Here is a 115343-nt window from a genome sequence, read left to right on the forward strand (position 1 = left end):
CACGTTCGCCTGGACCCCGAAACCCGCATCGACCACACGCCAGGCAATCGGACCTACCACCGAGTCACCAACCCTGACTGTCAGGCATGACCCTTCACCCTTGACAGGAATGTCCCTTCACAGGACATGACCGGGGTGGGTGTCGCTTTCACCTCGACCGGGTGTCCCTGGGTGTCACGCGGCGGCGCTCTCGAGCTGAGCGTGTCCCTGCGCGACCTGTGACATGAACTCGTCGGTGAAGACTCTCAGGCCGACGAGGTCGATCCGCAGGGCGCGGTCCCCCTTGAGCACGAGGGCGTTGGTGCGGAGGTTGTCCGTCGACACAGCCAGCGCACGGCGGTGCTGGACGCCGTCGATCTCGACCACGAGCCCGTTGCGCCAGCGGACGTCGAGGTAGACGCGGCCCCGGTCCGTGTGGACGACGACCTGCCGGTCCGGCTCAGGAAGTCCGCGCTCGCGACACAGGTGGGCGAAGTCGAGCTCGCCCAAGGACTGCACGCCGAGCGCGATGTCACGCACCACGTTCTTGACGAAGGCTCTGCGCCGCCTGCCCCGCAGGTGCTTGCCGGTCCGCAGCAGCTCCTCCGGCGAGGCCAGTCCCTGCTGGGCTGTCATCAGCAGGATGAGGGCGGCCTGCCGGTCGCTGACGGCCCAGTGAGCCGCCCGAATCGCCGCGACAGCAGGCCGCGTGCGCGGGATCCCCGTCTGGAGAACCTCGGCGGGCACGCGACGGATGACCTTGTGCGCAGTCACGCCGCTCGGCCAGGTGACTCTTGCCGTGTGGACGACGGAGCAGTGGATGGCTGGATCGTCATAGTGCTTCAGACCGGCGAGCTCCAACGCCGTCACCCCGTCGATGGCCGTCACGGCGGCCCCCACCTCCCATACGGCCCGCCACAGTGACTCCTCGCGGCTCAGCGGACGAGTGTGCACCGCTACCGTGACATCGCCGTGCACCACCCATCGTTCGGAGCGGACCTCGTATGCCACGTGGCGTCGCTCGATGCCGGCTGACCGGAGCATCGCCCGCGACACGACCCCGCCGTGGCGGTCGGCGAGCTCACGGGCGATCTGCCGACGTTCTGGACCCCTCACGTCTCCCAATGTCGCGGGCGTGACGGCCTCCAGCGAGCGGCATACGCGGGCCTGTGGATGGCGAGGCCGTGGCGGTCGGGGGTGTGGACGGCCTCGTTCGAGGTGATCCCGGCAGCAACGTCAGGTGCGCGATCACCTCGAACCAAGGATCCCCGACCGCCGTGTCGAGGTGATGTCGGCACCGACACCGCTCCCGGGATCACCTCGAACGGCGGGAAGAGGGGGCTAGAGGAGGGAGTGGACTGCCGCAAGGACTCGCTGGAAGGCGGGGGTGTCGGGGGTGATCACGGCGAAGTGGTCGGCGCCCTGCACGAGGTCCTCCGTCACGTCGGCGCCGGCGGCCTTCGCCTTCGCCACGTAGGCGTCGGCGACCTCCGGCGGCACGACGTCGTCGTCGGTGCCGTTGACCAGGCGCACCGGCACCTTCGGGGGCAGCGTCGACATCGGGTCGGCCGAGGTCCACGCGGCGGTTCCCGGTCCCGACCCGACGAAGTCACGCGTCGCGTCCGAGCCGAGGTGCAGCCGGTCCGCCGCGCCGAGGTCGACGACCCCGGCGAGCGAGACGACTCCGGCGATGCCGCGCTCGCGGGCCCACGGCTGCCCGGCGGCCCACGCGACGAGATGCCCACCGGCCGAGTGACCGACGAGGACCAGCGGCTTGGGCAGGTCGGGCTGGGCTGCCACCGACGCGAGGAGGTCGCGCACGTCGTCGAGGGTCCCGGGGACGCCACCACCCGGCATACCGGCTCGGCGGTACTCGGCCAGCACGACGTGGTAGCCGGCGCTCGCGAACGCAGCGGCCTCGGGCCGGGCGTGCTCGCGGTCGTACTCCGCATGCCAGAAGCCGCCGTGGACGACGACGACCGTGCCGGTGACGGCGGGGGCTCCGGCGGCCGGCTGCAGGACGTCGTAGACCTGCGCGGGATCGCTGCCGTAGGACCGGGTCGCCGCCGAGGCGCTCGCCGACGGGGACGCGTCAGCTGCCGCCTCCGGTGTCCCTGAAGGTGTCCCGGCGGGTGTCGCCGAAGCGCTGCTCGTCATGGGCGTCATCGTGCCACCGGCGTCGCCGACGCACCCCGAGAGGGCCGTGCTCGCACTGAGTAGGGTGAGGGCCATGACCCAGTGGGAATACCTCACCGCACCGCTTCTGATCCACAACACCAAGCAGATCCTCGACAACTTCGGGGCGGACGGGTGGGAGCTCGTCCAGATCGTCAACGGTCCCGACGGCACCAGCCTCGTCGCCTACTTCAAGCGTCCGAAGTCCTGAGGAGCCACCGCACCATGTCTGCAGTCGAAGACCGCCTGTCCGAGCTCGGCCTCACCGTACCCGAGGTCGTGCCGCCCGTCGCCGCCTACGTCCCCGTCGTCCGCGAGGGCGACCTCGTCTTCACCTCGGGCCAGCTGCCCATGGTCGACGGTGCCCTCGCCGCGACCGGCAAGGTCGGCGCCGAGGTCGACGCCGAGACCGCCAAGTCCCTCGCCGAGACGTGCGCCCTCAACGCGATCGCGGCCATCAAGTCCGAGATCGGTGACCTCGACACGGTGACCCGTGTCGTCAAGGTCGTCGGTTTCGTGGCCTCCGACCCGGGCTTCACCGGCCAGCCCGGGGTCATCAACGGCGCGAGCGAGCTGCTCGTCAAGGCTTTTGGTGACAAGGGAATTCATGCCCGTTCGGCCGTCGGTGTCGCTGCGCTCCCGCTGGACGCACCCGTCGAGGTCGAGGTCATCGTCTCCGTCGCCCGGTGACCGGGGACGGTGACGGACGCGTGAGCGGGACCAACCGGCGCTTCCCCCTCACGACGACGCCCGGCATCTCCGACGCGGCCTCCCGCTGGCTCGCGGGGGAGCGCTGGGACGAGGCGCCCCCGCGCCGCGCGAGCACGATGATGCTCGTGCGCGACGGCGCCACGGGGCCCGAGGTGTTCATGCTGCGGCGCGTCTCCGGGATGGAGTTCGCGCCGAGCATGATGGTCTTCCCCGGCGGTGGTGTCGACGAGCGGGACGGCGAGCTCGGGCTGCCCTGGGCCGGTCCCTCGCCGGCCGAGTGGGCCGAGCGCCTGGGCTGCTCGCCCGCCGAGGCGCAGATGTATGTCGCCGCCGCGGTCCGCGAGGTCTTCGAGGAGTGCGGGGTCCTGCTCGCCAGCCCCTCGGCGAGCGGCCCGCTGGTCATGGTCGACGGCCCCGAGTGGCGCGAGATCCGCGTGCGCCTCGTCGACCGACGTCTGTCGCTGGCGGACGTGCTGCACGACCGCGGCCTCGTCCTGCGCTCCGACCTCGTCGTCGCCAAGGCGCACTGGCTGACCCCGGTCTTCGAGCCGCGCCGCTACGACACGTGGTTCTTCGCCGCGCTCATGCCGCCCTTCCAGGTCGCCGACGGCGAGACCACCGAGGCCGACCACGCCGACTGGTTCGTCCCGTCGGACCTGCTGGAGGCGTATGCCGGGGGCTCGGCCCTCATGCTGCCGCCGACGGTCATGTGCGTGGAGGAGATTCGCGACGCCCCTTCTGCTGCAGCGGTGGTCGTGCACAGCGACTCCCTCCCGCTCATCATGCCGGAGGTCGTCGACGCCCCCGGTGGTGGCGCGATGGAGATCGTCGAGAGGTGAGGCTCATGCGTGTGGTGGGTGGGGTGAGCGGGCCGTGAAGGGCACCGCGGCGGATCCCGCCTGGCACGGTGGCGTGACGAGCGAGCGCGCCGAGTGCGTGCTGTGCCCCAACCCGTCGCCGATGACGCTCGACGGCACCAACACGTGGCTGCTCGCCGAGCCCGGCTCCGACGAGGTCGTCGTCGTCGACCCGGGGCCGCTCGACGAGGGGCACCTGCAGGCGGTGCTGAGGCGGGTCGAGGAGTCCGGTCGCCGGGTCGTGCTGACCCTGCTGACCCACGGGCACGACGACCACGCCGAGAGCGCCGACCGGTTCCACGAGCTGACTGGGGCGCCGGTGCGCGCCTTCGGCCGGGGCCACGACGACCTGTGGGCCGGCGAGACCATCCGCGTCGGCGGCCTCGAGATCCTGGCCACCCCGACACCCGGTCACACGAGCGACTCCTTCTCCTTCGTGCTCCCCGCCGACAACACGCTGCTGACCGGCGACACGATCCTCGGCCGCGGGACCACCGTCGTCGCGTGGCCCGACGGCAGCCTCGAGTCCTACCTCGCCTCGCTCGACCGCATCGAGGGGCTGACCCGGGCGGGCACCGTCACGCGCCTGCTCCCCGGGCACGGGCCGTTCGTCGCCGACGCGGCCGCGACGGTGACCTTCTACCTCCAGCACCGGGCGCAACGGCTCGACCAGGTGCGGGACGCGGTCGCCCGAGGTGCGCAGACGGCATACGCCGTCGTGGAGCAGGTGTATGCCGACGTGCCGCGCAGCGTGTGGCCGGCGGCCGAGCTGTCGGTACAGGCGCAGCTGGAGTACCTCCGCGAGCACGGATGAGCCGGCGATGACCCTCGGTCTCGACGCGCTCGTCACGGCGGCCGTGGCGCTTGTCGGGGAGCGGCGCCGGGTGGTCCTCGGCATCGCCGGGGCGCCGGGCGCGGGCAAGTCGACGCTCGCCGAGGCGCTCGTCGGGGCGGTTGCCGCCCGTGAGGGCGACGGGTGGGTCGCGCACGTGCCGATGGACGGCTTCCACCTCGCGGACGTGCAGCTCGAGCGGCTCGGGGCGCGCGGTCGCAAGGGGACGCCCGACACGTTCGACGCCGACGGCTACGCGCACCTGCTGGATCGTGTCGTCGACGAGCCGGACTCGTGGGTCTATGCGCCCGGCTTCGACCGGACGCTCGAGCAGCCCCTGGCCGCAGCCATGGTCGTACCTCCGTCGGCGCGGCTCGTCGTCACGGAGGGGAACTACCTGCTGCTGCCGGAGCCGCGCTGGGAGCGAGCCCGGGGCCGCCTGGCGGAGGTCTGGTTCGTCGCGGGCGACGAGGAGCTGCGTCGGTCACGGCTCGTCGCGCGGCACGTCACCTTCGGCAAGGAGCCGGAGGCGGCCGAGGCATGGGTGGCGCGCAACGACGACGCCAACGCGGCCGTGGTCGCGGCAGCGGCGGGGCGTGCCGACCGGGTCGTCGTCAACGGTCCGGACGGCTGGTCGTTCGGCGCTTTGAGGTAGGCACGCCGCCGAAACTGCGGCGGGTTCACCTCGAACGGGTGGGAGCCGGGGCGCGAAGGAGGTCAGCGGGCGCGGCGCTTGAGGCGCTCGACGTCCTGGAGCAGCACGGCGCGGGCCTCGAGGCGCAGCCAGCCGCGGGTGGCGAAGTCGGCGAGGGCCTTGTTGACGGTCTCGCGCGAGGCGCCGACGAGCTGCGCCAGCTCCTCCTGGGTGAGGTCGTGGCTGACCATGATGCCGCCCTCGACCGGCCGCCCGAAGCGCTCGGACAGGTCGAGCAGGGCCTTGGCGACGCGGCCGGGCACGTCGGTGAAGACGAGGTCGGCGAGGTGTGCGTTGGTGCGGCGCAGGCGCTGCGCGAGCGCGGCGAGCAGGGTCTTGGACACCTCGGGGCGGCCGGTGAGGATCGCCGTCAGCGACTCGTTGCCGAGACCGAGCAGCTGTGTCTCGGCGACGGCCGTGGCGGTCATGGTGCGGGGCCCCGGGTCGAAGAGGCTGAGCTCGCCGAACATCTCGCCCGGACCGAGGATCGCGACGAGGTTCTCGCGGCCGTCGGGGCTCGTGCGGCCGAGCTTGATCTTGCCCTCGGCGATGACGTACAGCGTGTCGCCGCGGTCGCCCTCGTGGAAGAGCACGTCGCCGCGCTCCATGTGCGACCGGCTCATCTCGGACTGCAGGGCGGAGGCCGCCTCGTCGTCCAGAGCCTTGAACAGGGGCGCACGCCTCACCACGTCGAGATCCACGGGGTCAGTGTGCCACGTCGCCCCGCCCGCCGCCCTGCCACCGCAGGGGTTTCAGGTATCGGGTCTCAGAAGCGGGTCTCAGTCGTCGATGCGGTAGTCGACCGGCTTGCACACGCCGTTGTTGGACTTCTCCGCCGAGCAGGCGGTCAGGCCCACGACGAGGTCGGCCTCGGCCCGCAGCACGAAGCGGTCCCCGGCCCGCGACGTCGGCGGGTCGATGTGCAGCTCGCCGTTCCGCTCGGCCCAGACGTTCATGAAGATGTTGAGCGTCGTCGAGATCCGGTCGGGCTCGACGCCGAAGCCGGCCATGTTGGTCGCGAGGTTCTCAAAGCAGCTCGGGTGGTAGGCGCCCTCGAACTCGGGGTAGAGCAGGTCGAAGGTCTGCTGCGAGCACGGCGTCAGCAGGATGTCGTGGTGCCCGCAGGTGTCCTCGACGACGGTCGCCATCGGCCGGCTGCGGTTGCTGTAGAGCACGCTCCCGGTCGTCACGGCGGTCGAGTTGGCGTAGTCGATGGTGCGGCCCGAGCTGAACCACTCGTCGCGGTCGTCGTCCATGACGGCGAAGAAGTCGCTGACCTGCTCGCCGGTCGGGTCGACGACCGTGAGCCGCTGTCCGGCGCGGAGCAGGAAGGCCGTGCCGGTCTGGGGGTCGAGCCGCGTCAGCGTCATCCCGTCACGGTAGTCGCCGGGCGGCTGCACGACCGGGCCGCCGGGGCCGAAGTGGCGGTCAGTCGTGCTGGGGCGTGCATCCTGCGAGATCGTCATTCGATTTCCCCTGGTGAGTGAAGGTGTGGCTGTCGATACGTGTGTTGGTGTGGAGGTCGCGGACGTCGGTGCCGGTGACCGGCTTGACCTCGAGCGGCGGCTCCCACCCGGCCGGGTGCTGGCGGCCGGAGTACTGCAGCGCCTCGGTGCTGTCGCCGTGGTCGGCGACCATCGGGTTGACGAAGCCCTGGAGGTTCTCGTCGCGCCGGCGGATCGTGGTGCGCATCCCGTCGAAGCGCCCCTCGGCGCGCAGCTCCTCGAACTGGCCGTGCGGGTTGAAGACCAGGGTCGGCAGCGGGGCGCGCCTCGCGACTCGCGAGGCGGCCGGGTGCAGCCCGACGATGAAGTAGGGGTTGCCGCCGGCGCTGAAGCCGAAGTGCGGGTCGTTGGGGTCCGAGCCGACGCCGTCGGCCCACGACTGGTCGTCCGCGTCGTGCAGGCGCTGCAGCAGGCCGAAGAGGGATGCCTCGAAGTCGGCCTCGGTCGTGGGCAGCGGGCCACGGAAGGTCGCGATGAACGAGTGGAAGCCGCTCTCGTCCTCGATGTCGTCGGCGAAGGCGCCGAGCCGCTCGAGCAGCCGGGAGGGCACGGTGGGGTCGTCCATGTCGTCGAGCACGACGTGGGCGACGCTGCCGCGGCGGAAGACGGACTTGGCGCCGAGGCAGGGGAACTCCGCGTGCGTGACCATGAGCTCCATCGCGCGGAGCACGTCGGCCTCGGGGGCGTGGGCGAGGTCCATCCGCCCGAGCAGGTCGAGGGTGGTCTCGAGCCCGTGGTGGCCCGGGTGGTCCTGGTGGCCGTCGGGAGCGTGCAGCCGAACGGTGTCGGCAGGCTCCGGTGCCTGGGTGCGCGTGTCCGTGGTCATGGCGGACTCCTCTCGTGCAGGCACGACGTACCCACCGCGGGTTTCCTTCTTGCGGAACCCTCGACAACGGGACCCGGAAGCGGGTGACAGCCCCGCGGCATACAGTGTCGTCCGTGTCCCCCCGAGCCCTCGTGGTCGCCGACGAGTCCCCCGTCTCGCGCACCCGCCGCGCCCGCAAGATGTACCGCTCCCTCCACGAGCGCTACCCGTACGCGCACTGTGAGCTGGACTTCTCGACCCCGCTCGAGCTGCTCGTCGCGACGATCCTGTCGGCGCAGACGACGGACGTCGGCGTCAACAAGGTGACGCCGATCGTCTTCGCGAAGTACCCGACGGCCGCCGACTACGCGAACGCCGACCGCACCGAGCTCGAGACGATCATCCAGCCGACCGGCTTCTACCGAGCCAAGACCGACTCGCTCATCAAGCTCGGTATCGCGCTCGTCGAGCGGTTCGACGGTGAGGTGCCCCCGCGCCTGAAGGACCTCGTGACCCTTCCCGGGGTCGGCCGCAAGACGGCGAACGTCGTGCTCGGCAACGCCTTCGACATCCCGGGAATCACGGTCGACACGCATTTCGGCCGCCTCGCGCGCCGCTTCGGCTGGACCGAGGAGGAGGACCCCGTCAAGGTCGAGCACGAGGTCGGGCGGCTCTTCATGCGCAAGGACTGGACGATGCTCAGCCACGTCGTGATCTTCCACGGCCGCCGCACCTGCCACGCGAAGAAGCCGGCGTGCGGGGCGTGCCCCGTCGCGCGCTGGTGCCCGAGCTACGGTGCGGGCGAGACCGACCCGGACAAGGCCGCGAAGCTGCTGAAGTACGAGCTGGCGCCGAAGTGACCGATGTCGTCAGCCGGATCGCGTATGCCGGCAGGTCGGGTTCCATCGACCCCTCCCCGTCGCTCGGGGCGGGGGCCGTCGCTCGCCCCGCGTGGATGGACGAGCTCGCCGTGCGGCTCGAGAGCGTTGCGCCGGAGTGGTTCTCGCGCTTCCTGCCCCCGGAGGAGGGCGGCCGGGAGTCGGCCGTGCTCATCCTCTTCGGGCCGCCTCCCGCGGGCGCCGAGGACGACGGCGACCACGTGGTCCTCATCGAGCGGTCGCACACGATGCGCACGCAGCCGGCCCAGATCGCCTTCCCCGGTGGCTCGCGCGACCCGGAGGACGACGACCTCGTCGCGACCGCGCTGCGCGAGGCCGAGGAGGAGACGGGCGTGGACCCGGCGGGCGTCGAGGTCGTCGCCCAGCTGCCCTCGCTGTTCCTCGCTCCGGCGCAGTTCGTCGTGGCTCCGGTGCTCGGCTGGTGGGCCCGGCCCTCGTCGATCGGGGTCCGTGACCCGGCCGAAGTGCACGACGTGCTCTCCGTGCCGGTCTCGCACCTCGTCGACCCGGCGACCCGCTTCTCGGTGACGCACCCCTCGGGCTACGTCGGGCCGGGCTTCGACCTCGACCACCTGCTCCTGTGGGGCTTCACCGCGGGGCTCATCAGCAGCGTGCTCGAGCTCGGTGGCCTCTCGCAGCCCTGGGACGCGGACGTCATGCGGCCGCTGCCCGAGCGCTACCTCGCCGGGAGGCGCGCATGACCGGCAGCGTCCTGCTCGACATCGCCCTGATCCTCCTCCTGCTCGCCTACGCCTTCTCGGGCTATCGGCAGGGTCTGATCCAGAGCGTCTCGTCGCTCGTCGGCTTCTTCGCGTTCGCGATGCTGGCCGTCTGGCAGCTGCCGGCGCTGCTGGCGCGCTGGCAGGCCGTGGCCGACGACGACCGCACGAGGGTGCTCGTGCTGCTCCTCGGCGTCGTCGTCTTCGGCTGGCTGGGGCAGTACCTCGGCAGCCTGCTCGGCTCGCGGATCAGGCGCCGCGTCGGCCAGACCTCGCTGCGCCGGGTCGACGCGGCGCTCGGTGCCGTCGTCGTGACGCTGGCGGCGAGCCTCATCATCTGGTTCATCGGCGGGGCGCTGCGCACGGCCGGCAACCCGTCCCTGTCCAAGGCCATGGCCGAGTCCAAGGTGCTCCAGGTCGTGAACTCGGTCGTGCCCGAGCAGACCGGTCAGGTCTTCGCCAGCTTCCGCGGCTTCCTGTCGAGCCAGGGCTTCCCGCAGGTCTTCGGCGGCCTCGCGCCCGAGCCGATCACGCCGGTGCAGGCACCCGACCCGGCCATCGCGCAGTCCCAGGCGATCCGCGCGGCCGGCCGCTCGGTCGTCAAGGTGACGACGCAGTCGCAGTCGTGCCAGAGAGGTCAGGAGGGCACCGGCTGGGTGCTCTCGCCCGGACGCATCGTCACCAACGCCCACGTCGTGGCCGGCGCCGACGAGGTGCGGGTCCAGGGCGGCGACCAGACCCTCCGGGCGCGCGTCGTCGTCTTCGACCCGCGTCGCGACCTCGCCGTGCTCAGCGTGCCGGGGCTCCTGCTGCCACCGCTGCCGCTCGGCGGCGAGCTGAAGCGGGGCGACTCGGCAGCCGTCCCGGGCTTCCCGCTCGACGGCCCCTACCAGGTGGTCTCGGCCCGCGTCCGCGCCCAGCTCGACGCCCGCGGCCTCGACATCTACGGCCGCGAGCGCGTCGTCCGCGAGATCTACTCCCTCGCCGCGAAGGTGCGGCCGGGCAACTCCGGCGGCCCGCTGCTCGACACGAACGGGCAGGTCGTCGGCGTCATCTTCGCCAAGTCGCTCGAGGACGACGCGACGGGCTACGCCCTGACGCTCGCCGAGGCCAAGCCGTTCCTCGACGAGGCAGCCGCGGCGGGCTCCGAGGTCGACACCGGCGCCTGCGTCGCCGGCTGAACCGTCGAGAGGCCACACTTCGCGGGTGTGGTCTCGTCGAGAGGCCACACTTCGCGGGTGCGGTCTCGTTGAGAGGCCAGACTTCGCGGGTGCGGTCTCGTTGAGAGGCCAGACTTCGCGGGTGTGGTCTAGGTCGAGAGGCCGATCGGCGTCGCAGACGTTGGCCTTTCGGCAGCGGCGGACCTGCAGACTTAGGCCTTTCGACTGCGGCGGACCCGCAGACTTTGGCCCTTCGACTGGGGCAGACCCGCAGACTTTGGCCCTTCGACGGTTGGGCGGGGGCCACTTGTGGCCTTTCGATGGTGTGGGAGGGGCCGTTCGTGGCCTTTCGACGGTGTGAGGGGGGCCGTTCGTGGCCTTTCGACGTGTCAGGGGTCGCAGACTTTGGCCTTTCGACGGGTGGGGTCGGGGATGATCCGGGGGTGCGCATCGACAGTCCCGGCCTCGTGACCGACCTCGACCTGCTCCGGCTCCAGGGCTCGACGGTGACCGACCACGGCGACCACCTCGTCGTGCGCACCGAGGCCAACCCGACCTTCTGGTGGGGCAACTTCGTGCTGGTGCAGGGTCTGCCTCGGCCGGACGAGGTCGCCCGTTGGGTCGCTCGCTTCGAGGCGGAACTGCCCGAGGCGCGGCACCGTGCCGTGGCCTTCGGCGCCGAGGGCGGCGACGCCGGAGGGTGGGCCGAGCGGGGTTGGGACGTCGAGGTCGACGTCGACCTCTCCACGACGTCGGTGCCGGTCTCCGGGGACGTGCCCGACGGCATGCGCGTGCGCAGGCTCGAGCACGACGACGACTGGGAGCAGTCCGCGCAGGTCGGCGGCTCCGACACCGTTGCAGGCGAGCGCGAGGACCGGCTCGTCTTCGAGCGGCGCCGGGTGGCTGCGCAGCGCGCGCTCGCGGACTCGGGTCGGGCCCGGTGGTTCGGTGCGTTCGACGGCGAGCGGCTCGTCGCGCGGCTCGGCATCGTGCGGCTGGGGGAGCTCGCCCGCTACCAGGACGTCGTCACGCTCGCGAGCCATCGCCGACTGGGCCTCGCCGCCGCCCTCGTGCGGGCGGCGGGTGCGTGGGCGTTCGAGGACCCCGCCGTCCGGCGCCTCGTCATCGTCGCCGAGGACGGCGGCCCGGCCATCGGGCTCTACCGGCGCGCGGGCTCTACTGAGGTCTCCCGCCACGTCGGCGTCTCCCGGCCTCCCGCCTGATCCGGGCCGCGGTTCGAGGTGATGACGCCGGCCGGGTGACGGGCGCCATCACCTCGAACGGGCAGGGGGCCGGGTGCGGGTCGAGGTGATGACGGCAGCATCGTGGCTGCCGTCATCACCTCGACCGGGCGTATGCCGGGTGGCTCAGTCCGCCTTGACGGCCAGGACCGGGCAGGCTGCGTCGAGCAGCAGCCGCTGCGCGGTCGAGCCGAGCAGCAGCTTGCCGACCGGGCTCCGGTGCCGGATGCCGATGACGAGCATCCGCGGGTGCTCGGCCTCGATGACCCCGATGATCTGGTCGGCCGGGTCGGTGCCGTGCTCGATGCGCCGCACCTCGTGGGCCACTCCCGACTCGGCGAGGTCGCGGTCGAGACGGTCCAGGGTCGAGCTCTCGGCACGGTGGGCGTCGACGAGCTTGTCGTCGCGCGACATGTTGATGACCAGCACCGACTCGTCGTGCGCCGTAGCCTCGCCGATCGCGGCGGCGAGGGCGGCCTCGCCCTGCGGCGTGGGGATGTAGCCGAGGAGGATCATGCCGCCACCTTGTCCTTGAGCTCGGCCATGAGTCCCTCGCCCGGGCCGCCGTTGCCGCCGCGGGCCTTGCGGATCGCCCGGGCGATGAGCGGCCACAGGATGGTGAGCGCGATGATGCCGTAGCAGACCCAGGCCACCGGACCGCCCAGCAGGCCGCTGACCTCGCCGTGCGAGAGCTGCAGCGAGCGGCGCAGGTGCAGCTCGGCGATCGGGGCCAGGATGACGCCGATGATGAGCGGGAGCACGGGCAGACCGAACCTGCGGATCGCAAAGCCCACCAGGCCGATGCCCAGCAGCAGGTAGAGGTCGAAGGCCTGGCCGTTGACGGCCCACGCACCCATCGTCGCGAAGAAGAGGATGCCCGCGTAGAGGTAGGGCCGAGGGATCTGGAGCAGCTTGGCCCACAGCGGCGCCATCGGCAGGTTGAGCAGCAGCAGCAGCGTGTTGCCGACGAAGAGGCTGGCGACGAGCGTCCACACGAGAACCGGTTGCTTCTCGATGAGCAGCGGGCCTGGCTCGAGGCCCCGGCCCTGAAGGAAGGTGAGGATGATCGCGGCGGTGGCGTTGGTCGGCAGGCCGATCGCGAGCAGCGGCACCAGCGTGCCGGCGGCGGACGCGTTGTTAGCGGCCTCCGGCCCGGCAACGCCCTCGATGGCGCCGTGGCCGAACTCCTCGGGGTGCTTGGTCAGCTTGCGCTCGGCCACGTAGGACAGGAACGTCGGGACCTCTGCGCCGCCGGCGGGGATGGCGCCGAACGGGAACCCGAGGGCGGTGCCGCGCAGCCACGGCTTCCACGAGCGCTTCCAGTCCTCGCGCCCCATCCACGGCTGGCCCACCGGGATGACGCCCCCGGCCTTGCGCCGGAGGTGGGCGGCGACCCACAGGGCCTCGCCGACGGCGAAGAGCCCGACGGCGACGACGACGATGTCGATGCCGTCCGCGAGCTGCGGGATGCCGAAGGTCATGCGCTGCTGGCCGGTGACCTTGTCGATGCCGATGACGCCGATGGACAGGCCGACGAGCAGGGCGGCGAACCCGCGAAGCCGGGAACTCCCGAGCACCATGCTCGCGCCGACGAAGGCCAGCAGGATGATGGCGAAGTACTCGGGTGAGCCGAGCTGGACGGCGAACGCGACGACCTGTGGCATGACGAGCACGAGCAGAGCCGTGGCGATGGTGCCGGCGACGAAGGAGCCGATGGCCGCGGTGGCGAGAGCCTGGGCAGCGCGTCCGGCCTTGGCCATCTTGTTGCCCTCGAGGGCGGTGACGACCGACGAGGACTCGCCAGGCGTGTTGAGCAGGATCGAGGTCGTCGACCCGCCGTACATGCCGCCGTAGAAGATGCCGGCGAACATGATGAGCGCCTGGGTCGTGTCGAGCGCGAAGGTGATCGGCAGCAGGAGTGCCACGGTCATGGCCGGGCCGATGCCGGGCAGCACGCCGACGGCGGTGCCGACGACGACGCCGATGAAGGCGAAGAGCAGGTTCAGCGGCGTCAGGACGTTGACGAACCCGTCGAGCAGGTGGTTGAGGTTGTCCATCAGAGGATTCCTTGGAGGATGCCGGCGGGCAGGTTGACCCCGAGCCCGATGGCGAACGCGTAGAAGGTGGCGAGGGAGATCGCGAGCCCCACGAGAAGGCCACGGATGACGTGGCGGTTGCCGAGCGCATACGCACTGCCCGAGAACAGCAGCGTGCCGGCGATGACCCAGCCGAGCGGCTCCATGAAGGCGGCGCTCGCGGCGAAGATGACGACGAGCAGCCCGACGGTCTTCCAGTCGGCCTTCGCGCTGAGGTCGACGTCCTCGCCCTCGTCGGCGGCCCCGACCCCGCCGCGGTGGATGTCGACGGCGTAGAAGACGGAGGTGATGAGGAGCAGGATCCCGAGGACGGTGGGGATGACCTTCGGGCCGAGCGAGTCGTTGGTGCTCGCCACGGGGGCGAGCTGGGCCGAGTTGACGAGCAGGATGATGCCGAGGCCGGCGAGGGCCGCGCACATGCCGTACTGCGCGCGGTCCCCGCCCTGTGTCTCGACGTCCTGGGCCGCGGTGTCGGTGTGCGTGCGGTCAGGGGTCGTGTCGGACATGTCAGCTCGTCAGCCCAAGGCCCTTGAGGATGTCGGCGACGTCCTGGTCCTGCGCCTTGAGGAAGGTGCCGAACTGGTCGCCGGTCTCGAAGGCGTCGGTCCAGCCGCGCTTCTCGAGCTCGGCCTTCCAGGCGTCGGAGCCGTGCATCTTGGTCAGCGCGTCGACCCAGACCTGCTTGTCGCCGGCCGAGATCTCCGGCGGGGCGACGATGCCGCGCCAGTTGGTGAAGGTGAAGTCGATGCCGGACTCCTTGACGGTGGGCACGTCGGGCAGGGCGTCGATGCGCTTGTCGCTCGTGACGGCGAGGACCCGCACCGAGCCGGACTTGACCTGCTCGAGGAACTCGCCGAACCCGCTCGCGCCGAAGGCGATCTTGTTGCCGAGGATCGCGGGGAGCAGCTCGCCGCCACCGTCGTAGGAGATGTAGGACACCTTGGTCGGGTCGATGCCGACCGCCTTGGCGAGCTGCATCGGCAGGAGGTGGTCGGGACCGCCGGGGCTGGAGCCGCCGCCGACGTTGATCTTCGAGGGGTCCTTCTTCCACGCGTCGACGAGGCTCTTCAGGTCCTTGTACGGCGAGTCCTTGGAGACGACGATCGCGCCGGCCTCCTCGATGAGCTTGGCGATCGGGGTGGTGTCGTTGAGTGTGGCCTTGCTCTTCTGCGTGTAGGCGGCGCCGACGACGCCGAGGCCCATCTGCATGGCCAGCTTGCCGTTGCCCTTCTCGTTGACGACCCGCTGGAGGCCGACGGTGCCGCCGGCACCGGGCAGGTTGAAGACCTGCACCGAGCCCGTGACCTTCTGGTTCTCCATGACCTGCGCCACGGTGCGGGCGGTGGTGTCGTAGCCGCCACCGGGGCTGTTGGGGACCATGATCTGCAGGCCCGTCGCGGGACCGGCGGCCGCACCGGTGGCGGCGTCGTCCTTCTTGGCGGTGGCTCCGCACGCCGACAGGGCGAGGCTCCCGGCGGCAGCCAGGGCGACGAGGGCGCCGATGCGGCGGCTGCGGGTGGGGCGGGGGCTTCGGGTGCCGGGCGTGCCGGGACGGGCAGTGTGGTGAGTGCTCATCGTTGAGATCTCTTTCGCGTTCTTGGGCTGGAACGGCATGATCGTGCCCGCGTCCCGGAGCGGTGTCGCCGTTGTGTCACCAATGAAGGTTGAGTTCGTTGTGGTCAAGCAGAGCAGGCGCCGTTTCGGCCGATGGTTCGGCGGGCTGACCCTCACGGGGCAGCTGTTCGCCGTGCAGCTTCTCATTCTGCTCGGCGTGCTCGTGTCGGTCGCCCTCGTCTCGCTGTCGCAGTCGGAAGCGACGTTCACCCGCACGGAGGGGCGCCGGGTGTCGGCCGTCGCCGAGCAGCTGGCGAGCACGCCGATCGTGCGGACCGAGATGTCGCCCGGTGGGGTGCCGAACGTGCTGCCGAGCCTGGTGCAGACGATCGTGACGCAGTACAACATCACGTCGATGAGCGTCGCTGACCCGGCCGAGGTCGTACGCGTGTCGTCGGACCCGACGCTCGAGCGGGCGCCGATGCCTCTCGGGTCGCGGGCGGTGGCCGACGGGGCGAGCTGGACGGGCGTCATGGAGCTCGGCGGCGAGCGGATGATCGTCGCGCAGAGCCCGCTGCTCTCGGTGCCCGACCCGAGGGTCAAGGAGCCGCAGCTGCCCGTGGGCACGCAGCTCGGCACCGTGATGATCGCCGTGCGTATGCCGTCAGCCTGGGATCGCCTGCTCGGCAACTCCTCGTACCTCCCGACCTATCTCGGCATCGCCCTGGTGCTCGGCGGCGTCGGTTCGTGGCTGCTCGCGCGACGGATCAAGCGGCAGACCCTGGGGCTCGAGCCGGCGGAGATCACCGGGCTCGCCGAGAGCCGTGAGGCGATGCTCTTCGGGCTGGCCGAGGGCGTCGTTGCGCTGGACACGAACGAGCGGATCACCCTGGTCAACAACGTCGCCCACCGGCTGCTCGACCTCCCGGAGCACGCGGTGGGGATGCGCCTCGACGACCTGTCGATCGGCCCGCGTCTGCGCGACGTGCTGCGGGGTGTCACTGACGACGCGGCCGAGGGCGTGCAGCGCGACCAGGTGGTGCTGCGCCGCGGACGGGTGCTCGTCATGAACCGCATGGAGGTCGCCAAGGACGGTCGCCCGCTCGGGTCGGTGACGACGCTGCGCGACCGGACCGAGCTCGCCGACCTCGAGCGCGAGATCGGCTCGTTCCGCAGCACGACCGAGCTGCTGCGGGCCCAGGCGCACGAGTTCGCCAACCAGCTGCACACCATCTCGGGTCTCATCCAGCTCGGGGAGTACGACGAGGTCGTCGGCTACGTCGACTCGGTGAGCGAGCACCGGGCGCAGCTCGACCTCACCGTCTCCCGGCGCATCCGCGACACGGCGGTGACGGCGCTCGTCATGGCCAAGGCCGCGCAGGCCACCGAGCGCCGGGTCGAGCTGCGGGTCTCGGACGACACGTCGCTGGGACGCATCGGGGCGCGCGACTCCGCCGACGTCGCCGCGGTGGTCGGCAACCTCGTCGACAACGCCATCGACGCCGCGGCCTCGTCCGAGGGTGACGACAAGTGGGTGGAGCTGACGATCCGCCAGGACGCGAGCTCGCTCGAGGTGAGCGTCGTCGACTCCGGGCCCGGAATCGCCCCCGAGGTGGTCACCGAGGTGTTCACCCACGGCTACACGACCAAGGCGGCCCGCGCGGGGGAGCGAGGCATCGGGCTGGCGCTGACGCGGCTGATCTGCCAGCGTCGGGGCGGCGAGGTCGAGGTGGAGAGCACCCCGACGGGCGCGACGTTCGTCGCCCGCCTCACCGTCGAGGCGGTGCCCGTCCCGGCGAGCGAGGAGGAGAGGCGATGACCAGGGTGCTCGTCGTCGACGACGACTTCATGGTGGCCCGCATCCACCGGGGCTTCGTCGAGCGCGTCGACGGCTTCGAGGTGGTCGGCACCGCCCGCACCGGCGCCGAGGCCCTCGACCTCGTGGGGTCCCTGCGGCCAGACCTCGTGCTCCTCGACCTCTACCTCCCCGACGCGTTCGGGCTCGACGTCGTGACGCGGCTGCGGGCCGCGGGTGAGACGTGCGACGTGCTCGTCATCACCGCCGCCAAGGAGGCCGACGCCGTCCGCGCGGCCGTGCGCCAGGGCGTCGTGGGCTACCTGCTCAAGCCGTTCGCCTACGCCGACCTCGAGCAGCGCCTGCTGACGTATGCCGCCGAGCGGGCCCGCGACCTCGGTGACGACCTGACGCAGGCGGAGATCGATGCCGCCTTCACGTCGGCGCAGCCGGTCGGGCGGGGACCCGTCGCGGTGCTGCCGAAGGGGCTCAGTGCCGAGACCGCCGAGTCTGTGGAGGGTGCGCTGCGAGCGGCCGACGAGACGCTCTCGGCGACGGAATGCGCTGAGGTCGTGGGGATCTCGCGCGTCAGCGCTCGCCGCTACCTCGAGCACTTCGTCTCGACCGGGCAGGCGGAGGTCAAGCTGCGCTACGGCTCGACCGGCCGGCCGGAGCGCCGCTACGGGCGGCTCTGACGACTCTGACTGCTCTGACCCTCCGCGTTTCGATGTATTCCGCGGTCACCTGTGACCGCGGAATACATCGAAGCGGCAGCGGACGGCATCAGGTGACCTTGACGGCGCGACTCGGGCCGTAGGACGCCAGGTGGTCGGCGTCGGCGGCCTTGTAGACGCGGTAGGTGAAGGTGCCTCGCGCGGAGGGCTTGATGGCGAAGGAGTACGCGCTCGTCGAGGTCAGCACCGTGCTCGTCACGGTCGTCCACCTCCCGCTGCCGGCATACCGCTGGAGGTAGACCCTCTGGCCGGCGTGCGAGGGCGAGACCGACCCGTACAGGGAGAACGAACCGCCCAGCGGCAGGGAGGTCCGGCTCGCGGTGCTCGTGACAGCCGTCCTGAGGCCGACGCGGACCACCGAGCTGCTCGAGCCGACGAAGCCGGTGGAGCCGCGGTAGGTCCACAGGTACTCGACGGACGTGGACGGCTTGTGCGTGAAGGACACGGTGCCGGTCGAGCTCGACGTGCGGGTCGTCAGCAGGTTCCACGTCGTCGTGCCGACCTTGCGCCAGCTGAGCTGGACCGGGACTCCGGCGATGGCGGCGCCGGTGTCGCGCCGCGTCAGCCTGCTGGTCAGCGTCGCCGAGCCGCCGTACGTCAGTGACGTGACGTTGGACGACATCGTCTCGGCGGTCCCGACGAGCGTCCGCGTGGATGCTGCGCTGAGCGTGCCGGTCCGGTCCTGGGCCCAGATCCTGAAGCTGTAGGTCGAGCCCTGGACGAGGTTCGGGACGGTGACGCTCGTGCCGGTGCCGGAGTAGACCCCGGTGCCCGTGGTGGGGCTGGCGGGCGGGGTCGTCCCCGCGGCCATCCGGACGACGTAGCGGTCGAGGTCGGTGATCGCCGGTGCCGTCCATGCCAGCGCGGCCGCCCGCACGCCTCCGGTGGCCGTGAACGAGCCCACGGCGGGCGGCGCGACGTCGACCGTCTGGAAGGTGGAGGAGTATGCCGTGCCCATCGTCGCGCCGGACGTGTCGGTCACGCCGGAGACCGTGAGCCGGTAGGGCGCGTTGTCGTGGAGCGGCGTCGAGGGCGAGATCGTCGCGGTGCGCGTGCCCCCGTCGTAGGTGACGGCGGCCGGCACCGGCGCTCCGGTGCGGCCGTCGAGCAGGCTGACCGTGGAGGCACTGACGCTGGCCGGCGCGACGTCGCGCGCGAAGCTGACGGACGGCGCCGCGGACAGCGACACGCGCTGGGCGAAGTCAGGAACCGAGGTGGCCCGGACCCAGGACCGTTCCCCACCCGGAGTGGCGCCGCCTGCGTTGCGCAGGACGTCGACGCCGTCACTCGTGCCGACGACGACGTCGCGCCGGCCGTCCTGGGTGACGTCCTCGAGAGCGAGCGACGTCACGGTGTTGCCGGAGCCCTGGGTCGTGTACGACGTGCTGGCGGGGGCGAGCGTGCCGTCCGCCTGCTGCTCGAAGAGGCTGAGGAAGTTGTAGCCGAGGTGGACCGTGACGAGGTCCTGGAGACCGTCGCCGTTCATGTCGGCGGCCTCGAGCGGGGTGGGGGAGTTGTTCAGCGGTGCGACGGTGGGGGCGGCCAGGTCACCGCCGTCGGTCTGCCTCCAGACGGCCAGCCCCGCCGCCGGGGCGTTCGTGCCGTAGACGGCGGAGAGGTCGGCGCGGCCGTCCCCGGTCACGTCGGCGATCTCGATCCCGGCGGCGTAGGAGTTGGCGGCGGGCATGCTGAGGGTGGTCTCCGTCCAGCCGTCGGCCCGGTGGTGGAGGACCCGGACACCAGTGGTGCCGACGACGGCCAGGTCGGGCCGGGAGTCGCCGTCGAGGTCGCCGACCCGGAGCTGCGTGCCGCCCGTGCCCGAGACAGCGGTCCGCTGCCAGGCGCCCTGGGCGTCCCGGCTGAGGACGGCCACGTCCGAGGCCGTCGAGACCGCGAGGTCGGGCTTGCCGTCGAGGTCGAGGTCCGCGACCTCGACGGCGTTCGCGCCGGTGGTGCCCGCGATGGTGACCGGGGGGTCCAGCGTGCCGGCGGCGTTGCCGGCGAACACCTGGACACCGACCGCGGTGGCGGCGAGGACGTCGTTGTGGCCGTCGCGGTCGAGATCGGTGACCACGAGGTTCCTGACCAGGGACGAGTCGACGGTCTGCAGGCCCTGGGGCGTTCCCCAGGTGCCGTCGTTCTGCCGTGGCACCACGTAGAGCTGGTTGGCGAAGGCCGGTGACCCCACCCAGGAGCCCCCGGCGATGATGTCCGGCAGCCCGTCGCCGGTCACGTCGCCGACGGCCACCGGGCCCGTGCCGCCGGTGGGGACCGGCACCTGCACCGCCGGGTCGAAGTGGCCGGCGCCGGTGTCGGTGACGTGCAGGTCGTAGGCGCGGGGGTCACGGGCGCCGTTGTAGTTGCGGACGGTGACGTAGTACGTCCCCGGGCCGGTCATGAAGGTGAGGGACTCGCTCTCGCCGGCCGCCCCGGCATCCGCCGTCCCGATGAGGGCGAGATCCGCGTTGTAGACGGACAGGACCAGGTCGAGGTTCTGCGGGCTGTCCGGGTTGTAGGAGGACGGGTTGACCCGGACCTGCACGGCGCGCGTCGAGGTCGACGTGAACGTGTACCAGTCGACGTCACCTTCGACGTCCAGGGTGCCGTACGTGCCGTAGCTGAAGTCCGTGAACGGGGTCGCCCGCGCCGGGACGTCGTTGGGCTCTCCGGCTCCGGGAGCGGGTTGCGTGAAGTCGGGGGCCCAGCCGCCGCCGAGGGCGTTGGTGGCATCCACGACCCCAGCGCCGTAGTAGGGGTCGACGCCGCGTGGCCCGGCGTCGCGGGCCGTGGACCTGAGTCGAGCGAGCACCTGCGCCGGGGTCAGCGTCGGCGACTGCGTGCGGATGAGCGCGACGACGCCTGCGACGATCGGCGCCGAGAACGAGGTGCCGTCGCCGTAGGCGTAGTTGTCGTTGCCGGTGGCGTCGGCGACCGTCGTGGAGAGGATGCCCCAGCCGGGCGCTGTGACGTCGACCCACGGGCCGTAGCTGCTGAAGTCGGTCAGGCCTCCGGAGGTGTCCGTCGCACCGACGGCCACCGCCTCGGGGTAGGCGGCGGGGTACTGCGGCACGTCGTCGCCCCAGTTGCCTGCGGCGACGACGACGACGGCACCGTGCGCGACGGCGTTGGTGACCGCCGCGTGCAGGACGGGGCTGTCCGCGTCGCCACCGAGCGAGAGGTTGAGGATCTTCGCGCCCTGCGACACGGCCCAGTTGATGCCCTCGACGACGTCCGAGTCGGCCCCGGCGCCGTTCGCGTCCAGCACCTTGACCGGCATGACCTTCGCGGTCCAGGCCACTCCGGCGATGCCCTCACCGTTGTCGGTGCCGGCGGCGATGATCCCCGAGACCATCGAGCCGTGGCCGTTGTCGTCACTCGCGGCGCCGGCGGGGATCGGGGCGTTGGTGATGGCGTTGTAGCCGGCGACGGTGCGCCCGAGGAGGTCCGGGTGCGTGCCGTCGACGCCGGTGTCGATGACGGCGACGACCTGGTTGAGGGAGCCCTTCGAGCGGTCCCATGCGGTGGGGACGCGGACTGTCTTGAGGTAGTCCTGGTCGTAGGCGAAGGCCGGGTCGTTCGGCGTGGCGGACGCCTGGCGCACGTAGTCGAGGGTGACCTCGGCGACGGACGGGTCTGCCCCGAGGCGGCTCGCCAGCTCGTCAGCCGAGCCGTTCGTGTGGACGCGGACGAAGCCGGTCCCCGGCAGTGCTGCGCCGGCGTGTCCGCCTCGGCTGCTCAGGGCCCTGTCGCGCGTGGTCGCGGCGGCCGTGGGCCTGAACTTCACCAGCACCGTGTGTGGGTCGTGCGCGCGGGTGTGCGTGCCGCGGGCCGGACGAGGCAGGTGCTTGGCCGCGACCTTCTTCGCCGACGGGGTCGGTGCTGCGGTGGCGGTGGAGGAGGTGACGAGAGCCGTGACGGGTGCGACGAGCGCAAGAGCCAGGGCCGCGGCGACAGGCCGACGACTGAGCATGGAGAAGCCCCTGTGAGAAGTGGAAGTGCGCGCATCATCGCAGGCCGATGTGCGCCGTATGCCTCACTTGCGTCCTTCTCATGCAACTCCCAGCCAGCAGGCCTCGTCAGCGACGACAGGTCGAGGCGCGCACCCGGCATACGACAGAGGGCTTCCGGGGAAAGGTGCGGCCCACCGACCACAGGGGAAAGTCGGTGGGCCGCTGCGGTCGGCCGACCACAGGGGAAGGTCGGCGGACCGCGTTCAGGCACCCTGGGGGTGCGGTTCGGGGTGGGTTGTCAGCCCAGGTGGGCGGCGTCCAGCGCCGACTGGAGGCTCTGCTGGTAGGCCTCGCTCGTGTAGGTCGCACCGCTGACGGTGTCGATCTTGGCCGACTGCGCAGCCAGGGCCTCCTGGCGCAGGATCGGTGCGGCACCGGCGCTGATCGACACCGAGGTGCCGGAGCTGTCGGTCAGCTGGAGGGCGTGGACGTTGGTGATCTTCTTGCCCGTGAAGCTGACCCGCACCTGGACCGAGCCGTACTGCGTGCCGACGACGGCGCCGTCGACGGTGCCCGACTGGGGCGCCGCAGGGGCCTTGGACGACGAGCCGGACTTGGACCCGCTCGACGTGGAGCTGCCGGACGACTTGGTGGAGGTCGAGCTGCCGGACGGCTTGGGCGGTGCGGCCGCGACGGGCGTGCCGGCCTTGGCGCCGGACAGGACGTGGACGCCGCCGGCGACGGTGGCGTGCTTCGGGGTCAGTCCGGTGGCCCAGGACGCGCTGATCGTGACGATGCCGGCCAGGCCGACGAGAACGGTCGTTGCCTTCCTCACCAGGAGAACCTTTCGTCGTGGATGTGGGACTTGGGGATGCCGCCCTCGAGCAGGCTGTGGTGGACGAGGTCCATCCAGCGGCCGGGGCCGCAGACGTAGGCCTCGTGGCGACGCAGGTCGGGGACGAGCCCGGCGAGCCGCTTCGCGTCCGACGACGGTTCCCCGTTGCGGTGGCCGGGGGCTGCGGGCAGCCACGAACCCTGGACGGGCGGCCCGAGGAGCAGGTGCAGCTTGTGGCCGCCGACGTGCGTCAGGTGCTCGAGCTCGTCGCGGAGGGCGAGCTGCGAGGCGTCGTCGGCGCGGTAGACGACGGTGACGTCGCCGGGGCCGGCGTGGCCGTGGCGCACGAGCTCCTCGAGGATCGAGCGGACCGGTGTGACACCGATGCCGGCGGCGAGGAGCAGGACCCGCCGGCGGACGCGCTGGCGTGAGGTGAAGGCACCGTAGGGACCCTCGAAGAGGACGCGGGTGCCGGGGCGCAGGTGCGCCAGGCGGCTGGAGTGGTCGCCGAGCTCGCGCACGGTGATGCGCAGGCTACGGCCGTCGGGGGCGCTGGAGATCGACCACGGGTGCGCGGTCGCGAGCAGCCGGGGGCTGACGAAGCGCCAGTTGAGGTACTGCCCGGCACGGACCGGCAGGCGGTCGAGGTGGCGTCCCTTCATCCACACCGACCACACGCCGGGGGCCTCCTCGACGACGTCGGTGACGCGCAGCTGGTGACGCAGGCTGCGGATGACGGGCACGAGCAGCCGCCACCAGAGCACGCTGGCCGCGACGAGCACGAAGAGGGTCCACCAGTAGGTGGAGACCCACTGCGAGGCGGTGAAGTCCGAGCCCATCGAGAGCTCGTGCGGCACGGCGAGGACGACGGCGGCATACGAGGTCAGGTGCACGAGGTGCCACCACTCGTAGGACAGCCGGCGGCGGGCGATGCTGACCGAGGTCACGGCGATGACGACGAGCAGGGCCGTCGCGACGAACGCGAACAGCAGGTCGCTGCCGCCGGTGAGCAGGCGGAAGGACTCGACGACCGGGCCGAACGGGCCGTGCAGCTCGTCACGGGCCGCGTAGCCCAGGATGATGGCGCCGACGTGGACGAGCACGAGCGGCACGGTGACGCGCCCGAGGATGCGGTGCGCCTTGAGGGAGCGGTCCATGCCGTAGACGCGGTCGATCCACGGCACGCGCGCCGCGAGGAGCAGCTGGATGAGCAGCAGGTTCATCGCGACGAGGCCGGTGAGGCGCCCGACGGCGATGAGCGTGGTGCTGCCGGTGCCGGCGACCAGGTCGTGGCTGCCCCCGCCGAGGAGGAACTGCGCCACGACGGCGAGCAGGCTCGCGATGGCGAGGGTCTCGAGGAGGTCGCCCGTGCGGGCCTGCCAGCGGCGGAAGTTCGCGCCGGCACGCAGGGCTCGACGGACCCGGCTCGGGGTCCCGCGGTGTGGTGCGATGGTGGTGCTCACGTAGACGATCGTGGTCAGGCGATCTCAGAAAGTTATGAGACGTCGCAGAAAGGGTGAAACTCATGACCGTTCCGGTGCTGCGCCCGCGGCTGCTGCTCGTCGAGGACGACCCCGACCTGTCGCAGATGCTCGCCCAGCTGCTCGACGAGGAGGGGTATGCCGTGACGGCCGTCCGCGACGGCCAGGCCGGGTTGCACCGTGGGCTCGTCGACGACTGGGACGTGCTCGTCGTCGACCGTGGGCTGCCGGGCATCGAGGGGGTCGACCTCGTGACGCGGCTGCGCTCGCGGGGGCTGACCGCGCCCGTGCTCTTCCTCACGGCACGCGGGACCGTGGCCGACCGGGTCGAGGGGCTCGACGCGGGGGCGCAGGACTACGTCGTCAAGCCGTTCGACGTCGAGGAGGTGCTCGCGCGGCTGCGGGCCATGCTGCGGCCGGTCGGCGGCGCGGCCGGGGAGCTCACCGTCGGGGCGCGACGCCTCGTCGTCGGCGAGCAGCGGCTCGTCGGCGAGGACGGCGAGGTCATGCTGTCGGGCCGGGAGGCGCGGCTGCTCGAGACCTTGGCGCGCCGGCCGACGCGGGTCTTCACCCGCGACGAGCTGCTGACCGCGGCCTTCGACAACGCCGACACCCTGGGGGCGGTCGACACCTACGTCTACTACCTGCGGCGCAAGCTCGGGAAGTCGGTCATCGACACGGTGCACGGCGTCGGCTACCGGCTCGGCGCGTCGTGAGGACGCGACGCTCGCCGAGGTCGCTGGCGGGAGACGACCCGCTGCGCAAGGCATCACGGTCGGTGGCGCTGCGCGTCGGCGCGACGACGGCACTCGTCGTGCTGCTCGCCATCATCAGCACGGCGGTGATCTTCGACCGTCAGCAGCTCTCCGAGATCCGGTCGCGTACCGAGACGACGGCCCGCACGGCGGACGACGTCGTCGACTCGCCGCCGGGCATGTGGCTCGTCAAGCTGACCGACTCGGGTCACGAGGCGACGCGGACGATGCCGACGGACCTTCTCGCGCAGGTCGTCGCCTACGGCCGTGACATGTCCGGGCAGACGAGCTTCGAGGCCGGCGGGCGGATGTGGCCCGCGTGGGTCGACCAGCGCGAGGGGGCGAGCTACGTCGCCGTCTACGACTTCCGGCTCCACACGGGCGAGGAGCAGCGGCTGCTCATGTCGACGATCGCTGCCGGCATCGTCGGCGTGCTGCTCGCCGCGCTGACCGGGCTGCTCGCCGGGCGGCGCGCAGTGCGGCCGCTGGGTGAGGCGATGGAGCTGCAACGCCAGTTCGTCGCCGACGCCTCGCACGAGCTGCGCACGCCGCTCGCCGTCATCAGCACCCGGGCCCAGATGCTGAGGCGGCACGTCGCGGTGGACGCCGCGGCCGGTGGTGGCGACCCGGCGGCGGCGCGCCGCCTCGCCGAGGTCGACCAGCTCGTCCACGACACGCAGGCCATGGCCGACGTCGTGTCCGACCTGCTGCTCTCGGCGCAGCTCGAGCACGTCGACGAGGTGGCCGAGCGGGTCGACTTGGGGGCGCTCGCGTCCGAGGTCGTGACCTCGCTCATGCCGTATGCCGCCGAGCACGGGGTCACGCTCGTCGACGAGGGCGGTCAGGGCGCCGGTGTCAGGGCTGCGGCTGGGGGCGGTGGTGCGGTTGGTGCGGCGGCCGGTGCGCGCGTCGTGGAAGGCGTCGGGCCGAGCCTGCGGCGCTCGGTGCTGGCGCTCGTCGACAACGCGATCGCCCACTCCGACAAAGGATCCCGCGTCGAGGTGCGGTCGTCCGTCGCCGGCGACCAGGTGCGGGTCGACGTGATCGACCACGGGGAGGGCGTCGAGGTCGCGGACATCGACCGGCTCACACGACGCTTCTCCCGGGGCGACGGCGGCTCGGGAGGCCGACGCGTCGGCCTGGGCCTCGCCCTCGTGACCCAGATCGTCCGGTCGCACGGCGGCCGGCTCGACGTCGCCGACACCCCGGGTGGGGGAGCGACGTTCACGATCCTCATCCCCGCTGCTCCGGAGGACTGAACAGCAGGCCGTTCACCCGGTGACCCTCGGTTGGATGCGCTGATATCGCTGGCGTTTAGACATTTGAACGCGGGCGCTGAGCGTGGAGACGCCCGGCGTTTGGTTCGTTGAATGCCAAACCGGTCAGACTCTGCCCGAATCCCTCTTACGTTCCCTGTGTGCCGCGGGGGCGACGCACGCCAACACGTGTTGTTCAGATGAGGGGAAACAGGGATGAACGTCCGGAGGAGCGCGCCCCGCGTGGCGCAGCCACGTCGCATACGGGGTGCAAGGGGAGTCGCGCGGCGGCTTATCGCGGGGGCCGCGGTCTCCGGTCTGGTGATCGGTGGCATCAATGTGACGCCGAGCTTCGCCGCTTCGGCGGCCAGCGCGGTCTTTACCGGTGGGAACGGAACAGTTTCCAATAACGGAACGCTGTATGCCAAGCAAGGGGGTGCGCTGACTCTCACGGTCACCACCTCCAGCGACACGCAGTGCGTCGACGTCGCGGGGGCCATCACCGCTCACGCGGAGTCGGCGACCGCCAAGACGTCGTGGACGTTCACCGCCACAGCTCCTGCCGGGGAGGGGGTGCAGTCTGTCACTGCTGCTGCTTCGCCGATGAACAAGCAGGGGAAGTGCACCAGCCAATCGGCAACGGTGCAGGGCTCGTACATGCTTGACAACACAGGCCCCGTCGTTGCCGCGGCCTTGACCCCTGCCGCGAATGCAGCCGGCTGGAATAGGGACAACGTCACGGTGAAGTGGACGGCGACGGACACCGGCTCAGGAGTGTCAGTTGTGCAGCCGTTCCAGACCGACAGCGTCTCCAGCAACGGCATCAGCATCATGACCGCGCCCGGGCAGACCGATCGCCTCGGCAATGCGGGCGCGAGTGGCTCCGTGACGGTCCGAGTCGATAAGGCTGCACCGACCATCACGGCTGCGCAGACGCAGAACGCCGATGGAACGACCACTGTCACCTTCACCTGCGCCGACTCGAACTCCGGCGGTCAGGGTTCCGGCATCGCCTCCTGTGTAGCCGACGGCACCAGCCCGGCCTCGACCTCGAAGACCGTCCCGGGCGGCACTACGGTGACCGGCACGGCGACCGACAACGCGGGCAACACCGCCACCGCAACGTCCACCGCTCCGCAGTCGGACAAGACGGCGCCGACCATCAGCCACTCTGTCACGCCGGCTCCGAACGCGGCCGGGTGGAACAAGGCTGACGCGACCGTCACGTTCAGCTGCGCGGACGAGACTGGCGGCTCGGGTCTTGCGTCCTGCGTCGCGGACGGCAGCACCACGACCTCCAGGACGATCAGCACCGAGACGAACGGCACGCTCGTCAGCGGTACCGCCACCGACAAGGCCGGCAACAAGGCCACCGACTCCGTGACGGTCAAGCTCGACAAGACCAACCCGACCATCACCGCGACCGCCAACGGCACCAAGGACGCCGCCGGGTGGTACAAGGACGACGTCACGGTGAGCTACACCGCGAGCGATGCGCTGTCCGGCATCAGCGGCATTCCAGCTTCGAAGGTCCTCACCGAGGGTGCGGACCAGAGCGCCAGTGCCACCGTCACGGACGCCGCGGGCAACTCGGCAAGTGCCGGCGTCACCGGAATCAACATCGACAAGACCCCGCCGGTTCTCAGCGGTTCGTTCCCCAGCGGCTGGCAGAAGGATGATGTGACCGTCACCTGGACCTGCACCGATGTCCTTTCGAAGGTCGCGAGCGCACCCAGCAACGACGTGGTCAAGGGTGAGGGCTCGAACCTCTCCTCGACGGCCACCTGCGCCGACAACGCCGGCAACAGCACCACCAAGACGGTCTCCGGCATCCAGATCGACCGCACCGCCCCCAACACGGGGATCAGTGGCACGTCGAACACCTGGGTCAGCGGCGACGTCGACGTCACCCTGTCGGCCACCGACAACGGCTCCGGCGTCGCCTCGACGACGTACTCGGTCGACGGCGGCGCGCAGCAGACCGGGACGAGCTTCAAGCTGTCCACGGAGGGCGACCACACGGTGACGTTCTTCAGCACCGACGTGGCCGGCAACGCGGAGACCGCGAAGACCGTCCACGTTCTCATCGACAAGACCTCGCCGACCATCGGCCACGGCTTCACTCCGACGTCGTACACGGACGGGGCGTGGACGAACAAGGACGTGTCGGTGAGCTTCACGTGTGCCGACCTCGGCGGCTCGGGCATCGCCAGCTGCGCCGGCGACGCCACCGTGACCACCGAGGGCACCGGCCAGGAGGTCGTGGGGACGGTCAAGGACGGCGCGGGGAACTCGGCGACGGACACCGCGCTGGTGAGCATCGACAAGACGGCTCCCGTCATCGAGGGCGCGACGGACCGCGAGGCGAACGCCGACGGCTGGTACAAGAACGACGTGACGGTTCGCTTCACCGCGAACGACGACCGGTCGGGCGTCGTTTCGACGACGGCCGACAAGGTGCTCGGTCAGGGTGCGGCGCAGACGGTCACCGGCACAGCAACGGACGCCGCGGGCAACTCTGCAGACGCCACCGTGTCGGGCATCAACATCGACAAGACCCCGCCGGTGCTCGCCGGCTCGTTCCCCAGCGGCTGGCACGCGGGCGACGTGACAGTCGGCTGGGCCTGCACCGACTCTCTCTCGGGTCCGGCCGCGCAGCCTGCTGACTCCGAGGTCACGGGTGACGGCGGCAACCTGTCCGCCACCGCGACCTGCACCGACAAGGCCGGCAACAGCACCACCACGACGGTCAGCGGCATCCAGATCGACCGGACGGCTCCCTCGACCTCTGCGTCGGTGTCGGGCACCGTGAAGAACGGTTGGTACAACGCCGACGTCAGCTTCTCGCTGGACGGCAGCGACAACCTGTCCGGCGTGGCTGGCACGTTCTACTCGATCGACGGCGGTGCGGCGCAGGCCTACAACGACCTTGTCGTCATCGGCACGAACGGCACGCACACAGTGACGTACTGGAGCACCGACAAGGCCGGCAACGTCGAGGACAAGGGCGGTAACAGCATTACCCTCAAGGTCGACAAGACCCCGCCGACCCTTGACGGGCAGGCCACGGCGAACCCGAATGACCAGGGTTGGTATCAAGGGGACGTCACGGTCGCCTGGACCTGCGGGGATAGCGGCGGCTCCGGACTGGACGCGGGCTGCCCGGCTGACAGCACGATCTCCGGTGAGGGAAAGAACCTGAGCGCCAGCGCCTCGATCAGTGACCTGGCCGGCAATGTCACGAACACGACCGTCAAGGGCATCAACATCGACACCACCACGCCGACGACGACCGCCACAGCGCCGGACGTTCCGGCCAGCGGTTGGTACCGCGACGCGGTCACGGTGACCTTGACTGGACACGACAACCTGTCGCAGGTGGCTACCACCTACTACAGCGTCGACGGCGGGGACGCCCAGACGTATGCCGGCCCTTTCGCCTTCGGGACCGAGGGCACGCACGACATCGCCTTCTGGAGCATCGACAATGCGGGCAACATCGAGACGGCCGGTGCACCGATCATCCTGAGCATCGACAAGACGGCTCCGACGACCACGGTCATCAACCCGATCTCGCCGGACAGTGGCTGGTTCGTGACCAGTGGTATCCCGGTCGCCTTCCAGGCTTCTGACAAGGCCGGAGGCTCGGGAGTCGCGGCGACGTACTACACGATCGACGGTGGTGAGAGGCAGACCTACGGCGAGCCGTTCACGGCCGACCTGTCGACCGGCACGCACACGATCACCTACTGGAGCGTCGACCTCGCCGGCAACGAGGAGGCGCACGAGAGCACCAACACCGTCCAGGTGAAGGTGGACACGATCGCGCCGACCATCATTGCCACGCGGACCCCGGCCAACTCGTTCGGCTGGAACAACAGCGACGTCAAGGTGACGTTCAGCTGCACCGACACCGACTCGGGCATCAACGGGATCGTGGGCTGTGGTCCCGACCAGACCGTGTCCAGCGAGGGTGACAACCAGTCGATCCAGGGCGACACCCAGGACGTGGCCGGTAACAAGAGCTCCGTGACGGTCGACAAGATCCGCATCGACAAGACCGCTCCGTCGCTGACCGGCGCCCCCACGGGTGACTCCAACGGTGGCGAGTGGTACCGCGGCGACGTCTCGGTCTCCTGGGCCGGCGTCGATGGCCTCTCTGGCATCGACCCGGCCACGCAACCGGCCAACAGCACGATCACGGGCGAGGGCCGCTACCTAGGCGCCTCGGCCAAGATCAGCGACAAGGCCGGGAACGAGGGCACGGGTTCCATCGCAGGCGTCAAGATCGACCGCACCCCGCTGGACATCACGACACAGCTTCCCGCCGGCAAGAATGCCGCCGGCTGGTACCGCGGCGACGTCACGGTCGGGTTCAGCTGCACCGACCCGATTCTGGCCGATGGCAACGCCGGCTCCGGCGTAGGTCACTGCCCGTCCGACGCGGTGGTCTCCGGTGACGGAGTCAACCAGAGCGTGACCAGCGAGAACGCCGTCGACATCGCGGGGAACACGAACACCAAGACGGTGTCCGGGATCAACATCGACGGTCACGAGCCCCAGACCAAGGCGGACAACCAGTGTACGGCCACCAACGGCTACTGCACTGGTTCCACCGCCGCGGTCCTGCTCGACGCCACCGACGTCGGCCCGTCCGGCGTCAAGGAGATCCACTACACCGTGAACGGCGGAACCGAGCAGGTGGCGGCGGGTGCGAGCACGTCGGTCAGCGTCCCGCTGAGCGGCACCGGTACGGCGAGCGTCAGCTACTACGCGGTCGACAACGCCGGCAACGTGGAGCGTTCCCAAGCGGTTGCGCTGAAGTACGACAACATCGCCCCGACGGTGACCCACACGGTCAATCCGAAGGCGAACGCGTCGGACTGGAACAACAGTGACGTCACGGTGCACTTCGACGCGACGGACACCGACCCGGGCTCGGGCATTGCCGCCGGCAGCGTCACCCCGGACCAGGTGATCAGCACCGAGACCAGCACCACCGGCCTCGTCGTCAACGGCTCGGCCAAGGACACTGCGGGCAACACGGGCACTGACTCGGTGACCATCAAGCTCGACAAGACCAAGCCGTCCATCAGCGGTTCGGTCGTCAGTGGCACCATCGGCAAGAACGGCTGGTACGTCAGCCCTGTGAAGGTCCACTTCACCTGCGCCGATGCCCTGTCGGATGTGGCTTCCTGCCAGGACGACGTGACGCTGTCGAACAACGGGGCCGGCCAGTCCGCCAACGGGTCGGCGAAGGACTTTGCCGACAACGTAGGCACTGGCTCCGTGACGGGGATCAACATCGACAACGAGAACCCGACGATCACCAAGGTCAACGTGTCCAACGGGTTTTACACGCTCGGTGCGGCCCCGGCCGCAACGTGCGACGCGACCGACAGCTTCTCCGGCCTGGACACCTGCAAGGTGACCGTCACCGGCGGCACGGCCAACGGCGTGGGCACGTTCGGCTGGACGGCGACCGCCACCGACAAGGCCGGCAACAGCGTCAGCCAGACGGGCAGCTACAAGGTCGTCTACAGGTTCGACGGGTTCCTGCAGCCGATCAACGATACGGCGCACCAGGTCGGCACCTCGACCAGCGTCTTCAAGGCCGGCAGCACCATCCCGGTCAAGTTCCAGCTGATGAACGCTGCCGGCCAGGCGGTCCAGTCGGCGACAGCTCCGGTCTGGCTGACGCCGGTAAAGGGTGGGGCGATGTCGCTGCCGATCTGTGAGACGGTCCAGACCGTCACGGCGGACAGTGGCTCGACCTTCAAGTACGACACCGGGCAGTACATCTACAACTGGAAGACGCCGAGCACTGGTGGGAACTACTACCAGATCGGTGTGAAGCTCGATGACGGCCAGACGTACTACGTCAACATCGGCCTTCGCTGAGGTACCGCTCCTGAGCCCCTCGCGGGGATGAGGAGGACAGGGGAGGGCCCCGCGTCACACGACGCGGGGCCCTTTCTCCCAACGGCCAGCATCTCCGGAAGAGAGGGATGGCATGACCACCACCACGAAGCAGGCGAAGGCGGCTCGGCCCGCCGACTGCCCGACATGGTGTGTGCAGAGACACGGCATACGGCACGCGGAGGACGACGCGATCCACGTGAGTGGGGAGCTGCTGGTCAGTGGGACGTCGCTGCGGCTCTGCACGACGGTCGATCCCTCGACGCTGCATGCGGATGGACCCTACGTGCTCGTGGGCGGTGAGGAGTACACGCTGCACGAGGCGGATGCGCTCATCGACGCGCTGACGCAGCTCGTCGACGAGGGGCTGGGCCTCATTCGCCGCGCAGGAGCCTGAAGGCGCTCTCGCGGTCCTTGACGCGTAGCTTCTTGAGGACCGACGACACGTGGACGCGCACGGTCGTGGCCGAAAGGAAGAGGCGTCGCGACACCTCTTCTGTTGAGAGACCCTGGCCCAGCATCTCCATGACCTCCCACTCGCGAGCGCTCAGCTTGGCGGCCGCTGTGCTGCGACGGCCGAACCGCCTTTTGGCGGGCGCGCGGAACTCGTCCATGATGCGCGCGACGAGCCGAGGCGGCATGGCGGCTTCGCCGTCGACGACGCCACGGAGCTTGTCTGCCAACGTCGCCGGGTCGGTGTCCTTGAGGAGGTAGCCGGACGCGCCGGCGCGCAGAGAGTCGAAGAGGTCGTCGTCCTCGGCCGACTGCGTGAGCATGACGACAACGACCTCGGGGGCGCCGCGGACGATGTCTCCAGCTGCCTGTATGCCGCTGCCGGGCATGTGGATGTCCAGCAGGGCCACGTCGGGGCGGAGCTCTAAAGCGAGCCGAACGGCCTCCTCTGCGGTTGAGCCCTCCCCGCACACCTCGCAGCCGGTCTGCTCGAGGGCATCGCGCACGCGACCGCGCATGCGCGCGTGGTCGTCGGCGAGGACCACGCGAAGGGCGGTCACCAGGTCACCGCCACGGTGGTGCCGCGGCCCGGCGCGGAGTCGATGTTCAAGGCGCCGCGTACGGATGAAGCCCGTTCCTCCATGCTCGTCAGCCCGTAGCCCCCCGTGTGTCCACGCACGGCTGCCAGGTCAAACCCGTCGCCTTCGTCCTGGACGACGAGCCGGCGCTGCTGACCATTGCGGTCGAGGCGCAACCGCACGCGGTCCGTACGACCGTGCCGGATCGCGTTGGACACCGCCTCACGCGTGATCCGAATGAGGGCGTGACGTTGATCCGCGTCTGCTTGGACCGAGTCGTCCAGCTCGACCTCGAGGCTCGCGTCGTAGCGGTCCGCGACCTGGCGGGCGGCACGGTGCAGGACGAAGCCGAGGGCTTCGTCGCCGCTTCGGCCCAGCGCGTCGACGGCGCCCCGGGCTTCGTCCAGAGCCCGGTCGCAGGAGGCGAGGATGCGCTCGCGCCTGCTCGGGTCCCCAGTGATCGTCAGGGTCTCGACCCTGATGTAACCGAGCTCCTGGACGACGCCGTCGTGCAGCTCGCGAGCGAGGCGGCGCCGGTCCTCGAGGACGGCAGCCTGTGCCTGCATCGTCCAGTAGCGGCGGATCTCGCGGCCAGCGCCGACAAGAAGGACGGCATACGAGGCGGTGCGCAGCAGGTCGCCGGTGTACAGCCAGTCGCTGTAGAGCGAGGGGAAAAGGAGATAGTTGAGGCGCGCAAAGGCGGCGAGGGCGAACGCGGGTCCCAGCCACCGGATCAGCTCGTCGCGACCTCCAGCGCCGGGACGTGCCGTGACCGCAAATGCCACAGAGGCAGCGGCGAAGCTCAGCGCTGTGAGGGCGTGCGCGCCGAGCAGCCACGGGTGTCCCGCGATGACTGGATGCTGAGCCGAGGCCGGTGGTGTCTGAGCCAGAGCCAGCGGCAGCGAGTCTCGCAGTCCCCACGTGACGAGAAGCCCGACGAGGACCGTGCCCCACGGCAGCAGCTTCAGTGGACGACTCCATGGCCCTGCTGGTCGACGGGCACGTGTCAGGGAGGCGGCGAGGACCAGTGCGGCACCGACGACCCGAGTGGCCACAGGCAGCCACACGCCGCCACGGTCATCATCGAGGCCCAGCAGTCGCAGCGCGAACGTCAGCCCGATGCCTGCCAGTCCGAGCATCAGCAGCCCATCGGCCAGGAGGAGATCCTGAAGACGGCCCGTCCGTGTGTATCTGCCCAGGAGGAGGTAGGCGACGAGCAGGGCCACACCCGTGTCGAGGGAGTCGAGGACGAGGTGAAGGTCGGGACTGTGGTACGCGAAGAGGAGGTAGGGAGTGCCCAGGATCGCGGCGGTGACCGCTGCGCCGGTGGCCCATCCGAGGAGAGTGGGGATGGAGCTGGAAGCGCTCACCTCGCGGGCTGGTCCTCGATGACCGGCCCTCCCCATCTGGCACATGACGCGGAGTTTAGGTTGGTAATTTGACGCGCTATTAGGGATTCATGCTTTTGCCTCCGCAAGCGGAGGAATTGCATTTTTCGAAATATCCCAATGCGTACAAAATCGGGCAAAAAAGGCGCATCAATGAGGGCTGTGGGCGCCCTCGGCCTTGACGTCGGAGCCCTACTCCCGCACCTGGTTCAGGACGTGTTCGCCGAGGTGGCGCATCCCGCGCAGGACGGCCCAGACCGTGAGGTGGTCGAGGGTCGTGCCGGGCGAGGGCTCCCAGTTGGCGATGGCGGCCCACGTCACCGTGCGGTCGCCCGTCGTCACGGCTCCGACGTCGGCCCGCACCCCGGCATCCGTGCCGGTCTTGTTCCACAGCGTGGTCGGCAGCTCAAGTGACGAGTGGTGCGCGATGGGGTCGAGCCCGCCCTGCTCGACAAGGGCCGAGCCGACCATCGACTGGTCGACGTTCGCCGAGAGCCATTGCCGCACAAGTCGATCCGCGTCAGGACCCACCGCGGTGTCAGTGGCCAGCCGGCTCATGAGCTGGCTCAGCTCGGCGGCCGTTCCGGTCGAGAGGGTCGGAGGGTGGTCGACGCCACGGACGTCACGGACCTGGTCGTGCAGCGCGGTGGCGCGCAGGCCGAGGGCCGTGGCGCGCGCGGCGACCTCGGCGAGCCCCACCCGCTGGAGCAGGACGTTGGTCGCGAGGTTGTCGGAGACGGCGCCCACGAGGGCTGCGACGTCGATGAGCGGGAGTGCCTCGACCGAGAGCGTGTGCCACAGGCCGGAGTCGCCGACCCACAGGTCGACGGAGCGGGTCAGTGGCTCGTCGGGGGAGACCTCGCCCGCGGCGATGAGCCGGGCCGTCTCGATCAGGAGCAGCACCTTGCCGACGGACGCCGTGCGCAAGGAAAGGTCGGCACCCGCCGAGGCAAGCGGCATCCCTGATCCGTCACGGACGCAGACCGACCACGTGACTCCGCCGGCGTCCGGGAGGTCGAGCTCCATGTCAGGCAAGGGATCCGAGCCACTTGATGAGCTCGGCGTTCACCTGGTCCGGGGCCTCTTCGGTGAGGAAGTGCCCGGCGCCCGGGACCTTGACCTGGCGGAACTCGCCGGGGACGAAGGCGCCGGAGCCGTGGTTGACGCCCGCGATGACACAGCCGTCCTCGGCGCCCTGCAGCTGCAGCACGGGGACGCGGATCGCGTGACGGATGCGGCGCATGAAGAGCGGTCCGTCGGGGCGGACCGACGAGCGTCCGAGCCAGCGGTAGTGCTCCGCCGCCGAGTGGGCCACGAAGGGGATCATCATGCCGTCGCCGTAGCGGGCGATGTCCTCGGTCGTGGGGAACGTGCCGAGCGGGGAGGCCCACGCCCGAAGCAGGCCCGCGACGTAGTCATGCGACCGCGCCATCTCCCGCTCGGGGGCGAAGGGCTTCTGCAGCCCGGCGATCCAGCCCGACGCCCGGCGCTGCTTGGGGTTGGACCAGGTCGTATGCCGCATGATCCGCGGGTGCGGCATGGACAGTGAGGCGATGGCCCGGGTGACGTCGGGTCGGAAGGTCGGCATGCACCAGGCGATCCAGCCGCCGAGCCCCTGACCCATGACGACGGCGTCCTTCTCACCGAGCGCGCGGATCACGCTCGCGGCGTCGAGGGTCGCCATGTAGGTGTCGTAACCACGGGGTGGCTTGTCGCTGCCGCCGTAGCCGCGCAGGTCCATGGCCGCGACGTGGTAGCCGGCGGCGGCGAGGGCGACCATCTGGTGGCGCCACGCGTACCAGAACTGCGGGAAGCCGTGGAGCATGAGCACGAGCGGCCCCTCGCCCATCTCGGCGACGTGGAAGCGGGCGCCGTTGGCGGAGACGTAGCGGTGCTCCCAGGGTCCGTCGATGTTGACGAAGGCAGCGTCGACGGACATGGGTGAGGGGAGGAGGTGGCGTCAGGCGTCGCGCGACGGGTTCGGCGCGCTCGCTGCCGAGCCGTTGCCCGAGGAGGTGACGGGTGCGACGGCGGGCAGATCCTTGCGGTCCCACTCGGGGCGCGGGGCCGGGACCGTCGTGCCCGGGTGCTCTGCAGCCGACTTCAGCGCGGCCACCGTCGTCTGGGCCTCGGCGATCGTCTTCTCCGGAGTCGGCTTGACCGTCTTCATCTTCCTGACGCCGAGCAGGGCGAGGACGCCCGCGACGAGCAGCATGAAGACGGTGACGATGAGGAAGCTGAGCCATCGCGGCAGGCCGAGCGCCTCGATGCCCTCGGCGATGGTGGTGAAGATGAAGTAGACGGAGTAGAAGCCGATGACGGCTGCTCCTGCGAGCAGACCTCCGCCCAGACCGGCCTTCTTGACCTGCACCGAGACCTCGGCCTTGGCCAGGGCGATCTCGCTGCGAACCAGCGTCGAGAGGTCCTGGGTCGCAGACGCGACCAGCTGGCCCAGTGTCCGCTCCTGCCGGGGATCCGTGCTCATCGGCTCACTTCCTCGGTACTCGTTGGTGACTACGCGGTCGCGCCTACCAGGTGCAACCCTACTGCGCAGTCCCTACCCGAACGCGCAGGGCAGCCACCATCAGGCGGGATCGAGGCGCGCCCCCTCCTCGTACACGTCCGGAACGCCGTCCTGGTCCGCATCAGCCGTCTCTCGGGCCTCGACCAGTCGGTAGTGGCGGTTGCGGATCCTCAGGACGACCGTAGCGAGCAGCGCTGCGATGAGACTGCCGCAGAGGACCGCGAGCTTGACGTGGTCGTCGCGCTCCGAGCCGCTGCCGAAGGCGAGCTCGCCGACCAACAGGCTGACGGTGAACCCGACCCCGGCGAGCACCGAGAGGCCGAGGACGTCGGTCCACGCCAGGTCCTCGTCGAGCTCCGCGCGCGTGAAGCGAGCCACGGCCCAGGTGCCGCCGAGGATGCCGACGGCCTTGCCCACGACGAGACCGACGACGACGCCGATCGCCGCAGGGTCGCGCACGGCGGCGCCGAACCCGCCTCCGACCACGGTCACGCCAGCGGCGAAGAACGCGAAGACCGGCACGGCGAAGCCGGCTGAGAAGGGGCGGATCTTGTGCTCGATGCGCTCGGCGAGCGAGTGCCGGTCGGGGTCGTCCTCGACCTCGCGGTTGACGGGGACGAGCAGGCCGAGCAGGACACCCGCGACGGTCGCGTGGACGCCGCTCGAGTGGACGAAGGCCCAGGCGAGCAGGGCAGGGACGGCGAGGACGAGGGGATTGGTGATCTTCCGCTTGAGCAGCAGGCGCCACGCCGCCAGGGGCACGACGGCCGCGAGCAGCCACAGCAGGTTCACGGTGTCGGTGTAGAAGACGGCGATGATCGTGATCGCGATGAGGTCGTCGACCACGGCGAGGGTCAGCAGGAACGAGCGCAGGGCGCTCGGGAGGTGAGTGCCGATCACGGCGAGGACCGCGAGGGCGAAGGCGATGTCGGTCGCCGTCGGGATGGCCCAGCCGCGGAGTATGCCGCCCAGCTCGCTCGCGCTGTCGCCCCGGCTCATCAGCATGGCCGTGACGACGAACAGGATCGCGGGCAGCGCGACCCCGCAGACCGCCGCAGCGATGGGGAGTGCCGCCTTGCGACGGTCGGACAGGTCGCCGGCGACGAACTCGCGCTTGAGCTCTATGCCGGCGACGAGGAAGAAGACCGCGAGCAGGCCGTCGGCGGCCCAGGTCGCGAGCGACAGGTCGAGGTGCAGGGCGTGCGGGCCGATCACCGTGTCGCGCAGGCTCGCATAGCCGTCGCGCCATGGCGAGTTCGCCCAGACGAGTGCCGCCACGGCGGCGGCGAGCAGGATCGCCCCGCCCACCGTCTCGGCACGCAGGAGGTCGGCGACGTAGCGCGCCTCGCGCCAGCTGCCGCGTCCGAGGAGCCGGTTGCCGGCGTCGCCTCGGGATGGTGTCGGCGGGGTGGCGGTGGGGTGCGGGTCGCTCACCTTGGGGTCCCTTCAGGGGATGGGTCATGGGCCGCCGACCAGACTTCCCGGCACACCATGGCCACTCGCGTCGTCGCCGTGAGCCACCCCGATCCTATCGACCGGGCCGCGCCGGTCTCGGGGGCGTTCCGGGAGCCGGACGCCGAGGCGCCGACGCGGAGCCGGCCTGTCAGGAGCGCGCAGGGTGTCCGAACGGCGGAATCCACTGCGCCCACGGCAAATCGGACTAATTAGACATCGGTGGATTAGGGACGGTCGCCGGCTCTAGATTGAGCCACGGGAGGGGGGCTCCCGTACGGGTGAGTGATGTGGGGGTTTGACGATGAACGACAAGCCAGCAGGTTGGTACTACGTCGGCGACGGCACGCTTCGCTACCGCGACGACTACGGCTGGACCGAGTACTACATGGACACCAAGGACCCGCGCGCCCAGGACTGGCCGCCGCCCAAGCCCAAGACGATGCTCGCCCAGCTCCGCGAGGACGAGGCGGCGCGTTCCATGGCTGCGGCGCACCGTGGCTCCCGCGTGTCGACGCTCTTCGGACGTAGGCGCGCCCGGCACTGAGTGTCGGTCTGACGGGCCCGAGGTGGTGCCGTCAGGATTCCGCCATTTGCCTGCGGACCTGAGCGAATCTGGGAAATACTCCACCGCTGAGGGGCCTGGAGATCCCTCCACAGGGATATTCAGGGGGACGAATGCGGATTTGCATCGTTGGCGGTTGCGGCCATGTCGGGCTGCCTCTAGGGCTCGTGCTCGCCGCGGCGGACTGCGACGTGGTGGCCCTCGACGTGGACGCCGAGGCGGTCGCGCGGGTCAACTCAGGAGTCATGCCCTTCCAGGAGGAGGGCGCGGCGGACACCCTGACCGCAGTGCGCGCGGCGGGCCGTTTTTCGGCCACGACGAACGCTCGCGCCATCGCCGACGTCGATGTCGTCGTCGTGGTGATCGGTACCCCGGTGGACGACCACCTCAACCCAGACCCGAACGCCGTGGTCGCTGCCATCGAGGAGTGCCTGCCGTACCTCAACGACAACCAGCTCGTCATGCTGCGCAGCACGATCTACCCGGGTGTGACGAGGTCTGTGGGCCGCATGCTCGAGGAGCGGGGGGTCAAGGCCCCTGTCGTCTTCTGTCCCGAGCGCATCCTCGAAGGACACGCGCTCCGCGAGCTGCGCACGCTCCCGCAGATCGTGGGAGCCATGTCGCTCGACGGGGCCGAGCGGGCCACGGCGGTCTTCGACCACCTCGACGTGCAGTGCATGGTCGTGACGCCGGAGGAGGCCGAGCTCGCAAAGCTCTTCACCAACACCTGGCGCTACATCAAGTTCGCCGCCGCCAACCAGTTCTGGGAGATGGCCAACGACGCGGGTCTCGACTTCGCGCGGATCCGTGAGGCGATCACCTTCGACTACCCGCGGGCCGCGGACCTCCCGGGCCCCGGGTTCGCGGCAGGTCCGTGCCTGTTCAAGGACGCGATGCAGTTGTCCGCGTTTGCCAAGAACACCTTTGCGCTCGGGCACTCGGCAATGCTCGTCAACGAGGGCATGCCGCTCTACGTCGTCGACCGGCTCGCGGCGCGCTTCGACCTCGAGAACATGACGGTCGGGATCCTCGGGATGGCGTTCAAGGCCGGCTCGGACGACTCGCGCTCGAGCCTGTCCTACAAGCTCAAGCGCACGCTCCGGTTCCGTGCCAAGCGGGTCCTCACCACCGACCCCTACGTCACGAGTGATCCGTCACTCAGCCCGCTCGACGTCGTGCTCGAGCAGGCCGACCTCATCGTCATCGGCGCCCCGCACTCGGAGTACAAGGCGCTCGTGACGGACAAGCCCGTGATCGACGTGTGGGACCTGCAGGGCAACGGGACCCTCGTATGACGGCTCCGAGAGCCACCATCGTCCTGCCCGCCTACAACGAACACGAGTCGATCGCCCTCGCCCTCAGACGCATCGACGATGCCGTCTCACTGCCGCACGAGATCCTCGTCGTGGTGGACTCCGAGTCCGACACCACCATCGCAGCGGCCGCCGACGAGATCAGTCGTATGCCGCATGCCCGGGTCCTCGTGCAGGACTACGGTCGTGGGCCCGCCAACGCCGTCCGTTACGGCATCGACCACGCGGAGGCGGCCTGCGTGGTCGTGACCATGGCCGACGGGTCCGACGACGTCCGCGTCATCGACGACATGGTGCGCCTGGTGGAGCGCGGCTTCGTCGTGGCGTCCGCGTCGCGCTACATGCCCGGCGGTGCCCAGCGAGGCGGTCCCGTCGGCAAGAGGCTCATGTCGGAGACCGCGGGGCGCAGCCTGAACCTGCTGGCCCGCGTGGGCACGCGGGACGTCACGAACGCCTTCAAGGCATACGACACCGCCTTCGTGCGTGAGGTCGGGATCGACTCGCGATCCGGCTTCGAGATCGCGATCGAGCTCGTGTCCAAGGCTCGCCGAGCACGTCGACCGGTTGCTGAGATCCCGACCATCTGGCTCGACCGCGAGGTCGGGGCATCGAACTTCAAGATCAGGGCGTGGCTGCCGAAGTACCTCTACTGGTACGCGTTCGCCTTCGGCCCGGCAGTCGCGCAGGAGAGCGTGCGCGCTCGAGTCAGCTCCAAGGTGAGAGGTTCACGATGAAGGTTTTGGTCACGGGGTCCGCCGGCTTCATCGGCGGCTACGTCGTGCAGGAGCTGCTCAAGCAGGGCTGGGACGTCGTCGGCATCGACAACTACTCCAAGTACGGCCCGGTCCGTCACTCCTACGACGACCACGAGCGCTACTCGTTCGTCGAGGGGGACGTGCAGGACACCGCCCTAATGCGTCGACTCATGGCGGACGTCGACCACGTCATCGCCGGCGCTGCGCTCATCGGTGGCATCACGTACTTCCACAAGTACGCCTATGACCTGCTCGCGCAGAACGAGCGGATCATCGCGTCGACGTGTGACGCAGCCATCGCCGTGCGGCGTGAGGGCGCGCCGCTCAAGAAGGTCACCTACCTGTCCTCCTCGATGGTCTTCGAGTCGACCGATCGCTGGCCCTCGGCCGAGGGAGACCAACGACTCGTGCCGCCGCCCAGGTCGAGCTACGGCTTCCAGAAGCTTGCTGTCGAGTACTTCGCCCAGGCGGCCTGGGACCAGTACGAGCTCCCCTTCACCATCCTCCGGCCGTTCAACTGCGTGGGGATCGGGGAGCGCCGTGCCCTCGGCGACCTCGAGGTGTGGTCCGGCAACGTCCCGCTCGCCATGAGCCACGTCGTGCCCGACCTCGTCCAGAAGGTCATCAAGGGGCAGGACCCCCTCCACATCCTCGGAGACGGATCCCAGGTCCGCCACTACACCTACGGTGGCGACCTGGCGCGTGGCATCGTTGCGGCGGTCGCCCACCCGAGTGCCACGAACGAGGACTTCAACCTCTCCACGGCGACGGGCACCACGGTTGCTGAGCTCGCCCAGGCGATCTGGACGAAGGTGAACGGCGACCGCCCGTTGCAGCTGGTTCACGACGACGCGTTCGAGCACGACGTGCAGAAGCGCGTCCCCTGCGTCGACAAAGCGAAGCACGTGCTGGGTTTCGAGGCGACCACGACTCTCAGCGACATGCTCGACGAGACCATCCCGTGGATCCGCTCGGCCGTCGCGTCCGGGATTCTTTAGAGATCCGAAGCCGAGAGCCGGGCCGTCGCCCTATCGGTGCGTCCTGAGCGAGCGCTCACGGAGCAATGCGTTCGACTGTGTACAGTGCGGGGTCGGAGGTCGGCGCCGCTCTCCAGCCTTCGGGCAGATAGTCGTCTGGATGAAGGGTGTCGTCGCAGCTCACCAGATGGCTGTAACCGGGAATCGACCCGGGCGGGGGCAAGGCCGCGGGTGTCGTGTTGCGGATCATGAACCCGCTGCGGTCTGCTCCGTACAGGAGTGTGGGGTCCCAGTCGCACCCGATCACGAGAACCTGCTCGTCAGGTCTCGTGATAGCGGCCAGCCGCACCGAAAGCTCCGGTGTGGACGGGGAGCGAAGGAACTGGAAGACCTCGAACGACCCTATGGGAGCTGCCCCTGCCGCGACGATCATCAGTCCGGTCGTCAGTGCGGCGAGCCTGGCCCGGCCAGAGGCTGAGGACGACAGCCGGCCAGCCGCCTTGACGATGCTGAGGGCCACGAGGGTGCAGAACATGGGGAAGACGGCAATCCAGTAGTACGAGTGCACGACGTAGAGATTGAAGAACACTGTCGGTGCACTGGCCGCAGACGCGAGCAGCCCCCACCGGTGCCAGCGAGAGCCGAGCCCGGCGAGCGCCCCGACGGCTGCGACAACCACCCCAACGCCAAGTGGCCCCCCGACCTCCAGGAACGCGTGGAAGCCGAGACCGGAGTATGAGTACTCGGACGTCCGTCTCGCGAGGTCGCCGAAGTTCCATGCAGCGAGCTCTCCGCTGGTCAAGAAGTGAGTGGCCGGTTGCCCCCTCTTGACGTCGTCGGCGAATCGGGTCCAGAGTGCGGCAGCGATGACTGCTATGCCAGGCCCAAGGGCCAAGGCCGTCCCCATTCGAGCGAGCGGCCGCCTGACGTCACGGACAGATGCGAACGCGAAGAGCAACAGGACGCACCACGGCAAGGCCGTAGTCACCTTGACGAGGGCGCAGATCCAAGCGGAGCCTGCACCAAGCAAGAGCTGACCCGCGCGGCCCGTGCGGACGTAGCTGTCCAGACAAACCAGCATCCCGAGTGCGAACGCCACGGAGCTGAAGTCGATGAGTGAGCTCGCTCCCCAGGCCAGCCCGAAGGGCAGGAACTGCATCAACGCCACCGACACAGTGGCCGTTCCCGCGTCGAACCAGCGTCGGACGAGCACCCAGAGCAGCACGCACGTCACTTGGAAGCCCACAAGCCCGAGGATGCGGCCGGCGGTCTCCGCGGAGACGCCCAACCCGGCGATCAGCGCAGCCGTTCCTTGGAAGATGGGCATTTCCATGGGTACATCGGCGCCCGCGCCAAAGACCGGTAGCGGGGTCGTCAGAAGATCGACTCCGTGGCGTGCGTACTCCCGGATGACGAAGGCGGTCTGAGTCTGTCGGAAGGCATGCGGCTCGAAGAGCGAGTGACTCAGCTGTGGGACGCGGACAGCGGATCCCAAGGTGATCAGCAGCAGGAGAGGCCAACGCGGATCTCTTCGGTCGTGATCGGTCGCAGAAGCGCTCACCAGTCTCCCCTCAGAACGGACAGAACCAACTTGCGCGAACCTACAAGACAGCGTGGTTGGAACTGGTGAAATTGGCGTCCACCTGGTGATTCAGGCTTGAAGCCACGCGAAGGGGAGCGGCAGTGGAACTCGTGCCCGACGGCGCGGCGCGTTGGCGCATGCGAGGAAGCGCCCCGCGGCGAAGCATCTTTTCGCTCGTGGCCCTGCTCTTTCTCGCGCTGCGTCTGGTGCCGCTCCAACCAGCCATGCCGGACTCGGCACTCGACCCCTCGTGGCAGTGGGCGTTGAACGCAGCTGTTGCGGACGACATGTCCTTTGGGCGAGACCTGGTCTTCACAGGTGGTCCCGCGTCAAGCGTCGTGACCACGATGTACCACCCGAGCACATACATCTGGACGGTCGGGCTGAGCCTTCTGCTCGCCATCGTCATGTGGGCGGCACTTCGGATGACCTGCAATGAAGAGCGATGGCTTCATGCCGCTGTCGCCACAACCCTCTTGGCTGGTCTGCCCGAGCGCGAAGGACTGCTCCTCGTTGCGCCACTCCTCGCGGTCATGGGGCTCGCCAATGCCCTTGCGCGCGAGTCCAGGCGACAGAACGTGCTTTGGCTTATAGCTGTCGCGTTAGTTATCAGTGTCATGGTTGTCGTCAAAGGTTCGATGCTAGTTCTTGCGCTGACGGCCTACGCGGCGAGTTTCTTCCTCTGCCTGAAACGGGGCCGGCTGCCTGTAATTTCTTTGGCTCTGCCCCCCCTCCTCGTCGCCGTCCTGTGGTTGCTCTTGGGTCAGCGACTGCAGTCCCTACCTTCGTTCGCGGGCGCTGAAGTCGAGCTCGCAAGCGGCTACACCGACGCGATGAGTCTCGGAGACCCCTGGAGCGCGCTCCCCGCGTTCCTACTGCTGGGGATAGCAGGCCTGGCGATGTGCGCTGGATTTGCACGCATCCGGGGCATCGGCGGAATCGGTTCAGTCATCCTCGCCATGGTGGCAGCGGCGACCGTCGCGACAGGCGTCAAGCAAGGCTTCGTGCGAGCAGACGAACACCTCCTCATTGCGTTCTCGGCCCTCTTGGGGATCGGAATCGCAGCGCTTGCAGTGTCACACCGAAACGTGCGCACTAGCGCCGGGGCGGCCCTCCTCATTGTGCTCGCCGTGGTATGCGTCGAATTCGGGGCGGGTGCACTGACCCTCATTCTGCCGGCTCACCAGTTGGAAGGGGTCGAGTCTGCCGACGCGGCCGTCCGAAGGGCGGTCGGCGCTCTCCCATCGCTTTCTACTCAGTACAACAGTGCAGTGGCCTCGATATCTCAGGATGTCTCCTTGCCGGCGCTCGCCGGAACGGTAGATATCTATTCCTACAACCAGGCCGATGTATTGTCTCGATCTCTCAACTGGTCCCCGAGACCGGTATTTCAGAGCTATTCAGCCTACTCAGTCGAGCTCGCAGAACGGAATCGCGCTCACTTATCCGGAGGAGCGGCACCTGAGTGGGTGATCTTTGCGCCCCAAGCGATCGATGATCGATACCCAAGTGCCGAAGATGGTCCATCGTGGGTCGAGCTGCTCCGCCGATACGAGCCTTCGACCTTCGCTGGGGACAAGGTGATCCTGCACCGAAGGCCTGCGCAACCGGCAGCACTTCCGCCACCATCCGGACGGGGGACTGAAGCGCGCCTGGGTCAGAGAGTCGATCTGTCGCCGAGTTCCGGTCTGCAGTTTGTGACCTTCGAGATCGACCCGTCGACGCTCGGGCTAGCGGCTCTGACGCTCTACAAGTCGCAACCTCTGCGCCTGACCGTCTGGACCGCAGACGGGGTCGACCATACGTATCGGTTACCTCTGGGCATGGCACGTGCAGGCTTTCTCTTGTCCCCCATGACGAGCACGGCCTCGGAGTTCGGCTCCTTGTACGGGAATCCGTCTGACTGCGAGACCCCTAGCCGCACAGTCGTGGCCCTCAAGGTCGACTCCACGAATCTCCTTTGGAACTCGATATATCGATTCGCAGTGTCTCCGATAGTGTCGCCGCCGATGTAGGCGAGATGGCCCCCAACTTTCTGATTCCGAGGACACGATGGCCCGGCGAAGGCATGCTGGTCCGCGGCGGACACCGAACCGGGAGCGTCGCCGAACTCTGGGAGGGCGCGTGGCGGCACAGGCTGATGGCAGCGTGGAAGTCCACTTGAGCGTTTCCCCGGTGGTTTCTGCGTCCGAGCAGTTCATCGGTCTGCTCCTGAACGACAAGCGCGTGAAGTTCGTTCTGACCGGCGCCCTCAACACCGTGTTCGGCTTCGTCTGCTTTGCGTTCTACCAATACCTCGTTGGCATGCACGTGGGATATATGACGACACTCGTCTTCGCTCACTGCACAACGGTCCTGTTTGCCTTCATGACGCACCGGCGACTTGTGTTTGACGTCTCGGGATCGGTCATTCGCGACCTATGGCGATTCGAGTCAGTTAACCTCGTGGTCCTCGGCATCAACGCCCTGCTCCTACCGCTGGCAGTGGAGGTAGCCGGGCTTCCTGTCCTCGCCGCTCAGGCGGCGATCACGGTACTCAATGCGTTGGTCAGCTGGCTTGGGCACAGTCGCTTCTCGTTTTCGAGGAGCGCAGCAGATTCTTGAGCGATGTTGAGGTCTGGCCGACCGCTCTTTGGTCGGTAGCACCGACACCCGGGTAGCCACTGGCGGCCTCACGTCACACACACCAGGGGCGGCGTGGATCGCGCTGTAGGCCAGGCGTTGCTCGCTAAGACTCGAAATTGTGACGAAGCACGTTAGATCTTCCACGGCAGTGCGATGGTCCGGTGTTCTCGCGGCCTGGTGGCCAGTCAGCTGCAACCAAGCGCCTTATGGCCGGGGTCGCACCTACGTAACGCCATTGCCGAAAGTAAGACCTTGAACATCGACTGTTCTCGGAATAGCCCTGTCGAGCTTCTTCGCTGTAGGTGGGACGCCATGAGTCGCGCCATCGCTGCTCATCGGCTCTTAAACAGACAGTGCGCATTCAGACGAACGGCGACCAGGTCGTAGGTGACGCCGAGCCCTGTACGTGTGCGGTAGCGGGCCACGATTGGTTCTGCGCTGGCTTCGGAAGCCCGTTCGGAAAGAGTGGCGGCATACCGCGTCTCGATACACGGGGGCTGGTCGTCGAAGAGCCTGTTCCACCAGTTCCGCGCCGGGGCGTCCAAAGCGAAGTCAACGATGTGTCCGGGCTGGTGGTAACCGAACCATTCGTACCCACCATCTATGGACTGTGGCGCGACGCCGGTCCGCTCCAGAGAGGTCGCGAACTGCCATTTCGCGCCGTCGAAAGTTGCGGACGCGTCCACCACGGCCGTTCCAAGCAGGGCTAGCAAAGCTAGTGAAGCGACACCGATCGCGCGCGAGCTCCTAATGAAAAGGCCAGCACGTGCCGCGTGTGAGAGCGCGATGGCGGCTACGAATGGGATCAAGGGGAAAAGGTATCGGTCTGTGATCACTCCGGGGGTTGCAAACTTCACAACCAAAAGCTCACCCAGCATTAGCAGACAGAATGCTTGGGACATTTGGAGTCCGGCCCTTGACGTCGATGTGGAGTTCGAATTGGCGGTACCGCCCGACGCCTCGGTATTTGCCGTCAGGGCCGCAGCCACAAGCATCAGGAGGCTGTACAAACTCAGGATGTTGAGCCCTATCCAGACAGCCTCGGGCAGCAGGACGGGTGGGTCCCCGGGCAAGGTGTCCGGATAGGAGCCCTGCGCCGTGAACATGTTACCCATCATGATTGAGCCGTTGCTCATCAGCAGCCATGCCCACGCGATCACGACTGCGGCTGCAGCTGTGAGAGATGCACGAGGCCGGACGCGAACCGCTGTGCCCCAAGTTCGAGGGGACAAGACAAAGGTGGTCGGAAAGACAAAGAGAGATACTGTGAATATCGTGGACAAGCCGTATGCGACCGAGATCAAGAACGTCTGCGAGGGTCGCGAAACGTGACTCGACCCTGGGAGTGAATGCCTCCAAAGGTAGGTGCAGGCGGCAGCCAGCAGTCCGAGAAGGGAAAGCGTCATAACCCGTCTCATCTGAGTCCGTGAGACGGCTGAAACGTGACGCAGCGCGATCAGCGCGACGGACGCGGGAGCGGCCAATGCATACTCCCGAATGCTGAATGCGACTAAACCTAGACAAAGCGACGTGATGAACCAAGGGAAGGACAATCGACCTCTCCGCATTGATCTCAGTCCGGTCAGCAAGACAAGCACCTCGAGGGCGAAAGCGGGGATATCAGTCATGAAGGAGACGCTGAGAGTCCCGTAAATCGGTCCCAATGCGAGGCAGCCCGTGGCCAGCGCCGACTGGCGGCGAGAAAGATAGCTTCGAGTGATCCAGTACGTGCCTAGAAGCGCAAGGGATCCGAGAATCGCCACCATGAGTTGGAGATACGTGATGGACGGTCCGAAGAGCCAGATGACGGGCTGTGCCAGAGCGACATGGCCGACGAGCATTGTGTCGGCCCAAGGGTCAGCGCTGAACGCCCCGTCTCGAGCAAACGCGTACGCGGAGCGGTAATAGACCCAGTCGTCACTTCGGGAAGCCCCCAAGGCGCCGTGCCACGCCGCCAAGGAGGTGTATACGACCGCAGCGGCTAGAGCACAGGCTGCGACAGTGAGCAGCTCCTTGCGACTGAGGGTCGTGTCGCCGAGAGCTCTTCCAAATGCGATGCCCGACCCTTTCATGTTCCTATTCCTCTCCTGAGAGTCGGCGGCCGGATGGCGTCAATATCGCCGATCAGTCCCTCGTCCATCGCATCGCATATCCAAGCACAGGGGTGCCGCAGTTATCGTCTGGTAGGACAATGAGGCCTTGTCGTGTTGAGGACCACCGGATCTCTAGAGATCGCTCCGCAGGGTCCCGCGGTGCTCGTGGAAGCCAGACATGGCCAGGCATTTCCCCATTCGGCGGACACCGTGATCGCAGCGGTGCATGCTTTCGCCAGTGAGGCGGGCGCACCGGGTGTCACGCGGTCAGGGGTGTATCGAGTGCTGGTGAACACCGACTGGGCCCCCGACCGACCATCGCGTCGCCGGTCGAGCAGTTGCTCGCGGAAGCTGGCCATGCTTGTGCCAACTTGACCAGGGGGGCACCCGCGTGAACGCATCTGAGGCGAGGCCGACTGTGTCGGTGGTGGTCCCTACCTATAACAGTGCAGCCTTCGTGGGCGCGACCGTGGCGTCCATCCTCGCGCAGACCTTCACGGACTTCGAGCTGATCATCAGTGATCACTCGAGCACCGACGGCACGTGGGAGATTCTTCAGGCGTACGCCGCCGAACCCCGCGTCAGGCTCCTGACGCTCGAGCGCAGCGGCCGGCCTGAGCACAACTGGCAGCACGCCACTGACGCTGCGTCGGGGACGTACCTGAAGCTCGTGTGCGGCGACGACATCCTCGCGCCGACCTGTCTGGAGCGTCAGGTAGAGGCGATGCAGGAGAACCCAGGAGCCGTCATGGTGGCATCGCGGCGCGATGTCGTGACGGCGTCCGGTGAGGTCGTGCTGAGGTCTTGGGGGCTGCCGAGCCTGGTGGCTCGGGTAGGTGGCCGCCACGCCATCCGGGAGGCCATCCGGTCCGGCACCAACCCCTTCGGTGAGCCTGCGTGCGTGCTGTTGGACCGAATGAGCCTGACTCGGGCTGGAGGCTGGGACGGCTCCTTCTCCTACGTGCTCGACCAGCACACCTACACTCGGGTGCTTCTGCAGGGTGACTTCATCGGTTTGTCTGAGCCGCTCGCGACCTTCCGGCTGAGCGACACCCAGTGGAGCCAGGCCTTGGCACGCAGCCAGTACACGGAGGTCGTGGACTTCCACAAGACGCTCGCGCAGGAGCACCCAGGCCTGCTGAGCCGGGGCGACCTGTTCCGAGGGCGGGTGCGAGCGAGGGTACTGTCTTATGCGCGGCAGTTCGCCTACGTCACCCTGGGGCGCAAGCTCAAGACGCCGGCGACCCTGGTCGAGACGGCCGCGCTGCCCCCGGCGCTCGAGCCGGCGGCGTCCGCCGCCATCAGCTGAGTAGGCTCCGGCTCCGGCTGTGGCGCCTCAGGGGACCTGCACCAGCTGCGGGGAGATCGTCATGCAGTAGCGGATGTACCACCACTGCGACGCGAGCCCCAGCACGCCGACCAGCGAGTAGACGGCAACTCGCTGCGCGGGGCTTTGTTCTCCGGCAGCGGGTCTGAGCAGCGGCCAGAGAATGGGCAGCGCCAGCAGGTAGTAACGGACGTTGCTCCAGTTCCAGTCGGTCACGGCCAGCAGGTAGGCCACGTACATGGCGCTCCAGATCGCCAGGAGCGGCTCCTTCTGCCCCTTGGTCAGGAACCAGATCAGGAATGCCGCCCAGACGACGACGATGACCGCCGCGCCTGCGGCCCCGCCGACGACGTCGCTGTTGCGGTCGATGAACCGGATCACCGGGACCACGGTCAGCTCGGGGTTCCAAGCCTTCTGCGTCAAGACGTAAGCGTCGGGCCGACCGGTGACCAATGCGGCGATGGCGAACCACAAGAACGTCAGGCACCCTGCGCATGCAGTAAGACTCAGGAGGCCGATTGTGTCGCGTCGTGCGAGCCGTCCCTTTCTCCAGAGGTAGGCCCCGTACAGGAAGAACGTCGGCACTAGGGGCGCAGCCACACCGCGGGTGAGAGCGAGGAGGAGCAGCAGGCCGGCCGCCACCGCATAACGCTTCGTCACGGCCGCCAGGAGCACTCCGAGAAGAAGTGCGAGCGCCAGACCCTCGGCGTAGGCGATCTGGAAGACCGGGGAACAGATGAAGGTGCTGAGGCCGACGACGGCGAGGATCCCCCCGACGTGGCCGTAGCGTCGGTGCGCGATGCGGTAGGCGAGGAGCATGGCGATCGCTCCGCAGACGAGCGAGACCCCAACGGCCGCGATCGGGAAGTCGAGCCGCGTCACGAGCATGACGACACGAACGAGGTAGGGATAGAGCGGGAAGAAGGCCCACGCGTTCTGTTGGACGTGTCCCGCACCGTCGGAGGGGAGCTCGAACGGATAGCCGTGTGCAGCGATCTCCCAGTACCACTGGCCGTCCCAGTTGGTGGCGGTCGCGAGGTATCCAAGGGGCGCCGTGCCGGCATCCGTACCGAAATGGCGATGGCCTAGCCCGACCAACTGTTCGAGGGAGATCGCGGACCGGCTGGCGACGATCATCATCACCGCGTTGAGAGCGCGGTTGACCAGGTAGATCACGAGGGGCCAGAGCCACCAGCGCCGCGTCAACGACTCAGCGACCGGTTCACCAACCACATCCGACCGCACGGTCTCGTGCACGCTGTCGTCGACATCGTGTCGAGCCATGAAGAGGATCCCCGTCCCTGGTGTGCTTCGGAGTGTCCTGCTTGGGGCACTCCTTCGGTCACGCTATCGCGACGAATCGGACAAGCCGCTAGGAACTCCGGAAGTGTGATGACCACAGTCGGGACAAGGGGCCTCCGTTTCCCGTCGGACGAATCGGACCTTTCGGGAACTCGCCGCGAACCTCGTGTAGTGACCCCTAGTGTCAGCGCCGGGGATGCGACGAGCGATGGGCTCGCCGGAGGGTCTTGCGCGGGCCGAGGGCTCGCCAGGCAGGGGGAACCATGACCGCCGTACCAAGCGCGCACCTACGATCACTGACGAGCTTGCGCTTCGCGGCGGCGCTTCTCGTCGTGGTCTTCCACCTGTCCGCGGTCGCGCCAGGGCTTGGGGATGTCGGCCGGCTCGCCGCCGCGGGCTACGTCGGGGTCACGTTCTTCTTCGTCCTGAGCGGCTTCGTGCTGACGTACTCGTGGGACATCGACGCGACGGCTGCCCGCTTCTACCGACGACGCTTCGCCCGCATCTACCCCATGCACCTGCTGTTTGTTGCACTCGCGATGTTGCCGTGGACGGGGGCGCCTAACTGGGGTGCCCTCCCAGCGAACCTCACTCTGGTTCAAGCCTGGTCTCCCGATGATGCCGTCGTTCGGTCCTTCTCGGGTGTCTCGTGGTCTCTGTCGTGCGAGTTCTTCTTCTACGCCGCCTTCCCGTTCCTCGTTCGACTGCTCTGGCTCCGGGTCCGACGCCCTCTGGTGGTCGGCGGTGTGTCCATCGGTCTGGCCTACGTCGTCGGTGTGGCCGTGCAGCGCCACGACCCCGAGTGGGGTGCGTGGCTCTTCCACCTCCCGGCGTTCCGCATGGTCGAGTTCGTCGCCGGATCGTTGGCCGCCATGGCCCTGACCCGCGGTTGGGTGCCGCGCCTGCGAGTCCGCTGGGCCGCCGTGTTCGTCGTCGTCTCGTACCTCGGTGTGCTGCTGCTCCCCGTCGCGATCGGCTATCGCTTCGAGGACCGATGGGCGTTGTCCCTCGCGATGGTTCCCAGCCTCGTCATGCTCATCGCGGCCAACGCTCGTGTCGACCTCGTGGGGGCCCCTTCGCCGCTGCAGGGGCGCACACTCGTGAGCTTGGGCCAGTGGTCCTTCTGCGTCTACATGGCGCACCCGCTGGTCATGGGGTTGACCCAGCCGCTTCTCGCCTCCAGGGGGGTCTACGGGTCGCTGCTCGGCTGCGCTCTGGTCATCCTCGCAGTCGTCGGCGTCTCGTTCGCGCTCCACGTCCTCGTCGAGCGGCCCTTCGAGCGACGACTGCGAGGTTCAGGTGACAGCCGTCTGTCCGGCAGCGCCATCGAGGATGCTCCCGAGGAGTCCCTGTCGCTAGCCCCGGGGCGGTCGGCGATCGCGAGCAGCTAACCCCGCCGCAGCAGCAGGTAGGAGCCCACCCGCTGCTGCGCGGTGAAGCCACGGGTGACGGCCGCACGTTCCTGTGAAGAGCCGGGGAGAGCCACGACGACCTCTGCACCAGCAAAGGCGCGGGCTCCGCCATCTGCGTCGCCGTCCATGAACGCGAGGTATGCCGTCTGGTCGGCGTGTTCGAACGCGTCGAGCGGGTTGCTGACCCACACCGTTGTGCCCGCCGCCGCCAGGGACTCGGCCAACGGCTCTGCGACGAGGACGACCTGTCCACGGGTCGCGGTCGCAAGTTGTGACGCTTCATCGTCGGCGGCGTTGAACGTCGCGGCCCGGACCGTGAGCAGCGCAGCGACGCCGACGGCGCACGCCAGCGCGGTGGCCGCGGACACCCGACGGGAAGCAGGCTCCCTCGGTGTTGCGGCGTCACCCCGCCTTCTCGTCAGCGCCAGGGCTGCGGGGACGGACAGGAAGAGGAGCAGCCAGATGCCGTGGCGCGCCGCGACGAGGGTCGCTCCGCCGAGACCCAGCACGGCGGCATACTCCCAAGCCGGTCGTCTCCCACGAAAAGCCATGTATCCCAAGCTGATTGCTGCGACAAGCAGCAGGAGGTCGAACGGGTTGGACAGGGAGAGTCGGCTCCACATCCCGGAGTCGTCGCTCATGGCGGCGCCGCCGAAGACGCCGAGGTAGTAGCTGGGTGCTCTGAGCAGTCCGGGGTTGAGGCAGGTTGCCGCGAGGGAGAGGAGCCCCACGCCGACGGCTGTCCGCGGGTCACGGCGCAAGCGTGACAGGATCAGGTAGCAGCCGAGGACGGCGACGCCGACCAGCACTGCCCCGTGGAGGTTTCCCCACAGGGCGACGAGGGGGACGGCTGCCCAGATGAACCTCGAGGGTCGATCGTGCTCACGCCTGAGCAGGACGAGAAGTGCGGCATACGGCACCAGGGACAACAGCTGTGCCCGAGCGATGAGGAGCGGGGCGGCGCCGCCGACCAGGACGAGGAGCAGTGCGGCCACAAGACCGGTGATGCGCGCGCCGCGCCTGGTCGCAGCGGAGACGAGCATCCACAGGGTGCAGGTGACGGCCACGACGTGGCCGGCGACGACCCCCAGGCTGCCGCCGAGATGGAGGACGGAGAAGACGACCTGTCCGAGCGCCGTCGTGTTGACCCAGTCTCCGGAGGGGGCGGCCGCGAACGGCACCCCGACCGGGATGCGGCGATCGGCACGGATGGCATCACCGAGAGCGCTCAGCCACAGCGCATCCGAGCCGACGACCGAGGTCCATGCCACGATTCCCGCGACCGCTCCCAGGGCGACGATGACGAGCACCGGCACGGCTCCCTCCCGGACTGTGACCGTGGACGGTTCGGCTGGTGCGGTCCTGGTCATGTGACGTCCTCGGCGGGGGTCGGCCGTCGGTCCACCAGCGCCTTGGCGAGGGACGTCAGGAGCAGGACCGCGGCCACCGACAGGTAGCAGTAGGCGAGGAGGACCTGCACGGCGCTCAGCGGACCCGTCTCCGGCACCGCCCACATGGGGGCGACGTAGAAGACGAGCGCTATGACGGCGGCAGCCAGGAGTTGCCGTCGGTGGATGAGGGCGACGAGCGTCGGCACGACCCACACCCAGTGATGCGTCCACGAGATCGGGGACAGCAGGAGGGTCGCTCCGGCCAGGCTCAGCGCGGCCCAGGCCCGTTGCTCCCACCGTGCGTGAAGGAGGGCGGTCGAGAGAGTGAGGGCTGCCGCGACGGCGACCGCGACCCACAGGGGCCAACCCGGGCCAGTCGGTACCACGCGCGACACGAAGGAGCGCACGGACTGGTTGACCGGCGAGAAGGCCAGGTCGCCGAACCGGTCGAACTTGTCGAAGCCCCCGAGCCAGTACGCGCGCGAGGAGGCCGGCGCCGCGAGCCAGCCGATGCCGATAGTGGTGGCCCCCGTGGCGGCGGAGACGGCGGCGGCACGCCAGTCGCGGCGCAGGACGAAGTAGACGACGAAGGCGGCGGGCGTGAGCTTGATCCCTGCCGCGAGGCCGATGAGGACGCCGCGGAATCGTGCGGGCACGAGGAAGAGGTCCGCCAGGACGAGACCCATGAGGATGACGCCGATCTGACCGAGTACCAGAGTGCGGACGACGGGCTCGAGTGACAGGCCGGCGGCGCCGACGAGGAGAACCGGGGACCAGTGGGCGCCGAGCGCCCTCCTGATGGCGACGAGGCTGACGAGGTAGGCCACGAGGGTCGCCACGGTGAAGGCGATCTTCGACGCCGTCAGGCCGACGAGGCCGAGCGGCACGAATGCGACGGCGGCGAACGGGGGGTAGTTGAACGCCAGGACCCCGGGCCGCGGAGCGTAGATGTCGACACCGTCGATGACCGAGAGGCCACCGTGGTAGAAGTCCGTCAGATCGACGTAATTCCATGTGGCAGATGCCCTCCAGCGCAGGTAGAGGGCAGTGGCCACGACCATCCAACCGATCGTGATGCCGATGCCTGGCTGTCGGCGCTGGACGTGCCCAGCTGCCGTCAGCGTGCCTTGAGCCACCACTCCTGCTCTCCGATCCTGGTCGACGTCATGGATATCGAACCTGCCCGTCCCCAGTGTGTCGGGCGTGCACCGAGGCCGGCGTCCGGAAGGTTCCAACCGTGCCATCTCCGGATGTCCGAAAGGCGCAGATTGGGAAGGTGTTGTGAACTTCAAGCATTTTCAAGACACGGCGTGTTGCGCGACCTAATCTTCCATCCAGCGGGGGGCACATCGGGTGGCCCTGCATCACTGGGAGGAACCCTTCACCATGACCAAGATTGCTGCCAAGGTCCAGACGCTTCTCAACAAGGAGCGCGGCGCGACCGCCGTCGAGTACGGCCTGATGGTCGCCCTGATCGCTGTCGTGATCATCGCCGCCGTCTCCCTGCTCGGCAACAACCTCTCGACGACGTTCAACAACGTCGCCGCCAAGGTCTGACCGTTCGGTCGTGGGCGCGGGGCTGGGGGAACAGCGTCGCGCCCACGTCTCGCTCGTGGTGGGGTCCTGCGAGCTCACATCTTGTAGTTCGGGCTTTCGTGCTCATCACCAGGGAGAGAAGAAGATGACCAAGCTTGCTGCCAAGATCCAGACCCGCCTCCGGTCCGAGCGGGGTGCGACCGCCGTCGAGTACGGCCTGATGGTCGCCCTGATCGCTGTCGTGATCATCGCCGCCGTCTCGCTGCTCGGCAACAACCTGTCGACGACGTTCAACAACGTCGCGGCGCAGATCTGAGACTTCGCTTCACGTCCACGCCGGGGGGCACTGGACGCAAAACAAACTTTGGGGAGGGCGATCTGGCATGGCCAGAAGTGAGCGCGGCGCATCGGCCGTGGAGTTTGCAATCGTCCTTCCCGTGCTGTTCCTCGTGGTGGCGGGCATCGTGGACTTCGGCCGGGCCTACTTCACTCAGATCGAGCTGACCAACGCGGCACGTGAAGGTGCTCGCGCCGCCGTGGTGCTGCCGATCGGCTCGACCCCCGCCCCCTCGACCGAGGTGCCGGCGCGGGTATCGGCTGCGCTTCCGGGAGTCGCCGACGCGGTGATCGCGTCGAACCTTTGTCCCTCGACCAACGGGTCGAGCGTGAAGGCGACCGTGACGGTTTCACGGCCCTTCCAGTGGATCGTCCTGGGACCAGCGATGAAGATCATGCGAGGCAACCTCGCAGACGGCACCATCAGTGCGACGGGAGTCATGCAATGCGGCGGCTGAAGCGTGGTGCGGTGCCGGGTCGGCGTGACCGTGGGGCAGCTGCGCTCATTGTCACGGTGCTCGTCTCGTGTGGGGTGGTCACCGGGATGCTGGCCATAAGTGCGGATGTCGGTTCAGTCATGTCCCAGCGTCGTTCGGTGCAGAACGCGGCTGATGCCACGTCGATGGCGTTGGCGAATGCATGCGCCACAGGGGACGCGACGATCTGCTCGACCGCAAACGTCAAGACGGCGCTCGCGTCCCTCGCTGGCGCCAACTCACCGAACGCGGTCGTCGACTCATTCTGCGTCTCAAGCGCGGGAGCCGCGGCAGGAGTGCCCATCACGCCTACGTGCTCTGCTGCTGGGAATACCGCCGACCTAGGTGCCTGCCTGCCGGTGACCACAGCTTCGAGTGGTCTGTCCTACGTTGAGATCCGAAGCCTCAACACGGCCAGCACCCCGTTCGGTAGCGCGATCGGTGCGTCCGCTAGCCGCCCCGTTCCGGCCTGCGCCCGCGCCGCGTGGGGTCCCGGCGGACCCAGCTCGATCAGCGTGGTGCCACTCGCGATGTCAGAATGCGACTGGGCAACGCAGGTCGGCTACCCCGGCGCGACCAACTATCCGCCCTTCCCCTCGGGTGATTGGCCTGGCTACTCCAACACGGACTCTCGTCCCGACTGGCCGACGTCCGAGGACACAATCTACTCGAAGGGCAACGACACGACGTGTGACACCTCGAGCCCTGGCGGCACCGCGCCGGGCGGCTTCGCGTGGCTCGACGGGCTCACGGGGTCGTGCACCGGGATTGTGACAGACAACGCCTGGATCCACGGCGATACCGGTAACAACGGCTGCAGCACCTCGCTGTTTGATCCGTTGCGCGGGACGGTGCTCTACGTCCCGATCTTTGACTGCATGATGAACGCAGACCCCGGTCGGCAGCCCATCGCAGGTGACAACTGCAACTCCGGCACTGGAAGCAACACCTACTACCACATCGCCGGCTTCGCAGCCTTCTACCTATCCGGCTGGCGCCTGACCTACGGGAGCCAGGTCAGCATCAGGCCGCCTAATACCCTTTGTGGCACGAGTGCGTCGCAGCGGTGTCTTTCGGGCTGGTTCCTCAAGGACCTCATCCCGGTAGGGGACATCATCCCCCCGACGCCCACCAACCCGAACTACGGCATCACCGTGGTGAAGCCCGCCGGCTGACAGCCGCTGACACACCATGAACTTCTTCTCTGGGGGGATCTCCGTATGAACCGTCGTATTCTCGCCATCGTCGTGGCGCTGGCCCTGGCTGTGGGTGGTGGCCTCCTCGTCATCACCTACGCCCGCAACGCCGACGCCCGAGCGATCGCGGCCGAGTCGCCGTCCCCGGTGTGGGTGGCGCAACAGCCCGTCCCGGCCGGCACGACGCTGAAAGACGCCCAGCGCACCGGGTTGATCGCGCAGACCTCGGTCTCGGCGAAGGCAGTCCCGGCCGGCGCCCTTCAGGAGATCAACGCTGACAACAACGCACTGCTGGCGACCTCTGACATCCCGGCGGGTGAGTACCTGCTCGCGGCCCGCTTCGGCAACCAGCCTGCGGGCACCAAGGCCATCGAGGTCCCGAGCGGAATGCTGGCGGTCTCCCTGTCTCTGTCAGACCCTGCTCGGGTGGGCAAGTTCGTCACGCCCGGTTCGCACATCGCGCTCTTCCAGAGCTACACGATCAAGGACCTTCGCAACACGCCCGAGGCCAAGATCCTCAACGAGAACCAGGTTCACGGCACCAGCCTCCTCATGCCCGACGTGCTCGTCATCGCCATGGGTGATGCGCCACTGGCCGGCCAGGCTGCCGCGCCGCCGGCGGAAGGCCAGCCGGCGACAGCGGCAGGGGCAGCCGGTGGCTACCTCGTGACCGTCGCCGTCAAGCCGGCGGACGCCACCCTGTTGATCCACGGCATCAACAACCGACAGCTCTACGCCGGCCTACGCGGCTCCGACGTGAAGATGGACAGCTCACTCGAGGTCACGGACCTCCAGCTCCGAGATGCGGTGACCGGCCAATGACCATTCTCTGGGACTACGATCCGGCAGCCATCGACACGTACCGCTTCGCCCTCGGCGGCGACGCGCTACAGCTCAACTCCGCACCGCGCGTCAGCCGCGCGCTCGAGGAGGACCGCAACCAGTCGCTCGTCGTCATCGGGCCCGACATCGACCTCGACTCCGCGTGCGAGCTCGCGGAGCGCGAGCGCATCGACCGTCCTGAGCTCGGCGTCATCCTGCTCCGCCACCGACTCGATGTGACTGCCTTGGCACAGGCCCTGCGCAGCGGCGTCCGCGAGGTCGTCCAGGCCGACGACCAGACGGCGCTCGCCGACGCGGTCCGCCGGTCGGTGGCGCTCACGCAGCAGCTGAGCGGCCACGGCACCAACGTCGGTGGCCGCGACGGCAAGATCATCACCGTCTTCAGCGCCAAGGGCGGCGTGGGCAAGACGACGATGTCGACCAACCTCGCCGTCTACCTCGCGTCCACGGGTGCCAAGACGCTGCTCGTCGACCTCGACCTGATGTTCGGCGATGTCGCGATCAGTCTCCAGCTCATGCCCCACGGCTCGGTGCGGGACGTCGTGGCCATGAGCGGTCACCTCGACGACCAGGGCGTGCAGTCGGTCGTCACTCGCCACGAGGAGAGCGGCCTCGACGTCATCGCCGCGCCCGCAGACCCAGCAGACGCCGACCGGGTGCCGTCCCACGTCGTCATCGAGCTTCTTCGTGTGGCTCGCGGCCAGTACGACTACGTCATCGTCGACACGCCGCCGTCATTCACCGAGCACGTGCTCGCTGCGTTCGACGTCAGCGACCTCACGATCCTCATCGCGACTCTCGACATCCCGGCCGTCAAGAACCTCCGCATCGCCATCAACACGCTGGACACGCTCGGAGCATCCAAGGAGTCGCGGACGATCGTGCTCAACCGTGCCGACGCCAAGGTCGGGCTCAAGCCCGACGATGTCGAGGCGGCGCTCAAGGCGCCGATCTCGGCCAACGTGCCCAACAGCCTGACGGTGCCCGCGTCGGTCAACCGCGGGGTCGCCATCGTGCTCGACGACCCGCGCGGCCCGGTGTCCCTCGCCATCCGCGACCTGGCCGACAACGAGATCCGGCGCCGGTTCGGCGAGGACCTTCAGAACGGTGCCAAGCGCAGCTTCAGCTTGTTCGGGGGCAAGAAGTGAGCAACCTCGCCGACCGCCTCGAGCGGGCGCGTCAGTCCAACCAGATCAACGAGCCGGCAGCGCCCAACGGAGGTCAGGTCCGCATCACCAACGGTGCGGCGCCGGTCCGTCGTCGGGGTGTCGACCCGTTCGCCGGCGTCAAGGAGCGCGTGCACCAAGCGCTCGTCGCGTCCTTGGGGCCGCGCCTCTACGACCCCAACCTCAGCGAGAGCGAGCTGGCCTCCCAGGTCCGCACCACGCTGCAGGAGGTCATCGACTCCGAGCAGACGCCGCTCTCGCACGCCGACCGCACCCGGATCGCCCAGGACGTCTCCGACGACATCCTCGGGCACGGCCCGCTCGAGCCCTACCTGCGCGACGCAGAGGTCTCGGAGATCATGGTCAACGGCGCCGAGGACATCTACATCGAGCGTGCCGGCAAGATCTACCCCGTCGACGCCCGGTTCTCGGACGAGACGCACCTGCGCCGCACCATCGACAAGATCGTCGGTCGTGTGGGTCGCCGCGTCGACGAGTCGAGCCCGATGGTCGATGCCCGTCTGCCCGATGGCTCTCGTGTCAATGCCGTCGTGCCGCCCATCGCCCTCGACGGCTCGATGCTCACGATCCGAAAGTTCTCTGCCGACCCCTTCACCGCCGCGGACCTCATCTCGTTCGGCACGTTCACGCCCAACGTCCGCGACTTCCTGGACGCCTGCGTCAAGGGCCGCCGCAACATCATCATCAGCGGCGGCACCGGCTCGGGCAAGACGACGACCCTCAACGTCATCAGCTCCTTCCTGCCGCACGACGAGCGCATCGTCACCATCGAGGACGCCGCCGAGCTCCAGCTCCAGCAGCAGCACGTGCTGCGTCTCGAGGCCCGTCCTGCCAACATCGAGGGTCGTGGTCTCGTCTCGATCCGCGAGCTCGTCAAGAACACGCTGCGTATGCGTCCTGACCGCATCATCGTCGGTGAGATCCGTGACGGCGCAGCCCTCGACATGCTCCAGGCCATGAACACCGGCCACGACGGCTCGATCACGACCGTCCACGCCAACACCCCCCGAGACAGCCTCGCTCGTCTCGAGACCATGGTCCTCATGGCTGGTGTCGACCTCCCCGTCCGGGCGATCCGCGAGCAGGTGGCCGGCGCCGTCGACCTCATCGTGCAGCAGTCGCGCCTCAAGGACGGCTCGCGCCGCATCGTCGCGATCTCGGAGGTGGTCGGCATGGAGTCCGACGTCATCACCCTCCAGGACATCTTCACCTTCAACTACGGCGCGGGTCGCGACGAGAACGGGCGCTTCCTCGGCACCCTCATGCCCACCGGCATCCGCCCGAAGTTCACGTCCGACCTCGCCGATGTGGGCGTCGAGCTGCCCGTCTCGCTCTTCTCGCGGTCGGTGCTGTGAGCCTCGGGACGCGTCGACTCATCAGCGGACTGGCCGCCGTCGCGGCCGGTCTGGTTCTGCTGCCTGCGGGAGCTGCGAGAGCAGACGACGTGTCCGTCGGTCTCAGCAACGTTAAGGCGACCTCCTCCGGCTCGGGCTCGACCGTCACCGGCGTCATCACTTTGCGCAGCAAGGTGGACGTGCAGCTCAACCCGTCGTCGCTCAAGCTCAAGGTCGACAACGAGGCGTTCCCGGCAACCATCAAGCAGGCTGCAAAGCTCGACCGTCGGGCCATGCTCGTCATCGACACGAGCGGCTCGATGGGCACCCAGGGCATGGCGACCGTCCGCAAGGCCTCGGCCATCTACCTCCGGACCGTCCCCGCCGACGTCAAGGTCGGCGTCGCCTCCTTCGCCAACACCGCGGGTGTCGACCTCGCTCCCACGCTGGACCGGGCGGCGGCACAGCGGGTCATCAACGGCCTCGAGTCCCGTGGGGACACCAGCCTGTATGCCGCGATGCAGAGCGCCGCGTCCGTGCTGAGTGGCTCGGGGGATCGCAGCATCGTGCTCCTCAGCGACGGCGCGGACACCATGGCCGACAACAAGGCGCTCGCCCTCAAGAACGCGGTCGCCAAGCTCAAGGCGGGCGGCATCCGGGTCGACGTGGTGCGCTTCAACACGAACGACCCTGAGGCGACCAAGGCCCTCCAGGCGTTCGCCGACGCCAACGGCGGCACCGTTGTCGCGGCGGACAACAGCGCCGGCGTCTCGGCCGCGTTCGCAGCATCCGCCCAGGCGCTCAACCGACAGGTGCAGTTCTCGTCCGCGATCCCCAAGCCGCTGACGGGGCCGCACAGCTACGAGATCTCGGGTGTCGCTGGTCAGACGCCCTTCGGCTTCAGCCGTGAGGTCACCTTCACGGCCGCTTCCGCAGCAGCGCCCCGGCCATCGGGCTCCTCGAGCCAGGCACCCGCTGTAGCGGCGCCGGCACCTGCTGCGGCCAGCCTCGGTCCGGTCCCGATCACCGACCGAACCCCGTACATCGCGGGCGGCCTTCTGGCTCTTGGACTACTCCTGGCCTTGGGGACCTCGCTCATGCCGACGCTGGAGACCAAGCGTGAGCGGCGGGTCGCCTCGATCGACTCCTACGTCGTCGGTGACGTCGTCGCGCTGTCGCGGCAGGAGATGAAGGCTGCGCAAAGCACCATCACCGCCCAGCTGCTCGACATGGGTGACCGGGTGATGAAGGACCGGAAGTCCACGAGCAAGACGATGGCCCTCATCGAGCGCGCCGACCTGCCCTTCCGGGCGGGGGAGTGGCTGGTGCTGCGCGTCGTTGCCGTGATCGTCGGAGCCGCTCTCGGAATGGTGCTCGCAGGACAGGCGAAGTTGGTGGGGCTCATCTTCGGCGTGGTCCTCGGCCTACTCATCATGCCGTTCGGCCTGCGCTTCGCCGCATCGCGACGGGCCCGCAAGTTCGAGGCGCAGCTGCCCCAGATCCTGCTGCTCATCTCAACGAGCCTCCGCAGCGGTTTCGGTCTGCCACAGGCGCTCGACGCCGTCGCCAGAGATGCGGCCGAACCCGCCGGCAAGGAGTTCAGCCGCGCCCTTGCCGAGACCCGGATCGGCACCGACATCTCGGATGCCCTCGAGCGAGTGGCCGTCCGCATGGAGAGCAAGTCGATGCACTGGACCGTCATGGCGATCCGCATCCAGCGCGAGGTCGGAGGCAACCTGGCCGACACGCTGCGGACGACGGCCGGCACCCTTCGCGAGCGGGAGTCCCTGCACCGACAGGTCGCCACCCTCTCGGCCGAGGGACGCCTGTCCGCCTACATCCTTGTGGCGCTCCCGATCTTCATCTTCATCTACATGACCCGCGTCAACTACGACTACGTCAGCCTGCTGTGGACGACGACCGTCGGTCTCTTCATGAGCGTCGGCGGCATCATCTCGCTGGGCGTCGGCATCCTCTGGATGCGCCAAGTCGTGAAGATCGAGGTGTGACCGTGAACGTCAACCCTGTCTACCTGGCCGCTGGGCTCTTCGCCGTCGGCCTGCTCATCGCCGTCCTCAGCGTCGGCTTCAGCAGTGGAGAGCCTCGCGGGGTCGCCAAGTCCCTCCTGCTCATCGACCAGTCGGTCGACCGACGCGAAGTCGTGACGACCGACCTGGCGGCAAAGGACCGGCTCGTCACGCCGATCCTCGAGCGCACCAAGGGTCTCGCCCGCGCTCTGTCTCCTGGCGGCGCCGACGACCGTTACACGAAGCTGCTCGACCAAGCGGGCAACCCTGCTGGCTGGACGGTCGAGCGCATCCTCGGTCTCAAGGGTGCCGCGCTCATCCTCGGCATCGTGCTCGGGGCCTTCTACGGCAAGTTCCAGCTGCCCAACGCGCTGCTCTACGGCGTGATCGGCGGAGCCGCGCTCTTCTTCCTGCCGGACCTGCTGCTCAAGAACGTCGCACTCCGTCGACAGGAGGAGACGAGCAAGAGCCTCGCCGACGCCCTGGACATGCTCAGCGTCTGTGTCGAGGCTGGTCAGGGGTTCGACGCCGCCCTGCTCCAGGTGGCCCGCAACGTGGAGGGCCCGATCTCCGGTGAGTTCGCTCGCGTGCTGTCGGAGATCCAGATCGGCAAGTCTCGCGGAGAGGCCTTCAGCTCGATGGGCGACCGCGTCACCCTGCCGGAGGTCAAGAACTTCATCACCGCGCTCGTCCAGGCCGACCGTCTCGGCCTACCCATCGCGGGCGTGTTGCGTGAGCAGACGGTCAACATGCGCCTCGTTCGTCGCCAGAAGGCGGAGGAGAAGGCGCAGAAGGTCACCATCAAGATCCTCTTCCCGCTGATGTTCTGCATCCTTCCGGCCCTGTTCATCGTCATCATCGGCCCCGGCGGCATCCGCATGATGCAGGCCTTCGGCGGCTGACGACAGCCGTGGCCGTCGCCACCGACGCGGGGGCCGGCGTCGTCCCCCAGTCTCACGGCCGCTCGCCCCTGGCGCGGATCAGCTGGTTGTTGCCCCCACTCGTCATCGCGCTGTTTGCCCTCAAGCCGCTCGGGCCGGTGAAGGACCCGGACGCCTTCTGGCACGTCGTGGCCGGTGAGCACCTCCTGAGCACAGGGCAGTTCGTCCTCGACGACCCGTTCGGGGCAGCCACGGAGAAGACGTGGATCCTCAACCAGTGGCTCCCCGAGGTGCTCATGCAGTGGGCGCATGCGGCATACGGCCTGCCTGGTGTGGCGTGGCTGCTGTGCCTCGGCTCCGTGCTCGTCGGGTTGGCCGTGCTGGGCGCCTGCCGTCGACGCTCGTCACCCTTGGTCAGCGCACTCGTGCTCGCTCTCACCTTCGTCGCGCTGAGCGGGAGCCTGTCGCCGCGACCGCAGCTCGTCACCTTCGCACTCTCGGCCGTGACCTCCAGCGCATGGCTGCTCACGCGCGATGACGGACGGGCGCGGTGGTGGCTCATCCCTTTGACGTGGCTCTGGGCGTGCAGTCACGGGATGTGGTTCGTCGGACCCGTCATCGGTGCCACGGTCATCGTCGGGATGGCTCTCGAGCGCCGCGTCTCGGTTCGTGGGGCGGCCCGGCTCGGGCTCGTCCCCCTGCTGTCCGTGGCTGCTGCGGCGCTGACGCCCGTCGGTCCCCGGCTCTTCAGCTCACCATTCCAGGTCGAGGGGGTGACGGCCTACATCTCCGAGTGGCAGCGGCCGAGCCTGACCGAGCCCGCGACGCTTGCTGCGCTCTCGCTCGTGGTCCCCATCGTCGTCCGCCTCCGGCGCCGGTGGCGACAGGAGTGGACTGCAGTCCTTCTCGGAGCGCTCGCCTTGGTGCTCGTCACATCATGGTCGCGCACGGTGGGCTTGGGTGCGGTGATCCTGGCTCCCTTGACTGCCAAGGCAATTCAGGATCTGTTGAGCGAGCCTGCACCAGATCGGCCGAGGCGAGAGCGTGGTGCCGTGACCGCCTTCGCACTGGGGAGCCTCCTCCTCGCTGCGCTGCTCCTCCCAACGGTCGCGGCGACCCCGGGCATCGGGCCCAACGGCCTCGACGAGGCCCTCAACCGCCTCCCGGCAGGGACCGTCGTCTGCAACGACCAAGCCGATGGCGGCTGGATCATGCTGCAGCATCCAGGGCTCAGGCCCACGATGGACACTCGCGTCGAGCTCTACACGGTCGACCACATCAAGGCCTACCTCGGCTTCATGGCCGCAGATGCCGGGTGGCGCAACTACGCCGCTCGTGTGGGTTGCTCGTATGCGCTCCTTCCCGTGAAGCTTCCTGTGCTCGAGGCCATGCGGACCACAGGCGGGTGGTCTCTGGTGGAGCAGACTCAGGGGTACTCGTTGTTGAGGTGTGGGCGGTGACGCCACCTTCGGATCCCCAGAGACGGCCCGATGGCGTGATGGTCGGTTCGGACTCTCCGACAGCGCCAACGGTTTCCGTGGGGGCGACCGAGCGCTCATTGCGCGACGTCTGTCGCGCGGCCCTGTGGCTCGCCCTTCCGCCCACCGTGTGGATCCTCTTCGGCAGTCGACTGGCAAGTTATGGAACCGACTCGGCACACGCGTACTGGAACGTGTGGAGAACCGGACCGTACGCGCTGCCCCCGGGCTCGCCCGACGCGTTCAACTACTCGCCGGCGTTCGCGCAGCTGATCTACCCGCTGACGCTGCTTCCGTGGCCGGTGTTCCTGACCCTCTGGTCGGTGCTGCTGATGGCCGCCACGGTCTGGCTGCTGTGGCCGCTGGCGCCCCGTTGGCGATGGCTCCTACTCGCCTACGTCGCTCCTCCCGTGCTCTTGATCGGGAACATCGAGGTGTTCCTGGCCGTGGCAGCCGTGGTGGGTTTGCGACTCCCTTCTGCGTGGGCCTTCCCCCTGCTGACCAAGATCACCCCCGGCCTCGGGCCGGTCTGGTTCGCAGTGCGGCGGGAGTGGCGTCAGGCAGCAGTCGCCGTACTGGCCACGGCCTTGGTCGCCGCGGCCTCCTTCGTCATCTCGCCAGGGCTCTGGGTCGCGTGGTGGGAGTTCGTGGTCGGTGCGCCCACGCCACCGACCCAGGCAGGCTTGCCCCCACTGGGCCTCAGGCTCACCCTTGCCCTGGCTGTGATCATCTGGGGCGCTTTGAAAGGGCGTCGTAGTGCTGTCCCTGTCGCAATGATGCTCGCAATGCCGCTGTGGTCCAGCGGGGTGCTGGCGCTCCTGACCGCGGTGCCACGACTCCGGCAGAAGCCAGAGGTAAATCTCGCCGACCGATAAGTCCCTTTTGAATGGATATGTGATCAAGCGGGCGGCCTGCAACCGCAAGGGTTTTCGCGTTTTGAGCAGGCGACGGTCGCGGTCCGGCACGCTTGGCCCATGTCATCGAAGGCCGGGCGTGACGCGGTGCCCCTGCACCAGGCTCTCGGGGGGCATGACAACGCTCTCAACGCGCTGCGCCTGCTCCTTGCAACCTTCGTCGTGATCGACCACTCGTTCAAGGCCGCAACGGGTCAGCCCGGCCCGTGGTCGTACATGGGGGGCTTCGCCGTCGACGGTTTCTTCGCGATCTCCGGCTATCTCATCGCCGGAAGTCGAGTACGAACCAGCGCGCGGACGTTCTTCTGGCGCCGTGCGCTTCGCCTCATGCCTGCCTATTGGGCGCTCCTGCTCTTCACCGCCTTCGTCGTAGCGCCGCTGTCCACGTGGCTCAGCGGTCGGAGCTACGCCTGGGGGAGCGCCGTGGGCTACGTCCTCCACAACTCACTGCTCTTCACCACACAGATGGGCATCGACGGAACGCCTGCCGGTGTGGCGTACGAGGGACTGTGGAATGCGTCGACCTGGAGTCTTCCGTTCGAGGCAGCGGCCTACGTCGTCTTCGGCCTTCTCGTCGTGGTGCCGCGGTTCCGTGCGGGGTCTGCGGCGTTCGTGTGTGCCGGACTGGCAGCCTGTGTGGGCGTCCAGTTCGGATGGGGCGTCGGTGGCCAACTCGCGCCGGAGCTCACGCGGCTGTGGTCATTCTTCGCGGCAGGCGTGCTCCTGTGGTTTCTGCGGGAGCGACTCCCGCGTTCGACAGCTGCCGGCTTGGTCTCCTTGGGTGTGGTTGTCGGCATGCAGTTCCTCGATCGGGCCTGGTACCTCGCCCTCGCGCCGATTCCGTTCGCGTTCCTGCTGCTTTGGTTGGGCGCTCGGCTACCGACACGTCTCGGTTCCCGCAACGACATCTCCTACGGTGTCTATCTGTTCGCGTTCCCGTTGCAGCAACTCTTGGCGGTGCGCCATGTCCCCGCCGCCGTCGGACCGTTGTGGTTTGCCGTGCTCTCGGTCATCGTCACCGTGCCGGTGGCGTGGATGTCATGGCTCTTCGTGGAGCGCCCCTCCCTCAGGCTGCGTCTGCTGGTTCCCGCCAAGGGGCGGTTCGCGTCCGGTGTGCGCCACGAAGGGGCCACTCCTGTCCGGACGACCTGACGTGGTGCCGACGGCCGGCGCCCGGCCAGCAGGCGAAAGCCGCCCGCTCTGCATCTCTCCAATCCACCCAAAAGGGCCCCTATCGGTTGACGAGCGGGGATGATCGCCCGGTGAGGAGTGACACGAAGAACGCCACCCCGGCTGTGGAAGAGTGCCCTGACTCGGGTGCCGGCCAGCAGGTGGATGACGCCCAGCCGGTGGAGGGTCGCCGCGGCCCGTTGCCTCTGAGGATTCGTCAGGCCCTGCCGGGGATCATCGTCCTCGCTGCAGTGGTCCAGCTCGCCCGCCCGGTCAGCGACCCCGACACCTTCTGGCACCTCGCTGCAGGGGACCGGCTCCGCGAGACGTGGACGTTCAACGGGCCGGACCCTTGGAGCACCATGTCGACCAACCCGTGGCGGTTGCACGAATGGCTCCCGGAGCTGCTGATGAGCCTCGCCCAGCAGCTGCTGGGTCTTCCCGGCGTCGCCTGGTTGTTGCCCCTGGGTGGCGCGGTCATCGGGCTCACCCTCTGGAGGGCCACTCGGGCCCGCGCCTCCCTCCTGGCCTCCGCTGCGGTGACCTCCGTCGCCCTCGTGGCCATGAGCCAGAGCCTGTCCCTGCGACCGCACCTGCTCTCGTTCGCCTTCGCCGTGGCGTTCACCGCAGCGTGGCTGCGCTCGGCCGCGGACGGGCGACCGCGCTGGTGGCTGATACCGGTCACGTGGGTGTGGGCCTGTACGCACGGCATGTGGTTCTTCGGCGTCGTGATCGGCGTCGTGGCGCTCGCCGGTGTCGCTCTCGACCGCGCCGTCACCCGCCGGCAGTGGCTCCGACTGTCGCTCGTGCCGCTGGGATCGTTGGTGGTCGCGGCCCTGACCCCCACCGGGCCCTCGCTGCTGCTCTCACCCTTCGCCGTCAACGAGACGACGCAGTACATCGAGGAGTGGATGCCGCCGTCCCTGCACCAGCCGAGCTTCATCGCCTTCCTCGTCCTCGCCGGCGCGGTGCTGCTCGTGTGGGCGCGGTCGCGAGAGCGCGCCCGGTGGACCGACATCCTCCTGGTGGGCCTGGCGATAGGGCTGGCCCTGCTCTACAGCCGCACCGTCGCCATCGGTGCCGCCATCGTGGCGCCCGTCGCGGCTGCGACCGTGCAGAGCCTGCTGCCTCCGGACCGGGAGCCCGTGACCCGCCGCGAGATCGGTCTGACCCTCGGTCTCACCACGCTCGCGCTGCTCGTCGCAGCTCTGATCCTGCCGACGCGAGCGGCGGTGCCCACCTGGGGTGCCAACGACCTCGATGCTCCCCTCTCGGCCTTGCCGCAGGGCACCGTCGTCTGCAACGACTACGGGATCGGCGGCTGGCTCATCTGGCGCCACCCGAACGTGCGGCCAACGATCGACGGTCGCACCGAGATATACGCGACCGGCCACGTCAAGGAGCACGTGGACTTCCAGAGTGCCGATCCCGGCTGGCAGGACTACGTGCGCAAGACGAAGTGCACCTACGCGCTGTTGGGCACCGGCCAGCCGGTCGTCGAGGCGCTCACGGCACAGGCCCGCTGGTCGGTGGTTCAACGCGGATCCGAGTACATCCTCCTGCGAGCACCTCGCTGACGTACGCCGAGTGAGGGCATCTCGGTAGCGAAGGTCGCGGGCGAAGAGAAGACGTCTACCCGCCTCCCGTGAAGCGCGCGGCTGTCGGGAGGCGGCGCACGGCATACGCCATCTCATGACACCGCCTCCCGGAGGGGAAGGCCGTCCGGGAGGCGGTGCGCGGGTCAGTCAGGCAGACCGGCGACGGTGACCCGTCGCCGGTCCGTGCTCACGGAGCGACGAGGGCCTGGCTGTTGTTGATGGCGTCGAACGTGTCCTTGGCCAGCTCCTGCGTCTTCTTGACCTGGCCGTACCAGACGCTGCCTCCGACGTTCGACTGCGACGACGCGTAGGTGAGCAGCTGGCTCACCGTCATCGACGTGGCGCCTCCGAACGCGCTGCTCGTGCTGATCATCGACCCGGTGCACGAGCCGCTGAGGCTGAGCACCGAGCAGACCTTGGTCAGGTCGATCTTCACGCCACCCAGAGGCAGCGGCGAGCTGATCTTGTTGCCACCGAGCGCCGCGTCACTGAAGTACACGTCGAGAGCCGTCGCGAGCATCTGGGCCTTGAGCATGGCGTTCATGCTGGCACCGGAGGCGTTGGCGGCCTTGATGACGTTGGTGACGTAGGTCCCGACCTTGGCGCAGGTCGCGGTGGCCGACAGGTCCTGGAACGGAGCGAACTGACGCAACCAGGTCGCGGAGTTGCAGACGCTTGCGGTGGACGCGCCGCCCGTGATGATGGCCTGGCCGTTCTTGTTCTGCCAGAAGCCCATCGTGAGCCCGTAGTCCTTGCCGCAGACGGTGACGGTCTGGCTGGCCGAGCCGGTGGTTCCGGTGTCGTTGGTCGTGAACGTGGCGGTGTTGTCATAGCTCACGCACGTGTCGACGGGCACCGGGACGGTCCGGCTGTAGGTGAACGTCGTCGGGTTCGGGTCGCCGACGCAGACCGTCCCGAGCGTCCCGGCATACGAGTCAGAGACGCTGGCGCACTCGTCGACCTGCGTCCCGGTGAAGGCGACTCGCGTGAACGTGAAGCCCGCCGTGTCGCCGGGCAGGAAGGCCGAGCCGACGCTCTGGTTGGACCACGCCACCTCGGCCGTGTTGTCCAAGGCTCCTTGAGGCAGCCCGGCCAGCTGGCAGGTGTAGGCGAAGTCCGTGTCGCCTGCCGGGATGTCCTGCGGGCCGGCGCCGGTCACGGTGCAGACGGTGCCGTCCGACAACACGTCGGTGACGTCGTCGATGTGGACGGACGAGGTGTTGGGGTTGAACACCGTGATGATCCCGGTGACGCCGACGTCGCTCACCGTGCCGCCGTCGTGCGTCACGCCCACGGTGTAGTTGAACGTGGCGGTGCTGCCGCCGCCCTGGACGAGCGTCTTGTCGACGTCCTTGGTGATGGCCCAGGTGTAGCTGTTCGTGTAGGCGCCGTCGGCCGTCTTGGTGATCGTGGGGGCTTCGGCGTTGGCCGACTCGCCGACCTTGAACGCGTCGTACTTGCACGTGCTCGGGTCGACGGGGTAGCCGTTGGCCAGCGAGCAGACGGCCAGGATGTAGACACCACCCGGGTTCGTCGTGTCGGCGTACGGCATGAGGCGGATCTTGTTGTTCGCGATGTCGTGCGAGCCGGTGTAGCTGATGGCACCGTTGTCTGCAATGCTGAACGTCCGGTTGGTATAGGCGTCGTAGTCGTCGGAGAGGTTGTTGGCCCCGCCGTCGTTGGGGTTGGCCTGGCCGCCCGGGACGAGCACGGCGAAGAAGTAGCTGCCCGAGTCGAGCCCGGCGTTGGCCGGCAGGCCGGTGAGCCAGACGAATTCCTTCCCGTCGTAGATGTTGCAGTTGACGGCCTCGTTCCCGTTCTTGCAGTGTCCGGTGCCGTCGACGTCCGGGTTGGTCGTCGTCGAGATGGCATGGGTCGTCGGGGTCGGCCCGGCGAGGGCCGACGGTGCGCCGGCGATGGCGACGGCCGGGGCGGCGATGAGACTGATCGCCACCCCCAGCCGACACAGGATGGAGCGACGGCGAGTCGCTGTGGGTCTGGTCATGGGTCGTGCCCCTCCTCCGTGGAGCTGGAGGTCACACCCCGCTGGTCGGGGGCATGACCGGCCGACGCTGGTCCCCGAGCTCCGCCCCCGAGCCTCGCCCCCCGGCTTTTCGACGTCCCCCGCGCGTGACCCCCGACAGCGCATCCGACCGGACTCCCTCGTCAGAGGAATTCCTCTGGGTGAGGCGCAGGCCCCCCGGCCGCATCGCTCACCCTGGCTCCCTCTTGGATACACCGGCCGTCCACCCCGTGCAGTGTGAATGATCGAAACCACGGCAATCACTGAATCGAATTGTGCAACAAGGGATTCAGCGTCGCATTGGTCGTGAGATGACCGATAGGCGTGACGTGCCAAGACTTGTGCCGTATGCCGTGTGCCCCCGCCGAGGGTGCCCGCGCGACACGTGCGACGGACCCTCTCAGTCGCTGTCCTGCAGGCTCGCCCACCAGGCTGCCGCAGCGGCGCGCCCGCTGCGCCCCGACTGCTCGTAGACCGAGCTGAGGTGCTTGCGGACCGTCCGTTCCGCGATGCCGAGCTGACGGGCGATGCGCACGTTCGTCCAGCCGGCGGCGGCCAGGGTCAGCACCTCGGCCTCGCGGCGCGTCGGCCGGTAGTCGGCGCACAGCGCGGCCGGCCCCGTGATCCCCACCTCGAGAGCTGCAGGGCCGCCTTCGTCTCGCAGCACGGCCGTCGTCGCGTCCAGCGCGGCACGGAAGGCCAGCGCCGCGGCGAGCGGTCGCTGGATGAGCTCGAGCGCCTCCACGTCCTCGTCGCCGAAGTCCGACGACGAGCGGTGCGCGCCGATGAACATCACCTCCGTCGGCGACGCGTGCAGCAGCATCGCCATCGGGTAGCGCCCGTCGAGGTAGCCGTGCATGCGCTCGTAGACCTCGGTGTGCCAGAAGTCCTTGATGACGACGAGGTCGCTGACGCGCACGGCCTCGGTGGGCGACAGCGAGAGGAGGGCCGGGTGCTGGTCGGCCACCTCGGCCGCCAGGCCGGCGAGCTCGACCGAGACCGGCTCCGAGCCGGCGGTCTCCACCGAGATCCCGACGCTCGGACCCGAACGGTCGATCCGCGTGACACCGACGCCGGACTCGGCCCGGAGTGCCTCCACCACCGCCGGCAGCCATGGCGCCAGGGACTCGCCACGGGCAGCGGCGACCGCGAGGTCACGTGCGGTGGCTGCCGCGAGCCGGCGACGGTCCGACACCTCAACCCCTCCTGCGGGAGGTCCGACGGCCCCCGCGCGCCCTGTCCTTGTGCACGGTCCTGGTGCACGGTTTTGTCACGGTGACGGTCGCGGCGCCCGTCAAGGTGTCCGAAGAGGCACTAATGCCGCGAAGTCCTCGCTCATCACAATGACACGAACGGCGGCCGTCAGGGGAGGTTGTGACGCGTGGCTCGATCTCGACGTCCAGAACGGGTGTGGTGGACGCGGTCAGGGGAGGAGCACCGATGAGGCATCGAGCGCGCATCGCAACGGCGGCCTGCATGTTGCTCGGGGTGGGAGGTCTAGCAGCCCCGGCGAGGGCGTCGGACGCCGATGGCGCCGACGAACCGCCGGGGCTGCAGGGCCGAGCAACACACCTCACGGTGCTGACGACGACCGAGTCGGACTGCGTCGAGCTGTCCATCCCGCGGGCGGTGACGGCAGCGGGCGCCCGCGCCCTCGTGCCGAAGCGCTACGTCCCGACCGTCACGACGAACGTCACCCCGACGTCGACGATGCAGCTGTGGGCGTCGCCCCCGCGGCCATCACCGCCGACTACCGCGAGCACCAGACGCTGGCTCCGATCCTCGCGCTGCCGCGACTGCTCCAGACACCGGGCGTGACGTTCCCTCGGGGACTGACCCGCGGGAGCTGGACCGCGACGGTCGCGCGTCTCGGTTGACCCGACGCGGCGCGGTCCGCGGGTGTCTGCGGGGATGACCTGACGGCATACGCCATCGAGGACGTATGCCGTCAGCGCGCCGACGCTGCCGGGCTCAGTCGCGGGGGTGCTTGGTGTACGGCTTCTTCGTGCCGCCGCCGCGGGGGCCGCGGTCCTCGCTCAGCTCGATGAGCTGGCCCGAGATGCGGGTCGCGCGCAGCCGGTCCATCGTGCCCGGGGGCAGCGTGGCCGGCAGCTCGACGAGGGAGTGGTCGGCGCGGATGTCGATGTGCCCGAAGTCGTTCCGGCCCAGTCCGCCCTCGTTGGCGAGGGCGCCGACGATCTGGCGCGGCTCGACGCGGTGCCGGCGGCCCACCGCGATCCGGTAGGTCGCCATGGGGCCGGACGCGCCGCGCCGCGGGCCCCGATCGCCGCGGTCACCGCGGTCGCCCCGGTCGTTGCGGCCACGCGAGCCGCGGTCGTCACGCCGGTCGTCGCGGCGGTCGTCGCGCCGGTCACGAGGGCCGCGGTCGTCGAACGTCCTTGCGGGACGGGCCTGCTCGGGGTCGAGGAGCATCGGCTCGTCACCCTGGAGCACGACGGCCAGAGCCGCCGCCACGTCGGCCTCGGGGACGTTGTGCTCGTTGACGTAGTGCGCGATGACGTCGCGGAAGACGTCGATCTTGTCGCCCGAGAGCGCTGCCGTGATGGCGTCGTCGAAGCGGGTCAGGCGCGTGGCGTTGATGTCCTCGACGCTCGGCATCGCCATCGGGACGAGCGACTGCCGCGTCGCCCGCTCGATGGCCTTGAGGAGGTGGCGCTCGCGCGGCGTGACGAACGAGATCGCGTCGCCGCTGCGCCCCGCGCGACCGGTGCGGCCGATGCGGTGCACGTAGGACTCGGTGTCGGTGGGGATGTCGTAGTTGACGACGTGGCTGATCCGCTCCACGTCGAGCCCGCGCGCGGCGACGTCGGTCGCGACGAGGATGTCGAGCTTGCCCGACTTCAGCTGGTCGACGGTGCGCTCACGCTGGTTCTGCGCGATGTCACCGTTGATCGCCATCGCCGAGAAGCCCCGCGCCCGCAGCTTCTCCGCCAGCGTCTCGGTCTCGTTCTTGGTGCGGACGAACACGATCATCCCCTCGAAGTTCTCGACCTCGAGGATGCGCGTGAGGGCGTCGACCTTCTGCGGGTAGCTGACCGTCAGGTAGCGCTGCGTGATGTTGGGCGCCGTCGAGGTCTTGGACTTGACCGTGATCTCGACGGGGTCCTGGAGGTACTTCTTCGAGATGCGGCGGATCTGCGCCGGCATCGTCGCCGAGAAGAGCGCGACGTGCTTGTCGTCCGGGGTGTCGGCGAGGATCGTCTCGACGTCGTCGGCGAAGCCCATCTTGAGCATCTCGTCGGCCTCGTCGAGCACGAGGAAGCGCAGCTCGCTGAGGTCGAGCGTCCCCTTCTCGAGGTGGTCCATGATGCGGCCCGGGGTGCCGACGACGATGTGCACGCCGCGGCGCAGCGCGCTCAGCTGCACGCCGTAGGCCTGGCCACCGTAGACGGGCAGCACGTGCACGCCGTTCATCCGCGCGGCATACCGCTCGAAGGCCTCGCACACCTGGAGCGCGAGCTCACGGGTCGGCGCGAGGATGAGCGCCTGCGGCGACTTCTGCTTGAGGTCGAGCCGGCTGAGGATCGGCAGCGCGAAGGCGGCCGTCTTGCCCGTGCCCGTCTGCGCGAGGCCGACGACGTGGCGCCCCTCGAGCAGCGCCGGGATCGTCGCCTCCTGGATCGGGGAGGGGAACTCGTAGCCCACGTCGCGCAGCGCCCGCAGCACCTTGTCGTCGAGACCGAGGTCGGCGAACGACACGCGTTCGGGTTCGACCGCACCCGCCTCGACCTCGGGGCTGTCGGTCTCGGGGGCGTCGGTCTGCGTGTTCTGCTCACTCACCCCCCTGACGGTAGTGCGTCCGGCGGGGTCCGCGTCACGCGTCGCCCGCCCGAGGGGCTCGCTGGATGGCGTATGCCGTGGGCCCGCGTCCCGCTGGCGAGCTCGCCACCGCTCGCGTGAGCCCGGTCGACCGACGCCGGCACACGGCATACGCCATCGGGACGACGAAGGGACGACGACCGGACGGGCCGGCGAAGGGACGACGAAGGGACGGGCCGGCCCGGAGGGACGGCGAAGGGGGCCGCCCGAGGTGGGCGGCCCCCTTCGGGAGTGCGTGCGGTCAGGCGGTGGCGCCGACGGGCTCGTCGACCTTGGCGGCCAGCGCGTCCAGGAGCGCGCCCAGCTCCGCGCGGCGCTCGTCGGTGACGTCGAGGTCGCCGGCGGGGGAGACGTCCTGGGTGAAGACGAGGCCGGTCGCGCCTACGACGTCGGCCTTGACGTGCTCGAGCACCTTGGTCAGGTCGGCGGTGGCGTCGGTCGCCCCGCTCCAGCCGTAGCCGACGAGCGCGATGGGCTTGGCGTCCCACTCGGCGAAGAGGTAGTCGATCGCGTTCTTGATGGGGGCCGGGAAGCTGCGGTTGTACTGCGGCGTCACGACGACGATCGCGTCGGACTCGAAGACCTTGGAGGCCCAGTCCTTGGTGTGCGCCTTGGCGTAGTTGCCGTTGCGCGGCATGTCCTCCTCGTCGAAGAACGGCAGCGACGACAGGTCGAGCAGCTCGACCTCCCAGTCCGAGGCGGGAGCCTGCGAGGCCACCCACTCCGCGACCTTGGGGCCGATGCGGCCGGGGCGGGTGCTGGACACGACGATACGAAGTTGCTTCACGCTTCAACCAACTATCATGGAGTGGCGGGCATTCCGGACGCGCCCGTGCTGCCGCTGTGAGCCACGCCACACCCGTCGACCTCCCTGATCCGAAGGTGCTTTTGATCAGGAGATGTGCAGCGAATGCCCACAGGCCATTCAGCAAAGAATCAGGCTCCATGCCCGATGAATACGACATTGCGTTTATGTCGTGAAATGCATTGGTGAGATATTGGTCGACAATTTCCAAACCGATCTCGCACATTCATGATCGCTGCATTCTTTTGGCTATGAGAAACCTACGAATTGCGAGTCTCTCGCTCTTCGCGACGCTGGCCCTGGTGGCGCCCGCCGTGGCTGCGACCGCAGCGGTGCCCACGCCACCGGCGACGGTCACGGACCTGCCGACCGTCTACGTGACGCTGACGGACCTGCCCGCGAAGGACTCACTGAGCTTCATCCACGCCAACAAGGACGTTCCCGTCGCCAGCCAGGTCGACATCGCCGACGGCACGACCACCCAGACGCTCAAGTGCACGACGCTGCCGACGGACACCGCTCCGGACGGCGTCGGGTGCCCCACCATCAAGGGCCACGGCAACTTCACCTGGACGCTCGACAAGAAGTCGTACCAGCTGAAGTTCGACAAGAAGACCGCGGTGCTCGGCATGCTCCCGGGCAAGACGTGGATCCTCATCGCCAACCGCGCCGACGCGTCGCTCATGCGCAACAGGACGACCCTCGAGCTCGCCCGCCAGTTCGGCATGTTCGCCACCCCGGACTCCCGGTTCGTCGACCTCGTCGTCGACGGCAAGGACCTCGGCAGCTACCTGCTGACCGACAAGGTGACCGTCACGAAGTACGACGCGACCAAGCCGGACAACCACGTGGCGCTCACCAGCACGCAGGGTGTCCTCGTCGAGATGGACAGCCACTACGGCGCCGCCGACCCGTTCCACTTCACGACGGCCAAGAGCAAGTCGATCTTCACGCTCAAGGACTCCTACGTCGGGTTCAAGAACGACCCGGGGGTGGTGCTCGACGCCGACACCCAGACCGGCTGGAACGACGTCCGGAGCACGATCAACACCCTCGAGGGGCTGCTCTACGCGCCCAGCCCGGACTGGGCGAAGATCAGCGCCCTCATCGACGTCGACTCGTTCATCAAGTACTACTTCGTCTCGGAGTTCGTCGAGAACCCCGACGTCGCGTCGTCGAGCGTCTTCTTCTACAAGGACGGCCCGACCGACAAGCTGCACGCCGGACCGGTCTGGGACTACGACATCTCCCTCGGCAACTACGCCACCGCCAACCGCGGCGGCAACCCCACCGAGGACTACGTCAAGAACGAGCTCCTGACGGTCAAGGGCAACGGCCCCTTCGACTGGTGGACGCAGCTCTTCCGCAACCAGGCGTTCGCGGCGCAGGCCAACACGACGTACGAGACGCTCAAGGCCTCCGTCAACGCCGTGCCCTCGAAGATCGACGGGTACCAGAAGCAGCTGCTCCAGTCGGCCGCCCACAACTTCGTCGTCTGGCCCAACATCCTCGGCCAGACCTCCGTGATCGCCTTCAACGGCGGGCACTCGCCGATCAAGTCGACGTGGGCTGCCGAGGTCGCGCTCCTGCGGACGTGGGCCGCGCAGCGCGCGTCATACCTCGCCCACGCCTACGGCGCCAACGTGCCCGTGCTGCGCTACTCGGCGCACGTGCAGAACATCGGCTGGCAGCCGACCGTGTCGACCGGCCAGTTCGTCGGGACGACGGGGCGCTCCCTGCGGGCCGAGGCGATCAAGATCACCGACACCAACACGACGACGACAGGGTCGGTCGTGGGCAACGCCCACGTCCAGAACATCGGCTGGATGGGCTACCAGGCCCCCGGCGCCGTCATCGGCACGGTGGGGCGCTCGCTGCGCATGGAGGCGATCCAGCTGAAGCTCACCGGCAACCTCGCCACGAGCTACAACATCAACTACCGCGTCTACGTGCAGAACAAGGGGTGGATGAGCTGGGTCTCCAACGGGGCGACGGCGGGCACCACGGGCCTGTCGCTGCGCATCGAGGCGCTGCAGATCCGGATCTCCAAGAAGTGAGGGTCGCTCAGGCGCTCTCGTGACCTACCGGCGCCGCTCGCCTCCCTGAGGCGGGCGGCGCCGGCCTGCTTGGGTGCGCGCCGAGGACGACCACGTCTTCGTCCTCGTGCCCGCTGGGCCCACGATGGCGTATGCCGTGTGCACCCCCGTGAGGGCGCGCCCAGTGCTCGTCGCTCCACTCTCGTCGGCGCTCGGCTCCGCCGCTCAGTGTTCGTCCGCTCTGCGCTCGCCGGCGCCGTGCTCGTCCGCCGCGTCGTGCTCGTCCGCGCCGTGCTCGTCGGCTCAGCGTTCGTACGATCCGCTCTCGACAACTTGCCTTCGCCGGCTCAGTGTTCGTCCGCTCGGTATGCGTCCGCGCGCTGCTCGAGTGCCTCGACCCGGGTCTCGAGGTCGGCGGCGAGGAGCGCCTCGAGGCGGGCTCGGAGATGGGCCTCGAGGGTGGACTCCCTACCGGCGGGCAGGGAAAGCGAGGCAGTGGCAGCGGATGTGGTGGCGGGCGTGCCTGCGGCTGCAGTTCCGGTTGCGTTGGTGGCCGTGGCTGCCAGAGCTTGGCGCACGAAGGTGCGGGCGAGGGTGGACGGGCCGACTCCGATCTCGGTGGCCCGAGCCGTCAGCGCCGCGAGCTCCTCCTCGGTGAGGCGGACGGACAGGACCTTGGTGCGGTCGGCGCCGCGATTGGTGTCGGGCATCGGGCTCCTCGCTTGTAGGGCTGTGAGAGCAGGCTAGCGTGTGACGACGTAGTGCATTGTCAGTGGTCCCCCGTAGTGTGATCATCATGAGCACAGCAGCCCCGATCGCGCCGGCCACGAGCCTCGTCGACGTGCTGCGCTCGATGGCACAGACGCTGCGCGAGCTGGCTCGGGACTTCCCGACGTGGTCGCTGCCCGAGGGGGAGGTCGGCGAGGTCATCGGCCAGGCGCAGGCCGTGCGAGAGCTCAGCCACTCGCTGACCGCGGTCCTGGCGCGCGAGGCGGACGCCCGCGGGCTCGGGGCCGACGAGGGCCTGTCACGCACGGACTGGCTGCGTCTCCAGGCCGGCGCCGGGGTCGCGGGGCACGGCAGCGGGGGTGGGCTCGACGGGCCTGCGGCCGCGGCGGTCACGCGGGTGGGTGCCGCGATGAACGAGCCCCGCTGGGCCCGACTCGCCGAGAGGGTCGCAGCGGCCGAGATCCCGGTCGCTCACGCCGCAGCGATCATCCGTTTCCATGACGACGTCGCACGCATCGCCGACCCCGAGCACCTCGACGCGATCGTCGCGTCGATGGTCGAGGCGAGCGACGTCCTCAGCGCGCGCGAGCTCGCTCGGCTCATCGCGCACGCCCGAGCGACGCTCAAGCCGCCGGCCGAGCGAGAGTCCGAGGAGGCCGGGCTCCGGCTGGGACGGTCGTTCCGCAAGGTTCGCTCGTGCGCCGGGTTCACCGTGTTCGAGCTGCGCCTCGACCCCGAGGGTGCCGCGATCGTCGAGGCGGCCATCGACCGGCTGTCCCGGCCCCGCCCCGACCTCGCCGCCGACGGGGACGCGTCAAGGGCTGGCAAGGCGGCAGACTCGTCGACGCCCTGGTCGGCTGGCCCCGCCAGCGCATCCTCGGCAGCGGACCCACCGGCGAGCCAGGGCTGCGCCGGGGGAGCAGGGGGAGCCCCGCGGGAGCATCGAGGTCCCCATCCGCAGAGTTCCGGTGCCTCGGCGACCCGCGAGACCGATCCGCGGACCGCGGCTGCGCGCCGTGCCGACGCCCTGCTCGACATCATCGGCCGCGGGGTCGCCTCGCCGGAGGGCGTCACGCGATCGCCGCGAGCCACGCTCGTCATCACGATGTCCCTCGAGGCGCTGATGGACGCCCTGCGCGGTGTCGGCATGCTCGACACCGATGCGGCGCTGTCACCCTCGGCGGTGAGACGCCTGGCCTGTGAGGCCGGCGTCGTGCCCATGGTCCTCGGTGCCCCTTCAGAGGTCCTCGACCTGGGCTACGTCCGGCGCCTTTTCTCCCCGGCGCAGCGTCGGGCGCTCGCGGTCCGTGATCAGGGGTGCAGCTATCCCGGCTGCACCGTGCCGCCCATGTGGTGTGAGGCCCACCACGTGACGCACTGGCTCCACGGTGGGCCCACCGACCTGGCCAACGGCGCCCTGCTCTGCGGTCGGCACCACACCGTCGTCCACCAGCGCGGCCTGACCGCCGCCGTCACCCCGACCGGTGTCACCTGGCACCTCTAGCTGCCCAGCCCCGCACCTCGCCGGCGACGGCGGGGTCGGCGGCATGCTTGCCCACCACCCACGCCGTCGCACGAGGTGGGTGCGCCACGCTCACCGCGCGGCTCCTCGTGCAGCGAGGCACGGCACGCGCCTCGGCTGCCTCCTCGGGAGGGGGACTCGCGCCACGCACTCCGCCCGCCTCCCCATTGAGGGGTGGCGGCCACGGGGCTCCGGCCCGCTCCTGGTGGAGGGGGAGGCGCGCCACGCACTCCGCCCGCCTCCCCATTGAGGGGTGGCGGCCACGGGGCTCCGGCCCGCTCCTGGTGGAGGGGGAGGCGCGCCACGCAGACCGCCCGCCTCCCCATGAAGGGGAGGCGGGCGGCATACGCAAGCAGCGGTCGCGACCGCGCGCTAGGTCAGGCGGTCAGCTGCTCGACAGACCCGTCTTGATGAGGTCCATGACCGAGCTGTCGGCGAGGGTCGTCACGTCGCCCACCTCGCGACCCTCGGCGACGTCGCGCAGCAGGCGGCGCATGATCTTGCCGGAGCGGGTCTTGGGCAGCTCGCTGACGATCATGATCGAGCGCGGCTTCGCGATCGGGCCGATCTCCTTGGCCACGTGGTTGCGCAGCTCCTGGACGAGGTCCTTGCCCTCACCCGGCTCGTCGGCCTCCTCGACGAACTCCTGGCGGAGGATGACGAAGGCGCACACGGCCTGACCGGTCGTCTCGTCGTTGGCTCCCACGACCGCCGCCTCGGCGACCTTCGGGTGCGACACGAGAGCCGACTCGATCTCGGCCGTCGACAGGCGGTGGCCCGAGACGTTCATGACGTCGTCGACCCGGCCCAGCAGCCAGATGTTGCCGTTCGCGTCGTACTTCGCGCCGTCGCCGGCGAAGTAGTACTTCTCGCCGAACCGCGACCAGTACGTCTCCTTGTAGCGCTCCGGGTCGCCCCAGATGCCGCGCAGCATCGACGGCCACGGCTTGGTCAGCACGAGGTAGCCGACCTGCTCGGGCGTCGTGAAGGGCTGACCCTCGTCGTCGAGGATCTCCGCGCTGATGCCGGGGATCGCCTTCTGCGCCGAGCCGGGCTCGAGCGTCGTGACGCCGGGCAGTGGGCTGATCATGATGGCGCCGGTCTCGGTCTGCCACCACGTGTCGACGATCGGTGCGCGGCCGCCGCCGATGTGCTTGTGGTACCAGAGCCACGCCTCGGGGTTGATCGGCTCGCCGACCGACCCGAGCAGGCGCAGCGAGCTCATGTCGAACTTCGCCGGGATGTCGGCGCCCCACTTCATGAAGGTGCGCACGGCGGTCGGGGCGGTGTAGAGGATCGTCACCTTGTAGTCCTGGACGATCTCCCACCAGCGGCCCTGGTGCGGGGTGTCCGGCGTGCCTTCGTACATCACCTGCGTCACGCCGTTGGTCAGCGGCCCGTAGACGATGTAGGAGTGGCCGGTCACCCAGCCGATGTCCGCGGTGCACCAGTAGACGTCGGTGTCGCGGTGGACGTCGTGCACGACGGCGTTGGTGTAGGCCGCCTGCGTCAGGTAGCCGCCGGTCGTGTGGAAGATGCCCTTCGGCTTACCGGTCGTACCGGAGGTGTAGAGGATGAAGAGCGGGTGCTCGGCCTCGAACGCCTGCGCCTCGTGCGTCGGCGCGGCCTTCTCGAGGGCCTCGTGCCACCACACGTCGCGGTCGTTCCACACGGTGTCCTGGCCGGTGCGCTTGACGACGAGGACGTGCTCGACCGAGGTGTCGCCGTGGTCGAGGGCGGCGTCGACGGCGGGCTTGAGGGCCGAGGGCGCGCCGCGGCGGTAGCCGCCGTCGGAGGTGATGACGACCTTGGCCTGGGCGTCGTTGGTGCGCGAGTGAAGCGCCTCGGCGGAGAAGCCGCCGAAGACGACCGAGTGCGGGGCGCCGAGACGGGCGCACGCGAGCATCGCGACCGCGGCCTCGGGGATCATCGGCAGGTAGATCGCGACGGTGTCGCCCTTGCCGACGCCGAGGTCGGCGAGGGCGTTCGCGGCACGCTGGACCTCGGCGTGCAGGTCCGCGTAGGTGATGTCGCGGGTGTCGCCCTCGGGCTCGCCGACGAAGTGGATCGCGACCTTGTCGCCGCGGCCGGCCTCGACGTGGCGGTCGACGGCGTTGACGCACGCGTTGAGCTCGCCGTCGGCGAACCACTTCGCGAAGGGCGGGTTGCTCCAGTCCAGCGACTGCGTGAAGGGCGTGCTCCACGTCAGGTAGGTGCGGGCCTGCTCGGCCCAGAAGCCCTCGTGGTCGGCCTCCGCCTGCTCGTAGAGGTCGGCCGTGCCGTTCGCCTGCGCGGCGAAGTCGGGCAGGGGCGGGAAGGTCTGTCCCTCGTGGACGAGGTTCTCGAGCGGCTCTTCGCTCACGGTGTCACCCTTTCGCATCGACGGTGGTGCGGTCGCGCCACCCGCGCACTCGGCGGTCGGGCAACGTGGTTGTCACAACTCAAACGCAGGCTAGTTCGCGCATCAAGGGTGGAGTGAGGCGGGTCTCATCGCTACCGACGAGTAGCCCGGCGAGCGGTCCCGCGTCGCGGACGAGCGGTCGCCGCGCTGTGGCGGAGCAGCCATTGGGTCGCAGTCGGCGTCGCGGTCGGGGTGGCGGTCGGGGTGGCGGCCCGGCGAGGCGTGTCGGGCCCATCCACGGCGGGCGGTCGTGACGAAGATGAGGTGTGACCGACCCGACCTACAGCCTCGTCGTCCGCGCCGCCCGCGGAGTCTTCGCCGGTCTCGGGCTGCGCATCGACGTCCGGGGCGCGAAGCACCTGCCGACTGCCGGGGGAGCGGTGCTGGCCAGCAACCACGTGGGCTTCCTCGACTTCCTCTTCGTGGGCCTCGTCGGCCGCGAGCGGGGCCGCTTCGTGCGGTTCCTCGCCAAGCAGGGCGTCTTCACGCCACCCGTCGTCGGCCACGCCATGCGCGCCATGGGCCACGTGGCGGTCGACCGCGCCCACGGTGAGGTCGCGCTGCGGCACGCCGTCGCGCGCGCGGGCGCCGGCGAGGTGGTCGGCATCTTCCCCGAGGCGACGATCTCCCACTCCTGGGAGCTGCGTCCGTTCCGGCCCGGAGCCGCCGCAGTCGCCACGTGGTGCAGCGTGCCCCTCGTCCCGGTCGCCGTGTGGGGAAGCCAGCGCCTGCTGACCGTCGGCGGCCGTTTCAGCCTGCGACGCGGCACCGCCGTGACCATCGTCGTCGGGGAGCCCCTACGTCCGGGGCCCGACGCCGACCCGTATGCCGTGACCGAGCAGCTGCGGGCGCGGGTCGACGCCCTGCTCGCCGAGGCGATCGAGACCCACCCCGACCGGCCACGTGACGACGCGGACCGCTGGTGGCTGCCCGCCTCGCGTGGAGGCACGGCGCCCGGTCCCGAGGAGGGGCTCCGTCTCGACGAGGAGGGCATGCGCAAGGCCGACCTCGCCGCCGAGGCGCGAAACCTCCGCCCCCGCAATCGATCTCGGGCGCGTCGCTCACCACTGCTGGGACGCTCGGCTCAGTAGCTCATCCCCATCACCGCGCGCACCGTCGCGAGGGTCCGCTCGGCCACCTCGCTCGCCCGAGCGTTCCCGTCGTGGAGCACCGAGGTGACGTATGCCGGGTCGCGGGCCAGGTCTGCCCGTCGCGCCCGGTGCCCTGCCAGGGACTCGTTCACGGCGTCGGTGACGACGCGCTTGAGGGCCTGCGCACCGCCGTCCCCGATGCGCTCGGCGACCGCCTCCGGTGACTCGTCGAGGAACAGTCCGGCGATGGTGAGCAGGTTCGCGACCGCGGGAGGAGCGTTGGGCTCGAAGGTGATCCGGCGCTCGGAGTCGGTCCGTGCGGCACGGATCCGCTCGGCCGTCTCGTCCGCAGTGTCGCGCAGGTTGACGACGTTGCCCTTGCTCTTGCTCATCTTCGTGCCGTCCGTCCCGAGCAGCAGTGGGACCTCGCTGAGCAGGGCCTCGGGCTCTGGAAACACGCTGTGCCCCGCGGCATACCTGCTGTTGAAGCGGCGCGCGATGTCGCGCGTCAGCTCGAGGTGGGGCAGCTGGTCCCGGCCGACCGGCACGATCCGGCTGTGGCAGAAGAGGATGTCGGCCGCCTGGTGCACGGGATAGGTCAGCAGCAGCCCCGACAACGGGCGCCCGTCGGACAGGGCGAGCTCGTCCTTGACGGTCGGGTTGCGGCGCAGCTCGGCGTCGGTGACGAGCGAGAGGAACGGCAGCATCAGCTGGTTGAGCGCGGGGACGGCGCTGTGCGTGAAGATCGTCGTGCGCGCCGGGTCGAGCCCTGCGGCGAGGTAGTCCATGACGAGACCGTGCACGTTCGCGCCCATCTCTCCCACGGAGTCGCGGTCCGTGATCACCTGGTAGTCGGCGATGACGACGAAGGTCTCGACTCCCTTGTCCTGCAGGCGGACCCGGTTGCGCAGGCTCGCCAGGTAGTGGCCGATGTGCAGTGGCCCCGTCGGGCGGTCACCGGTCAGCATCCGGAAGCGGGCCGGGTCCTCCGTGGCGTGCCCGTCGATGAGCGCGTCGAGGACGGCGCTGCGGTCGCGGGCGACGGCATACGTCGCGCTCTCGCTGTCGGTGGAGGTCCCGGCGTCCCCACGCGTGGTGACCGCAGCGCTGGTGCTCGTTGTCGGAAGGGTGCTCGTGGTCATGGTCTCTCTCCTGTGGTGGGTGGAGGCCCACGAGAGAGACCTGGTCGCCTGTCCTGTCGTCAGGACACACGCAAGGAGCCGCCCGTGGGCGGCTCCGGATCTCGGGTTGGTTCGACGGGCCGCCTCAGCTGGGCGGCCACCACGCGCGGGTCGGTGCGACGGTCGAACTCATGTCAGTGAGGGTACTCACGCCCCCCACGGCTGTCGATCCGTCGTCGACGCGCCCCGACGCTCCTACGCTGGGCCGGTGCCCGACGCGACCCCCGCCCAGACCGCCCTGCTCGACCAGCTCGCCGTCCTGGCGGACCTGCCCGACGTGCGCGAGCGAGCCGACGCCGCGCGCGAGGCCTGCACGCAGCTGAGGTTCCACGAGGCTCTCCGCCGGCGCATCCCCGAGGCGGCCGCCGAGTCACGCGTCCGCGGCGCCCAGGCGAGCGCCGCCCTCGACGGCGCGGAGTTCCCGCTGGACGTCGTCCGCGAGCTGATGAGCGGCGCGCGCGACTGGCCCGACGACCTCGACCCCGGCCTGCGCACCCTCAAGGGTGCCGTGGCGGCGACGGCCGAGAGCGAGCGGGTCGTCTCCCTCGTGCGCACCGCACCGCTCCAGGCCCTGGCCCGGCTCCACGTCGCCGCCGCCTCCGCCGTCGTCACCGGCGACGCCCTCGGACGTCCCCGCACCGGCGACGAGGACTGCACCGAGCTCGTCGACCTCGGCCCGGCGCCCGCGCCCAGCGTCGTCGCCGCCCGGCTCGCGTCGCTGTCGGACGTCATCGTCGCTGCCGCCGGCAGCAACCGCGTCCCGGCCACCGTCGTCGCCGCCCTCGTGCACGCCGAGATCGCGGCCGTCCGGCCCTTCGTGCACGGCAACGGCCTCGTCGCTCGGGCCATCGAGCGGGCCCTCGTCCAGGCGCTGGGCCTCGACACGACCGGCGTCGCCGTCCCGGAGGCCGGCCACGTCGGCAACGGAGGGCCGGCCTACCTCGGTGCGCTCACGGCATACGCCAGCGGTGGCGCGGCAGGCGTCGGCCTGTGGCTCGCCCAGGCGGGGGAGGCGATGGTCCGCGGCGCCGCCGAGGGGCAGCGGATCAGCGACGCGGTGCGCGCAGGCCGACTCACCTGAGTCCCGGCTGACAGGGACGACGCGGCGATTCGTGCGGGATGTCCACGGGGGTGGACAGTTCTTCCTCACCCGCCGCTCCGGGGGCTGTCGCCGCGCCGCCGGTCTGGAGTAGAACGGTCTCAGGAACCACCATCGCCGAGAGGCGTAGATCCGGATCCACGCAGGACAGAAGTCTCGAGAAGAGGCCGAGTACCCACGCGAGAGCAGTTCACTTGGAACCGTCCACCCCCGGGCGCACAACCGGGGCGACACTCTGAAGATGCACGCCTGGTAGCCCGGAACTTCTCTGGAGGCCCTTCGACCGACGGTCGGAGGGCCTCCCCCCTGTGTGCGAAGATCTCCTGTCGCGGGGCCCGATCTCAACGAATTTGCCGTGTCGTGACATAGCGCGAGAAATCACCGCGTGTCGGGACATCTCGGTTTGCAATCCGGGGGTCGAACGTCCACCATTGACAGCGGTGCTCCCCTCAGGGGTCGAGCACCAGCGCGATCTGGCTCCTCCCCCCCGGCGCCAGTCTCGTGAGGTGGCCTTCGTCTTCCCCCGGACGAGGGCCACCACTCTTTTCCGGGTCTTTTCCCGGTCTCACGTGCGGCGGACCGGGCGCCCTCCGGCACGTTGAGGGCGGGTGTGTCGACGAGTTGTCCACACCTCCTCGGCGGGGAGCCCTGCTGTCCACCGACGGTCGTATGCCGGTGGGCGGCGCCTCGTTCTTGCCTGACGGTGGGCGCATGGGAAACGTCATCGCCTTCATGCCCGCCTCCGGTGGGGTCGGGTCCTCGACCCTGGCCGCCGCCGTCGCCGTGCGGGCCCGCGCGGCCGGCCGCACGGTCGTGGCCGTCGACCTCGACCCGCTCGCGGGCTGTTTCGACGTCGTGTTCGGCCTCGAGCAGGAGCCGGGGTGGCGGTGGCCCGAGCTGGCCGACGTCGCCGGCGTCGTCGACGGGCTGGGACTGGCCGACGAGCTGCCCGTGTCGTGCGGGGTGCCCGTGCTGTCCGGACGTCGAGGCGCGAGCTGGGACGGGCGCATTGCGGGCCCCGCCGGTTGGCAGGGCTCGGGCGCGGGGGAGCGCTCAGGCGCGGGGGAGCGCTCGGGCGGTTGGGAGCGCTCAGGCAGCTCGGACGAGTCGGGCGCCGGCGACTTCGCCGGATGGCTCGACACGTTGCCCGACGTCGTGGCCGGCCTTGCCGACGCGCACGACCTGACCGTCCTGGACCTGCCTCGCGATCCGGCGGTGCTCGACGCCGTGGCGCTGCTCGTCGATGCCGTCGTCGTCGTGGTGGGCACGCAGGTGCCCCAGCTCGCGGCCGCCTCGGCCGTGGTCTCCGGAGGGCGCGGGCTTCTGCACCGTCGGCGGGACGCCGGCCGGGCCTGGGAGTCGGACCCGCTGCTCCCGATCGAACCGTGGGTGGTGCTTCGCGGTCGGAGGGTCGAGGCCGACCTGCAGGACCTCGTCATGGACGACCTCGACGTGCCTCTCGTGGCCACCATCGGTGACGACCGTCGTCTCGTCGCGGAGGTCTGCGAGGGGCTGCCACCCGGTGCCAGGGGCCGCGGCGAGGTCGTGCGCGCGGCCGACGAGCTGCTGCTGCGGCTCATCGACCAGGCCGTCGCGGCATGAGCGCCGACGCCCGTGGGCGCGCCAACCTGACCCCGGCGGTGTGGCAGCGGGTGCGGGCCGGGGTCGGCCCCGACGGCGCTGCCGTGGGCGCCGTGGCCGAGCAGGAGCGCGGAGCCCTCGGTGCCGACCGCGTGGCCGAGACGAGGTCGGCGCTCGCATCGCGGGTGCTGGGCGCCGGACCCCTCGACCCCTGGCTGGCCGAGCCGGGCGTCACCGACGTCGCGGTCAACGGCGACGGTCGCATCTGGGTCGACCGCGGTCACGGCATGGAGCCGGTGGGCGTGCGCCTCGATCCCGACGAGGCCCGCGGGCTGGCCGTGCGACTAGCGGGCATCGCGGGGCGTCGGCTCGACGAGGCGAGCCCGTGGGTCGACGGACAGCTCCCGTCCGGCGCCCGGCTGCACGCGATGCTTCCTCCCCTTGTCGAGGGCGGGCCCCACATCACCATCCGCGTCCCGGCGAGTCAGCCGGTGCCGTTGTCCGAGCTGTGCGCGCGGCAGATGGTGCCGGCCGAGTGGGAGCCGGTGCTCCGGGCGCTGGTCGCCAGGCGGCTCGCGTTCGTCGTCTCCGGCGGCACGGGTGCCGGCAAGACCACGCTGCTGGCCGCCCTGCTCGGGTGCAGTGACCCCGTCGAGCGGCTCCTCGTCGTCGAGGACGTCAGGGAGCTGACGGTCGACCACCCGCACCTGGTTCGGCTCGAGGCGAGGCCCGCCAACGTCGAGGGCGCCGGCGAGGTCACCCTGACGACCCTCGTGCGCCAGGCGCTGCGCATGCGGCCCGACCGGATCGTCGTCGGCGAGGTCCGAGGCGCCGAGGTGCGCGAGCTGCTCGCCGCCCTCAACACGGGTCACGAGGGCGGGTGCGGCACCGTGCACGCCAACGCCCCGGCTGATGTCGTGGCCCGCTTCGAGGCGCTGGGGGCGCTGGCGGGGCTGACTCCCGAGGCCGTGCGGGCGCAGCTGGCGGCGGCCATCGACGTCGTCGTCCACGTGACCCGTGACCGCGGTGTGCGCCGGGTCGCCTCGGTAGCGGCGCTCTTCCGACGCGACGGGGACCCGTGCATCGTGCCTGCGCTGGAGTGGGACGGCCCGGGGCACGCGCCGCGGTGCGCCGAGGGTTGGCCGGCACTGGCAGCCCGGCTCCGGCTTGGCACCGAACTCCTGGGCGCTCCCGGCCACGAGTCGCGCCCCACGTGGGCTTCGATGGCGGACGCCTCATGAGCATCGGCCTCGGGCCGGTCGTCGCCGCTGCTCTCCTCGGGCTGGCCGTGCTGCTCTGGCCCGGCCGGGCGTCGGCACGCTCACCCATCGCGGGGCTTCGCACCGTCGACGTCCTCGCGGACGGTCCGTGGCCCGCGCACGGATCCGGCAGGGGAGCAGGGCGGGGTGTCGGCGGCGACTCGCTCGACGCTCCGTCGAGCCTCTGGCAGCGGGACCCGGTAGACCTCTACCGACAGTGGCGGTTGCGACGTCGCCCCGGTGACCTCGTCGACGACGTGCTCGACCTGCTCCGCGGGATCGGGCCGGCGCTGGGAGCCGGGCTGACGCCGTCGCGAGCGATCGAGCTGGCCGCAACCTCAACCCTTGGCGCCGACCGTGTGCAGGTTGCTCGGGAGTCCGGGCGCTCGGCGAGCCGTCGAGACCTCAGCCGTCGTCGCACGCGCACCCGAGACTCCGGTCGCAGCCGAGACGACGCTGGCGATGGACGAGGTGCGGGCAGCCGAGGGGGCACTGCTAGCCGAAGCGGCGCCGGCAGTCGAGACGGCGCGGGGAGCGGACGTGGCGCGAGCAGCCGAGGCGGCGTTCGCAACGCAGACGACAGGAGTGTCGAGCAGGGCGGCGGCGCGATCGGAACGACCGCGGTCCCACGTGCCGAGATCGACCGGCTCGTCGGAGCCCTCCTCGACTCGAGCGACCGCGCCGAGCCGGCGTCGCCCGTCTGGGCGGCGTGGGCCGAACGCAGCGCGTCCGAAGAGCTCGCGCTCGTCGCGGCAGCCTGGCGGCTCTCGGAGACAACCGGGGCGCCCTTGGCCTCCGCGGTGGACCGCGCCGTCCGGGGACTGCTCGACGCTCGGTCCCGACGCGGCAAGGTCGCCGTGGCCGTCGCGGGCCCGCGGGCCACGGTCACCGTGCTCACCCTGCTTCCGCTCACGGGCCCGGTCTTCGGTCTGGCGTGCGGTATCGACCCGGTCTCCCTCTACCTCGGCTCGCCCCTGGCCACGGCCTGCGCGGTGCTCGGGCTCTCGCTCGTGTGGACGGGGCGCGTCTGGTGCACGCGGATGGTCCGGCGGGCGGTGCGACCGTGAGCGCTCTGGCTTGGTCCGTATCCTGGTCCGTGCTGGGCGCGTCGGCGCCTGCGCTGTTGGCTGCCGCCCTGGCAGCAGCCGCCGTGCTCGTGCTGCTCGGCGGGCGGCGCGACCCCGACGACCCGGCCGACGCGCCGACCCCGGCGGATGCTCCCGGAGGCGGGGCGACCTCCACGGCGGGAGAGCCGGACCGGGCGCAGAGACGACGGGCCGGTCGCCTGCGCCGTGGTCGAGGCTCCACGTCTGCTCAAGCGGTGGCGAGTGACGCCGACATCTCCTCGGCACTCGCCCTGCTGGCCCTGGCCTACCGCTCGGGACTGCCCACCTGGGACGTCCTCGAGGCAGTCGCCGCGGGCCTGACCGGACGGGCGTCGAGCGACCTGCGCCAGGTCGCCACAGCCCTGCGGTGGGGAGCGGGAGAGGCGGAGGCGTGGGCCTCGGTCGGCCGCGCCTGGGCGCCCGCTGCTCGCGCCATTGCGATCGCTCACCAGGCCGGCGTGCCCCCGGGCGCGATGCTGCTCGCAGCCTCCGACGACCTGCGCGCCACCGAGCTCGAGAGCCTCGAGGTCGCCGCGGCCAAGGTCGGGGTCCGGCTCGTCGCGCCGCTCGGGCTCGTGCTGCTGCCGGCCTTCTGCCTCACCACGGTCGCCCCACTCGTCATCGCCCTGGCCGGTGACCTGATGAGCGGATGACCTCATGTGTGACGTCGACGACGGCCCGCGTTTCCGGCTCCCCGAACGACGCCGCAAGGATCCCTCGACCGTCGAGGACCAACAGCGTCCCGGGCACTCCGGCCCGGGCAAGGAGAAGGAGAAGCCCATGACCCACCGACTGACCCGACAGCTCACTCGCCTCAGGACCGCACGACACTCGCGGGACGCGGGCATGACGACCGCGGAGTATGCCGTCGGCATCATGGCGGCCTGCACGTTCGCCCTCGTGCTGCTCGGCGTCGTCAAGTCCGACGCGGTGCGCAGCGCCCTGGCGGGGATCGTCCAGAGCGCCTTGGGGATCGCGGGGTGAGCCGGCCACGCGCTCGGTCCTCACCGGGGCGGGAGCGTGGGATGGTGACGGCGGAGCTCGCCTTCGCCATCCCGTCGGTGGTGCTCGTGCTGGCGCTCTGCCTCGTCGCGGCGAAAGCGGCCGTCGACCAGATCCGGTGCATCGACGCGGCACGGGTCGCGAGCCGGGCCGCGGCACGTGGTGATGCCCCGGCGCGGGTCCGGGCGCTCGCTGCCGCGTCGGCGCCGACAGGGGCCACGGTTGACGTCGCCGGAGTGGGTGCCGGCGCGGGCGGTGGAGCCGGCGGTGCGGTGCGGGTCACCGTCTCGGTCCGCACCGGTGGGTGGGGTGCGCTCCCCGGATGGGACCTCAGCGCGTCAGCCGTGACCCCGGTCGAGTCGACCTCATGAGCGGGCAGAGCCGCGCAGCACCAGAGGACCCCGGGCAGGGGTGCTCGTGGCCCGAAAGTAGTGGCGCGCCTGGGCGCGCAAGCCCTGCGGGCGCCGCGCCCGGGTACGCGGTGTCCGCCAGTGGCGCGTGTGGGCGCGCACGGCCTGCAGACGCCGAGCAGGGACGCTTCAGCCGCGAACGCGGTGCGGCCAGCGTGTTGGTGCTGTCCCTCGTGGGAGTCGTTCTGGCGCTGACCGTCGGGGCGCTCGTCCTGGCGTCAGCCGTCGTGGCGAGCCAGAAGGCCCGGACCGCCGCAGACCTCGGCTCTCTCACGGGTGCGTCGGCGATCCAGGACGGGGCGGCCGCCGCAGCCGCCTGCGCGACGGCCCGTCAGGTGATCCGCGCCAATGCCGCTGCGACACAGAGCTGCTCGTCGGACGGTTCCGTCGTCGAGGTCCGGGTCACGGTGCGCGCGAGCCTCTGGCCGGAACCCGCTGTGGCTCGTGCGCGTGCGGGTCCGGAACGGTGACGCGAGCCCGCCGTCGAGAAGGCCGTTTCACGGTGAAGCCAGAGGATCCCGGCCGACGGTGGGCGTGAGGATCTCCCTCGACGACGACCGCAGCGCGGCGACGAGGGGACATCAACGGGGTGCGCCGAGCAGGTGCATTGAGGAGGTGCGGTAGCGGGATACGCCGACGAGGTGCGTCGACCGGGGTGCGGCTATGGGGGTGCGTCGACCGGGGTGCGGCTATGGGGTGCGTCGACCGGGTGCGTGCTGTCAGCGGTTCTGCCAGGCGTCCGGGGCCGTGAGCAGTTGGCGCACCCGGTCGGGCAGGTCCCCGGTGCGCAGGTCCTCGATCGAGGTCTCGTCCAGCACCTCTCGCAGGCTGGCCCGCACCGCCACCCACAGGCTCGGCAGATGGGTGGCGACCCCGTGGTACTCCGTCTCGTGCGGACGCAGTCCCCGCACCTCGGCGAGCGGCCCGTCGACGGCGCGGAAGATGTCGCCGACGCTGATCTGCTCGCGCGGACGACCGAGGACGTAGCCACCACGAGCGCCGCGACGACTCAGCACCAGGTCGCTGCGGCGCAGGTCCGCGAAGATCGCCTCGAGGAACTTGCGCGGCAGCTCCTGCCGGGTCGAGAGGCTGTCGATGCTGATCGGGCCCGAGCCCTCCGCGTCGGCCTCGGCGAGGATGAGCATCGCGCGGACCGCGTAGTCGACTCGTGCCGAGATGTCCACGCGTGCAGTCTGCCGCACAGCCCGGCCCGACGGCCCCACGCCGGCGCTCGTGCCGCCATCCGGCCACTCCGGTCCCCCGGCCATCCGGCCGCCCAGCCATCCAGCCATCCAGCCATCCGGCCATCCGGCCATCCGATCTCACTGAGGTCACCATCACGAGATAGACGTTGACCCCACCGGTCCCTACGTCAGAAGGGGACCGACGTGTGCCCGTGGTGTGACTGAGGCGGCGAGGTGTCGTCCCCTCGCCGCCTCAGTTCACTCGGGCTCGCGAGCTCTCCTTCGAGCGCTCGCTCGGTGGTCCCGAGCCACCTACCTCCGCCGCGTAGCGGCGAAGGAAGCGTCACGGCATACGTTAGGCCGTCTTGCGTCCGGACGGGAGTGCTGTCCAACCTCGGGATCCCGGCGTGGACACGGCCCGCGTCAGATGGCGAGGGCGGGGTCGTGCTCGACGACGCTCGACCGGGCGACGGCTCGCGCGTGCACCGTCTCGCCCTCCCGCAGCTGCAGCTCGGCCGCGTCGCGCCGCGTCACCTGTGCCGCGAAGCGCTCGCCGGAGTCGGCGCGCAGGTCGACCCGGACCTCGAAGCCGAGCGGCACCACGCGCTCGACCACGGCGTCGATGACGCCGGGGGAGTCGGGGATCTTGGCGTCGAGGGCCAGCGCGGTGGCCCGATCGCGCTCGAGCACGATGTCGTGGGGTCGCACGAGCTGGCCGCCGAGGCGGGCCACCGACCCGAGAAAGCCCATGACGAAGTCGTTGGCCGGCCGCTCGTAGAGCGTGACCGGGTCGCCCACCTGCTCGATGCGGCCCTTGTTGAGCACCGCGATCCGGTCGGCGACGTCGAGCGCCTCCTCCTGGTCGTGGGTGACGAGCACCGTCGTCACGTGCACCTCGTCGTGCAACCGCCGCAGCCACTGCCGCAGATCGGTGCGCACCTTGGCGTCAAGGGCGCCGAACGGCTCGTCGAGGAGCAGCACCTGCGGGTCGACCGCGAGCGCCCGAGCCAGCGCCATGCGCTGGCGCTGCCCACCCGAGAGCTGGGCCGGGTAGCGGTGCTGGAAGCCCTCGAGCCCGACGATCTCGAGCAGATCGTCGACCTTCTTGTTCGCCTCCGACTTGGGCCGCTTGCGAATGGTCAGCCCGAAGGCGACGTTGTCGCGGACCGTCATGTGCTTGAAGGCGGCGTAGTGCTGGAAGACGAAACCGATGCCTCGGCGCTGCGGAGGCTCGGTCGTGACGTCGCGGCCCTGGATGGTCACGGTGCCCGAGTCCAGACTCTCGAGCCCCGCGATGGAGCGCAGCAGCGTCGACTTGCCCGACCCGCTCGGGCCGAGCAGCGCGGTGAGCGAGCCGCTCGGGATGTCGATGCTGACGTCGTCGAGGGCTGCGAACGAGCCGTAGCTCTTCCGGGCGCTGGTCACGGTGATCATCGGTCGCTCCTCTTGCGGTCGAGCACGGTCATGAGCAGCAGCACGACGAGCGCGATGCCCATGAGGAGGGTGGCGGCGGCATACGCGCCGTAGGTGTTGTGGTCGTCGATGTAGCGCGAGTGGACGAGCAGCGTCAGCGTCTGCGAGACGCCGGGGAAGCCCGAGCTGACCATGATCACGGCCCCGAACTCACCCAGCGCCCGGGCGACGGTGAGGACGACGCCGTAGGTCAGGCCCCAGCGGATCGCCGGCAGCGTGATGCGCCAGAACGTCTGCCAGCCGTCCGCCCCGAGCGTCGAGGCGGCCTGCTCCTGCTCGGTGCCGATCTCGTGGAGCACCGGCTCCACCTCGCGCACGACGAAGGGCAGGGTGACGAAGATCGTCGCGAGCACCATGCCCGGGATGCCGAAGATGACCTGGAAGCCGGCGCGGTCGAGCGCCCCGAACCAGCCGCCGGCGCCCCACAGCATGATGAGCGCGACGCCGACCACGATGGGGGACACCGCGAACGGCAGGTCGACGACGGCCTGGAGCAGCCCTCGACCGCGGAAACGACCGCGCACCAAGGCGATCGCGGTGGCGACACCGAAGACGACGTTGATCGGGACGGTGATCGCCACGATGAGCAGCGACAGGTTCAGCGCAGACCTTGCGGCGGGCGTCGAGATCGAGGCGACGAAGGTGGCGAGACCGGGCTCGAAGGTGCGCCAGAGGATCACGCCGATCGGCACGGCCAGCAGGACGAAGAGGTAGCCGAGCGCCACGACGCGAAGCGACAGGCGCGTGCCACGAGAGACCCTCATGCGTCACGCTCCTCACGTCGCTGGGTGCGGCTCGACACGACACGCAGCACGAGCAGCGTGAGGAACGCGATGGCGAGCAGGGCGACCGACACCGCGGCGGCGGCCTGCGGACGGTCGATCTCGATCTGCTGCTGGATGTACTGCGACGCCACCTGCGTCTCGCGCGGGATGTTGCCGCCGATGAGCACGACCGAGCCGTACTCGCCGATGGCCCGCGCGAAGGCGAGGCCCGTGCCGCTGAGGATCGCCGGGGCCAGGGTCGGCAGGACGATGCGGCGGAACGTCGTCCAGCCGGAGGCGCCGAGCGAGGCGGCGGCCTCCTCGACCTCGCGGTCGGCCTCGATGAGGACGGGCTGCACCGACCGGACGACGAACGGCAGGGTGACGAAGAGCAGCGCGACGACCAGTCCCCACCGAGTCGCGTTGAGCTCGACCCCGATGGGGCTGTTGGGTCCGTAGAGCGCGAGCAGCACGATGCTCGCGACGATGGTCGGCAGCGCGAACGGTAGGTCGATGAAGGCGTTGACGATGCGCTTGCCTCGGAACTCGTCGCGCACGAGCACCCACGCGACGAGGGTGCCGAGGACCGCGTTGACGAGCGCCACCCCCGCCGAGACGAGGACGGTCACCCACAGCGCGGCGAGCGCGGTCGGGGCCGTGACCGCCTCCCAGAAGCCGGTCAGGCCGTCGCCGAACGCGGCCACCGTGAGAGCCGCGAGCGGCAGCAGCACGATGATGCTGAGCCAGAGCGTGACGACCCCGACGCCGAGCGGACGCCGCAGCCCGCCCAGTCCTGACCCTCCCAGCCCCTTCCCGGGCCCACCGTGCGGAGCGGGGGAAGCCGCGTCGGCGCTGAGTCGGTCGTCCGCCCTCGATGCGTCAGCGCCCGGTCGTATGCCGTCCGTCGACTTCGCGTCCGGACGCGGCGGCAGGGGCGCCACGTCCGTCTCCGGACGCAGGCCCCCCCGCTGCTCGTCGGTGCGGGCCGTCACTGTGTCGCCTGGTCGTAGATCTTGGCGATGTCACCGACGTCCTTCTTGAAGAGCGTGCTGTCGACGGTCTTCCATCCACCGAGGTCGGCGATGGTCCAGAGCTTCGCCGGGTTGGGGAACTTGGAGGCGAACTCCTGCGCGACCGTCGGGTCGACCGGGCGGAAGCCGGCCCCGGCCAGAAGCTTCTGGGCCTCCGGCGTGTAGAGGTAGTTGTCGAACGCCGTTGCGGTCGCGAGGTTCTTGCTGCCCTTGAGCACGGCGGCCGGGTTCTCGATCTTGAAGGTCGTGGGCGGCGTCACGTGCTCGACGGGGTCGCCGCTCTTCTCGACGAAGAGGGCCTCGTTCTCGTAGCTGAGGAGGGCGTCGCCGCTGCCCTGCAGGAAGGTCTCGGTGGCCTCGCGGCCCGACTTGGGCTGGACCTTGACGTGGTCCTTTACGAGCGCGGAGATGTAGGCGAGGCCGGCGGCCTTGTCGGCGCCGCCGTTGCTCTTGGCGGCGTACGGCGCGAGGAGGTTCCACTTGGCCGAGCCGGACGAGAACGGGTTCGGCGTGACGACCTCGATGCCGGGCTTGAGCAGGTCGTCCCAGTCCTTGATGCCCTTCGGGTTGCCCTTGCGCACGACGATCGTGACGACCGAGCCGAAGGGAATGCCCTTGTGGGCGTTGGCATTCCAGCTCGGGTCGACGAGTCCGGCGTCGACGAGGCGGGTGATGTCGGGCTCGACCGAGAAGTTGACGAAGTCGGCCTCGGCACCGGCGGCGACCTTGCGGCTCTGGTCGCCCGAGGCGCCATAGCTCTGCTGGAACTGCACGCCCTTGCCGGCTGCGGTCTTCTGGAAGGCGGGGATGACGACGTCGAAGCCGACCTTCGGGACGGCATACGCGTAGAGGTTGACGGTGCTCGTCGTGGCGCCGCCCGAAGCAGCGGTCCCGGCTGCCGCGACGCTGTCGCTGGCCCCACCGCCCGCGCATGCCGTCAGGCCCATGGTCGCGGTGACGGCGATGGCGGCGAGGGCGCTGGAAGCGAGCGTTGGGCGGCGCATGGACGGTCTCCTGAGGGTGTCGGCGGATCGGTGCTTTCCCTATCCGTTGCATGGGAGTTTCGAATAGCGCGGCGTTACCGGTCAAATAACTCGGGATTATGTCTCAGAGTGTGGTCCGTGGCGCTGGCGCCACCTTCCACGGGCCCGCGGGGATCTGCGTCAGGCGGTCGCGTGGGGCGCGGGGCCGGCGTTGCGCAGCACGAGGTCGAGCAGCGCGACGGCGCCGCGCTTGTCGAGGGGCTCGTTGCCGTTGCCGCACTTCGGCGACTGGATGCACGAAGGGCAGCCGGTTGCGCACTCGCACGACGCGATGGCTTCACGGGTTGCACTGAGCCACGGTCGGATTCGACGAAAGCCCCGCTCTGCGAAGCCAGCGCCTCCGGGATGGCCGTCGTAGATGAGGATCGTCGGCAGTCCCGTGTCGGGGTGCAGGGCCGTCGAGACGCCGCCGATGTCCCAACGGTCCGCCGTCGCGAAGAGGGGGAGCATGCCGATCGCCGCGTGCTCGGCGGCGTGCGCCGCTCCGGGGATGCCGTCCTCGTCCACCCCGGCAGCAGCGAGGTCCTCGACGGGCATCGTCCACCACACCGCCTTGGTCGCGAGGGTGCGCGGCGGCAGGTCGAGCGGGTGCTCGCCCAGCACCTCGCCGCCGGGCAGCCGTCGCAGGAACGAGGTGACCTGGTGGCGCACGCTGACGTGGCCGAACGAGCAGCGCAGCGGCCCCCAGTCCTCGTGCTCGGTCTCGTGGACGATCTGGAAGTCGCTGACCGACTGCGCCTGCGTCGTCCAGCCGGGGTCGCCGCGCACCGCGAAGGCGGCGTGGTCGTCGAGGTCGAGCTCGGTGACGACCCACGTCTGGCCCTGGTGCAGGTGCACCGCCCCGGTGTGCACCTGGGAGTGGGCGGCCGCGTCGTCGACGGTGCCGACGACGCGGCCGGTGCGGGTCTCGATGATGCGCACGGGCTCTCCGGCGCCGCGCAGCGACAGGTGGTCGGCGGGACGGTCCTCACGGCCCCAGAACCAGCCCCGCGGTCGCTTCTTGAGGATGCCGCGGGCCACGAGCGCGTCGAGCAGCACCCGCGTCTGCGGTCCGAATACCGCGACGTCGGCCTCGGTCACCGGCAGCTCGGCGGCGGCGGCCGCGAGGTGCGGCGCGAGCACGTGCGGGTTGTCGGGGTCGACGACGGTGGCCTCGATCCCGCGCCCGAAGATCGCCTCGGGATGGTGCACGACGAAGGTGTCGAGCGGGTCGTCGGCGGCGACGAGCACGGCGAGCGAGCGAGCCCCCGAACGCCCCGCACGTCCGGCCTGCTGCCAGAGCGACGACAGCGTGCCCGGCCAGCCGGCGAGCAGCACGGCGTCGAGCCCGCTGACATCGACGCCGAGCTCGAGCGCGTTGGTCGCGGCGAGCCCGAGCAGCTCCTTGGAGCGCAGCGACCGCTCGAGCTCGCGCCGCTCCTCGGGCAGGAAGCCGCCGCGGTAGGCGGCGACCCGGCCCTCATCGGTGACCGACACCCGCTCCTTGGCGATCCGGGCCACGACCTCGACCCCGGCGCGCGACCGCGCGAAGGCGACGGTCTGCACGCGCTCGCGCACGCACCCCGCGAGCAGCTCGCCGGTCTCGGTGATGGTGCTGACCCGCTGCGGCTGGCCGGTCTCGTCGACGAGCAGCGGCGGCTCCCAGAGGGCGAAGGTCATGGACGCACGGGGCGACCCGTCCTGCGTGACCGGGACGACCGGCATACCGAGCAGGCGTGAGGCGTGCTCCTCGGGGTCGGCGACCGTCGCGGACGCGAAGACGAAGGTCGGCTCGGCGCGGTAGCGCGCGGCGACCCGTCGCAGGCGGCGGAGGACCGCGGCCATGTGGGACCCGAAGACGCCCTTGTAGACGTGGCACTCGTCGACCACGACGTAGCGCAGCGCCCGCAGGAACGAGCTCCACCGCTCGTGCCCTGGGAGCAGGGAGTGGTGCAGCAGGTCGGGGTTGGTCAGCACGAGGTTGGCGTGGTCGCGGATCCAGCGGCGCTCGTCCGTGGGGGTGTCACCGTCGTAGGTCGCGGGCCGCACGGCCGGGAGGGCGAGCCGGTCGATGCGGCTCAGCTGGTCGGCCGCGAGCGCCTTGGTGGGGGAGAGGTAGAGCGCCGTCGCGCCGCGGCCGTTCGGCGCGCTCGCCCCCGAGACGAGGTCGCTGAGCATCGGCAGGTGGTAGCCCAGGCTCTTGCCCGACGCCGTCCCGGTGCTGACGACGACGTGCCGCCCGGCGTGGGCAGCCTGCGCGACCTCGACCTGGTGCGACCACGGCGCCTCGATGCCCGACGCGAGCAGGGCCCCCAGCAGGGTCGGCTCGACCCACTCCGGCCAGTCCGCGTGGACCGCGCGGCGCGCCGGCACCTCGTGCACGTGGACGAGCCGCTCGGGGTGGTCACCGACGAGCGTGCGCAGGAGATCCTCCGGCACGGGTCCCGTGGGCGCTGACTCCCCGTTCATGTGGAGCAACCGTATGCCGTCGGGGTACGGTAACCGTCGTGCGGGGCAGGTTACTGCGCAGTCGGTCAGCCACGGGAGCCTGACTGGCGGGACCCCTCAGGTCACCGTCAGCCGATGATCGCCTGTCGCGCGGCAGCGGCCCCGCCGGACGCAACCGGAAGCTTTTGGCACGTGTGGGCACAGGAAGGGGCACAGGTGGATCTCTCGATCACCCGAGCCGACCACGGCAGTCAGACAGTGGTCCACCTCGGCGGCGAGATCGACGTCTACACGGCGCCGCTCGTCCGCGAGAAGCTCGACGAGCAGATCCAGGGTGGTCGCACGCAGCTCGTCGTCGACCTCACCGACGTGACGTTCCTGGACTCGACGGGCCTCGGCGTCCTCGTCGGCCGCCTCAAGCTGACCCGGACGCGCGGCGGCTCGATGCGCCTCGTCGGCGCCGACGACCGCGTGCTCAAGGTCTTTGCCATCACCGGGCTCGACAAGGTCTTCGAGATCCACCCGACCCTCGAGGCGGCGCTCGCCGCGAGCGACGCCGCGGTGGGCGCACCGGGCGAGGGATCCTGAGCGACACCCCCGTCGTCGACGAGGCCCTGGTCGCGCGGCTCCGCGCCGACCTCACGGCGGCCCGCTTCACCGTCGACGGCGTCGCCGACCGCCTGGGCCCCGTCGCCTCGGCGGCGCTCCACCGCGAGCAGCCGCTGCCGGCGCTGCTGGCGACCGAGCCGTCGCCCGACCTCGCGGCGGACGCGTGCGGGGTGCTCGTCCGGCTCTTCACCCTCGGCCGTCCGGTCGCGGCGTCGGCCCTCGCCGAGGCGCTGCCGACGCTCGGGGTCGACGGAGCGGTCGCGCTCGGCCTCGTCCGGCTCGGCGCCGCCCGCGCCGGCTTCGCCCACGACCGTCCGGCGACCTCCGACCGTGAGGCCGTCGCGACGTGCGACCTGCGCCCCTACGGCGACGACGCCCACGACTGGTGGGTGGCCTCGGACCTCTCCGAGCTGGCCGTCGGCGGGCCGCTGCGCCCCGACCACGTGCTCGGCATCGGCGGCGCCTCGACGACCCTGGCGTCGTGGACGGTGCGCCGACCCGTCGACCGGGCGCTCGACCTCGGCACCGGCTGCGGGGTCCAGGCCCTTCACCTGACGGGCCACGCGGGTGCCATCGTCGCGACCGACATCTCCGAGCGGGCGCTGGCGTATGCCGCCTTCAACGTCGCGCTCGCCGCCTCCGCGCGCTCGGGTGACGTGCCGCCCTTCGAGCTGCTCGCGGGTGACCTGCTGGATCCTGTTGCGGGACAACGCTTCTCGCTCGTGGTGAGCAACCCGCCCTTCGTCATCACGCCGCGCGACGAGGACCTCCCGCTCTACGAGTACCGCGACGGGGGGCGTGCGGGAGACACCCTCGTCCGGTCGCTCGTGCGGCAGGTCGGCACGGTGCTCGAGCCCGGCGGCGTCGCACAGTTCCTCGGCAACTGGGAGGTCCCGGCAGGCCGCACCTGGCGTGACGTGTGGGGCGACTGGCTCGAGGAGCAGGCTAGCGACGGGGTGGCCCTCGACGCCTGGGTCGTCCAGCGCGAGTCGCAGGACCCGGCCGAGTACGCCGAGCTGTGGGCTCGCGACGGCGGTGCCCAGCCCGGCAGCGAGGCGCACTCCCGGATGTATGCCGCGTGGCTGCGTGACTTCGCCTCGCGCGACGTCGTGCGCGTCGGCTTCGGGGTCGTGACGCTCCAGCGTCCGGCGACGGACCGGCCCGTGTGGCGCTCCCTCGACGAGGCGCACGGCCCGGTCGCGGCTCCCATGGGCCCGGCGGTCGATGCCGGCCTGCGGGCCCGCACCTGGCTCGCCGAGCACTCGGACGACGACGTCCTCGACGTCGCGTGGTCGTGCGCGTCCGACGTGACCGAGGAGCGGCACGGCAGGCCCGGGGCGGAGGACCCCAGCGTCATCCTCGTGCGTCAGGGCGGCGGGCTGGGACGGGTCGTGCGCGCCGGGACGCTGCTCGCGGCATACCTCGGCGTCGCGGAGGGCGAGCTGACCGCGCGCGCGGCGCTCGACGCCATCGCGACGGTGCTGGGCCTCGATCCGGACCAAGTGCGTGCCGAGGCGGTGCCGGCGCTGCGCGACCTCGTCGCGGACGGGCTGCTCGTCTGACGCGACGGCGTCGCTTTCGACGAAACCGCTTGTGAGTGAGTGCTCACTCATTCATGATGGACCGGTGACGACACCAGTCGAGGGGGCTGCTCGACCGGCCCAGCGCCGGGCGGCCCCGATGGACCCCGACGACCGGCGCGACGCCCTCATCGAGGTGTTCGTGCGGCTCGCCCACCGCGAGGGCCGCAAGCCGACGACGAGCGAGATCGCCCAGGAGGCCGGGGTCGCGGAGGGCACGATCTTCCGGGTCTTCCCGACCAAGGAGGTCCTCGAGAACGAGGCCGTCCAGGCCGCCTTCTGCCCGGCACCGGTGCGTCGACGGGTCGCGGCGATCGACCCCGAGGGCTCCCTGCGCGACCGGCTCGTGGACTTCACCCGCATCATGCAGCTGCGCTTCACCGAGGTCTTCGGGCTGATGTCCGCCCTCGGCCTGAGCCAGCCGCCGAACCGGGGTCTGCACGACGCGTGCTACGAGGCGGGCCGGCACCTGCGCGGGCACCTGGACGACGGCGCGCACGAGGCCGCGCACCAGCCGCTGCTCGAGGCCGTCCACGGGCTGCTCGTCCACGACGAGGACCACCTCGTCGTGCCCGCGGCCGACGTCGTCCACCGCATCCGGCTGCTCACCTTCTCCGGCAGCCACCCGGGCATCGCCGACGGCCGGGTGCTGACGCCCGAGGAGATCGTCGACACCGTGCTCTTCGGGGTCGTGTGCCGACGGCCCGCCACCGAGAGCGGCCTGTCCATCGCCGAGCTCCACGCCCAGCTCGGTGGCGACCCGCGCCACCTGGCCGGCGACCGGGAGGCACGCCCGTGACAAACCTGTTGACCCTCACCCCACGTGAGTCCCTACCGTCGTCCAGCGACACCATGCTCCGAAAGGCACGCTCATGCTGATCAGGCTGCTCCGCAGTCACCTGCGCCCCTACTCGGGCCAGATCGTGCTCATCTGCCTGGCCCAGCTGGTCAGCACCATGGCCTCGCTCTACCTGCCGAGCCTCAACGGCGAGATCATCGACCAGGGCGTGGCCAAGGGCGACACCGGCTTCATCGTCAGCCACGGCGGCATCATGCTCGCCGTCAGCCTCGTGCAGATCGCGGCGTCCGTCGGCGCCACCTTCCTCGCGGCACGCGTCGCGATGGCGATGGGTCGCGACGTGCGCGGCAACCTCTTCGGGACGGTCGTCGACTTCTCCGCCCAGGAGGTGACCCGCTTCGGGGCGCCGACGCTCATCTCCCGCAACACCAACGACGTAACCCAGGTGCAGATGGTGGTCTTCATGGGCTTCGCGCTGCTCGTGACGACGCCGATCATGATGGTCGGCGGCATCATCATGGCGCTGCGCGAGGACGTCGGACTGTCGTGGCTCGTCGCCGTCGCGGTGCCGCTGCTCGGCCTCTTCGTCGGCCTCGTCATCTCGCGGATGGTGCCGTGGTTCGGGCGCATGCAGACCTCGCTCGACGGCGTGAACCGCGTGATGCGCGAGCAGATCACCGGCATCCGCGTCGTGCGCGCGTTCGTGCGTGAGGAGCACGAGGAGGCCCGCTTCGCCGAGGCCAACGGGCTGCTGACCAACGCCGGCCTGCAGGTCGGCCGGCTCATGGCGCTCGTCTTCCCGATCGTCATGTTCATCTTCAACCTGTCGACCGTGGCGGTCATGTGGTTCGGCGGCCACCGCATCGACTCCGGCGACATGCAGATCGGCGAGCTGACGGCGTTCCTGTCCTACCTCGTGCAGATCCTCATGGCGGTCATGATGGCAACCTTCATGGCGACGATGATCCCGCGCGCCTCGGTCTCGGCCACCCGCATCCAGGAGGTGCTCGACACCGAGTCCTCGGTCGTCGAGTCGGTGCAGCCGCTGCGCCTGCCGACCGGGTCCGCCGGCCTCGAGCTCGCCGGCGTCGACTTCCACTACCCGGGTGCCGAGGCCGCGGTGCTCCGCGACGTCAGCTTCCGGGCCGAGCCCGGGCGCACCACGGCGATCATCGGCTCGACCGGCGCCGGCAAGACGACCCTCCTCGGTCTCGTGCCCCGGCTCTTCGACGCCTCGGCCGGCAAGGTCCGCGTCGGCGGGGTCGACGTGCGCGACCTCGAGCTCGACGAGCTGTGGGGCCGCATCGGCCTCGTCCCGCAGAAGCCCTACCTCTTCAGCGGCACGGTGGCGACCAATCTGCGCTACGGCAACCCCGAGGCGACCGACGACGAGCTGTGGGACGCCCTGCGCATCGCCCAGGGTCAGGACTTCGTCCAGGTGATGGGCGGGCTCGACGCGGCCATCGCCCAGGGTGGCACCAACGTCTCGGGCGGCCAGCGCCAGCGCCTCGCCATCGCCCGGGCCATCGTCAAACGGCCCGACATCTACCTCTTCGACGACTCGTTCTCGGCGCTCGACCTCTCGACCGACGCGCGGCTGCGTCGGGCGCTGCGGCCCGCCACGGCCCACAGCACGGTCGTCATCGTGGCCCAGCGCGTGTCGACCATCGTCGACGCCGACCACATCATCGTGCTCGAGGACGGCCGAGTCGTCGGCCAGGGCACGCACGACCAGCTCCTCGACTCCTGCGAGACCTACCAGGAGATCGTCGAGTCCCAGCGCAGCGCGGAGGAGGCGGCCTGATGGCCGAGGGAGTCAAGACGGCCGAGGAGAAGGCCGCAGAGAGCCGCCGCGGCCCCGCCCGCAGGGGCGGTCCGCCGCACATGCAGATGGGCCAGCCGGGCGAGAAGTCGCTCAACTTCGGCCCGTCGGCCAAGCGGCTCATCGGCCGCCTGCGCCCCCACCGCGCCAAGGTCGTCCTCGTCCTCGTGCTCTCCGTGGCGAGCGTGGCGCTCAGCTCGATCGGCCCGAAGATCCTCGGCAAGGCGACCGACCTCATCTTCGCCGGCGTCATCGGCCGCCAGGTCGGCCAGTACGCACCTCCCGGCACGACCAAGGAGCAGGTGATCGCCGGGCTGCGCGCGCGTGGCCAGGGCACGTATGCCGACCTGCTCGGCAACGTCGCCTTCACCCCCGGGCAGGGCATCGACTTCGACGCCGTGGGCCGGGTGCTCATGCTCGTCGTCGGCCTCTTCGTCGCGGCCTCCCTGCTCATGTGGATCCAGGGCTGGATCCTGCAGGGCGTGCTCCAGCGCACGATGTACGACCTGCGCCAGGAGGTCGAGGCCAAGCTCAACCGGCTGCCGCTGCCCTACTTCGACAACCAGCCGCGCGGCGAGCTGCTGAGCCGGGTCACCAACGACATCGACAACGTCGGCCAGTCGCTCCAGCAGACCCTCTCGCAGCTGCTCAACTCGCTGCTCACCGTCATCGCGGTCCTCGGCATCATGTTCTGGATCTCGTGGCTGCTCGCGCTCATCGCCCTCGTCACCATCCCGATCTCGATCGTCGTGACGAGCCTCATCGCCAAGCGCTCGCAGAAGCTCTTCGTCCAGCAGTGGCGCAACACCGGTGAGCTCAACGGCATCGTCGAGGAGACCTTCACCGGGCACGGCCTCGTCAAGGTCTACGGACGGCAGAAGGAGACCCGGGCGAACTTCAAGGAGAAGAACGACGAGCTCTTCGGCGCCGCGTTCGGGGCCCAGTTCATCAGCGGCATCATCATGCCGGTCATGATGTTCGTCGGGAACCTCAACTACGTCGCGATCGCCGTCGTCGGCGGCCTCCGGGTCGCGTCGGGCACGATGAGCCTCGGCGACGTGCAGGCCTTCATCCAGTACTCCCGGCAGTTCACCCAGCCGCTGACGCAGGTGGCCTCGATGGCCAACGTGCTCCAGTCGGGTGTCGCCTCGGCCGAGCGCGTCTTCGAGGTGCTCGACGCCGACGAGCAGGAGCCCGACCCGGTCGAGCCGGCCCGCATCGACGACCCGCACGGCGCCGTCGCCTTCGAGCACGTGTCGTTCTCCTACACGCCCGACAAGCCGCTCATCGAGGACCTCGACCTGTCGGTGAGCCCCGGCCAGACCGTCGCCATCGTCGGACCCACCGGCGCGGGCAAGACGACGCTCGTCAACCTCATCATGCGGTTCTACGAGCTCGACGGAGGCCGGATCACGCTCGACGGCGTCGACATCCGCGCCCTGACGCGTCACGACCTGCGCTCGCGCATCGGCATGGTGCTGCAGGACACGTGGCTCTTCGGCGGCACCATCCGCGACAACATCGCCTACGGCCGCCCGGGGGCCACCGACGAGGAGGTCGTGGCCGCCGCCAAGGCAACCTACGTCGACCGTTTCGTGCACTCGCTGCCCGACGGCTACGACACGGTGCTCGACGACGAGGCGTCCAACATCTCGGCCGGCGAGAAGCAGCTCGTCACGATCGCGCGCGCGTTCCTCTCCGACCCGGCGCTGCTCATCCTCGACGAGGCGACGAGCTCGGTCGACACCCGCACCGAGCTGCTCGTCCAGCACGCCATGGCTGCGCTGCGCTCGGACCGCACGAGCTTCGTCATCGCGCACCGCCTCTCGACGATCCGCGACGCCGACCTCATCCTCGTCATGGAGGACGGCCGCATCGTCGAGCAGGGCTCGCACACCGAGCTGCTCGCGACCGGCGGCGCCTACGCGACGTTGTATGCCGCGCAGTTCGCGGGTGCCGCGGCCGACCTCGACGACTCGGCGGGCGCTCCCGGGGGAGCCGACGGCGTGCCGGAGATGGCAGGGGTCGGGGCGGGCGCGCCCGGCCCCGGCGGCGGTCCCGGCGTCCCGGCCCCGGACTCGGCGGTCCCGTCCGACCGCACCGACTGAGCGAGCGGGACGCTGCCCGCAGCAGGTCGACCCGCCGCGCGAGCCCTGACGAGGCGTCCAGCCGCGCAGTCGACCAATGCGCGCTGGCACCGACCAGCCGCTCGATCCGACCACCACGTACGCGTCTGACGAGAGGCCCCGCCGCCCCCACGGGGACGGCGGGGCCTCTCGTCGGCCGGCCACACGGCATACGTCGTCGGCGGGACGGGAGGTCAGGACTCGAGGAGCACGGCCCCCGGGCCGCGGTCGGCGAGCACGTCGGACGGGTTGTTGAGCGCGCACGTGCGCAGGCTGAGGCACCCGCAGCCGATGCACGATTCGAGCTGGTCGCGCAGCCGTTCGATGCGCAGGATCTGCTCGTCGAGACGGCCGCGCCAGCCACGCGAGAGCCGAGCCCAGTCGGCGGCGGTGGGGGTGCGGCCCTCGGGAAGCGTGTCCAGCGCGGCGCCGATCTCGTCCAGGGACAGGCCGATTCGCTGCGCGGCGCGGATGAAGGACACCCGGCGGATGGTGCTCCGCTCGTAGCGCCGCTGGTTGCCCGACGTGCGCACCGAGCCGATGAGGCCGAGGTCCTCCCAGTAGCGCAGCGCGGAGGTCGCCGCGCCGGTGCGCTCGGCGACCTGACCGATCGTGAGCGTCGTCATCTAGGCGATCCGTGCCTCGTCGAGCCGGCCGACGATCTCCTCGACGGTCTCGTCGGGCGTCTGCTGAGAGCTGTCGAGCCAGAGCCCGATGTGGGGGGTCTCGGTGCGCATCGTGTGGTCGAAGTCGCGGATCGACCACAGGTCGCCGTAGCCGACCTTGACGCGCTCGGACTCGCGCTGCATCACCGTGCTGACGTCGGGGGCCAGCATGACGAGGCTGAGGGGGCGCGTCGTCACCTGCTCGAGGAAGCGGGTCAGGCTCGCCCCGACGAAGAGGTCCTGCACGACGACCGTGAACCCGGCGTCCGCGTAGGTGTCGGCGGTGCGCGCCGTGATCCGGTGGCGCAGCGCGAGCTGTCGCTCGGCCTCCGGGTCGCCGTGCGGCGACATGTCGACGCGGCCGCGCACCACGACGCGGCGGAACTCGTCGCCGCGCAGGTGCACCGCACGGGAGAAGCGCTCCGCGAGGAGCTGGGAGACGGTCGACTTGCCCGCTGCCATGACGCCGGTGACGACGATGACCTGCGGGATGTCGACGGAGTGGAGGGCCCGGTCGCTCACGTTGCACCACCCTAGGGGGGATCGCCCCAAAAGTCGCCGGACCTCAGGTGCCGTTCAACTTCCGCCACGACGACGTATGCCGTCCCGTCCGGCCCCAGCCCTCACTCGGGTCGCCCTGTCGTCACACGACACGGCCCCACCACCAGCTCGAGTGGCCCCGTCGTCACACGATCTCCCGGGCCCTCAGGGCCAGGTGGGGCGGATACGACGCCGAGGCCAGTCGAGAGGGGATCCGTCAGGCGTAGGCCTCGACCTCGTCGGGCGTGGCGCGTCGCACCACGACGCGGGTCCAGGCCCCGACGTACAGCCGGTCGTCGTCGCTGAGCTCGGTCTTGGGGCCGACCGCGATGGCCGTCACGGGCAGCGGTCCGGCCGCGGGCCCGACGAAGGTGCCGTTCGAGCTGCCGAGGTCCTCGACGAACCAGCGCGTGCCGTCGGTGGTCAGCTGGGCGTGCCGGCGGCTCACCCCGGGGTCGGAGGAGAGGTCGATCTCCGGCCGGGTGTTCTTGCTCGTGGAGACGCGCCCGAGCAGGACGCTGCGGTGGCGCAGCGGCATGATCGTCGGCAGCCCGGGCGACGGGCACGGGTCCTCGGCCTCCTGGGTCTGGTACCAGTCCGGGTCGACCCAGACCTCGGCCAGCCACTCGAACGACTCGGCTGCGCCGTCCGGTCCGGTCCCTCCCGCTGCCGCGGCGGCTCCTGCCGGAGCGCCGCCTGCTCCGGACGTGCCGGACGTGCCGGACGTGCCGGACGTGCCGGACGTGCCGGACGTGCCGGACGTGCCGGACGAGGGGCCGGGGACGGCCTCACCGTCAGGCTCGGTGTCCTCGAGGCCGCCCGGACCCGCGGCGGGGTCGCGCGGCATCGCGCCGGTCGTGAAGTCGTAGCCGCAGGCCTCGCAGAAGAGCGCGCCGTCGGGGTTCTCGGTCTTGCAGTTGGGGCACTCGAGCGCGGTGGGGGTGGGCGCTGCCTCCGCGGGGGCACCTGCAGCAGCGGACGGCATACCCGGTGCTTCGAGGTCGAGCGACGAACGGGACGACGACGCGCCTACCACCTCGCCGCCGGCGACAGCCGGCGCGGGCTGGGCGCTCGCGTCGATCGGGGAGCCGCAGGTGTCGCAGTAGTCCTCGGCCTCGGAGGTGTGGCCGTTGGGGCAGACGGCACTCATCGGCGCACCCGGCTCGTCTTCGTCGAGGCCGTGTCGAGCGACATCTCGTCGATCTTCGAGGCGCCCTTCTTGAGCCGGACGGTCCCGGTGTCGGCGTCGTCGATCTCGACGACCTTCTTCAGGCGCGTCGTCATCTCGTCGTTGCCCGTGGAGTCCGCGAGCTGCACGGCGCGGCCGAGCTTGGCGGTCGCGACGTCGTCCTGACCGGCGGCCTTGGCCGCGAGCCCCTCCTGGATGACCGTGGCGAGCTCGGCCTGCCCGGTGTAGGCGGCGACGGCGGGGTCGATGCGGGTGGTCAGGGAGTCGTCGTTGCTCCACTTGGCCTTGACGAGCGCCTGGGCGACCGGGTCCCCGCCGAGCGAGAACTGCACCCGCGCGGCGAGCTGCTCCTGGCCCAGCGTGCGGGCCGGGAGCCGGACGGCGACGTGGTAGTCCCGGCTCTCGTCGGACCACGCGCCGGTCGGGTAGGCGCCGGTGAGCGGGTTGACGACGGTCCGGCGCGAGGTGAGGTCCTCGAGGGTGGGCGAGACCTGCTTGACGAAGAGCAGCTCGGCCCCCTGCGGGACCCAGACGCGCAGCTCGGAGTTGGCGACGCCCCGCGACATCGACGCGCGCATCATGGCCTCGAACTCGGCGGCCATCTCCTCCGGCGCCGGGATGAGGTCGACGGTGCCGAGCAGGGCCGAGGCGATGCCGCGCACCTCGTCGACGCGCCACTGGTCACCGACGCCGCGGCAGTCGCACTGGAACGCTCCGACACAGCTCGCGACCGCGGCCTGGAGCGAGGCCTGGGTCTCGCCCTCGTTGACGCCGTCGGTGAGCAGGATCGCGTGGCGCTTGGTGACGTAGGGGACCGTCTCGAAGATCTGGCGGGCCAGGGTGAGCCACGTGCCCATGGCGGTGCCGCCGTTGGCGCGCAGCCCCTCGATGGCCCGGTTGGCCTCGCCCCGGGTGTGGGCCGACATCGGCACGAGCGCGCCCTGGTGGCTGTAGGGGTAGACGATCTGGGCGGTGCCGTTGCCGGAGACGATCGAGAAGAGCGTGCCGTCGACGATCTCGGCGAGGGCGGCCTTGGCTGCCTCGCCGGCAGCCTGGACGCCCCGGCGACCCATCGATCCGGAGGTGTCGATGAGGATGACCTCGGCGGCGGACCCGGGGTCGGCCAGGCCGGCCGAGGCGGTCGCCGCGGACGCACCGGTCGAGGTCACGCGCACGATGGCGTGGACGTCGGTGCCCCCGTCGGGCAGGAACTCGTTCTGGAACACCTCTGCGGTGAAGTCAGCCATCCGTCGGGTCCCCTTCCACCGGCGCCGCCGTTGCGGTCGCCTCGGTCGTCGTGCTCGATCCTCGCCCAGCCAGTCTGGCGAGGGCAACCGTGATGTTGTCGCGTCCACCCTGCTCGTTGGCGAAGTCGACGAGCGCCTGGGCCACGGTGGTGGGCGTGACGTCGTCGACGCGGGCCGCGGCGTCGCGCAGGAGCCCGCGCAGGGCCTCGGCCTCGGAGCAGTAGTTCCACAGCCCGTCGGAGCAGACCATGAGCCACCCTGGCGTCGCGGTGGCCGTGACGGTCGTCAGGTGCGGCGTGAGGTCGTCTGGGGCGTCGCGGCCCAGCCAGCGCGTGATCGAGTGCGCGTGGGGGCCGTTCTCGGCCTCGAGCCGCGGCACCCCGGCGGCCATCTGTTCCTGGGCGAACGAGTCGTCGCGTCCGAGCTGGGTCGCGGGCTGGTCGTCCGCGTCGGGCAGCCAGTACACGCGGCTGTCGCCGACGTTGCCGGCGACGATGACGTCGTCCTCGACGACCGCTGCGGCGAGGGTGCACGAGGGCGGGTTCGGGACGTCCTCGACCACCGCGGCCGCGACGGCCTCGTTGGCGCGGGCGACGGCGCTCGTCAGCGCCCGACCTGCGCCGGCGGCCCACGCGTCCGGCGTGCCGACTCCCTTGGGGAACGGCTGGTCGAGCACGGCGCGGGCGGCCTGGGCGGCGGCGAGCGAGGCGATGTGCGAGTCGGTCGCCATCGAGACGCCGTCGCAGACGACGAGGACGGCGCGCGAGCCGGGCCCGTCGGCGGCGCTGAGGGACATGGCGTCCTCGTTGCGCGCGTGCCTCCTGCCGATGTCGCAGACCCCGCCGACCCAGCTCGTCGGTGACTCGACGAGGTGGTCGCGCGGGTTGGGCGGGGGAGTGCCGCACTGGTCGCAGTAGCCGTCGACGATGCGGCCCTGCCCGCAGGCCTGACAGGTCGGCTCGTCGTCGTTGGCGGCGGATGGCACGGCGGCCGACGGCACGGCGCCGGTCCAGCCGACGTCGAGTGGCGACTCCTCGCCGGCCGGGGCGGTCTGCGGGGTCGCCGTGGCGAGCACCGCGCCGTCGGGGTCTGCGGCCGTGGACCCCGCGTCGGATCCCGAGGGGAACGGTGCTTGGGGCTGCCCGGAGGTCGCAGCAGCCGCCCGGGGAGCGACGACGAGGTCCGTGCCGCAGGCCTCGCAGAAGCTCGCCTCGACGGGGTTGGCCGTGCCGCAGGCCGGGCAGTCGCGTGACGCGGCCGGCGCTCCCGCTGCCTGACCGGACGCGGTCGGCGCCGTGGCGGCAGCGGGGTCGGCGGGTGTGACCGGAGCGGGCTGGGGCGCTCCCGTCGTGGGGGTGTCGGTCACCAGAGGCTCCAGGGTCGGATGGCGTTGGCCTCGTCGACGAGGGGGACGCGCTCGGACAGTTCGGGGGTTCGCTTGGCCAGCTCGCGCAGGGCCTCCTCGAGCCCGACGCGCAGGCCGTTGGGGGTGCCCTTGTGCTCGCCGAGGCGGACGTCGGCCTTGTTGCCGGTCTGCTCCACCGTCACGAGCGCCTCACGGTAGATGAGCGTCGTCAGCTCGGCCCGGCGCCGCGCCGACAGCGACGTGTCGTCGAGCGTGCGCAGGGCCTCGGCGAGGTCGGGCAGGCCGCGGTTGGCGCGGGCGAGCAGCTCGGCGAGTCCCGCTCGTGCCGTGCGGTAGGCGCTCGACTGCGGGGGGACGAGCCGGTATGCCGCGACGGCCCCGTCGACGTCCGAGCGCGCGGCCCGGATGCGGGCGAGTCCGAAGGCGGCCATCGGGACGTAGGTGGCGTCGGTGCGGGCGCAGGCCACGTAGAGGTTCTCGGCGACGGCGTCGTCGCCGGCCTGCTCCGAGGCCTGGGCGAGCGCCAGCTTGGGTGCCAGCTCGCCCGGGACCTGGCCGTAGACGGCGTTGAAGGCCGCCTGGGCGGAGCGCGAGTCGCCCCGCTCGAGCGCGGCGAGCCCCTGCACCCAGACGGCCCGCCACTCCCAGGGGTCGGCCTTGAGCAGCTCGACCGCGGTGGACTCGGCCACGTCGGGCTGGCCGGCGTCGAGGGCGGTGCGGGCCTGCTCGAGCAGCACCTCGGTCGTGCGCACGGCCGCCCGGGAGAGCACGCCGAGGCGCTCCTCAGGTGTGCCGGACACCGTCGTCAGCCAGCCGGTCTGCGGGTCGTGCGGGTCCCGGCGCAGGGCCGGCAGGTTGCGCCAGTCGTCGGGCTCGACGCCGGGGGTCGGCACGTCGAAGAGCAGCGAGCTGACCGTGGTGGTCGCTGCGCCGGAGCCCCGGTCGAGGGCCACGACCTCGCGCAGCACGCCGACCATCTGCGAGCGCAGCTCGTCGGCGGAGACGAAGCGGTCGTCGCGGTTGGGCGCGCAGGCCTTGGCGACGAGCCGGTAGAAGGAGTCATAGCGCTGGAAGACGGGCACGGTGTCCTGCGCCGGCAGGACGTTGAGGTAGGTCGTCTGGTAGCCGCGGAACTCCATCGTCAGCACGACCAGCGTGCGCCCGATCGTGTAGATGTCGGAGGCTGCGGAGACCCCGAGCTCGGCGACCTCGGGGGCCTGGTAGCCGACGGTGCCGAAGATCGCCGAGTCGTCGTCGTCGGCCCGGCGCACGCCGCCGAGGTCGATGAGCTTGACCTCGTCACCGACCTGGATGATGTTGTCGGGCTTGAAGTCGCAGTAGACGAGCCCGAGGTCGTGGAGGTACTGGAACGACGGCAGGATCTCGAGGATGTAGGCGAGGGCCTGGTCGACCGGCAGCGGGTCGTACTTCCCGGCCGCCTGGAGGCGCTGCTTGAGGATCGACTTGAGCGACGTGCCACCGACGTACTCCATGACGATGTAGCCGGCGTCGTCGTGGGTCACGAAGTTGTAGATCTCGACGATGCTCGGGTGCGACACCTGCGCGAGGAACCGCTGCTCGGCGATGGCCGCGGCGAGGGCGTCGGGGTCGGCCGAGTTGAGCAGGCCCTTGAGCACGACCCACCGGTCGGAGACGTTCTTGTCGCGGGCGAGGTAGATCCAGCCGAGGCCGCCGTGGGCGAGGCAGCCCGCCACCTCGTACTGCCCGGCGACGAGGTCGCCCGCCTTGAGCTTGGGGTCGAACGAGAACGGGTGGCGGCACTTGGCGCAGAAGCCGTTGGTGCGGCCGGGCTTGCCGTCCCGGCCGCGGCCCACGGGCTCGCCGCACTTGGGGCAGTAGCGCTTGTTCTCCGGGACCGACGGGTCCTTGAGGAGCGCCTTGGCGGCGTCGATCTCGGGGGCCGGACGCACCGTCGTGATGCCGCCTCCGAGACGTGCGGAGCGCAGGCGCTGGGAGCCTCCGGTGCGACGCGTCGCGATGGACCCCGACTCGCGGGCCCGCTTGGAGCCCAAGGCTGCCGACGCGAGGTTGCTCGAGGCCGCAGACCGGGTGGAGATCTCGGGGCCGACGCCTGCGGTGCCCCCGGAGCTCGCGCTGGCCGACGAGACGGCCGACGAGACGGCCGACGAGACCGCCGACGAGACCGCCGACGAGACCGCCGACGAGGCGGGCGCACCGGACGAGGCCGACGGGCTGGACGGGTCGGCGGGGGAGGCGTAGCCGGCGGCGCTCAGCTGGTCGGCCGGTGTGCCGCAGACGTTGCAGTAGCCGGACTCGATCGTGCCGCTGCACCCCGGCTGCTGGCAGGCGCCCCCCTCGGGGATGGCCGGACCGCCGGCGGCCGCGGGCCCGGACGCCCCGGACGCACCGGCGGAGGTGCCGCCGTGGTGACCCGTGGCGCTGGTGGCGCTGGTGGCGCCGGTGCCGACGGGCACCGGGTTGGACCCGGCGGCCATGCCGCACACGTCGCAGTAGCCGTCGATGATCGTTCCGGTGCAGCCCGGCTGCGTGCAGGTCATGGGCGTGGCCTCTGGGGTCGGGGTGCAGGAGTTCGGGATGCTGTGGGGCTCTGCGGGGGCGCGGTCGGTGGGCTCGCCGTCGGGCGTCCGGCGCGGGGCTGCGGGCGGGTGGCCGCGTCGACGTAGGCGGAGAAGGCGGCGGCCAGCGCGCGGGCGCGGGCGATCGGCAGGGGACGTGCGGAGAGCGTCGCGTCGAGCCGTCGCCGCAGCTCGGCCACGTCGTCGGCGACCTCGGGTGCCAGCACGACGGACCCTGCCATCGCTCCGACGGCGCCGACGAGACCGACGACCTCGTCGCGCTCGGCGAGCCCCGCGGCATACGTCTCGTGGGCGAGGTCGAGGGCGCGGGAGACCCTCTCGAGCTTGGCGCGGTATGCCGTGAGCTCGGCTGCCGCCTGCGGCACCGGTCCCAGCGCGCGGACGTTGGGGATGGCGAGGTGCGGTGCGGGGGTGATCGCCTCGACGCAGGCACGCTCGAGGGCGCGGATCGCGGCGGCCCGGGCGTCGAGCTCCTCGACCTGCTGCTGGGTGCGCACGCGGCTGCGGGCCGCCGAGGCGCGCTCGGCGGCGGCGACGATGAGGTCGCGCTCGAGCACGGCGACGTCGATCTCGAGCGGGCCGATGATGCCGCCGACGTCGGCGCCGCGGCGGGCGCGCTCGACGAGGTCGTCCATGCGACGGCCGAGCCGCATGAGCTTCTCCTCGGCGTCGTCGCGCTGGGCGCCGGCCGGGACGAGCGGGACCTGGTCGCGCGTGCGCTCGATCCCCGCGCGGACCAGGGTGATCCGCTGGGTCGCCTCGGCGGCGCCGGGAGCGAGCGAGGCCCGCGCCTGGAGGGTCCGGGTGAGCGAGTCGAGCAGCCGGCACGCCTCCGGGAGGCTGACGGCGAGCGACCCGCTGGACGGCAGCGACAGGTGCTCGGTGGTGTTGGAGTCGAGCCGTCCGTGGATGAGGGTCGAGAGGCGCTCGGCCTCGACGGGACCGACGCGGCCGCCGTCGAACGTCGTCTCGAGCAGGGTCAGCCGGTCGCTCACCGCCTTCCAGAAGGTCAGTGCCACGGTGAGGTCGTTGGTGATCGCGACCTGCTCGGCCTGCGAGAGCTTGAGCACGGCCCGGTCGACCTCGCCGAGGTCGGCGCGGCGCTGGGCGACCCACTGGCGCAGGGCGAAGAGGTAGGTCTGTGCCTCGGCCGCCTGGACCGGCACGCCGAGGCGGCCGGGCGCCGTCGGTGCTGCGGTGCCCGGGTCCGGCTGGCTCTGCGGCACGGCTGTCATCGTCCGTAGACCGGTGTCGGGGGCGCCGGGGCGGGCCCGAGCGGTCCTGCCAGCCAGCGGTTGTAGATCGCCTTCCACTGTCCGTCCGCCTCGAGGTCGGCGATGACGCGGTTGACGTAGCGGGCGAGGTAGGTGTCGGCCTTGTTCAGGCCCAGGCCGTAGGGCTCGACGGTGACGGCCTTGGCGCTGGTGATGAGGGTGTTGGGGTCCTGCGCCGCGAGGCCGGCCAGCACCGTGTCGTCACCGGTGATGGCGTCGGCCTTGCCCTGCTGGAGCAGCACGAGGCAGCCGGTGTGGGTCGCGGCGGTGACGACGACCGGACCCTGCACCTGCTGGAGCTTGGTCAGCGACGTCGTCCCGGCGGGGGCGCAGACCCGCTTGCCCTTGAGCTCGGGCAGTCCCCAGGAGCCGGCGTTCTTGTCGTCGGTGAGCAGGCTCTTGGAGATGAGGACCTTCTGACCGGAGCGGTAGTACTCGGCGGAGAAGGCGATGTCGTTCCAGCGGCCGCACGTCATCGACATGTTGCGCGCCACCATGTCGACCTCTCGGTCCTTGAGCAGCGGGATGCGGTCGCCGGCAGTGATGACGCGCAGCTGGATCTTGTTCGGATCACCGAAGATCGCCTTGGCGACGGCGCGCGACATGTCGATGTCGAAGCCCTCGATGCCGCCGGTGAAGGCGTTGCGGGCCCCGAAGAGGTAGGTGTCGGCCGACACCCCGACGACGAGGTAGCCGCGCTTGATGATGCTGTCGCGCATCGTCGGGTCGGTGATCTGGTCGCGGCTCGGCAGGCTGGGGAGCGGGTCGTAGGACTGCGTGGCGTTGGTGCACGTCGGCGCCGCGACGGCGGGTGCACTGCTCGACGGCTTCGGCGCTGCGGTCGTGGGCAGCTCGGTCTCGGCGTAGGTCACGCC

99 protein-coding genes (1 of these 99 running past the window's edge) are annotated in these 115343 nt (G+C 70.1%); 53 read left to right on the forward strand and 46 right to left on the reverse strand.

Annotated features, from left to right (window positions below):
* Positions 1–174 precede the first annotated feature (174 nt).
* Positions 175–1095, reverse strand: a complete 921-nt coding sequence (locus tag ABD297_RS14940) for a hypothetical protein (protein WP_344255828.1) — start codon at positions 1093–1095, stop codon at positions 175–177.
* Between the two features lie 225 nt (positions 1096–1320).
* Positions 1321–2136, reverse strand: coding sequence for an alpha/beta hydrolase family protein (locus tag ABD297_RS14945; RefSeq protein ID WP_344255829.1), 816 nt, complete (start codon positions 2134–2136; stop codon positions 1321–1323).
* A gap of 73 nt (positions 2137–2209) precedes the next feature.
* Between ABD297_RS14945 and sp36 the strand changes: the two genes are divergently transcribed.
* Genes sp36 through ABD297_RS14970 form a run of 5 tightly spaced genes read left to right on the forward strand, consistent with a single transcriptional unit; the run spans position 2210 to position 5209 of the window.
* The gene (gene sp36 / locus ABD297_RS14950) at positions 2210–2365 is read left to right on the forward strand and encodes a Sp36 family protein (protein ID WP_142179199.1); all 156 of its coding nucleotides are present in this window, start codon (positions 2210–2212) and stop codon (positions 2363–2365) included.
* Between the two features lie 14 nt (positions 2366–2379).
* Complete coding sequence (locus ABD297_RS14955) at positions 2380–2844, forward strand: RidA family protein (protein ID WP_344255830.1); 465 nt, start codon at positions 2380–2382, stop codon at positions 2842–2844.
* Between the two features lie 20 nt (positions 2845–2864).
* Positions 2865–3704 (forward strand): NUDIX hydrolase, encoded by an 840-nt coding sequence (locus ABD297_RS14960; RefSeq protein ID WP_344255831.1) that lies wholly within the window; start codon positions 2865–2867, stop codon positions 3702–3704.
* Positions 3705–3738: 34 nt separating this feature from the next.
* Positions 3739–4536, forward strand: coding sequence for an MBL fold metallo-hydrolase (locus tag ABD297_RS14965; protein WP_344255832.1), 798 nt, complete (start codon positions 3739–3741; stop codon positions 4534–4536).
* 7 nt (positions 4537–4543) lie between these two features.
* Positions 4544–5209 (forward strand): nucleoside/nucleotide kinase family protein, encoded by a 666-nt coding sequence (locus ABD297_RS14970; protein WP_344255833.1) that lies wholly within the window; start codon positions 4544–4546, stop codon positions 5207–5209.
* A 62-nt stretch (positions 5210–5271) separates the two neighbouring features.
* On the opposite strand, the gene ABD297_RS14975 is transcribed toward ABD297_RS14970, so the two are convergent.
* The 3 genes from ABD297_RS14975 to gntA all read right to left on the reverse strand — a co-directional run bounded on the left by ABD297_RS14975 (position 5272) and on the right by gntA (position 7579).
* Positions 5272–5949, reverse strand: coding sequence for a Crp/Fnr family transcriptional regulator (locus ABD297_RS14975; protein WP_030203573.1), 678 nt, complete (start codon positions 5947–5949; stop codon positions 5272–5274).
* Positions 5950–6027: 78 nt separating this feature from the next.
* Positions 6028–6714 carry a DUF1989 domain-containing protein gene (locus tag ABD297_RS14980; RefSeq protein ID WP_344255834.1) on the reverse strand — a complete coding sequence of 229 codons (687 nt, stop codon included), beginning with the start codon at positions 6712–6714 and terminating at the stop codon, positions 6028–6030.
* Positions 6677–7579, reverse strand: coding sequence for a guanitoxin biosynthesis heme-dependent pre-guanitoxin N-hydroxylase GntA (gene gntA, locus ABD297_RS14985; RefSeq protein ID WP_344255835.1), 903 nt, complete (start codon positions 7577–7579; stop codon positions 6677–6679). The genes ABD297_RS14980 and gntA overlap by 38 nt, the downstream gene beginning before the upstream one ends.
* Positions 7580–7758: 179 nt before the next feature.
* Here gntA and nth point away from each other — a divergent pair, with 179 nt between their 5' ends.
* The 4 genes from nth to ABD297_RS15005 all read left to right on the forward strand — a co-directional run bounded on the left by nth (position 7759) and on the right by ABD297_RS15005 (position 11559).
* Positions 7759–8418, forward strand: a complete 660-nt coding sequence (gene nth, locus ABD297_RS14990; protein ID WP_344255962.1) for an endonuclease III — start codon at positions 7759–7761, stop codon at positions 8416–8418.
* A complete protein-coding gene (locus ABD297_RS14995) occupies positions 8415–9158 on the forward strand; it encodes an NUDIX hydrolase (RefSeq protein WP_344255836.1) in 744 nt (247 codons plus the stop codon). Before nth ends, ABD297_RS14995 begins: the two co-directional genes overlap by 4 nt.
* Positions 9155–10357: a MarP family serine protease gene (locus ABD297_RS15000; RefSeq protein ID WP_344255837.1), complete on the forward strand. Its 1203-nt coding sequence runs from the start codon at positions 9155–9157 to the stop codon at positions 10355–10357. Before ABD297_RS14995 ends, ABD297_RS15000 begins: the two co-directional genes overlap by 4 nt.
* A gap of 422 nt (positions 10358–10779) precedes the next feature.
* Entirely contained in the window at positions 10780–11559 is a 780-nt protein-coding gene (locus tag ABD297_RS15005) for a GNAT family N-acetyltransferase (protein WP_344255838.1), read from the forward strand.
* A 144-nt stretch (positions 11560–11703) separates the two neighbouring features.
* On the opposite strand, the gene ABD297_RS15010 is transcribed toward ABD297_RS15005, so the two are convergent.
* The 4 genes from ABD297_RS15010 to ABD297_RS15025 are packed head-to-tail and all read right to left on the reverse strand — an operon-like array spanning position 11704 to position 15248.
* On the reverse strand, positions 11704–12093 hold the full coding sequence (locus tag ABD297_RS15010) for a universal stress protein (RefSeq protein WP_344255839.1): 390 nt from the start codon (positions 12091–12093) through the stop codon (positions 11704–11706).
* On the reverse strand, positions 12090–13634 hold the full coding sequence (locus ABD297_RS15015; protein WP_344255840.1) for a tripartite tricarboxylate transporter permease: 1545 nt from the start codon (positions 13632–13634) through the stop codon (positions 12090–12092). The genes ABD297_RS15010 and ABD297_RS15015 overlap by 4 nt, the downstream gene beginning before the upstream one ends.
* Positions 13634–14179 carry a tripartite tricarboxylate transporter TctB family protein gene (locus ABD297_RS15020; protein WP_344255841.1) on the reverse strand — a complete coding sequence of 182 codons (546 nt, stop codon included), beginning with the start codon at positions 14177–14179 and terminating at the stop codon, positions 13634–13636. Before ABD297_RS15020 ends, ABD297_RS15015 begins: the two co-directional genes overlap by 1 nt.
* Position 14180: 1 nt before the next feature.
* Positions 14181–15248, reverse strand: a complete 1068-nt coding sequence (locus tag ABD297_RS15025) for a Bug family tripartite tricarboxylate transporter substrate binding protein (protein WP_344255842.1) — start codon at positions 15246–15248, stop codon at positions 14181–14183.
* 100 nt (positions 15249–15348) lie between these two features.
* Between ABD297_RS15025 and ABD297_RS15030 the strand changes: the two genes are divergently transcribed.
* On the forward strand, positions 15349–17046 hold the full coding sequence (locus tag ABD297_RS15030; RefSeq protein ID WP_344255843.1) for a sensor histidine kinase: 1698 nt from the start codon (positions 15349–15351) through the stop codon (positions 17044–17046).
* Positions 17043–17717, forward strand: a complete 675-nt coding sequence (locus tag ABD297_RS15035) for a response regulator (RefSeq protein WP_344255844.1) — start codon at positions 17043–17045, stop codon at positions 17715–17717. The genes ABD297_RS15030 and ABD297_RS15035 overlap by 4 nt, the downstream gene beginning before the upstream one ends.
* A gap of 88 nt (positions 17718–17805) precedes the next feature.
* Here the strand turns inward: ABD297_RS15035 and ABD297_RS15040 are convergent, their stop codons facing one another.
* From ABD297_RS15040 to ABD297_RS15050, 3 genes are all read right to left on the reverse strand, one after another.
* Complete coding sequence (locus ABD297_RS15040) at positions 17806–21726, reverse strand: S8 family serine peptidase (RefSeq protein ID WP_344255845.1); 3921 nt, start codon at positions 21724–21726, stop codon at positions 17806–17808.
* Between the two features lie 278 nt (positions 21727–22004).
* On the reverse strand, positions 22005–22541 hold the full coding sequence (locus ABD297_RS15045; RefSeq protein ID WP_344255846.1) for an FMN-binding protein: 537 nt from the start codon (positions 22539–22541) through the stop codon (positions 22005–22007).
* Positions 22538–24004: a ferredoxin reductase family protein gene (locus ABD297_RS15050; protein ID WP_344255847.1), complete on the reverse strand. Its 1467-nt coding sequence runs from the start codon at positions 24002–24004 to the stop codon at positions 22538–22540. Before ABD297_RS15050 ends, ABD297_RS15045 begins: the two co-directional genes overlap by 4 nt.
* Before the next feature lie 62 nt (positions 24005–24066).
* Here ABD297_RS15050 and ABD297_RS15055 point away from each other — a divergent pair, with 62 nt between their 5' ends.
* Together ABD297_RS15055 and ABD297_RS15060 are read left to right on the forward strand one after the other, a co-directional pair.
* Positions 24067–24738 (forward strand): response regulator transcription factor, encoded by a 672-nt coding sequence (locus tag ABD297_RS15055; protein WP_344255848.1) that lies wholly within the window; start codon positions 24067–24069, stop codon positions 24736–24738.
* Positions 24735–26036, forward strand: a complete 1302-nt coding sequence (locus tag ABD297_RS15060) for a sensor histidine kinase (RefSeq protein WP_344255849.1) — start codon at positions 24735–24737, stop codon at positions 26034–26036. The genes ABD297_RS15055 and ABD297_RS15060 overlap by 4 nt, the downstream gene beginning before the upstream one ends.
* A 503-nt stretch (positions 26037–26539) precedes the next feature.
* Here the strand turns inward: ABD297_RS15060 and ABD297_RS15065 are convergent.
* Together ABD297_RS15065 and ABD297_RS15070 are read right to left on the reverse strand one after the other, a co-directional pair.
* Positions 26540–26866: a hypothetical protein gene (locus ABD297_RS15065; RefSeq protein WP_344255850.1), complete on the reverse strand. Its 327-nt coding sequence runs from the start codon at positions 26864–26866 to the stop codon at positions 26540–26542.
* A gap of 162 nt (positions 26867–27028) precedes the next feature.
* A complete protein-coding gene (locus ABD297_RS15070) occupies positions 27029–27424 on the reverse strand; it encodes a hypothetical protein (protein WP_344255851.1) in 396 nt (131 codons plus the stop codon).
* Here ABD297_RS15070 and ABD297_RS15075 point away from each other — a divergent pair.
* A complete protein-coding gene (locus tag ABD297_RS15075) occupies positions 27414–31934 on the forward strand; it encodes an OmpL47-type beta-barrel domain-containing protein (protein WP_344255852.1) in 4521 nt (1506 codons plus the stop codon). The two genes, ABD297_RS15070 and ABD297_RS15075, sit on opposite strands and share 11 nt — an antisense overlap.
* A 112-nt stretch (positions 31935–32046) precedes the next feature.
* Positions 32047–32349, forward strand: a complete 303-nt coding sequence (locus ABD297_RS15080; RefSeq protein ID WP_344255853.1) for a DUF6907 domain-containing protein — start codon at positions 32047–32049, stop codon at positions 32347–32349.
* Here the strand turns inward: ABD297_RS15080 and ABD297_RS15085 are convergent.
* The 6 genes from ABD297_RS15085 to nhaA form a co-directional block, all read right to left on the reverse strand.
* Positions 32327–32965: a response regulator gene (locus tag ABD297_RS15085; protein ID WP_344255854.1), complete on the reverse strand. Its 639-nt coding sequence runs from the start codon at positions 32963–32965 to the stop codon at positions 32327–32329. The genes ABD297_RS15080 and ABD297_RS15085 overlap by 23 nt on opposite strands.
* Positions 32962–34353 (reverse strand): sensor histidine kinase, encoded by a 1392-nt coding sequence (locus tag ABD297_RS15090; RefSeq protein ID WP_344255855.1) that lies wholly within the window; start codon positions 34351–34353, stop codon positions 32962–32964. Before ABD297_RS15090 ends, ABD297_RS15085 begins: the two co-directional genes overlap by 4 nt.
* 210 nt (positions 34354–34563) lie before the next feature.
* Complete coding sequence (locus ABD297_RS15095) at positions 34564–35397, reverse strand: serine hydrolase (protein WP_344255856.1); 834 nt, start codon at positions 35395–35397, stop codon at positions 34564–34566.
* 1 nt (position 35398) lies between these two features.
* The gene (locus ABD297_RS15100; RefSeq protein ID WP_344255857.1) at positions 35399–36310 is read right to left on the reverse strand and encodes an alpha/beta fold hydrolase; all 912 of its coding nucleotides are present in this window, start codon (positions 36308–36310) and stop codon (positions 35399–35401) included.
* Positions 36311–36331: 21 nt separating this feature from the next.
* On the reverse strand, positions 36332–36856 hold the full coding sequence (locus ABD297_RS15105; protein WP_344255858.1) for a phage holin family protein: 525 nt from the start codon (positions 36854–36856) through the stop codon (positions 36332–36334).
* 99 nt (positions 36857–36955) lie between these two features.
* On the reverse strand, positions 36956–38329 hold the full coding sequence (gene nhaA / locus ABD297_RS15110; RefSeq protein WP_344255859.1) for a Na+/H+ antiporter NhaA: 1374 nt from the start codon (positions 38327–38329) through the stop codon (positions 36956–36958).
* Positions 38330–38651: 322 nt separating this feature from the next.
* On the opposite strand from nhaA, the gene ABD297_RS15115 reads away from it, so the two are divergent.
* The 4 genes from ABD297_RS15115 (at position 38652) to ABD297_RS15130 (ending at position 41978) form a co-directional block, all read left to right on the forward strand.
* Positions 38652–38894 carry a hypothetical protein gene (locus ABD297_RS15115; protein ID WP_344255860.1) on the forward strand — a complete coding sequence of 81 codons (243 nt, stop codon included), beginning with the start codon at positions 38652–38654 and terminating at the stop codon, positions 38892–38894.
* A gap of 131 nt (positions 38895–39025) precedes the next feature.
* On the forward strand, positions 39026–40207 hold the full coding sequence (locus ABD297_RS15120) for a nucleotide sugar dehydrogenase (RefSeq protein ID WP_344255861.1): 1182 nt from the start codon (positions 39026–39028) through the stop codon (positions 40205–40207).
* The gene (locus ABD297_RS15125) at positions 40204–40959 is read left to right on the forward strand and encodes a glycosyltransferase family 2 protein (RefSeq protein ID WP_344255862.1); all 756 of its coding nucleotides are present in this window, start codon (positions 40204–40206) and stop codon (positions 40957–40959) included. The genes ABD297_RS15120 and ABD297_RS15125 overlap by 4 nt, the downstream gene beginning before the upstream one ends.
* Positions 40956–41978: an NAD-dependent epimerase/dehydratase family protein gene (locus ABD297_RS15130; RefSeq protein WP_344255863.1), complete on the forward strand. Its 1023-nt coding sequence runs from the start codon at positions 40956–40958 to the stop codon at positions 41976–41978. Before ABD297_RS15125 ends, ABD297_RS15130 begins: the two co-directional genes overlap by 4 nt.
* Before the next feature lie 55 nt (positions 41979–42033).
* Here ABD297_RS15130 and ABD297_RS15135 read toward each other — a convergent pair whose 3' ends face one another.
* Entirely contained in the window at positions 42034–43518 is a 1485-nt protein-coding gene (locus ABD297_RS15135) for an ArnT family glycosyltransferase (RefSeq protein ID WP_344255864.1), read from the reverse strand.
* Between the two features lie 197 nt (positions 43519–43715).
* On the opposite strand from ABD297_RS15135, the gene ABD297_RS15140 reads away from it, so the two are divergent.
* Together ABD297_RS15140 and ABD297_RS15145 are read left to right on the forward strand one after the other, a co-directional pair.
* Positions 43716–45554, forward strand: a complete 1839-nt coding sequence (locus tag ABD297_RS15140) for a hypothetical protein (RefSeq protein WP_344255865.1) — start codon at positions 43716–43718, stop codon at positions 45552–45554.
* Between the two features lie 109 nt (positions 45555–45663).
* Entirely contained in the window at positions 45664–46143 is a 480-nt protein-coding gene (locus tag ABD297_RS15145) for a GtrA family protein (RefSeq protein WP_344255866.1), read from the forward strand.
* Between the two features lie 353 nt (positions 46144–46496).
* On the opposite strand, the gene ABD297_RS15150 is transcribed toward ABD297_RS15145, so the two are convergent.
* Positions 46497–48236 carry an ArnT family glycosyltransferase gene (locus ABD297_RS15150; RefSeq protein WP_344255867.1) on the reverse strand — a complete coding sequence of 580 codons (1740 nt, stop codon included), beginning with the start codon at positions 48234–48236 and terminating at the stop codon, positions 46497–46499.
* A gap of 412 nt (positions 48237–48648) precedes the next feature.
* Between ABD297_RS15150 and ABD297_RS15155 the strand changes: the two genes are divergently transcribed.
* Entirely contained in the window at positions 48649–49566 is a 918-nt protein-coding gene (locus tag ABD297_RS15155) for a glycosyltransferase family 2 protein (protein ID WP_344255868.1), read from the forward strand.
* 27 nt (positions 49567–49593) lie between these two features.
* Here ABD297_RS15155 and ABD297_RS15160 read toward each other — a convergent pair whose 3' ends face one another.
* Positions 49594–50868 carry a hypothetical protein gene (locus tag ABD297_RS15160; RefSeq protein WP_344255869.1) on the reverse strand — a complete coding sequence of 425 codons (1275 nt, stop codon included), beginning with the start codon at positions 50866–50868 and terminating at the stop codon, positions 49594–49596.
* A 281-nt stretch (positions 50869–51149) separates the two neighbouring features.
* On the opposite strand from ABD297_RS15160, the gene ABD297_RS15165 reads away from it, so the two are divergent.
* Positions 51150–52277 (forward strand): acyltransferase family protein, encoded by a 1128-nt coding sequence (locus tag ABD297_RS15165; RefSeq protein WP_344255870.1) that lies wholly within the window; start codon positions 51150–51152, stop codon positions 52275–52277.
* Here ABD297_RS15165 and ABD297_RS15170 read toward each other — a convergent pair.
* The gene (locus ABD297_RS15170; RefSeq protein ID WP_344255871.1) at positions 52274–53668 is read right to left on the reverse strand and encodes a hypothetical protein; all 1395 of its coding nucleotides are present in this window, start codon (positions 53666–53668) and stop codon (positions 52274–52276) included. The genes ABD297_RS15165 and ABD297_RS15170 overlap by 4 nt on opposite strands.
* Entirely contained in the window at positions 53665–54750 is a 1086-nt protein-coding gene (locus ABD297_RS15175) for a glycosyltransferase 87 family protein (protein ID WP_344255872.1), read from the reverse strand. The genes ABD297_RS15170 and ABD297_RS15175 overlap by 4 nt, the downstream gene beginning before the upstream one ends.
* Positions 54751–55075: 325 nt before the next feature.
* On the opposite strand from ABD297_RS15175, the gene ABD297_RS15180 reads away from it, so the two are divergent.
* The 13 genes from ABD297_RS15180 to ABD297_RS15240 all read left to right on the forward strand — a co-directional run bounded on the left by ABD297_RS15180 (position 55076) and on the right by ABD297_RS15240 (position 68644).
* Positions 55076–55246: a Flp family type IVb pilin gene (locus ABD297_RS15180; RefSeq protein WP_020145236.1), complete on the forward strand. Its 171-nt coding sequence runs from the start codon at positions 55076–55078 to the stop codon at positions 55244–55246.
* A 124-nt stretch (positions 55247–55370) separates the two neighbouring features.
* Entirely contained in the window at positions 55371–55541 is a 171-nt protein-coding gene (locus ABD297_RS15185; RefSeq protein ID WP_344255873.1) for a Flp family type IVb pilin, read from the forward strand.
* A gap of 67 nt (positions 55542–55608) precedes the next feature.
* A complete protein-coding gene (locus ABD297_RS15190) occupies positions 55609–56019 on the forward strand; it encodes a TadE/TadG family type IV pilus assembly protein (protein WP_344255874.1) in 411 nt (136 codons plus the stop codon).
* A 377-nt stretch (positions 56020–56396) separates the two neighbouring features.
* Entirely contained in the window at positions 56397–57212 is an 816-nt protein-coding gene (locus ABD297_RS15195) for a hypothetical protein (protein ID WP_344255875.1), read from the forward strand.
* A 45-nt stretch (positions 57213–57257) separates the two neighbouring features.
* Positions 57258–58055: a Flp pilus assembly protein CpaB gene (gene cpaB / locus ABD297_RS15200; protein ID WP_344255876.1), complete on the forward strand. Its 798-nt coding sequence runs from the start codon at positions 57258–57260 to the stop codon at positions 58053–58055.
* Positions 58052–59224: a CpaE/TadZ family protein gene (locus ABD297_RS15205; RefSeq protein ID WP_344255878.1), complete on the forward strand. Its 1173-nt coding sequence runs from the start codon at positions 58052–58054 to the stop codon at positions 59222–59224. The genes cpaB and ABD297_RS15205 overlap by 4 nt, the downstream gene beginning before the upstream one ends.
* The gene (locus ABD297_RS15210) at positions 59221–60618 is read left to right on the forward strand and encodes a TadA family conjugal transfer-associated ATPase (protein ID WP_344255879.1); all 1398 of its coding nucleotides are present in this window, start codon (positions 59221–59223) and stop codon (positions 60616–60618) included. Before ABD297_RS15205 ends, ABD297_RS15210 begins: the two co-directional genes overlap by 4 nt.
* An 89-nt stretch (positions 60619–60707) precedes the next feature.
* Positions 60708–62606, forward strand: a complete 1899-nt coding sequence (locus ABD297_RS15215) for a type II secretion system F family protein (protein WP_344255880.1) — start codon at positions 60708–60710, stop codon at positions 62604–62606.
* 2 nt (positions 62607–62608) lie between these two features.
* Positions 62609–63526, forward strand: a complete 918-nt coding sequence (locus ABD297_RS15220) for a type II secretion system F family protein (RefSeq protein ID WP_344255881.1) — start codon at positions 62609–62611, stop codon at positions 63524–63526.
* Between the two features lie 8 nt (positions 63527–63534).
* On the forward strand, positions 63535–64965 hold the full coding sequence (locus tag ABD297_RS15225) for a hypothetical protein (RefSeq protein ID WP_344255882.1): 1431 nt from the start codon (positions 63535–63537) through the stop codon (positions 64963–64965).
* Between the two features lie 77 nt (positions 64966–65042).
* Entirely contained in the window at positions 65043–65858 is an 816-nt protein-coding gene (locus tag ABD297_RS15230; RefSeq protein ID WP_344255883.1) for a glycosyltransferase 87 family protein, read from the forward strand.
* 99 nt (positions 65859–65957) lie between these two features.
* Positions 65958–67049, forward strand: a complete 1092-nt coding sequence (locus ABD297_RS15235) for an acyltransferase family protein (RefSeq protein WP_344255884.1) — start codon at positions 65958–65960, stop codon at positions 67047–67049.
* A gap of 110 nt (positions 67050–67159) precedes the next feature.
* The gene (locus ABD297_RS15240) at positions 67160–68644 is read left to right on the forward strand and encodes a hypothetical protein (RefSeq protein WP_344255885.1); all 1485 of its coding nucleotides are present in this window, start codon (positions 67160–67162) and stop codon (positions 68642–68644) included.
* A 208-nt stretch (positions 68645–68852) separates the two neighbouring features.
* Here ABD297_RS15240 and ABD297_RS15245 read toward each other — a convergent pair whose 3' ends face one another.
* Entirely contained in the window at positions 68853–70670 is a 1818-nt protein-coding gene (locus tag ABD297_RS15245; RefSeq protein WP_344255886.1) for a hypothetical protein, read from the reverse strand.
* Positions 70671–71088: 418 nt separating this feature from the next.
* Positions 71089–71883, reverse strand: coding sequence for a LuxR C-terminal-related transcriptional regulator (locus ABD297_RS15250; protein ID WP_344255887.1), 795 nt, complete (start codon positions 71881–71883; stop codon positions 71089–71091).
* A 523-nt stretch (positions 71884–72406) separates the two neighbouring features.
* Here ABD297_RS15250 and ABD297_RS15255 point away from each other — a divergent pair.
* Positions 72407–72565, forward strand: a complete 159-nt coding sequence (locus ABD297_RS15255) for a hypothetical protein (RefSeq protein WP_344255888.1) — start codon at positions 72407–72409, stop codon at positions 72563–72565.
* Positions 72566–72659: 94 nt separating this feature from the next.
* Here ABD297_RS15255 and ABD297_RS15260 read toward each other — a convergent pair whose 3' ends face one another.
* Both ABD297_RS15260 and ABD297_RS15265 read right to left on the reverse strand, forming a co-directional pair.
* Positions 72660–74489: a DEAD/DEAH box helicase gene (locus ABD297_RS15260; RefSeq protein ID WP_425581177.1), complete on the reverse strand. Its 1830-nt coding sequence runs from the start codon at positions 74487–74489 to the stop codon at positions 72660–72662.
* 280 nt (positions 74490–74769) lie between these two features.
* Positions 74770–75315: an NADPH-dependent FMN reductase gene (locus ABD297_RS15265; protein ID WP_344255889.1), complete on the reverse strand. Its 546-nt coding sequence runs from the start codon at positions 75313–75315 to the stop codon at positions 74770–74772.
* A gap of 269 nt (positions 75316–75584) precedes the next feature.
* Between ABD297_RS15265 and ABD297_RS15270 the strand changes: the two genes are divergently transcribed.
* Positions 75585–77390 (forward strand): CotH kinase family protein, encoded by a 1806-nt coding sequence (locus ABD297_RS15270; protein ID WP_344255890.1) that lies wholly within the window; start codon positions 75585–75587, stop codon positions 77388–77390.
* A gap of 326 nt (positions 77391–77716) precedes the next feature.
* On the opposite strand, the gene ABD297_RS15275 is transcribed toward ABD297_RS15270, so the two are convergent.
* Positions 77717–78079 (reverse strand): hypothetical protein, encoded by a 363-nt coding sequence (locus ABD297_RS15275; protein WP_344255891.1) that lies wholly within the window; start codon positions 78077–78079, stop codon positions 77717–77719.
* Positions 78080–78165: 86 nt separating this feature from the next.
* Between ABD297_RS15275 and ABD297_RS15280 the strand changes: the two genes are divergently transcribed.
* Entirely contained in the window at positions 78166–79602 is a 1437-nt protein-coding gene (locus ABD297_RS15280) for an HNH endonuclease signature motif containing protein (RefSeq protein ID WP_344255892.1), read from the forward strand.
* A gap of 403 nt (positions 79603–80005) precedes the next feature.
* On the opposite strand, the gene acs is transcribed toward ABD297_RS15280, so the two are convergent.
* A complete protein-coding gene (gene acs / locus ABD297_RS15285; protein ID WP_344255893.1) occupies positions 80006–82000 on the reverse strand; it encodes an acetate--CoA ligase in 1995 nt (664 codons plus the stop codon).
* Positions 82001–82287: 287 nt separating this feature from the next.
* Between acs and ABD297_RS15290 the strand changes: the two genes are divergently transcribed.
* Entirely contained in the window at positions 82288–83112 is an 825-nt protein-coding gene (locus ABD297_RS15290; protein WP_344255894.1) for a lysophospholipid acyltransferase family protein, read from the forward strand.
* Here ABD297_RS15290 and trpS read toward each other — a convergent pair.
* Positions 83106–84254 carry a tryptophan--tRNA ligase gene (trpS, locus tag ABD297_RS15295; RefSeq protein ID WP_344255895.1) on the reverse strand — a complete coding sequence of 383 codons (1149 nt, stop codon included), beginning with the start codon at positions 84252–84254 and terminating at the stop codon, positions 83106–83108. The genes ABD297_RS15290 and trpS overlap by 7 nt on opposite strands.
* A 247-nt stretch (positions 84255–84501) precedes the next feature.
* Here trpS and ABD297_RS15300 point away from each other — a divergent pair, with 247 nt between their 5' ends.
* The 8 genes from ABD297_RS15300 (at position 84502) to ABD297_RS15335 (ending at position 91220) form a co-directional block, all read left to right on the forward strand.
* Positions 84502–85374, forward strand: coding sequence for a Fic family protein (locus tag ABD297_RS15300; RefSeq protein ID WP_344255896.1), 873 nt, complete (start codon positions 84502–84504; stop codon positions 85372–85374).
* A gap of 729 nt (positions 85375–86103) precedes the next feature.
* Positions 86104–86994 carry a CpaE-like family protein gene (locus ABD297_RS15305; RefSeq protein WP_344255897.1) on the forward strand — a complete coding sequence of 297 codons (891 nt, stop codon included), beginning with the start codon at positions 86104–86106 and terminating at the stop codon, positions 86992–86994.
* The gene (locus ABD297_RS15310) at positions 86991–88214 is read left to right on the forward strand and encodes a TadA family conjugal transfer-associated ATPase (protein ID WP_344255898.1); all 1224 of its coding nucleotides are present in this window, start codon (positions 86991–86993) and stop codon (positions 88212–88214) included. The genes ABD297_RS15305 and ABD297_RS15310 overlap by 4 nt, the downstream gene beginning before the upstream one ends.
* The gene (locus ABD297_RS15315) at positions 88211–89299 is read left to right on the forward strand and encodes a type II secretion system F family protein (RefSeq protein ID WP_344255899.1); all 1089 of its coding nucleotides are present in this window, start codon (positions 88211–88213) and stop codon (positions 89297–89299) included. The genes ABD297_RS15310 and ABD297_RS15315 overlap by 4 nt, the downstream gene beginning before the upstream one ends.
* Positions 89300–89328: 29 nt before the next feature.
* Positions 89329–89991, forward strand: a complete 663-nt coding sequence (locus tag ABD297_RS15320) for a type II secretion system F family protein (RefSeq protein WP_344255900.1) — start codon at positions 89329–89331, stop codon at positions 89989–89991.
* A gap of 4 nt (positions 89992–89995) precedes the next feature.
* Positions 89996–90322: a DUF4244 domain-containing protein gene (locus tag ABD297_RS15325; protein ID WP_344255901.1), complete on the forward strand. Its 327-nt coding sequence runs from the start codon at positions 89996–89998 to the stop codon at positions 90320–90322.
* Between the two features lie 41 nt (positions 90323–90363).
* Positions 90364–90711 carry a TadE family type IV pilus minor pilin gene (locus ABD297_RS15330; protein ID WP_344255902.1) on the forward strand — a complete coding sequence of 116 codons (348 nt, stop codon included), beginning with the start codon at positions 90364–90366 and terminating at the stop codon, positions 90709–90711.
* Positions 90708–91220 carry an Rv3654c family TadE-like protein gene (locus ABD297_RS15335; protein ID WP_344255904.1) on the forward strand — a complete coding sequence of 171 codons (513 nt, stop codon included), beginning with the start codon at positions 90708–90710 and terminating at the stop codon, positions 91218–91220. Before ABD297_RS15330 ends, ABD297_RS15335 begins: the two co-directional genes overlap by 4 nt.
* Before the next feature lie 249 nt (positions 91221–91469).
* Here the strand turns inward: ABD297_RS15335 and ABD297_RS15340 are convergent, their stop codons facing one another.
* The 6 genes from ABD297_RS15340 to ABD297_RS15365 form a co-directional block, all read right to left on the reverse strand.
* On the reverse strand, positions 91470–91934 hold the full coding sequence (locus ABD297_RS15340; RefSeq protein ID WP_344255905.1) for an RrF2 family transcriptional regulator: 465 nt from the start codon (positions 91932–91934) through the stop codon (positions 91470–91472).
* Positions 91935–92357: 423 nt separating this feature from the next.
* Positions 92358–93368, reverse strand: coding sequence for a sulfate/molybdate ABC transporter ATP-binding protein (locus tag ABD297_RS15345; protein ID WP_344255906.1), 1011 nt, complete (start codon positions 93366–93368; stop codon positions 92358–92360).
* Positions 93365–94171, reverse strand: coding sequence for a sulfate ABC transporter permease subunit CysW (gene cysW, locus ABD297_RS15350; RefSeq protein WP_344255907.1), 807 nt, complete (start codon positions 94169–94171; stop codon positions 93365–93367). Before cysW ends, ABD297_RS15345 begins: the two co-directional genes overlap by 4 nt.
* Positions 94168–95163, reverse strand: a complete 996-nt coding sequence (gene cysT / locus ABD297_RS15355; RefSeq protein ID WP_344255908.1) for a sulfate ABC transporter permease subunit CysT — start codon at positions 95161–95163, stop codon at positions 94168–94170. The genes cysW and cysT overlap by 4 nt, the downstream gene beginning before the upstream one ends.
* On the reverse strand, positions 95160–96206 hold the full coding sequence (locus ABD297_RS15360; RefSeq protein ID WP_344255909.1) for a sulfate ABC transporter substrate-binding protein: 1047 nt from the start codon (positions 96204–96206) through the stop codon (positions 95160–95162). Before ABD297_RS15360 ends, cysT begins: the two co-directional genes overlap by 4 nt.
* A 159-nt stretch (positions 96207–96365) precedes the next feature.
* Positions 96366–98693 (reverse strand): DEAD/DEAH box helicase, encoded by a 2328-nt coding sequence (locus ABD297_RS15365; protein ID WP_344255910.1) that lies wholly within the window; start codon positions 98691–98693, stop codon positions 96366–96368.
* Positions 98694–98888: 195 nt separating this feature from the next.
* Between ABD297_RS15365 and ABD297_RS15370 the strand changes: the two genes are divergently transcribed.
* From ABD297_RS15370 to ABD297_RS15390, 5 genes are all read left to right on the forward strand, one after another.
* Positions 98889–99260: an anti-sigma factor antagonist gene (locus tag ABD297_RS15370; RefSeq protein WP_344255964.1), complete on the forward strand. Its 372-nt coding sequence runs from the start codon at positions 98889–98891 to the stop codon at positions 99258–99260.
* Positions 99254–100843 carry a DUF7059 domain-containing protein gene (locus ABD297_RS15375; RefSeq protein WP_344255965.1) on the forward strand — a complete coding sequence of 530 codons (1590 nt, stop codon included), beginning with the start codon at positions 99254–99256 and terminating at the stop codon, positions 100841–100843. The genes ABD297_RS15370 and ABD297_RS15375 overlap by 7 nt, the downstream gene beginning before the upstream one ends.
* 64 nt (positions 100844–100907) lie before the next feature.
* The gene (locus tag ABD297_RS15380) at positions 100908–101660 is read left to right on the forward strand and encodes a TetR/AcrR family transcriptional regulator (protein WP_344255911.1); all 753 of its coding nucleotides are present in this window, start codon (positions 100908–100910) and stop codon (positions 101658–101660) included.
* A gap of 73 nt (positions 101661–101733) precedes the next feature.
* Positions 101734–103464 carry an ABC transporter ATP-binding protein gene (locus tag ABD297_RS15385; protein WP_344255912.1) on the forward strand — a complete coding sequence of 577 codons (1731 nt, stop codon included), beginning with the start codon at positions 101734–101736 and terminating at the stop codon, positions 103462–103464.
* Positions 103464–105590: an ABC transporter ATP-binding protein gene (locus ABD297_RS15390; protein ID WP_344255913.1), complete on the forward strand. Its 2127-nt coding sequence runs from the start codon at positions 103464–103466 to the stop codon at positions 105588–105590. Before ABD297_RS15385 ends, ABD297_RS15390 begins: the two co-directional genes overlap by 1 nt.
* Before the next feature lie 212 nt (positions 105591–105802).
* On the opposite strand, the gene soxR is transcribed toward ABD297_RS15390, so the two are convergent.
* From soxR to ABD297_RS15430, 8 genes are all read right to left on the reverse strand, one after another.
* A complete protein-coding gene (soxR, locus tag ABD297_RS15395) occupies positions 105803–106234 on the reverse strand; it encodes a redox-sensitive transcriptional activator SoxR (RefSeq protein WP_344255914.1) in 432 nt (143 codons plus the stop codon).
* A complete protein-coding gene (locus ABD297_RS15400; RefSeq protein WP_344255915.1) occupies positions 106235–106795 on the reverse strand; it encodes a P-loop nucleotide/nucleoside kinase family protein in 561 nt (186 codons plus the stop codon).
* A gap of 235 nt (positions 106796–107030) precedes the next feature.
* The gene (locus tag ABD297_RS15405; protein ID WP_344255916.1) at positions 107031–107963 is read right to left on the reverse strand and encodes a double zinc ribbon and FHA domain-containing protein; all 933 of its coding nucleotides are present in this window, start codon (positions 107961–107963) and stop codon (positions 107031–107033) included.
* Positions 107960–109249 carry a VWA domain-containing protein gene (locus tag ABD297_RS15410; protein WP_344255917.1) on the reverse strand — a complete coding sequence of 430 codons (1290 nt, stop codon included), beginning with the start codon at positions 109247–109249 and terminating at the stop codon, positions 107960–107962. Before ABD297_RS15410 ends, ABD297_RS15405 begins: the two co-directional genes overlap by 4 nt.
* Positions 109242–110615, reverse strand: a complete 1374-nt coding sequence (locus ABD297_RS15415) for a protein phosphatase 2C domain-containing protein (protein WP_344255918.1) — start codon at positions 110613–110615, stop codon at positions 109242–109244. Before ABD297_RS15415 ends, ABD297_RS15410 begins: the two co-directional genes overlap by 8 nt.
* On the reverse strand, positions 110612–113155 hold the full coding sequence (locus tag ABD297_RS15420; protein WP_344255919.1) for a serine/threonine-protein kinase: 2544 nt from the start codon (positions 113153–113155) through the stop codon (positions 110612–110614). Before ABD297_RS15420 ends, ABD297_RS15415 begins: the two co-directional genes overlap by 4 nt.
* Positions 113152–114420: a hypothetical protein gene (locus ABD297_RS15425; RefSeq protein ID WP_344255920.1), complete on the reverse strand. Its 1269-nt coding sequence runs from the start codon at positions 114418–114420 to the stop codon at positions 113152–113154. The genes ABD297_RS15420 and ABD297_RS15425 overlap by 4 nt, the downstream gene beginning before the upstream one ends.
* A gap of 5 nt (positions 114421–114425) precedes the next feature.
* Positions 114426–115343 carry the 3' portion of a glutamate ABC transporter substrate-binding protein gene (locus ABD297_RS15430; RefSeq protein WP_344255921.1) on the reverse strand. It continues 84 nt past the right edge of the window, so the window shows 918 of its 1002 coding nt (coding positions 85–1002); the start codon falls outside the window, past its right edge; it ends in the stop codon at positions 114426–114428.

It is taken from the genome of Terrabacter carboxydivorans (assembly GCF_039532035.1).
Classification (GTDB): domain Bacteria; phylum Actinomycetota; class Actinomycetes; order Actinomycetales; family Dermatophilaceae; genus Terrabacter; species Terrabacter carboxydivorans.

Bases quoted from the DNA above. Each gene is read 5' to 3' on its own strand.
- ABD297_RS15325 (WP_344255901.1), top strand. From the start codon at position 89,996: ATGTGTGACGTCGACGACGGCCCGCGTTTCCGGCTCCCCGAACGACGC.
- ABD297_RS15310 (WP_344255898.1), top strand. From the start codon at position 86,991: ATGAGCGCCGACGCCCGTGGGCGCGCCAACCTGACCCCGGCGGTGTGG.
- ABD297_RS15275 (WP_344255891.1), bottom strand. From the start codon at position 78,079: ATGCCCGACACCAATCGCGGCGCCGACCGCACCAAGGTCCTGTCCGTC.
- ABD297_RS14980 (WP_344255834.1), bottom strand. From the start codon at position 6,714: ATGACGATCTCGCAGGATGCACGCCCCAGCACGACTGACCGCCACTTC.
- ABD297_RS15080 (WP_344255853.1), top strand. From the start codon at position 32,047: ATGACCACCACCACGAAGCAGGCGAAGGCGGCTCGGCCCGCCGACTGC.
- ABD297_RS15025 (WP_344255842.1), bottom strand. From the start codon at position 15,248: ATGAGCACTCACCACACTGCCCGTCCCGGCACGCCCGGCACCCGAAGC.
- cpaB (WP_344255876.1), top strand. From the start codon at position 57,258: ATGAACCGTCGTATTCTCGCCATCGTCGTGGCGCTGGCCCTGGCTGTG.
- ABD297_RS15385 (WP_344255912.1), top strand. From the start codon at position 101,734: ATGCTGATCAGGCTGCTCCGCAGTCACCTGCGCCCCTACTCGGGCCAG.
- ABD297_RS15365 (WP_344255910.1), bottom strand. From the start codon at position 98,693: ATGAACGGGGAGTCAGCGCCCACGGGACCCGTGCCGGAGGATCTCCTG.
- ABD297_RS14970 (WP_344255833.1), top strand. From the start codon at position 4,544: ATGACCCTCGGTCTCGACGCGCTCGTCACGGCGGCCGTGGCGCTTGTC.
- ABD297_RS15345 (WP_344255906.1), bottom strand. From the start codon at position 93,368: ATGATCACCGTGACCAGCGCCCGGAAGAGCTACGGCTCGTTCGCAGCC.
- ABD297_RS15120 (WP_344255861.1), top strand. From the start codon at position 39,026: ATGCGGATTTGCATCGTTGGCGGTTGCGGCCATGTCGGGCTGCCTCTA.
- ABD297_RS15015 (WP_344255840.1), bottom strand. From the start codon at position 13,634: ATGGACAACCTCAACCACCTGCTCGACGGGTTCGTCAACGTCCTGACG.
- ABD297_RS15100 (WP_344255857.1), bottom strand. From the start codon at position 36,310: ATGTCCGTCGACGCTGCCTTCGTCAACATCGACGGACCCTGGGAGCAC.
- nth (WP_344255962.1), top strand. From the start codon at position 7,759: ATGTACCGCTCCCTCCACGAGCGCTACCCGTACGCGCACTGTGAGCTG.
- sp36 (WP_142179199.1), top strand. From the start codon at position 2,210: ATGACCCAGTGGGAATACCTCACCGCACCGCTTCTGATCCACAACACC.
- ABD297_RS15335 (WP_344255904.1), top strand. From the start codon at position 90,708: ATGAGCGGGCAGAGCCGCGCAGCACCAGAGGACCCCGGGCAGGGGTGC.
- ABD297_RS15405 (WP_344255916.1), bottom strand. From the start codon at position 107,963: ATGAGTGCCGTCTGCCCCAACGGCCACACCTCCGAGGCCGAGGACTAC.
- ABD297_RS15205 (WP_344255878.1), top strand. From the start codon at position 58,052: ATGACCATTCTCTGGGACTACGATCCGGCAGCCATCGACACGTACCGC.
- ABD297_RS15305 (WP_344255897.1), top strand. From the start codon at position 86,104: ATGGGAAACGTCATCGCCTTCATGCCCGCCTCCGGTGGGGTCGGGTCC.
- ABD297_RS14945 (WP_344255829.1), bottom strand. From the start codon at position 2,136: ATGACGAGCAGCGCTTCGGCGACACCCGCCGGGACACCTTCAGGGACA.
- ABD297_RS15360 (WP_344255909.1), bottom strand. From the start codon at position 96,206: ATGCGCCGCCCAACGCTCGCTTCCAGCGCCCTCGCCGCCATCGCCGTC.
- ABD297_RS15035 (WP_344255844.1), top strand. From the start codon at position 17,043: ATGACCAGGGTGCTCGTCGTCGACGACGACTTCATGGTGGCCCGCATC.
- ABD297_RS15180 (WP_020145236.1), top strand. From the start codon at position 55,076: ATGACCAAGATTGCTGCCAAGGTCCAGACGCTTCTCAACAAGGAGCGC.
- ABD297_RS15315 (WP_344255899.1), top strand. From the start codon at position 88,211: ATGAGCATCGGCCTCGGGCCGGTCGTCGCCGCTGCTCTCCTCGGGCTG.
- ABD297_RS15280 (WP_344255892.1), top strand. From the start codon at position 78,166: ATGAGCACAGCAGCCCCGATCGCGCCGGCCACGAGCCTCGTCGACGTG.
- ABD297_RS15270 (WP_344255890.1), top strand. From the start codon at position 75,585: ATGAGAAACCTACGAATTGCGAGTCTCTCGCTCTTCGCGACGCTGGCC.
- ABD297_RS15170 (WP_344255871.1), bottom strand. From the start codon at position 53,668: ATGACCAGGACCGCACCAGCCGAACCGTCCACGGTCACAGTCCGGGAG.
- acs (WP_344255893.1), bottom strand. From the start codon at position 82,000: ATGCGAAAGGGTGACACCGTGAGCGAAGAGCCGCTCGAGAACCTCGTC.
- ABD297_RS15055 (WP_344255848.1), top strand. From the start codon at position 24,067: ATGACCGTTCCGGTGCTGCGCCCGCGGCTGCTGCTCGTCGAGGACGAC.
- ABD297_RS15190 (WP_344255874.1), top strand. From the start codon at position 55,609: ATGGCCAGAAGTGAGCGCGGCGCATCGGCCGTGGAGTTTGCAATCGTC.
- trpS (WP_344255895.1), bottom strand. From the start codon at position 84,254: ATGACCACGAGCACCCTTCCGACAACGAGCACCAGCGCTGCGGTCACC.
- ABD297_RS15245 (WP_344255886.1), bottom strand. From the start codon at position 70,670: ATGACCAGACCCACAGCGACTCGCCGTCGCTCCATCCTGTGTCGGCTG.
- ABD297_RS15235 (WP_344255884.1), top strand. From the start codon at position 65,958: ATGTCATCGAAGGCCGGGCGTGACGCGGTGCCCCTGCACCAGGCTCTC.
- ABD297_RS15105 (WP_344255858.1), bottom strand. From the start codon at position 36,856: ATGAGCACGGATCCCCGGCAGGAGCGGACACTGGGCCAGCTGGTCGCG.
- ABD297_RS15040 (WP_344255845.1), bottom strand. From the start codon at position 21,726: ATGCTCAGTCGTCGGCCTGTCGCCGCGGCCCTGGCTCTTGCGCTCGTC.
- ABD297_RS15160 (WP_344255869.1), bottom strand. From the start codon at position 50,868: ATGGCTCGACACGATGTCGACGACAGCGTGCACGAGACCGTGCGGTCG.
- ABD297_RS15020 (WP_344255841.1), bottom strand. From the start codon at position 14,179: ATGTCCGACACGACCCCTGACCGCACGCACACCGACACCGCGGCCCAG.
- ABD297_RS15410 (WP_344255917.1), bottom strand. From the start codon at position 109,249: ATGGCTGACTTCACCGCAGAGGTGTTCCAGAACGAGTTCCTGCCCGAC.
- ABD297_RS15000 (WP_344255837.1), top strand. From the start codon at position 9,155: ATGACCGGCAGCGTCCTGCTCGACATCGCCCTGATCCTCCTCCTGCTC.
- ABD297_RS15115 (WP_344255860.1), top strand. From the start codon at position 38,652: ATGAACGACAAGCCAGCAGGTTGGTACTACGTCGGCGACGGCACGCTT.
- ABD297_RS15330 (WP_344255902.1), top strand. From the start codon at position 90,364: ATGGTGACGGCGGAGCTCGCCTTCGCCATCCCGTCGGTGGTGCTCGTG.
- ABD297_RS14955 (WP_344255830.1), top strand. From the start codon at position 2,380: ATGTCTGCAGTCGAAGACCGCCTGTCCGAGCTCGGCCTCACCGTACCC.
- gntA (WP_344255835.1), bottom strand. From the start codon at position 7,579: ATGACCACGGACACGCGCACCCAGGCACCGGAGCCTGCCGACACCGTT.
- ABD297_RS15010 (WP_344255839.1), bottom strand. From the start codon at position 12,093: ATGATCCTCCTCGGCTACATCCCCACGCCGCAGGGCGAGGCCGCCCTC.
- cysW (WP_344255907.1), bottom strand. From the start codon at position 94,171: ATGAGGGTCTCTCGTGGCACGCGCCTGTCGCTTCGCGTCGTGGCGCTC.
- ABD297_RS15065 (WP_344255850.1), bottom strand. From the start codon at position 26,866: ATGATGCTGATGCCGTTGCTGGAGACGCTGTCGGTCTGGAACGGCTGC.
- ABD297_RS15165 (WP_344255870.1), top strand. From the start codon at position 51,150: ATGACCGCCGTACCAAGCGCGCACCTACGATCACTGACGAGCTTGCGC.
- ABD297_RS15095 (WP_344255856.1), bottom strand. From the start codon at position 35,397: ATGGAGCTCGACCTCCCGGACGCCGGCGGAGTCACGTGGTCGGTCTGC.
- ABD297_RS15390 (WP_344255913.1), top strand. From the start codon at position 103,464: ATGGCCGAGGGAGTCAAGACGGCCGAGGAGAAGGCCGCAGAGAGCCGC.
- ABD297_RS15150 (WP_344255867.1), bottom strand. From the start codon at position 48,236: ATGAAAGGGTCGGGCATCGCATTTGGAAGAGCTCTCGGCGACACGACC.
- ABD297_RS15175 (WP_344255872.1), bottom strand. From the start codon at position 54,750: ATGGTCGTGGCCACTGCCCTCTACCTGCGCTGGAGGGCATCTGCCACA.
- ABD297_RS15420 (WP_344255919.1), bottom strand. From the start codon at position 113,155: ATGACCTGCACGCAGCCGGGCTGCACCGGAACGATCATCGACGGCTAC.
- ABD297_RS15125 (WP_344255862.1), top strand. From the start codon at position 40,204: ATGACGGCTCCGAGAGCCACCATCGTCCTGCCCGCCTACAACGAACAC.
- ABD297_RS15185 (WP_344255873.1), top strand. From the start codon at position 55,371: ATGACCAAGCTTGCTGCCAAGATCCAGACCCGCCTCCGGTCCGAGCGG.
- ABD297_RS15130 (WP_344255863.1), top strand. From the start codon at position 40,956: ATGAAGGTTTTGGTCACGGGGTCCGCCGGCTTCATCGGCGGCTACGTC.
- soxR (WP_344255914.1), bottom strand. From the start codon at position 106,234: ATGACGACGCTCACGATCGGTCAGGTCGCCGAGCGCACCGGCGCGGCG.